This is a genomic window from Shinella sp. NM-101 (genome assembly GCF_021401195.1).
Classification (GTDB): domain Bacteria; phylum Pseudomonadota; class Alphaproteobacteria; order Rhizobiales; family Rhizobiaceae; genus Shinella.
Genome location: NZ_JACBFT010000017.1, coordinates 1 through 105,548 on the forward strand (window position 1 = coordinate 1; position 105,548 = coordinate 105,548).

A 105,548-nucleotide genomic window follows, 5' to 3' on the forward strand; every position below is an offset into this window, starting at 1 on the left:
GCTGACGACTGCGGCCCGGATTTCTGTCTCATCTTCGCTTCCTTTGATAGAGCTACGATGAGCCGAAAATCCTCTCTTCTCAACTAAACCAGTTCTGTCTCAAGGGCGCTGATCCGGGACATTGCCCAGGGCAACAGGATGATGCGCGCGCATTGGGGCGGAGTATCTGGGGAGCAGGGAATGGCAAGGTTCGAGGGCAAGAAATCGTGTCGTCATATTGAACCCGGTCACCATCCTCAGCCCCGATTACTTCGGCATATTCACAGAGTTGTGAATTATGTCACAGCGGATTGCAAGTTTGCAGCGCTCCCCCACCGCAGGGTTGTACCCAGTTTTTTTTATCACTACTCGCCCTTTGGCTATGAAGCGAACAATTGGCGGATTGCCGATAATTTCTCGAATCGCGGATAAAACCGTATTTCGCTGCCGTTATACATTGATTTCAATGTCATAAAGTTCGCTCTTGATCGCGGGACTGCGAATACGACCGCCAAATTCGGGCGTTTGTCGCAGTTTCTGGTCCATGGCGGCAGTTCGGAACGTCCTCATGGGCGGTGCGTCCGGCCCCCGTATGACACGCTTCACTTCAGTATGTACTTTGGTACCTGAACCGCTAGATTGATTCTGAGTTCTAAGAGATCCGTGAACTGCCCATGGCCTTTGAGCACCAACCGCCCACAAACTCGGTCGTTAAGCAGCTCTACGCCAGAGCATTTACGTGCGCCTTTCCTAGCTGTAATGAACCTCTCTTTCGGGAAGATCCTGTATCCGGAACTTGGGTATTGAACTCTCGAATCTGCCACATCTGCGCTCGCAGCGAGGGTGGCCCCAGATGGGACGCTCACCAGACGAGCGAGCGAAACCGATCCGTGGAGAACCTTGTCCTGATGTGCATCGCACACGCGAGCGTCATCGACGACCCGCTATTGCTGCATTCCTATCCCGCAGAGCTCCTGCGTACTTGGAAGGAGGAACAGCTAGCGGAACACCAACGCCGACGCGAAGGCTGGCCAATCACAAGCAAAGTGGCTGACGAAGCGTTGCTGGCATCCAAGGGCGCGACGATTTCCATCCGTGACTCAATCGTGCATCTAGGCGGCGAAGGCGGCCGGGTCTCTGGCGCCGGTGGAGGTGGAGGCGGTGCTATCGGTGACGGAGCACGCGCGGGGCGCGGCGGAAATGGCGGGCGGATCACAGACGCAGACGGAAAACCGTTGCCTCCGGAGGAACTGGAATATTTTCTAATATCAGGCGGTATACCTGCGCCAGGATCTGGCGGCGGCGGCGGGGGAGCAGTTGGTCCGGGTGCTATTGGCGGCGATGGTGGGGACGGTGGTGACGGTATGTCATTCACCGTGGAAGTGCAGCCGGGTGACGTCTTCGGTATCGAGATTGGTGAGGGCGGGAAAAGCACACGACAGCCGGGGCAACACCCGTCGCCCGGCGGTGATACGGTCCTCCGACATAGAACGGCAGCCGGGGAACTGATTCGAGAATATCGCGTTGCTGGCGGCAAAAGCGCCAAGTCGGGCAGGCTTCCCGACGATTGGGCCACCATTACTGCGGCAGACCTCGAGGGCGGCTTTCAAGTATCCACTCTTATGCCATTTACCACATGTGACTTCTATCAAGGGCGGCTACACATACTAGGCGGTGCATGGGAGGCTTTCAACGTACCCCAAGTTCCTTACGACGCGGCATGGCCGATAATCTGCATAGTCGGTTGGGAAAAGCTTGAGCCTGGCCACATGCGCGGACTGCAGATCTGCCTCACAAACCCAAGCGGCGAAGAGGTATCGAGAATTGCAGTTGGACTGCCACAAGCAGCTCTATCCGGTTTAAGCTACATCTGGCCGGTAATGATCGGCGCGACGTTTGATTGTGAGGGGTTCTGGGGGCTTCACGTTCAATCCGGTAAATACCTACTCTCGCGAATTTTGATCCGCATCTCCGTCGAGGCTTAGGCTTCCCGCATCATTTCCATGCCGTGGGCTCGTTCCATTATGCGTGTTGGTATTGAACGACCGAATCATTCACATACATCCCAACTTAATCGACGAATGACCGGGACGCACTGACCGATTGGAACGATTCGGACATGCGGGAATAAAAAGAAGCTTCCGGTGTTGCGCCGCAAGAGGTCGGATGAACACGAAAAGAACGCTATGCGGCTTATCACAACCGCACCCTATGATATCTGCGTTCGATGTTAACCATAGTGGAGCTCTATTCGTTCCGGATGTGTTCCCATCTCTTGCCGGAAAGGAACCCCCGGGCTATGCTAGTCGGGCGCTCAGAAACTGGAACCCCTGCAGACACTTAGCGGCCCCCGCCGGTGCGCCAACACCGAACGAGGGCCTGACCCGCAACCTTGTTAAGAAAGGCCTTGGGCTATGCTGATCCTTAAATGCTTCGCTTCCTGCGTGGAAGCATCTTCTCTCCATCCTCCTGTCGAAACCTGCCATTCCGCGCCGCCGTCGCGCGTTCGCGGCTGATCGCACCGATCGTCAGTTTACAGCGGTCGATGCGGAAATCATTTCCGCATTCGCGGACCCGCGTCCGCCGTGCTGGCGATCCTGATCCTCGATAGGAGAGACTTGATGAACCTGAACACCGACGGCGGTGCAACACCCGCCTATTCCCACGCCACAGACCTCGCGGTCCTGCTGCCTTCCCTCGAAGCCCTCGTCGACGAGATCGTCGCGTCCGGCCTGTCGCGCGATACGCTCGGCCGTGCGCTCGATACCGGCATGACGGAGGTGACCTCTGTGCTCCGCGCCGTGCCGGCCGCCGAAGGCAGATTGCTGGAGCGCGGCATCGGTCTCGTTGCCGGCCGCAATCCGGATCTTGTCGTGCTGACGCAGAATCTGCGCCTGCCGGTCACGAAAGCCGCCAGCGAACTGGTCGAAATGAATGATCCCAGTCTCTACCGCTCGCTGAGCCTCGACGCCGACAGCGGCGGGCGCAAGTCCTACACGCCCGACCTCTTGATCCTGAACAGACGGACTGAGGTGGCGCATCTCATTGACGTGAAGCGCAGCCTCGGCTCGTACGAGTTGTCGCGCATCGCCGAACTGAAAAACAGGATGCTGGCAGCGGCGCTGGTCGTTCCGGACCTGCTCTACAAGGAGCATCGCCGTCTTCGTGCGAAGGAAGTGCGCGTCGTCATTCTCAATGCCGAGAACCAGCGGGCGGATATCGACGGCGGCGTCTGGCCGCTTTCCCATCTCGACCATCTTCTCGAGGTCGATGGCGCTGGCAGCGTGATGGCGCATCTGCGCGAGCTCTTCCAGCGCCGGGTCGAGGAGAACTGGTCCGCGGCGCTGACCAGCCGACGGGATGCCGGCATGACGATGACTGCCGGCGGCAAGGCCGGGAAAGCGCCGCACCTCCACTGCGGTGAGGACGATGTCTGCGGTTCGGACAGTGTCCGCATCTCGCAGCTTCCCGTGTCGATAGGCTTTGCGCGAGCGCCGCGGGCGGCAAGCCTGTAGCGCGCCGGCCACTCCTTCTTTCCATTGCTGAACTATTTTGCGCCTGGTCCCTCGGACAGGCGATGAGGAGACGTCTGTCATGACGCAACTGATTTCCAACATCATTCCTTTCCCGATCTCGCCACACCTGCGGACGATGAAGGTCCCGACGGCATCCGAGCGCGTAGCCGAGACCGTTGCCATTGCATCCATCGGTGAGCACACGGTCACTGCTAAGGACCGGGCAGGCTGTGGCCGGTGTCTGCGCAGCCAGCGGAAATTGCTCGGGGACCGGCCGTGCAGAGGGCGCCGCCGCGGCTGTTGCGGTCGGTAGCACGACCTGAGCCGACAGCGCGGCCTGCACAAGTGCAAGATCGTCTTCCCGCACGCCGGACCAACGCCGCTCCGTGTTGAGGAGCGCTGCCGCCATACCGCGCATGTAGATTGATTCTGCCTCCCGGAAATGACCGTCGACAAGCGGGATGCCGTGCTGCTTCAGGATACCTTCCAGTTCCTGCCTGCCGGGACGGGCGAAGCCGGATGCCCTGTGGAATTCGAGACTCGTCCTGACGCGGTCGATCATATCGTCGTCGAGACCGGCCTTGCGCAATTCGCGTTCTTCCACGGGACCTACAACCGCGCTGTCGCCCTGCGCCGCGTATAGCCGGATGGCCCATGCGGAAGCGGTCTCGCTCCGGCGGCTTTTCTGGGCGTCACGGCCGGGCGCGATGGAGTCGAGATAGTCGCTGTGCTTTTTCGCGACCTGGATCAGGATTCTCCTGGCGTCTTCCGTCGAAATCATCTTGGCTTTCAAGGCTGGCAAAAGACGATCGCTGGCGAGCGCAAGCTCGGGCGCAATCCTCCTCGCCAGTTCCATCTCCTTGGTGTTGAGGCTCAGTTCGAGCCGCATCCAAGCACGCGCTCCGGTTCCATTCGGTAAACGCCGCCGCCACCAGTAGATCGAACCGCGTCTGAAGACGTGCTGAATTGCCGTCATGCTGAACCCTTTCTGAAAGGGTGAGCAGGACCTCGTTCGCCTTCCCGTAAGACAGCTGTGTACGACAGTCGTGTAAGACAATCCTGTACGACAGTGCCCTGAATTCGATTCCCAGCTAACTCGGAAGTGCTGGAAAACCGCGATTCTGACTGGAAGAAGGAAGCGCTGGCTGGGGCGCCAGGATTCGAACCTGGGAATGCCGGTACCAAAAACCGGTGCCTTACCGCTTGGCGACGCCCCAACACGGCGGGAGCCTGATAGCAAAGCGGGAGGGCGCGGACAATGCCTATGTTCCGCTTTGCTGCGATTATTGTCCGCAGTCCCGCGCGATTTCGCGGCGGGCCCGTCTTCGCGCTTGGCAGGCGGGCGGCGCGGCGATAGGGTCCGGCCAGATCCTGCTTTCCTGACGAGGAGCCGCCATGTCCCAGTTCCGCGCCCGCCCGCCGGCCGTGCCCACGATCCTCCTCGACGACCAGGTGGTGCGCGTGACCCGCTGGGATTTCGAGCCCGGCGCCGATACCGGCCATCATGTGCACGGGCTCGGCTACGTGGTCGTGCCGATGACGGACTGCGACTTCCTCCTGGAGGAGGAGACGGGAGAGCGGCGCGTCCACACCAAGGCCGGCGCGGTCTACCGGCGCGAGGCGGGCATCGCGCACAATGTCGTCAATGGCGGCGACAAGCCGATGAGCTTCATCGAAATCGAATACAAGTGACGCTGCCGTGAGCGCCGCCAGGCAGGACGCCCCGCGCTTCGACCTCGCCTTCCAGCCGGCCTATGGCGAGGCCGTGCCGGTGGCCCCGCGCGTGCAGCGCATCACCGTCAACAACCCGAGCCCCTTCACCTTCCACGGCACGAACAGCTACATCGTCGGCGACCGTTCGGTGGCGGTGATCGATCCGGGGCCGGAGGACGAGGCGCATTTCCGGGCGCTGATGCAGGCGCTTGCCGGGCGCGAGGTGACGCATATCGCCGTCAGCCACACGCATCGCGACCATTCCCCGCTCGCCCGCCGCCTCAAGGCGCAGACGGGCGCGCTGATCGTCGCCGAAGGGCCGCACCGCGCGGCGCGGCCGCTCCATGCCGGGGAGAAAAACCCCTTCGCCGAAAGCGCGGACACGGATTTCGTGCCCGACATCGCGCTCGGCGAGGGCGAGACGGTCGAGGGCGACGGCTGGGCGCTGACGGCGCTGCTGACCCCCGGCCACACCGCCAACCACGCCGCCTTCGCGCTCGACGGGCCTGACGGCATCGTCTTTTCCGCAGACCATGTGATGGCCTGGGCCACCACCATCGTCGCGCCGCCCGACGGGGCGATGGCGGACTACATGGCCTCGCTGGAGCGGCTGCTGGAACGGGACGACCGCATCTACTTTCCGGGCCACGGCGGGCCGGTGAAGGAACCCGCCTCGTTCCTGCGCGGGCTGCGCACGCACCGGCGCATGCGCGAGCGGGCGGTCCTCCAGCGCATCCGCGCCGGCGACCGGCTGATCGCTGATATGGTGAAGGTGATCTACCGCGAGACCGATCCGCGCCTGCATGGCGCGGCGGCGCTCTCCGTGCTGGCGCATCTGGAGGACCTCGTGGCGCGCGGCGAGGTCGTCACCGAGGGGCCGCCGTCGCTCCATGGGCTCTACTTCCCCGCGCCGGGGCTCTGATCAGTCGCCTGCGATGCCGAGCAGTTCGGCGTCGAGCGCCTTGAGATAGCCTTCCACGAGTTCGGCACCGATGCCGAGATCGTGCGGCCCGTAACGCGAGGCAGCGCGCATGTCGACCAGCGTCGTCTCCGCCTCCTCGCGCAGGCGGATCACCACATCGAAGCGGAAGCCGAAGACCGGCGAGCGCCACTCGCCCTGCAGGAGCACGTCGCCGCTGCCGGCGACATGCGGCGCCAGCGGCGTTTCGAGCGGGCGGGCCTCGGGGATCGGCACCTCGCCGAGCGCCTCGGCGCTGCGCGCCACCTTGTTCGGGTCCACAACGAGGTCCTCGAGATCGGCGAGGATGTTGTCGAGGCCGTCCTCGGCGGTGATCGCGATGCCATAGGCGGCAGCGACCTTGCGCGCGCCCTGGTGGACGCGGTCGAGCGCGCCCTCGTAGCGCCGGCCGGAAAGGCCGGGATAGGCTTCGAGCTGCACCTCGCGGTCGCGCGGCGTCACCATGGCCGCGCGCGGCAGCCAGTCCTGCTCGGCCGAGGGCACGGCAAGCCAGGGCGGGACGGAAACGGTGTCCGTCGTCACGTCGTAGAGGGCCGGCTTGTAGAAATAGGAATAGAGCGCCGCCGCCGCGACGCCGAGCGGCAGCAGCGCGAAAAGCAGCGCCGCGAGCGAAGCCTTGCCGCCCCGCGCGCCGACCTGCCACAGGCGTGCAAGGCCGATCGCCGCGAGCACCACCGCCAGCGCCGCCGTCATCGAGGCGAAACCGGCCAGCGCGAGGAAATGCGGCGTGGTCAGCGGGCCGAAGCGATGCGACAGCACGACGGCGACGAACAGCAGGCAGGAAAAAAGCGAGAGCCGCCGGGCCCAGTGCGCCGCATGGGAAACGGGCCGTTCGTACTGGATCGTGATCGCCATGGCCTCACCGGATGCTCGCGGCGCCGCTGCCGCCCTTTCTCCCTAGCGCAAAGGGGCGGGATTTTCCACCGGCCCGGTGCGTCACCATGGCAGGGGTTTTCGCCGGGACGAGAACGAAAATTCTTGCGTGCCGCAAATTTGCCACGCTCGTTAACGAGTTTTCATAAACGGGGGTATCCGATTCACGCGCCTGCGGACGAGGCCGCTTCGCAGGACTGCCGGAATTGATCTAGGAGCAAGACGATGTTGCCGACGCAGACAGCCGCCGACACACCTGTTGCCAGCAATGCTGGCGAACCCGCCCTCCCCCTGGAGCTTCTGGAACTCGAACTTTCGCTCGACGGATTTTCCGGCGACGCGGAGAGCTTCGCCGATGCCGTGCGCAATGCGGCGGACCAGGTCGGCGGCGATTTCCTCTTCGACCTGCCCGCCTCCGGCCTTGCGGAAGACTGCCTGCGCATCGCGGCGCTGCGCGTGCCGAACAGCGAGGACGGCGCGCTCTCCGTGGTGTTCGCCCTGCTCGATGCGGAAGGCGCGGCCGTGCGGGTGGAAAATCCCGACGAGCAGACCGAGGGCCTGAAACGCTTCGCGGAGGCCTTCGTCGACGTGCTGCAGCGCATCTAGGGCGATTTCGAACAGGAAGCAGCCGGCTCTCCGCGCGACGCTACGGGATGCAAAATCGCGTCCATGGAGACCGCTCGACGTCTTGCCGGCGCGCCCGTCGCGGCCTATCTCCATGGCACGCAACAGACCGTCCGGAGCCGACATGTCCACGATGTTCCAAAGACTAGCCGCCCTTGCCGTCACCGCCCTCGTCGTCGCGGGCTGCCAGACGGCGGAGGAAGCCCGCATGGCGGACGAGAACCGCTGCGTCGGTTACGGCTTCCGCCCGCGCACCGACGCCTTTGCCGAGTGCCTGCAGCGCATCGACCTCGACCGCCGGGCATCGCTGCGCCGGGCAAGCCGCGACGCGCTCTACATGCCGCCACCGGTCATCATCGTGCGCGAGCGCCGGCACTGACCGGCCCGGGCATCAGGCCTTGCCGCCGCTGAAGGCGGCCTGCGCGGCGGCGAGCCGCGCGATCGGCACGCGGAAGGGCGAGCACGACACGTAGTCCAGCCCCGCATCCTCGCAGAAGCGGATCGAGGCCGGATCGCCGCCATGCTCGCCGCAGATGCCGAGCTTGAGGTCGCTGCGGGTCTGCCGGCCGCGCTCGGCGGCGATGCGGATGAGTTCGCCAACGCCATCGAAATCGAGCTGGACGAACGGGTCCTGCTCGACGATGCCCTTCTGGATATAGGTCGACAGGAACGCCGAGGCGTCGTCGCGCGAGATGCCGAAGGTCGTCTGCGTCAGGTCGTTGGTGCCGAAGGAGAAGAACTCGGCCGATTCGGCGATGACATGGGCGCGCAGCGCGGCGCGCGGCAGCTCGATCATCGTGCCGACGAGATAGTCGATCGGCACGCCGCTCTCGGAAATCACCGCCCTGGCCACCGCCTCGATGCGGGCCTTCACATAGTCCAGTTCCGCCTTGAGGCCGACCAGCGGCACCATGATCTCCGGCACGACGGCGGCGCCCGTCGCCTTGGCCGCTTCCGTCGCGGCCTCGAAGATGGCGCGGGCCTGCATCTCGGCGATCTCGGGATAGGAGATCGCCAGGCGGCAGCCGCGATGGCCGAGCATGGGGTTGAACTCGTGCAGCGTGTCGACGCGGCGGCGCAGCACGGATTCGTCGATGGCAAGGGCGGCGGCGACCTCGGCGATCTCCTCGTCGCTCTTCGGCAGGAATTCGTGCAGCGGCGGGTCGAGCAGGCGGATCGTCACCGGGAGGCCGTGCATGATCTCGAAGAGCTCGGCGAAGTCCGAGCGCTGCATGGGCAGCAGCTTGGCAAGCGCGGCCCTTCGGCCGGCCTCGTCCTCGGCGAGGATCATCTCGCGCATCACGTTGATGCGCGCGCCCTCGAAGAACATGTGCTCGGTGCGGCAGAGGCCGATGCCCTCGGCGCCGAAGGAGCGTGCCGCGCGGGCATCCGCAGGCGTCTCGGCATTGGTGCGCACCTTCATGCGGCGCGTGCGGTCGGCCCATTCCATGATGCGGCCGAAATCGCCGGAAAGCTCCGGCTGGAGCATGGGGATCTCGCCCTTCAGGACCTGGCCGGAGGAGCCGTCGATGGTGATGACGTCGCCCTTCCTGAGCGTCAGCCCTTGCGCGACCAGCAGTTCGTTGCGCAGGTCGACGCGCAGCGTGCCGGCGCCGGAGACGCAAGGGGTGCCCATGCCGCGCGCCACCACCGCCGCGTGGCTGGTCATGCCGCCGCGCGTGGTGAGGATGCCTTCGGCGGCGTGCATGCCGTGGATGTCCTCCGGGCTCGTCTCGATGCGCACGAGGATGACCTTGCGGCCCTCCTCCTCCGCCCTGACCGCCTCTTCCGAGGTGAAGACGATCTCGCCGGTCGCCGCGCCGGGCGAAGCGGGCAGGCCCGAGCCGATGACGTCGCGGCGCGCGCGCGGATCGATGGTCGGATGCAGGAGCTGGTCGAGCGAGGCGGGATCGATGCGCGAGACGGCCTCGCCCTCGCTGATCATGCCCTCCGTCGCCATGTCGACGGCGATCTTCAGCGCCGCCTTGGCGGTGCGCTTGCCCGAGCGGGTCTGGAGCATCCAGAGCTTGCCGCGCTCGATGGTGAATTCGAGATCCTGCATGTCGCGGTAGTGGCGTTCCAGCCGCTCGCAGATGTCGCGGAATTCGGCGAAGGCCTCCGGCATCAGCTTTTCCAGCGACGGCCGGTCGGAGCCGGAGGCAAGGCGTGCCTCCTCGGTGATGTTCTGCGGCGTGCGGATGCCGGCGACGACATCCTCGCCCTGCGCATTGACGAGGAACTCGCCGTAGAGCTTGTTCTCGCCCGTTGAGGGGTTGCGCGTGAAGGCGACGCCCGTGGCCGAGGAATTGCCGAGATTGCCGAAGACCATGGCCTGGACGTTGACGGCGGTGCCCCAGACGGCGGGGATGTTGTGCAGTGTGCGGTAGGTGACGGCGCGGGCGTTCATCCAGCTTGCGAAGACGGCGCCGATGGCGCCCCAGAGCTGGACTTCCGGGTCCTGCGGGAATTCCTCGCCCAGTTCCTCCTCGATCACCTGCTTGTAGCGGGCGATGACATGCTGCCACTCGACGGCGGAGAGCTCGGTGTCCTGCTCGTGGCCGAGCCGGCCCTTCTCGTCTTCCAGGATTTCCTCGAAGACCTCGTGGTCGAGGCCCATGACGACGTCGCCGTACATCTGGATGAAGCGGCGGTAGCTGTCCCAGGCGAAGCGCGCGTCGCCCGCGTCGTGGCCGAGCGCCTCGACCGTCCGGTCGTTGAGGCCGAGGTTGAGCACGGTGTCCATCATGCCGGGCATGGAGGCGCGGGCACCGGAGCGCACGGAGAGCAGCAGCGGCTTCGTCGTGTCGCCGAAGGCGCGGCCGGTGGTCGCCTCCATAAGGCGGATCCCGTCGCGGACCTGGTCCTTCAGGCCTTCGGGCAGCGTGCGGCCGTTCTCGTAGTAATGGTTGCAGGCGGAGGTGACGATGGTGAGCCCCGGCGGCACCGGCAGGCCGAGATTGCACATCTCGGCAAGGTTCGCGCCCTTGCCGCCGAGCAGGTTGCGATCGCCCGCGCTGCCTTCGGCACGGCCTCCCCCAAAGGTATAGACCCACTTCTCCATCGACGCCTCCCAAATGCGTGCGCACAATCTACAGGAACTGCATCCCTTTGAAAACGCGGCGCGAAGGGAATTTTGCTGCAACGCATCAATTTTGCGACGGCAATGCAACATAACGCGAGGACGATGAAAGCCGCGTCCCGGCGGAACACGGCTTCAGCGGTCGGCTCAGTTTTCCTGGATGGAAAGGCCCTGCTCGTTCAACTGGATCTCCACGCCGTCAGGCTTCTTCTCCTGCTGCCAGGCATAATAGGAAAAGCCGGCCACCACGACGATGAGGGCGCCGATGATCATGTAAAGTGCGTTTCTGTTCACGTTTGGTCCCCGATTGCATTGTCGCCTGCGGGATCGCGCAGGCGCTGACTAATGCATTGGACGGGCTTTTGTTCCATGGGCTCAGGAGGCTTCGCGCAACTGCTCCGCCGTCTGCAGGTCCACCGACACGAGCTGCGAAACGCCCTGCTCGGCCATGGTGACGCCGAAGAGGCGGTTCATGCGGGCCATGGTGATGGGGTTATGGGTGATGATGACGAAGCGGGTCTCGGTGGAGGCCGCCATCTCGTCCATCAGGTTGCAGTAGCGTTCGACATTGTGGTCGTCGAGCGGCGCGTCCACCTCGTCCAGCACGCAGATCGGCGCGGGATTGGTGAGGAAGACGGCGAAGATCAGGGCCATGGCCGTCAGCGCCTGCTCGCCGCCGGACAGCAGCGTCATGGTCTGCGGCTTCTTGCCGGGCGGGCGGGCGAGGATTTCGAGGCCGGCATCGAGCGGGTCGTCGCTCTCGATGAGCTGCAGCTCCGCCGTGCCGCCGCCGAAGAGATGGGTGAAAAGGCGCTGGAACTGCACGTTGACGACATCGAAGGCGGCAAGCAGGCGCTCGCGGCCTTCGCGGTTGAGGCTCTGGATGGCCGAGCGCAGCTTGCGGATCGCCTCGATGATGTCTTCCCGCTCGGCGACGAGGGCGTCGAGCTTCTCGGTGAGTTCCTTCTGCTCCTCCTCGGCGCGCAGGTTGACGGCGCCGAGCCGTTCGCGCTCCATCTTCAGCCGGTCGAGCTCCCGTTCGCGCTCGCGCGGGTCGGGCAGCGGGGCGTCGGCGGGGTGGCCGGTGAGGCGCAGGGCCTCGTGCGGCGCGCAGGACAGCGCCTCGCGGATGCGCGCCTCGCCCTCGACGCGGCGCTCGCGGGCGGAGACGAGGCGCTCTTCCGCGCGCCCGCGCGTCTCGCGGGCCTCGGCGAGCTGCGAGAGGGCGGTCGCGGCGAGGCGGTCGGCCTCGCGCTGGCGGTTCTCGGCTTCCTGGAGGGCATCGGCGGCTTCGCGGCGGGCGGCCTCGGCATTGGTGAGGCCGGTCAGGAGCTCACGGCGCTTTTCCTCGATCTCGTCGGGAGCCTCGGCGAGCTCTTCCATCTCCTCGCGGGCCTCGCCTTCGCGCTCGCGCAGGGTGGCGATGTGGCCTTGCGCATTGGCGGCGCGGCTCCGCCACGTCTCGCGCTCGGCCGAGATGGCCATGAGGCGGCGGCGGCGGTCGGCCATCTCGCGGGCAAGGCCGTCGTGGGCGGCGCGGGCCTCGGCGAGCGTCGCGCGGTCGGTCGCCACATCCATCGTGTGGGTGCGCAGGCGCAGGTCGAGATCGGCGAGGTCGGGGGCGTCTTCCAGCGCGGCGCGGGCATCCTCCAGCGATTGCGCCGCTTCCTCGACCTGGGTTTCGATCTGCGCGCGCGTTTCCGAGAGCACGGCGCGGCGGCGGATGAGGTCGCCGGAGGCGCGCTCGGCCGCTTCCAGCGCCTCGCGCGCTTCGGCCAGCGTGCGGGTGGCGTTCCGCTGGGCCTCGCGCGCCGCCTGCTGGCGCTGCGTCTCGGCGCGGATCGCTTCAGTGGCGCGGGCAAGATCGGCTTCCGCTTCGGCGAGCGCCGCGCGGGCGTCTTCCGCCTCGGTTTCGAGTTCGGAAAGGCGGTTCTTCTGTTCGAGGCGAAGGGCGGCGGCGCTCGGCGCATCGGCGCCGGTGACGTGGCCGTCCCAGCGGAAGACCGCGCCCTCGCGGGTGACGAGCCGCTGGCCGGGCCTCAGCTTCGGCAGGAGCGACAGCGCCTGCTCCACGCTTGGCGCAATGCCGATCTGGGCGAGGCGGCGGTGCAGGACTTTTGGCGCACGGACATGGGTAATCAGCGCGGGCACGCCGTCCGGCAGGGCGGCGTCGCCCGAGGCGTCGCCGGATTGCCGCCAGTGCACGGGCGCATCCACATCCGCGGGCGAATCGAGATCGTCGCCGAGCGCGGCGCCGAGCGCGGTTTCATAGCCGCGGTCGACATCGACCTCCTCCACGACGGGGGCGAAGGAACCGCCGGCAGCACCGGCCTCCAGCATGCGGCGGATGGTGCGGGCTTCCGTCTCGATGCCGGCAAGGCGCGCGCGGGCGGCATCGACCGGGCCGCGCAGGGCCGATTCGTTGAAGCGGGCTTCTTCCAGGGCTTCCTCGACGGCGACGAGCATGTCGCCGGCCGCCTCCAGCGCCTCCTCGGCGGACTGCACGGCCGCGCGGCGCTCCTCCGGGTCGGGAAGCGCGGCGATGCGCACATCCATCTCCTCAAGCTCGCGCGCCTGCGCATCGAGCTGCTGGCCGAGGCGGAGATGGCGCTCCGAAAGATCGCGGATCGCCTTTTCGAGCTGGTTGCGCACGGCCTGCGCCTCCGCACGCTCGGCGGTGACGGCGGCAAGGGCGGCTTCGCTTTCGGAGAGTTTCGCGGCGGCCTCGTCCATCGTCTCGCGGGCGGCCTCGGCGCGCTCGTCGGCCTCGGCGAGGATCTCGCCGATCTCCTCCTCCTCCGCCGCCAGCCGCTCCAGCACGGCGGCATTGTCGGCCACCATGCGTTCCTCGCGGGAAATGTCCTCGGCGAGCTGGGCGAGGCGGCGGGTGAGTTCGTCGCGGCGGCGCAGGAGGCGGGCGGAATCCTCTTCGAGCTGTGCGCGGGCGATCTGCAGGCGCTGGAGCACGGCGGCGAGCTTGGCCTCGTTCTCGCGCAGTTCCGGCAGCTTCAGGCTGGCAACGGCCTGGTCCTTGGCCGCCTGCATCTGCGCATTGGCGCGCTCGGCGACGAGCGAGGTCGCCTGGTTGAGCTGGCTTTCCGCCTCGCCCTCGGCCTCCTTGGCCTGCGCCCAGCGGATATGCAGCAGCATCGCCTCGTGGCGACGGATGTCGGCCGAGAGCGCCTTGAAGCGGTTCGCCTGGCGCGACTGGCGCTTCAGGCTCTCGATCTGGCTGTCGAGCTGCGAGGTGACGTCTTCGAGCCGTTCGAGATTGGTCTCGGCGGCGCGCAGGCGCAGCTCCGCCTCGTGGCGGCGGGAATGGAGCCCGGAAATGCCGGCGGCCTCTTCGAGAAGCTGGCGGCGGGCCTGGGGCTTCGCCTGGATGAGTTCGCCGATGCGGCCCTGCCCCACCATGGAGGGCGAACGGGCGCCGGTCGAGGCGTCGGCGAAGAGGAGCTGCACATCCTTGGCGCGCGCCTCCTTGCCGTTGATGCGGTAGATCGAGCCGTTCTCGCGCTCGATGCGGCGCGTCACCTGGATCTCGTCCTCGCCGTTGAAGGCGGCGGGCGCGGTGCGGTCGGAATTGTCGAGATAGAGGCCGACTTCGGCGGTGTTGCGCGCCGGGCGGTTGCCGGAGCCGGAGAAGATGACGTCGTCCATGCCGGACGCGCGCATGTTCTTGTAGGAGTTCTCCCCCATCACCCAGCGCAGCGCCTCGACGAGATTCGACTTGCCGCAGCCGTTCGGCCCGACGACGCCGGTCAGGCCCCGCTCGATGACGAATTCGGTGGGTTCGACGAAGGACTTGAAGCCGAGGAGGCGGAGCTTGGTGAATTTCATGCGGCACCCATGAGGACGGACGCCACCGACCAATGAAAAGCGGGCGCACGGCTTCCGCCGTCGCCCGCCGAAAATCCGGTCGAAGGATCAGAGCATGCTGTCGATGAGGGCCGACATGGTGTCAACCGACATGTCCCCCGAATAGCGCTTGCCGTTGATCAGGAAGGTCGGGGTCGCTGCAACACCGAATTCCTTGGCACCGCGTTCGCGTACCGCGTTCACATCATCCAGAAGCTTCTGGTTCGTCAAGCAGGCCTGGAAGCTCTCCTGTGTAAAACCGGCAAGCTTGGACATCTGCAGCAGCGCTTCGCGGCCGTCCTGCGCGGCGGCCCAGGTCTCCTGCTGCTTCATCAGCATGGAGATCATCGGGAAATACTGCGCGGCCTCGTTGAGCTTCGTCGTGTCCTGCGGGTTGCAGCGCGCCAGCATGAAGGCGGCCGCCGCGCGCGGATCGAACGGGAACTCGCGCACGATGAAGCGCACCTTGCCGCTGTCGACATACTTCGTCTTGATGGCGTCGAAGGTGTTGTTGTGGAAGGCGGCGCAATGCGGGCAGGTCGTCGACATGTATTCGACGATGGTGACCGGGGCGTTCGCCTCGCCGAGCGCCATGTCCGGCAGGGCGCCGGCCTTCAGCACCTCCGCCATGTCGACGCTGCCCTCGGAGGAGGGAAGCTCGACGGACCTGGTTTCGGCGGCCGGGGCCTGCGCCGTTTCGGTCGTCGCGGCGGTGGTCTCGCTCGTCGTGGCCGGAGCGGGCGTTGCGCTTGCGGTTTCGCTGGTCGTGGTTTCGGAAGCCTTGGCGGTCTCCTCCTTCTTCTCGTCGGAGCAGGCGGCGAGCGTCACGGCGAGCGCCGCCACGGCGACGCCGGTCAGGAGGCGCTTCATCAGGCTCATTTCGGAAAGGGACATGGTCTCTCCTGTCGGAAGGGATGTAGAATTCTCGTCGTTGCCGCAATGTCGGGAGAAAAACCGCGGGACACTTTTCCTCGAATTGCTTCAGCCACCCCCGTTATACCTGCTTTGGGGCGGGAACAAGCGGTGTGGAGGCCAGTAACTTCAAAGAAATGTGACCGTTCGATGATCAGCGCCGCCGCCCGAGCACGGCCGTGCCGAGGCGTTTGAGCGCGGCCTTCAGCGCTTCGCCCTCGATGCCGTCGACGAGCTCGTCGAGATGGCGCGCCGCCGCGCCCGTCAGCGGACGCGGGCGTGCACGATGAGGCATATGGACGGTCACCGGCTTCTGCACGATCCTGACCTGGTTGACGGCGGGAAAACCGAAGAAGCCGTTGATGCGCTGGATGATCTCGCCCTGCTGGTGGCTGAGGAAGAGCGCGCGCGCGCCCTCGCAGGCGATCGTCAGCACGCCGGGCTGGTGGCCGCCCCCCTCGCCCGCCATTTCAGAGGCGCGGCGCGGCCAGGCGATGCGCTCGGGCCGCGTGCATTCGGCGAATTCGGCGCCGGCGATCTCCTCCCACGAGCCGAGCAGCATCGTGTTGATGCCGGCGCGCTTGGCCAGCACCGGATCTATGAGGCCGTTGGCGACCTCGCTGATCTGGACGACACCGCGTCTCGACTGGCGTGCGGGCATTTTCGCGTTCACGTTTTACCCCTTACGGGAAAATATTCCTTTTTGTCCGCAAGGCACCTTGAACATCGCGGACCACTCCGCCAGTTATAGAGCAAATCCAGCAAAAGTGTGCAGCGGTTTTGCGCGCGGCTGCGTCACGAAAAGAAGCGCCCCGATCCCGTTCAGGCCCTCATGACCCAAACCCACCGGACCGCGGCGCCTGCCGACCTCATTCTTGCCTGGTACGACCGGCACCACCGCGACCTGCCGTGGCGGGTGAGCCCGCCGATGGCGGCGCGGGGGATCGCGCCCGATCCCTACCGCATCTGGCTTTCCGAGGTCATGCTGCAGCAGACGACCGTGCAGGCGGTCAAATCCTATTTCGCGCTCTTCACCGCGCGCTGGCCGACCGTGACGGACCTCGCAAACGCCGACAACGAGGACGTGATGAAGTCCTGGGCGGGCCTCGGCTATTACGCCCGCGCCCGCAACCTCAAGAAATGCGCCGAAGCCGTCGCCTTCGAGCATGGCGGCATCTTTCCCGATACGGAGGAAGGCCTGAAGGCCCTGCCCGGCATCGGCGACTATACGGCCGCCGCCATCGCCGCCATCGCCTTCAACCGCAGGAGCGCGGTGCTCGACGGCAATGTCGAGCGCGTCGTCTCGCGCCTCCACGCCATCGAGACGCCGCTTCCGGCGGCAAAGCCGCAGATGCGCGCGCTGGTGGCCGCGATGACGCCGGACGACCGGCCGGGCGACTTCGCCCAGGCGATGATGGATCTCGGCGCGACGATCTGCACGCCGCGCCGCCCGGCCTGCGCGCTCTGTCCGCTCAATGCGGACTGCCGGGTGCTGGGGCGCGAGGATCCCGAACTCTATCCGCGCAAGGCGGCGAGGAAGGAAAAGCCCGTGCGGCTCGGCGCGGCCTTCATCGCCGAGGACGAGACCGGCGCCGTCTTTCTGCGCAAGCGGGCGGAGAGCGGCCTTCTCGGCGGCATGACGGAAGTGCCGGGCAGCCCGTGGACGGCGCGGATCGACGGCGAGACGGGCGTTTCCGCCGCGCCCTTTCCCGCCGCGTGGCAGGCCTGCGGCACCGTCGTCCATGTCTTCACGCATTTCGAGTTGCGCCTCAGCGTCTACCGTTCCATGGTTTTGCGGGATGCGGGCGCCGGCGCCGGGTGGTGGCAGGCGAAGGAGACGCTCGACGGCGAGGCCCTGCCCACCGTCATGAAGAAGGCCATAAAACAGGCCATACCCGACGCATTTCAAAAGGCGAGGAAAGCATGAGCAGCATCGAGATCCGACACATCGTCTTCGACATCGGCAGGGTGCTGATCCATTACGATCCGCATATCCCCTTCGCCCGGCTCATTCCGGACGATGCGGAGCGCAACTGGTTCTTCACCAATGTCTGCACGCACGACTGGAACCTGGAGCAGGACCGCGGGCGCGGATGGGAGGATGCCGAGGCGCTGCTGATCGAGGCGTTTCCCGACCGCATCGAGCATATCCGCGCCTTCCGCAAATACTGGCACGAGATGGTCTCGCACGCCTATGTGGAGAGCGTGGCGATCATGGAGACGCTGATCTCGCAGGAGCGCGACGTCACCATGCTGACCAATTTCGCGGCCGACACGTTCAGGGAGGCGCGCAAGCTCTTCCCCTTCCTCGACATGCCGCGCGGCGTCACCGTCTCGGGCGAGGTCGGCCTCATCAAGCCGGACCTTGCGATCTACGAGAAGCACAGCCGCGACTTCGGCCTTTCGCCCGCGCACACGCTCTTCATCGACGACGCCCCGGCCAATGTCGACGGCGCGCGCCTTGCCGGCTGGAACGCCGTGCTGTTCACCGACCCGGAAAAGCTGAAGAGCGACCTTGCCGCGCACGGCATCGCGCTGTGACCGCACTTCATATGAGCCTGAAAACCGAAACGCCCGGAGCCTTGCGGCTCCGGGCGTTTTCGCATTTCCGGGACTGAAGGTACAAAAACCGGAAAGCGAGATCCTGCCTGCCCGGCCGGTTGATCGGCCCTGGCTTTCGCAACGATTTCCGTTGCTTGGCCTGATGTGTTTGCCCGATCACACTAAGCGGGCGATGGTTAACACGGATTGAACGCGGCACCGGAAATATGCGGGGCACGAGAGGTGTGGCGCACTTTTTGGCCGCCCCTCATCCAGCCTGAACGCCCATGTCAAAAGCCACAGCCCCCGGTGCAGGGAACACCGGAGGCCGCGGCTGGAGGAAGGGTCGGACGTCGCCGGATTATTCGAGGCCGGCCATGCCGGAGCGCACGACGGCGCGCAGCGCGTCGATCGGCTTCAGCTCGGCGCCGTCGGCATAGTGCCAGAAGGTCCAGCCGTTGCAGGCATCGAGGCCCTGCACCTTCGCGCCGACGCGGTGGATGGAGCCCGCGTCGCTGCCCGAGGCGAGCGTGCCGTCGGCGCGCACGATGGCGCTGTGGCGGCGGCGGGCATCGGTCAGCACCGTGCCGGGGGCGATGAGGCCGCTCTCGATCAGCGTGTTGAAGGCGACGCGCGGTTCGGCCTTCTTGCCGCTCATCACGGAAAGGGTGCCGGAGCCGAGCGGCTCGACCGCATCGATGCGTGCGCGGGCGGCGTCGATATAGCCCTGCTCGCGCTCGATGCCGACGAAGTGGCGGCCGAGGCGCTTGGCGACGGCGCCGGTCGTGCCGGAGCCGAAGAAGGGATCGAGCACCACGTCGCCGGGCCTGGAGGAGGCCATCAGGATGCGGGCGAGAAGCGCTTCGGGCTTCTGCGTCGGATGCACCTTCTTGCCGTCGGCGTCCTTCAGCCGCTCGCCGCCGTTGCAGATCGGGAAGAGCCAGTCCGAGCGCATCTGCACGTCGTCGTTGGCGGCCTTCATGGCGTCGTAGTTGAAGGTATAGCCCTTGGCCTTCGGGTCGCGGGTCGCCCAGATCATCGTCTCGTGCGCGTTCTGGAAGCGGCGGCCCTTGAAGTTCGGCATCGGGTTGGTCTTGCGCCAGACGATGTCGTTGAGGATCCAGAAATTGAGATCCTGCAGGGTCGCGCCGACGCGGAAGATGTTGTGGTAGGAGCCGATGACCCAGATCGTGCCGGAGGGCTTCAGCACCCGGCGGCAGGCGAGCAGCCAGGCGCGGGTGAAGGCGTCGTAGGCCTCGAAGGAGGCGAACTGGTCCCATTCGTCGTCGCAGGCGTCGACAAGGCTCTGGTCGGGGCGGTGCAGCGCGCCGCCGAGCTGGAGATTGTACGGCGGATCGGCGAAGATGACGTCGACGGACTGGTCGGGCAGCGCCTCGAGCGCGGCAACGCAGTCGCCCTTGATGATGGTGTCGAGCCAGCCGCTCTTGCGGGGCGAACGGGAGACGTCTGCAAGCGAAAGAACAGATGGCATTTTTTACTCGCTGATACGCTTACTCGGAACGGAACTTGATGGTGCTCATGGTTACCGAAGATGGTTACCAAAGGCTGAAAGGTTTGGAGAAAAAGCAAAATCCGTTCGCGCGGACATCGGACGGGCGCGGCTCTGCGGCGTCCTGCATGGCTCCCTCCCCGATTCGGCAATTGTCCGCATTCGCCCTTTCGTGTAGGGAAGCCGCGGCTTCACGGGCGGGTGCGCCCACGGTTCTTCCGCGGTTCCAGATGCGGGCCTTTCCAGGCCCTGCCGGCACCGCCCCTACGAAAGACAGCAGCTCATGAACGGTTTCGATCTCATCATCTTCGACTGCGACGGCGTTCTGGTCGATTCGGAAATCATCGCGGCGGAGGTGGAATCGGCGCTGCTGACGGATGCGGGCTATCCGATCGGCGCCGAGGAAATGGGCGAGCGCTTTGCCGGCATGACCTGGCACAATATCCTGCTCACCATCGAGCGCGAGGCGTCCATCCCGCTCTCGGCCTCCCTGCTCGACAAGTCGGAAAAGCTGCTCGACCTCAGGCTCGCGCAGGAGGTGAAGATCATCGATGGCGTCAAGGCGATGCTCTCGCGCGTGCGCAAGCCCTATTGCATCTGCTCGAATTCCGCCGCGCACCGCCTCGACATGATGCTGACGAAGGTCGGGCTGCGGGAGGTGTTCGGGCCCTATGTCTATTCTGCGAAGGACCTCGGTCCCGACCGGGTGAAGCCGAAGCCGGACATCTTCCTGCACGGCGCCAAGCAGTTCGGCGCCGACCCGGCGCGCACGCTGGTGGTCGAGGATTCGGTGCACGGCATCGCCGGGGCGCGGGCCGCCGGCATGCGCGTCGTCGGCTTCACCGGCGCCTCGCACAGCTATCCTTCCCATGCCGACCGCCTGACGGAAGCGGGCGCGGAAACCGTCATCTCGCGCATGAGCGAGCTGCCGGACATGATTGCCGCGCTCGCGGAGTGGCAGGACGCGATCTGACGCCGTTCGAACGCCTGGAAAAGCAAAGGCCGCGGAATGCTCTTCCGCGGCCTTTTTGCACAAGGGCTTGAGCCCTAGAGCATTTCCGCTTTCCTTCGAATCGCGAAAATGCTCTATCCTTTTGTTTCTACGCAATTCCGGACGCAAAACCGCTGCGCACTTTTGCTGGAATTGCTCTAGTTCCTTTTCTTCTTCGCCGGGCCGTCCTCGAAGCCGACATAGACCTTCGTGAAGCCGCCCGAGCCGCCGGGAACGACGATATTGCCCTGCGTGAAGATGAACTGGCCCGCGCCGCCGTCGGTGGGGATCTGGACCGGGAACTGCACCAGTTCGGAATAGAGCGAGTTGGTGCCGTCGAGCACCGAGACGCGGATCGGCACGTTGACGGTGCCGGAGGCGCCCACCGGGCCGATGACGACGCGGCCCTGCACCATCACGGTCATGACGAGCTGGCTTTCGTTGAGCACGCACTGGCGCGTCGTGTCGGCGAGCGTCACCTGATAGGCGAGGTTCTGCGGGTCGTCCTTGGCGCCCTTGCCGTAGCGCTGTAGCACGGCGGTGCCGTCGCGCAGGAAGACCTGCGGGCACGATCCCTGCACGACGGCGACCTGCGTCTGCTGCTGGTGGGCCGTCTGCACACCGGACGGATCGCTCGTCACGCCGAGGTCGGCGGGCTTGTCGGTCTGGTTGCAGCCGGCGACGACGGCGAGAAGGGAGATGCCGAGAAAACGGCGGACAGTCATTCCAAACACGTTGCGTTCTACCCCTGCGATCAGGCCCCGCCCCCGGCGTCCGAGCCTTTCGGAACTCTTTCACGGGTCTTTTCACGACCCCTGGCGATGGTCTATAGCAGCGGCGCGGCGAAAAATCGATTGTCGAATGAAACCGCCGGCATAATTTCGGACGAGCCCGCCCCCGATAGCGCGGACGGCGGGACGCAACGGCATTTGCAATTCCAAGGACGTGTGACCGTGGACTATGTTTCGACGCGGGGCGAGGCCCCTTCCCTCGGCTTTTCCGATGCGCTGCTGGCGGGCCTTGCCCGCGACGGCGGCCTCTACGTGCCGCGGCAATGGCCGACCTTCTCGAAGAAGGCGATCCGGGCGCTGCGCGGCAAGTCCTACGAGGAGATCGCCTTCACGGTTCTTTCCCCCTTCGTCGAGGGCGACATTCCCGCCGATAAATTCCGGGCGATGATCGACGAGGCCTATGCCACCTTCCGCCACCCGGCGGTCGCGCCGCTCGTCCAGACCGGGCCGAATTCCTTCGTGATGGAGCTCTTCCACGGCACGACGCTCGCCTTCAAGGACGTGGCGATGCAGCTCCTCGCCCGGCTGATGGACCATGCGCTGACCGTCCGCGGCGAGCGCGCCACCATCGTCGGCGCCACTTCGGGCGACACCGGGGGCGCGGCCATCGACGCCTTTGCCGGGCGCGAGCGCACCGACATCTTCATCCTCTTCCCGGAAGGCAAGGTCTCGCCGGTGCAGCAGCGCCAGATGACGACCTCGACGGAAAAGAACGTCCACGCGCTGGCCGTCAAGGGCAATTTCGACGACTGCCAGAACCTCGTGAAAGCGATGTTCAACGACACGAAGTTCCGCGACGGCGTGAAGCTCTCCGGCGTCAACTCGATCAACTGGGCGCGCATCATGGCCCAGATCGTCTACTATTTCACCACGGCCATCGCGCTCGGCGGGCCGGACCGCAAGATCTCCTTCACCGTGCCGACCGGCAATTTCGGCGACATCTTCGCCGGCTATGCCGCCAAGCGCATGGGCCTTCCCATCGACAAGCTGGTGATCGCGACGAACGAGAACGACATCCTCGCCCGCACGCTGAAGACCGGCCGCTACGAGATGAAGGACGTCAGGGCCACCACCTCGCCCTCCATGGACATCCAGATCTCGTCGAACTTCGAGCGGCTGCTGTTCGAATCCCACGGGCGCGATGCCGGGGCGGTGCGCCGCGCCATGGCGAGCCTGAAGCAGTCGGGCGCCTTCGACATCGAGGAGGCCGCGCTGAAGGCGATCCGCAAGGAGTTCCGCGCCGGCCGCGCCTCCGAAAAGCAGGTGGCGCAGACGATCCGCCAGACGCTGGAGCGCACCGGCTACCTGCTCGACCCGCATTCGGCCATCGGCGTCTTCGTCGCCACAAAGCACGAGAAGCCGAACGCGCCCATGGTGACGCTCGCCACCGCCCATCCGGCGAAATTCCCCGCCGCAGTAAAATCGGCATGCGGTATTGACCCGGCGCTTCCGACGTGGCTTGCTGACCTCATGCAAAGGGAGGAGCGGTTCGACGTCCTCGATGCGAAGCTCGATGCGGTGGAAGCCTTCATCGGGAAACATACGCGTGTTCGTGGCTAGAAACGCAGAAAGTGCGCATGATGAAAGTTGAGTGCACCCGGCTCTCGTCCGGGTTGACCGTGGTGACGGAAAACATGCCCCATCTCGAGAGCGTGGCTCTCGGTGTCTGGATCAAGTCAGGCTCACGCAACGAAACCACGGACGAGCACGGCATCGCCCATCTCCTCGAACACATGGCCTTCAAGGGCACCGAGCGCCGCTCCGCCCGCCAGATCGCCGAGGAAATCGAGAATGTCGGCGGCGAGGTCAACGCCGCCACCTCGACCGAGACCACCTCCTACTACGCCCGCGTGCTGAAGGACCACGTCCCGCTCGCGGTCGACATCCTCGCCGACATCCTGACGGAGTCCGCCTTCGACGAGGAGGAGCTTCGCCGCGAGAAGCACGTCATCCTCCAGGAGATCGGCGCGGCGAACGACACGCCCGACGACGTGGTGTTCGACAAGTTCTCCGAGGTCGCCTATCGCGGCCAGATCATCGGCCGCGCCATTCTCGGCACGCCGGACACGGTGCTGTCCTTCACGCCGGGCGAGATCCGCAACTATCTCGACCGCAACTACACGACGGACCGCATGTTCGTCGTCGCGGCCGGGGCGGTGGACCACGACGAATTCGTGCGCCAGGTCGAAAGCCGGTTTTCCTCGCTGCCGACAGCGCCGAAGGTCTCGCCGATCTTCGAGCCCGCCCGCTATACCGGCGGCGACATACGCGAGACGCGCGACCTCATGGATGCGCAGGTGCTGCTCGGCTTCGAGGGCAAGGCCTACCATGCCCGCGACTTCTACTGTTCGCAGATCCTCGCCAACATCCTCGGCGGCGGCATGTCCTCCCGCCTCTTCCAGGAGGTGCGCGAGCACCGGGGCCTTTGCTACTCGATCTATGCCTTCCACTGGGGCTTTTCGGACACCGGCATCTTCGGCATCCACGCCGCAACGGGCGGCGAGAACCTGCCCGAGCTGATGCCCGTCATCTTCGACGAGCTGAAGAAGACCTCCGAAGCGATCGACCAGCAGGAAATCGAGCGCGCCCGCGCGCAGATCCGCGCGCAGCTCCTGATGGGCCAGGAGAGCCCGGCCGCCCGCGCCGGCCAGATCGCCCGCCAGATGATGCTCTACGGCCGTCCGATCCCCAACGAGGAACTGATGGAGCGCCTTGCCGGCATCACCATCGAGCGCCTGACGGACCTTGCCGGCCGGCTGTTCTTCGACACGGTGCCCACGGTCTCGGCGATCGGCCCGCTGGAGCATCTGGTGCCGACGGGCGACATCGCACGGTCGCTGTCGCGCGGGACCATCGATCGCGCGGCAAGCTGAGCCTCGCCCCCGACGATCGGAACGGCCAGCCGGCAAAGACTATCCTCGACGCTGTCGGAACAGGCGCGGCCTGACCGTCCTTGTGGCATGTCCGCAGGAGGAAGACGTCATGGAGAAGACCGCCGCACTCATCGAGCGCGCCGAATGGGCCGAACGGCCCGACGCCTGGAAGGGCGAGTTCGAGGGCAAGCGGTTCGGAACGAACGTCTCCGTGGTCTTCTACACGACGGACGAGGTCGGGCGCGGCCCGCGGCTCCACCGGCATGCCTATGACGAGGTGTTCATCGTGCGCGAGGGCCGCGCGCTCTTCACGGTGGGCGAGCGGCAGATCGAGGCGGTGGCGGGGCAGATCGTGTTCGGCCCCGCGGGCGTGCCGCACAAGTTCGTCAATCTCGGGCCGGGCCGGCTGGAGACGACCGACATCCACGTGACCGGCACGATCGCGCAGGAAGACCTGGAGTAGCCCGGCTGCCTCCATTTCGGGCAGTCTCCGGCCGCCATGCAACGCGCGCATGCCTCTGCTGCAAGCATATGCATTTTCCAAGGGCAAGCGATCGCATACATAGTGGGCAACCCGAAGGAGTTGACCATGAACATCATCGCAAAGCTCAAGAAGAACGCTGCCGACCGCCGCGCCGTGCGCGAACTGAACGCCCTCGACGACCGCGCCCTGCAGGACCTCGGCATCTCGCGCTCGAACATCCAGTCCGCCGTAAAGGGCTTCCTGGTATTCGGCTGAGGACGCGCCTTCGCCCTTCCCAGAAGGGCACATTTCCAGACGATGCAACCCGCCGCGAGGCGGGTTTTGTCTTTTCCGGCTTCCTTTTCGCAAACCCGCCCGACACCATTTGACGGCGCCGAACCTGCTGGCATAGTCTTGCGGGGAATGCGCGCCACGGGGCGGCGCGCGCGGAGGATTGGATGACACGGTCGGTTTTTCGGTTTCTGTCACGGCAGTCCGACACCGTCGAGCTGACCGGGGACCGGCATTTCCTTCGCCTGCCCCGCTTCCAGGATTATCGCCAATGGTATGCGCTGCGCTCGGAGAGCCGGCGCTTCCTCGAGCCGTGGGAGCCGACCTGGCGGAACGACGAGCTGACCGAGAGCGCCTTCCGCGCCCGGGTGGTCAGGAACGAGCAGGAATTCTCCTCCGGACAGGCCGTGCCGCTCCTCGTCTTCGCCCGCGAGGACAAGACGCTGCTCGGCGGGCTCACCGTCGGCTATATCAGGCGCGGGGCCGCGCAATGCTGCATGGTCGGCTACTGGATGGGCGAGCGCCATGCCGGCCAGGGCCACATGTTCGGCGCGCTGAAACTCGCCATACCCTATATCTTTTCGAGCCTTCAGTTGCACCGTATCGAGGCAGCCTGTATTCCAGACAATACAAGAAGCATACGCCTCCTTGAAAAGGCCGGCTTTCAGCAGGAAGGCTACCTTCGGGAGTATCTGAAGATAAACGGGCAGTGGCGCGACCACGTCATGTTCTCGCTCCTGGCGGCCGACAGGCAGCCGTGAGCGGCATGATGGACGCGGCAGGACTGGGCAGTACCTAAGGACAATGCACTTTCAATGACGTCTTCCTTCGTGCCGCAAGCGCTGCGCGCCAGCCGGCTGCTCGCTTCCATCCTTCTGGTGACGATGCTCATTGCCGGCATGCTGCCGGGGCGCGCCTTCGCCGTGGAGCCGGTGAAGATCTCCCGTGACGACACGGCGCTCGACCTCACCGCCACGACAGAGATCTATACCGGCCGGGGCGAAGCCTTCCAGGTCTCCACCGCGCCCGGCACGGACGGCATCGTGCGCCGCATCGAGGTGCGCGCCACCTCCGACGACCACCAGGGCGACTGGGCCGTGTTCGCACTCGCCAACGTGTCCGACGAGCAGATCGACCGGCTGATCGTCGCCCCGCATTTCCGCCTCGTGCAGTCCAAGCTCTTCTGGCCCGACCTCGGCGCCAAGCGCATCATCTCGATCACGCCGAGCCAGGGCTTCGCGCTCGACCGGCAGCCGAGCGAGGAGGCCGACGTCTTCCGCATCACGCTCGATCCCGGCTCGGTCGTCACCTTCGTCGCCGAGCTTGCCACGCCTGACCTGCCGCAAATCTATCTCTGGGAGCCGGACGCCTACAAGGACACGGTCAACGCCTTCACGCTCTATCGCGGCATCGTGCTCGGCATCGCGGGCCTGCTCGCGGTGTTCCTCACCATCCTCTTCGTGGTGAAGGGCACCTCCATGCTGCCGGCGACGGCCGCGCTCGCCTGGGCGGTGCTCGGCTATATCTGCGTCGATTTCGGCTTCCTCTCCAAGCTCATCTCGATCACGGCGGGGGACGAGCGAATATGGCGCGCGGGAACGGAGGTGTTCCTGGCGGCGGGCCTCGTGGTCTTCCTCTTCACCTATCTCAACCTCAACCGATGGCACGCGCACCTGTCCTATGCGACGCTTGCCTGGATCCTCGGCCTCGGCCTGCTCTTCGGCGTCGCCATCTACGATCCGCCGATCGCCTCGGGCATCGCCCGCCTCTCCTTCGCGCTCACCGGCACGGTCGGCATCGTTCTCATCGCCTATCTCGGCTTCAACCGCTACGACCGGGCGATCCTGCTCGTGCCCGCCTGGGCGCTGATCCTCGTCTGGCTGTTCGGCGCCTGGCTGACGGTGACGGGCCAGCTCAACAACGACATCATCCAGCCGGCGCTCGGCGGCGGCCTCGTGCTGATCGTGCTCCTCATCGGCTTCACGGTGATGCAGCACGCCTTTGCCGGCGGCGCCTACAGCCAGGGCCTGTTCTCCGACCTCGAGCGCCAGTCGCTGGCGCTGACCGGCTCGGGCGACACCGTGTGGGACTGGGACGTGGCGCGCGACCGCGTCGTCACCATTCCCGACATCTCCATCCAGCTCGGCCTTGCGCCCGGCGTCATGCACGGGCCGGCGCGCAACTGGCTGCCGCGCCTCCACCCCGACGACCGCGACCGCTTCCGCGCCACGCTCGACGTGCTGCTGGAGCATCGGCGGGGCCGGCTCAACCATCAGTTCCGCGTGCGCGCGGAGGACGGCCACTATCACTGGCTCTCCATCCGCGCCCGCCCCGTGCTCGGCGCCAACGGCGAGATCATCCGCTGCGTCGGCACGATCATCGACATCACCGAGCAGCGCAACTCCGTCGACCGCCTGCTGCAGGACGCCCTGCACGACAACCTGACGGGCCTGCCCAACCGCCAGGTCTTCCTCGACCGGCTGCAGTCGATCCTGGCGCTCACCGCCAGTTCCGACACCGTGCGCCCGACCGTGCTGACCATCGACATCGACCGGTACAAGCAGGTCAACGATGCGCTCGGCATCGCCGCCGGCGACAACATCCTCATTGCGCTGACCCGCCGGCTGCGCCGGCTGCTGAGGCCGCAGGACACGCTGGCGCGGCTTGCCGGCGACCAGTTCGGCCTGATCCTTATGTCCGAGCGGGACCCGGCCAAGGTCGCCGATTTCGCCGACGCGGTGAGCAAGGCGATCATGGTGCCGATCAATTTCGGCGGCCGCGAGATCATCCTGACGGCCTCCATCGGCCTCGTCTCCTGGGTCGACCAGCAGAACGACGCGGCGGGGCTGCTCAACGATGCCGAGCTTGCCATGTACCGGGCGAAGAAGGCCGGCGGCAACCGCGTCGAGCCCTTCCGCCCGGCCTTCCGCACCTTCGGCGCCGACCGCCTGCAGATCGAGTCGGACCTGCGCCGCGCCATCGAGCGCAGGGAACTTTCCCTCGTCTACCAGCCGATCGTGCGCCTCACGGATGCGGAGATCGCCGGCTTCGAGGCGCTGATGCGCTGGGACCATCCCAAGCGCGGCAACATCTCGCCCACCGAGTTCATCCCGATCGCGGAAGGCTCCGACCTCATCAACCAGCTCGGCCTCTTCGCCTTCGACAAGGCGGCGAGCGACCTGATGGACTGGCAGCTCCAGACCGGGGACCTGCCGATCTTCGTCTCCGTCAACCTTTCCAGCGCGCAGCTCATCAACAACGAGCTTTACAACGACGTGCGCGCGGCGCTCGCCCGCACGCGCTGCGAGCCGCAGAAGATCAAGCTGGAACTCACCGAATCCGTGGTGATGGAAAACCCGGAACAGGCCCGCCTCATCCTCACCAAGCTGAAGGACGTCGGCCTCGGCCTCGCGCTCGACGACTTCGGCACGGGCCATTCCTCGCTCGCCTACCTCACCCGGTTCCCCTTCGACACGATCAAGATCGACAAGGCGCTGGTGCGCGACGGTTCCGACAAGCGGACCGTCCTGCTGCGCTCGGTCATTTCCATGGCGCGGGAACTGGACATGCAGGTCGTCGCCGAAGGCATCGAGTCCGAGGAGGATGCGATCGAGCTCGGCACCATGGGCTGCGAATTCGGCCAGAGCTACCTCTTCGGCCCGCCGATCGGCTACGATTCCGTCCTGCGCCTCCTGAAGGAGCGCTTTCCGCTGATGAAGCGGGCGTAAGGGTCAGGCGGCCGCGAGCACGCGGAGCACCGCCTCCGGCTCCATTTCCATGACGCGCAGAAGCGTTCGGGCGGCGCCGCTCGGCTGCCGCTGCCCCTGCTCCCACTTCCGGTAGCCGGAGACGCTCGTGCCGAGGAAATGCGCCATCTGCTCCTGGGTCAGCCTCAGATGACGCCGGATGGTCCTGGGATCGATCGTGTCCGCATCGGCAACATGAACGCGCGTGCCTTCCACAGGTGCACCGGACGCGTGGGCGAGCGCTTCGGACATCGCCTTGGCAAGTTCGTCTCCGAACGTGGTCTTCTTCGCCATGTCACTTGCTCCTCTGCTGCTGCTTGATGGCTTTCGCAATGGCAGCGACGGTTTTCTTTTCAGCCGGTGAAAGGTCCGTTCGAACGTTTTTCGCGTAGACGAGAAGCGCGTAGATAGGTGCGTCCTCGCTATACCAGTAATAGATTACGCGGGCACCGCCACGCTTTCCCTTGCCGCCGGCTGCAAATCGAAGCTTGCGAACCCCGCTCGCTCCGGGAATCTCATCGCCGAGCAACGGATTGGCTGCAAGATAGTCGATGAGCGCTGCGCGCTCCTCCAGCGAGAAGATCGCTTCTGCCTGCCGGATGAACGTGGGAAGCTCAACGACCGTCTACATACCCGAATATAACCCATTGGGCTATATTTACAAGGATCGCACCGTTGACCTGTGCACCAGCCGGTTGATGAAATCGAGCTTCTCGACGACCGGCGGGGAGAGCACGAAGGGGTAGCTGTCGGGCTGGCCCATGGAGCGCTGGATGGCGTTCATGGCGACGCTGAGGGGGATCCAGGCCTCGACGAGGCGGCCGGCGCCCGGGGCGCGGTAGGGATCGAAGGTGACTTCGGCCTCCAGCTCCTCGTGACCCTTCGGATCGGTGTTGAGGCCGAAGGCGCGGGCGGTCTCCAGCGTATCGACGATGTGGAGCAGGTGCGCCCAGCACTCGGCGAAATCCTCGGCCGGGTGGCTGCTCGCATAGGTGCTGATGAACCGTTGCGGCCAATCCGGCGGCGGGCCCTGCTCGTAGTTGCGCCGGAGGGCGGCGGCGTAGTCCTCGCGCTCGTCGCCGAAGAGGCGGCGCGCCTCCTCCAGCGTCGCCGCGTCGCGGACGAGCTGCTTCCAGTAGAAGTGCCCGGTCTCGTGGCGGAAATGGCCGAGCAGCGAGCGGTAGGGTTCGCCCATGGCGACGCGCACGCTTTCGCGCACCTCGTCGTCGGCCTCGGCGGCGCGCAGGCTGATCAGGCCGTCCTCATGGCCGGTCATGGCCGCCGCGATCACGTTGCCGCCGGCATCCAGCTCGTCCGCCAGGAAATCGAAGACGAGGCCGCCTTCGGGGTCCTCGTCGCGGGTCGGGCGCGGCAGTTTCCAGCGCAGGATGGAATAGAAGAGGTGGCGCTGCGCCGCGCCGATGCGCCGCCAGCGCTCCAGCCCCTTCGGGTCCGTCGTCGGCACGATGCGATTGTGCCGGCAGGCCTCGCAGAAGGCATGGGGGCTGCCTGCCGGCACAATCCAGTTGCAGACGTCGTGCGCGGCGTTCTCGCAGAAGCGGCAGGCCTGCCCGTCCGGTGCGATCTTCCAGCCCCCTTCGCCGTCCGGCGCGAGCGCATGCAGCGTCACGTCCCCGGCGAGGAAGCCGAGCGCGGCGCCGCAGCGCACGCAGAGGCGGTTGTCGAAATGGATGGTCTGGCCGCAGATGCTGCAGGTGAAGAGTTTCATGGGGTGCCGGGTCGCGCGGGGTTGCATTCGGCAGGATACCCGCGCCGGCGATCGCCTGCGCGGGTATCCATGGTTTGAAAAGCCGGGATGGCCGGGGCCATCAGAGCCGGTCGACAGTGCCCTTCACGGCGTCCTTGGCCTTGCCGACGGCCTTCTGCGTCTTGCCCTTGGCTTCCTGCGCGGCGCCTTCGGCGCGCATCTTCGGGCTGTCGGCGGCCTTGCCCGCAGCCTGCTTGGCCTTGCCGGCCAGTTCGTTCGCCGTGCCCTTGATCTTGTCGCTGGTGCTGCCCATCGTCATGCTCCCTTGTTGACCGGAATCGAAAGCGCCGTTCCCGGCGCGCGGAAAGAACGGTGCGCACCGCAACAAGTTCCATGAGGGCAAAGAAATTCATGAACGCCGGTCAGGCGTGGCCGGCTTCGGCGGAGAGCATGGCGGGCGTGATGCCCATCAGGCCGAGCGCCCGCTCGTATTTGTTGTCGAGGTTCGTGTCGAAGATCAGCTCTTCCTGCGCCGGGCAGGTCAGCCAGCCGTTGGCGCCGATCTCGTTCTCGATCTGGCCGGCGCCCCAGCCGGCATAGCCGAGCATCATCAGGCCGCGCTGCGGACCGCGCCCGCGCGAGATGGCGCGCACGATGTCGAGCGTCGCCGTCAGGCAGATGTCGTCGCTGACGGGGATGCTGGACTCGGAAAGGTAGTCGTCGGAATGCAGCACGAAGCCGCGACCGCTCTCGACCGGGCCGCCGCTGCGGATGGGAAAGTCGAGCGTCCTGCCCGGCAGGCGGATCACCTCTTCCTTGCCGAGAAGATCGAGATGCAGCAACACGTCGGAGAAGCTCAGCGGCTGCGGCCGGTTGATGACGAAGCCCATCGCGCCGTCTTCCGAATGGGCGCAGATATAGACGACCGTGCGGGCGAAATTATCGTCGGCCATGCCCGGCATGGCGATCAGGAAATGACCGTCAAGGAAGCCGCGTTCTCGCCTGTTTTTCAGAACCGACATAGCCATAGCGCTAACAGCCTACCAATTCGCCGCCAAATGAAAAGCGTTCTTTTCGACATTACGGCCCGCCAGCCCGGCGGAAAAGCCATGGCAAAGCGCCGGGCGATCAAGCTTTTATGATCGGCGCAGCCGGCATTGCCGCTGGCAAGCGATGCGTGCCGGCGCTAGATATGGGATCATGAAACACCTGCAAATCGCTGCCCTTGCGCTGCTTTTCGTCAATTCCACCGCCGCGGCCGCGACCTCTGCCTGGGTCGAGACGCCGGGCGGCGACGTGCGGCTCGTCGCCCTTCCGGCGGCGGCCGACGGCACGATGCGGGCCATGCTCGATATTCGCCTGCACGACGGCTGGAAGACCTATTGGCGCGATCCCGGCGGCAGCGGCATTCCCCCATCGGTTGTGGTGACGGGTGCCGAGCTCAAATCGGTCGGCTTTCCCGCGCCGACGCGGCTGGGCGATGCCGAGACCCACTATATCGGCTACGACAAGCCGGTGCGGCTGCCGCTGAAGCTCGACAAGGCCGAAGGGCCGATCACCGCCACCGTCTTCCTCGGCGTGTGCAAGGACATCTGCATCCCCGTGCAGGCCGAGCTGACGGCGGACGCCAGCGGCGAGCGCTTCGCCAATCCGCTGGAAGAGGTCGCCGTCACCGATGCGGAGGCCACCCTGCCGCACGGGGCGGGCGACGGCTTCAAGCCGCTGTCCGGCCACTGGGCCGCGGACGGCAAGAGCCTGACGGTGCGCTTCGAAGCTCCGGCGGACGGGCCGGTGCCCGACGTCTTCCTTTCCGGCGCCTCGACCTTCGAGTTCGGCGCGGCCGGCCCCACCCGGCGCGAGGGCGAGGCTTTCGTCGCCGAGGTCCCGGTGCTGCACAAGCCGAAGGTCTTCGACCTTGCGAAGGACCCGATCCGCCTGACGGTGCGCGCCGGCGAGAAGACGATGGAAAGCCCGCTTGCCATCGACTAGCGCTCCCCTATAGTTCCGCCGCAAGCCATTTTGCCACCAGACAGGAGAGACGCCCGTGACCATTGCCGTTGGAGACAAGCTGCCCGCCCTCACGCTGAAGGAACGCACGCCGGACGGCCCCGCCGACATCTCGACGGACGACCTGTTCAAGGGCAAGCGGGTCGTGCTCTTCGCCGTTCCCGGCGCCTTCACGCCCACCTGCTCGCTGAACCACCTGCCGGGCTACCTGGAAAACCGCGACGCGATCCTTGCCAAGGGCGTGGACGACATCGCGGTCGTCGCCGTCAACGACCACCACGTCATGGGCGCCTGGGCGACCTCGACGGGCGGCGCGGGCAAGCTGCGCTTCCTTGCCGACTGGGACGCCGCCTTCACCAGGGCGCTCGGCATGGACATCGACCTTTCCGCCGGCACGCTCGGCGTGCGCTCCAAGCGCTATTCCATGCTCGTCGAGGACGGCGTGGTGAAGGCGCTCAATATCGAGGAAAGCCCCGGCCAGGCGACGGTTTCCGGCGCGGCGGCGATGATCGAGCAGCTTTGATGAGGCAGTAGGCAGTAGGCGGTAGGCAGTAGAGGGAACGTTGCTTCCTTCTGTTTCCTACTGCCTATTTCCTAACTCCTACTGCCTTTGAACGGCGCCATGCCCTTGCGCGCCAGCTCGTCGGCGCGTTCGTTCTCCGGGTGGCCCGCGTGGCCCTTGACCCAGTGCCATTCGACCTTGTGGCGAAGGCGCGCCTCGTCGAGGGACTGCCAGAGGTCGCCGTTTTTCACCGGCTTCCTGTCGGCGGTCTTCCAGCCGTTCTTCTTCCAGCCGAAGATCCATTTCGAAATGCCGTCCATGACGTATTTCGAGTCCGTGTAGAGATCGACCTCGCACGGGCTCTTCAGCGCGGTGAGCGCGCTCATCGCCGCCATCAGTTCCATGCGGTTGTTCGTCGTCAGCGCCTCGCCGCCGGACAGTTCCTTCTCGATCTCGCCATAGCGCAGCACCGCGCCCCAGCCGCCGGGGCCGGGATTGCCCGAGCAGGCGCCGTCGGTGAAGATATCGACATGCTTCATCGGGAAAGTCCGTATTCGCGAGCGTCGCGCACCTGGCGGTGGAAACGCAGCCGGCGCAGGTATTCGAGCGGGTCCTTCTTGACGACCAGCGCGCCGGGCGGGGTCATCAGCCAGTCGTAGAGCCGCGTCAGGAAGAAGCGGATGGCCGAGCCGCGGGCCAGCAGCGGCAGCGCGGCCACCTCGGCGTCGGACAGCGGGCGCACGCTCTCGTAGCCCTCCAGCAGCGCCATGCCCTTGGTGAGGTTGAACGAACCGTCCTTCTCGAAGCACCAGGCATTGAGGCAGGTGGCGACGTCATAGGCGAGGATGTCGTTGCAGGCGAAGTAGAAGTCGATCAGGCCGGAAAGCTCGTCGCCGATGAAGAAGACGTTGTCCTGGAAGAGGTCGGCATGGATGACGCCCGTCGGCAGGTCCTTCGGCCAGCGTGCTTCCAGGAGATCGAGCTCGCCGGGAATCTCGTCCCGCAGCCCCGTCTCCACCTCGTCCGCGCGGTCGGCGGACTTGTCCCAGAGCGGCCGCCAGCCGTCGACGGAGAGCGCATTCCTGCGGGTGAGCTCGAAGCCCTCGCCGGCAAGGTGCATCTGCGCCAGCGCGCGGCCGACCTCCCCGCAATGCTTGGCCGCCGGCTTGCGCAGCCACATGCCTTCGAGGAAGGAGATGACGGCGGCGGGGCGGCCGGAGAGCTCGCCGAGCAGCGCGCCGTCGCTGCGCGGCAGGGGCAGCGGGCAGGACAGGCCCTTTTCCGCCAGATGGTGCATCAGGCCGAGGAAGAACGGCAGGTCGTTCGGATCGACGCGCTTCTCGTAGAGCGTCAGGATGAGGGCGCCCTTCGTGGTGTGCAGCAGGAAGTTGGAATTCTCCACGCCCTCCGCGATGCCCTTGTAGGAGAGCAGCGTGCCCGCGTCATAGGCGGTGAGAAAACGGGAGAGATCGTCTTCGGTGATATCGGTATAGACGGCCACGGCGGGTCTCAGGCTTGATGGATGGGATCGATCGGATGGGTCGGTGCGGCGCGCTGCCCCTCACCTGCCTGCCAGCATCCCCTCCCCGCAAGCGGGGCGAGGAGCGATGGGCTCACGGGCTTCCTTCCAGCCACGAAGTGGGAAGAAGGGAACGGAAAACGGGCTGGCTTTCCCCTTCTCCCCGCCTGCGGGGAAAAGGTCCCGGCAGGGGGATGAGGGGCACAAGAGCGGTTCACGGCCTCACTCGCCATTGACGAAGGCCATGTCGGCGGAGGTCAGCTCGATGCTGCGCAGTTCGCGGTTGACGAGGAAATGCTCGTTCTCCTCGACCGTGTCGGCAAGTTCGACGACCGCGTTGTAGCGCGCGCGGAAGGCCTCGATGATCTCGTTGACGATGACCTCCGGGGCGGAGGCGCCGGCCGAGAGGCCGACGGTTCGGATGTCGCCGATGGAATCCCAGTCGATCTCGGCGGCGCGCTGGACGAGCACGGATTTCGTGGCGCCTGCCCGCAGCGCCACCTCGACGAGGCGCTTGGAATTGGACGAGTTCGGCGCGCCGACGATGAGGAAGAGATCGCAGCCGGGCGCCGCCTGCTTGACGGCCTCCTGCCGGTTGGTGGTGGCATAGCAGATGGAATCGGCGGCGGGGGCCGTGAGGTTCGGGAAGCGCTCGTGCAGGCGCTTGATGACGCCGGCCGTGTCGTCGACCGAGAGCGTCGTCTGGGTGACGAAGCCGAGATTGTCCGGGTCCGGCGGCACGTATCTGTCGGCGTCCTCGACCGTCTCGACCAGCGAGACGGAGCCTTCCGGCAATTGGCCCATCGTGCCGATGACCTCGGGGTGGCCGGCATGGCCGATCAGCACGACATGGCGGCCGAGGCGCTGGTGGCGCATCGCCTGCTTGTGGACCTTGGAGACGAGCGGGCAGGTCGCGTCGAGATAGAAGAGGTTGCGCGCCTCGGCATCGGCGGGCACCGACTTCGGCACGCCATGGGCGGAGAAGACGACGGGCTGCTGGCGATGCTCTTCCGGGATCTCGTCGAGCTCCTCGACGAAGATCGCGCCCTTGGCCTCCAGGCCCTCCACGACATAGCGGTTGTGCACGATCTCGTGACGCACATAGACCGGCGCGCCATAGGCCTTCAGAGCCAGCACGACGATCTGGATGGCGCGGTCGACCCCCGCGCAGAAGCCGCGCGGGCCGCACAGCCTGATGGTCAAGTCCGGTCGGTTCTCAATCATGCTCATCGGTTATCCGGCAATGGGACGGGGCCTTGCGCCCATATAGGCCGGCACGGGCCGCCGCGCCAAGGGAAAACAGCTCCATCCGGCACTTTCAGGGCGCCGGATCACCCTTCCGGCGGAACAGGGCGTAGAGCGCGACGCCCACCAGCGCCGCCGCCAGACCGTACCACGTGACGGCATATTGCAGGTGGTTGTTCGGCAGGTCGAACTGGGTAACGCCGCCGATCGGCAGGCCCTTCGGGTTGGGCGCATCGCCCGCATCGACGAAGAAGGGCACCAGCCTGTCCGCGGCGATGCCGGTGCTCGCCGCCATGGCGTCGAGGTCCTTCCAGTAGAAGATGTTCTTGGCGAGATCGTTGTCCGGCACGATGGAGGACGGCTTTTCGGTAAGGCGCGCCCGGGCAAGGCCGGTGACGGTCTGCTCGCCGGTGAGCTGGCCCTGCTTGCGCATTTCCGGCTCCTTCGCCTCGAAGGGCACGAAGCCGCGATTGACGAAGAGGAAGCGGCCGTCGGCAAGCTGGAGCGGCGTGTAGATGTAATAACCGGTCTGGCCATGCCAGGTGGCGAAGAAATGGCGCTCGCGGTTGTTGGCGAAGACGCCGGAGACGGTGACCGGGCGGTATTCTATGTCCTCGCCGCTCGCCGCCATCGCCTCGATATCGGCAAGCGGCACAGGGGCGGCGACGCGGCGCTCGGCGATGTCGGCGAGCAGCGCCTCCTTCCAGTGGAGGCGCTGGACCTGCCAGGTGCCGAGCGAGAGCAGGACGGCGAGGGCCGCGAAGAAGACGATCCCCGTGAGCACCGTCTTGCCCCTGCCCATCCGCCGCATGGCGGCCGGGGGGACCTCAGCCACGATCGATCTCGCCGGGACGGGCATCGTTGCGGTATTGCAGGGTGATCAGCAGGCCCTTGAGGATGCGCGTGAGCCAAAGGCCGAGGCCGATGGTCAGCGGCACCCACAGGATGAAATGCACCCAGAGCGGCGGGGCGTAGTTGACGTCCATCCACAGCGCCGCGCCGACCACGATGAAGCCGACGATGAGCAGCACGAAGACGACAGGCCCGTCGCCCGAATCGGCGAAGGAATAGTCGAGCCCGCAATTGCTGCAGGCGGGCCGCACCTTCAGGAGGCCGTCGAAAAGCCTGCCCTGGCCGCAGCGCGGGCAGCAGCCCCGCACGCCGGCGCGGATGGGATCGATCGGCGGAAAGAGTGCCTTGTCCTCGTCCATGGTGAAATTCCGTTACATGCGGCCGCGGCATCGAGCGGCGGCGATTGTTTCCCAAGAGGGTTGCCCCTCGCCTGCCTGCCGGCATCCTCTCCCCGCAAGCGGGGCGAGGAACGATCGTCCCGCCGTTTTCCTTCCCGCCGCAAACTCGCGAGAGGATGGAAAACCGCTCGGCGTCCCTTCCTCCCGCCCGGGGGGAGAAGGCCCCGGCAGGGGGATGAGGGGCAGGCACCCCCTATCCCATATCGCCATGCCGGCGGCCCGTCCAATCGAAAGCGCGCGACAGGGGGCGCCGAAAGAGAAACGGCCGCATCGCTGCGGCCGCTCCGAGGTCGTGTCTTGTGCGGTCAGCCGTGGACCGGCGCGCCCCAGCCACCCCAGATGTAGATGGAGAAGAAGAGGAAGAGCCAGACGACGTCGACGAAGTGCCAGTACCAGGCAGCCGCCTCGAAGCCGAAGTGCTGCTTCGGCGTGAAGTCGCCGCGCATGGCGCGCACGAGGCAGACAATCAGGAAGATCGTGCCGACCAGGACGTGGAAGCCGTGGAAGCCCGTCGCCATGAAGAAGGTCGCGCCGTAGATCGAGTCCTTGAAGGCGAAGGGGGCGTGGGCATATTCGTAGGCCTGCACGAAGGAGAACAGGATGCCGAGGGCAACCGTCAGCGCAAGGCCGTTGACGAGGCCCTTGCGGTCGTTGTGCAGCAGCGCGTGGTGCGCCCAGGTCACGCAGGTGCCCGAGAGCAGCAGGATGACCGTGTTGTAGAGCGGCAGGTGCCAGGGATCGAGGACCTCGATGCCCTTCGGCGGCCAGACGCCGCCGGTGTATTCGACGCGGGCGGCCTGGATGGCCTCGCCCGGGAAGAGGCTGGCATCGAAGAAGGCCCAGAACCAGGCGACGAAGAACATCACCTCGGAGGCGATGAACATGATCATGCCGTAGCGCAGGTGCAGCGAGACGACGCGGGTGTGGTGGCCCTCATGGGCTTCCTTCACCGTGTCCGCCCACCAGCCGTACATGGTGTAGAGCGTGATCAGCAGGCCGATGAAGAAGACCCACGGCGTGGCGAGGTCCATGCCGAACAGGTGGAAGGCGCCGCCCGACAGGTAACGCATGTAGGCGATGCCGCCGAAGGCCATGACGAAGGCGCCGATGGAGGCGAGCAGCGGCCACGGGCTCGGATCGATGATGTGGTAGTCGTGTTTCTTCTGATGCGCATCGGCCATGTGACTTATCCCCGAATGTATCGCGTTCCGTTCCCGGCATAGCCGGAAACGCATGTCTTTCAAAGCTTGTTTACGTCGTCCGCCTTGCCATCCGCAGCCGAAACCAACGGCTTCGACGCCTCTCGCGGATAGAAGGTGTAGGACAGCGTGATCGTGTGGACGCCCTTCGTCTCGACCGGCTCGACGATCTCGGGATCGACGAAGAAGACGACGGGCATGTCCATTTCCTCTCCCGGCTTCAGCGTGGTCTCGGTGAAGCAGAAGCACTGGACCTTGTTGAAATAGGCCCCGGTCGCCTCCGGCGTGACGTTGAACGTCGCCTGGCCGGTGGTCGGCGTGGAGGCGTTGTTGCGGGCCTTGTAGAAGACCTGAACCGTCTCGCCGATCCGGATCTCCACCTCGCGCTGCATGGGCTCGAAGGTCCAGGGCAGGCCCGGGCCGACATTGGCGTCGAAGCGCACCTTGATCTTCTTGTCGAGAATGACGTCGGAGGCCTGCTCGACGCGCTGCGTCGTGCCGCCGTAGCCCGTCACCTTGCAGAACATCTCGTAGAGCGGAACGGCGGCATAGGCCGCGCCCACCATGCCGATGACGAAGGAACAGCAGATGGCGACGATGGCGCCATTGCCGAGCCTGCTCTTTTCGGTCTTTTTCGTCTCGCTCATGCTCAGCCCGCCATCCCGCCGCCGAATTTCACCAGCGTGACGATGTAGAACAGCACGACGAGACCCAGAAGCACCGCGCCGAGCGCGATGTTGCGGCCGCGGCGGGCCTTCTTCTGGCTTTCCGTGAGATTTACCGTTTCCATTACAGCCCCCATCCGAAGGACGCGATCAGGTGGTCGAGCATGAGCCCGGAGAAGACCGCGAACAGGTAGACGATGGAGAAGGCGAAGAGCTTCTTGGCCGGAACCATCGCGCGGTCGCCCTCCGGCATGCGCAGCACGCCGACAGAATACCACACGAAGCCGAGGCCGAGGGCTGCGGCAAACAGACCGTAGCCGAGGCTCGCGAAACCGAGCGCGGCCGGCACGACGGCGATCACGGCGGTCAGCACCGCATAGACGAGAATCTGCACCTTCGTGGTCGCCTCGCCCGAGACGTTCGGCAGCATCGGCACGCCGACGGCCTCGTAGTCGCGCATCTTGAAGAGCGCGAGCGCCCAGAAATGCGCAGGCGTCCACAGGAAGGTGATGAGGAAGAGGACGACGCTCTCGACCGAGACGCCGCCGGTGACACAGGCCCAGCCGATCATCGGCGGGAAGGCGCCGGCCGCGCCGCCGATGACGATGTTCTGCGGCGTCGAGCGCTTCAGCCACATCGTGTAGACGACGGCATAGAAGAAGATGGTGAAGGCGAGCAGGCCGGCGGCCAGCCAGTTGACCGCAAGGCCGAGAATCGCCACCGAGAAGGCGGAGAGCGTCAGGCCGAAGGCCAGCGCCTCCTCCGGGCGGATGCGGCCCGAGGGGATGGGACGCTTGGCCGTGCGGGACATGACCGCATCGATATCCGCGTCGTACCACATGTTGAGCGCCCCGGATGCGCCGGCGCCCACGGCAATACAGAGGATCGCTATGGCGCCGATGAAGGGGTTGATCGTGCCGGGCGCGAGGACGAGGCCGGCGAATGCGGTAAAGACCACCAGCGACATGACGCGCGGCTTCAGAAGCTCGAAGAAATCACGCGGCGATGCTTCGGAGAGGTAGACCTCGCCGCCGCCCGGAACCAGTTCGTGATGCTCGATGACCGCCATGTTCTTTCCGCTCTGTTGGGTCGGGAGAGACAAGCCTCATGCCCGCCTTCTCCGTCGTCGCCCTCGGGCCTGCCCCGGGGTCCACGCCCAACGGCACGCCGGAGGGTGTGGCATGGATCCCCGGGTCAGGCCCGGGGATGACGGAGGGTGGGGTGTGGGCTTGCCACCCGACAACCGTCGGCCTCCGCCGGGATTCTCACCTTCTGCCAGTCCTGAGGCCGCCGTTTCCGGCGGCCCCGATCTTGCAAGACCCTACTTGATCTTCGGGAGCTGTTCCCACTGGTGGAAGGGCGGCGGCGAAGAGAGCTGCCATTCCAGCGTGTTGGCGCCCTCGCCCCACGGGTTGTCGCCGGCGACGCGCTTCTTGGCGAAGGCTTCGAAGACGCCGAAAAGGAAGATCAGGACGCCGACGGCGGCGATGTACGAGCCGTAGGACGACACCGCATTCCAGCCCGCGAACGCATCGGGATAGTCGATGTAGCGGCGCGGCATGCCGGCAAGGCCGAGGAAGTGCTGCGGGAAGAACACCAGGTTCACGCCGACGAACATGACCCAGAAGTGCAGCTTGCCGATGAACTCGGAATACATGTAGCCGGTCATCTTCGGGAACCAGTAGTACCAGGCCGCGAAGATGGCGAAGACGGCGCCGAGCGACAGGACGTAGTGGAAGTGGGCCACCACGTAGTAGGTGTCGTGCAGGGCGCGGTCGAGGCCGGCATTGGCGAGCTGGACGCCCGTGACGCCGCCGACGGTGAACAGGAAGATGAAGCCGATCGCCCAGACCATCGGGGTCGTGAAGCGGATCGAGCCGCCCCACATCGTCGCGATCCACGAGAAGATCTTCACGCCCGTCGGAACCGCGATGACCATCGTGGCGAAGACGAAGTAGCGCTGCGTGTCGAGCGACATGCCGACCGTGTACATGTGGTGCGCCCACACGATGAAGCCGACAGCGCCGATGGCGACCATGGCATAGGCCATGCCGAGGTAGCCGAAGATCGGCTTGCGCGAGAAGGTGGAGACGATGTGGCTGACGATGCCGAAGCCGGGCAGGATCAGGATGTACACTTCCGGGTGACCGAAGAACCAGAACAGGTGCTGGAAGAGGATCGGGTCACCGCCGTTTTCCGGCGCGAAGAAGGCCGTGCCGAAGTTGCGGTCGGTCAGAAGCATGGTGATGCCGCCTGCCAGGACCGGCAGCGAGAGCAGCAGCAGGAAGGCGGTGATCAGCACCGACCAGGCAAAGAGCGGCATCTTGTGCAGCGTCATGCCCGGGGCGCGCATGTTGAGGATCGTCGTGATGAAGTTGATCGCGCCGAGGATCGAGGATGCGCCGGCAATGTGCAGGCCGAGGATCACGAAGTCCATGGCCGGCCCGGGCTGCCCCGATGTCGAGAATGGCGGATAGACCGTCCAGCCGCCGCCCGCGCCGTAGGCACCTGCCGGACCCTCGACGAACATCGAGAGAAGGACCAGCAGGAAGGCGGGGATGATGAGCCAGAACGAGATGTTGTTCATGCGCGGGAAAGCCATGTCCGGCGCGCCGATCATGATCGGCACCATCCAGTTGGCAAAGCCGCCGATCAGCGCCGGCATGACCATGAAGAAGATCATGATGAGCGCGTGCGCCGTCGTGAAGACGTTGAACATGTGCTTGCCGCCGTCGATGGCGGCATCGCCCTCGAAGCCGTAGACCATCTGGGCCAGACCGTGGAAGATCTGGATGCCCGGCTCCTGCAGCTCCATGCGCATGAAGATCGACAGCGTGCCGCCGATGAGGCCGGCGAAGATCGCGAAGATCAGGTAGAGGGTGCCGATGTCCTTGTGGTTGGTCGACAGGAACCAACGCTGGAAGAAGCTAAGCGGCTTGTGTTCGTGGTGATCGTGGTGATCGCCGTGGGCAGCGGATGTTCCGGCCATGGTCTCAACTCCCTAGGTATTACTGCGCGGCGTTTTCGGCGACGGCGACGGACGGGGCCGCGCCTTCGACGGACGCCATCAGGGCCTTGTTTGCCTCGCCGACATTCGTCGCGGCGGCAGCAAGCCAGGTATCGAACTTCTCCTGCGAGACGGCGCGAATGGCGATCGGCATGAACGCATGGTCCTTGCCGCAGAGCTCGGAACACTGGCCGTAGAACAGGCCTTCACGGTCCGCCTTGAACCAGGTCTCGTTGAGACGGCCCGGGATGGCGTCGATCTTCACGCCGAAGGACGGCATGGCGAAGGAGTGGATCACGTCGGCGGCGGTGACGAGGAGACGGACATGCTTGCCGACCGGGATGACGATCTCGTTGTCGACCGTCAGCAGGCGCGGATAGACGGCCCTGTCTTCCTTGCCGGCGGCTGCGCGGTCCGCATCCTGCAGGAGGAGGCTGTCGAAGGAGAGCGGGCTGTCGCCCGTCTGGTATTCGTAGCCCCAGTACCACTGGTAGCCGGTCGCCTTGATGGTCAGTTCCGGCTCTTCGGTGGGCGCGAGCTGCTTGGTGAGAAGCTGGAAGGAGGGAACGGCGAGGAAGAGGAGAACGATGACCGGACCGACGGTCCAGATGATCTCGATCAGCGTGTTGTGGCTGGTCCTGGACGGGACCGGGTTGGCGCTTTCGCGGAACTTCACGACGACGATGATCAGAAGGAGCAGCACGAACAGGGTGATCGGGACGATGAACCACAGTGTGTACTGCTCGAACCCGCGCACGTCTTCCATGATCGAGGTCGCGGCGGGCTGGAGGCCCTTCTGCCACGGCATCGGCTGGTCGGCGAAGGCGGTCGAAGCAAAGAGCAGACAGCCGAGAGCGGCCAGACCTGCAAAAGCTTTGTTTTTCACAACGTATCTCCCCAAGGTGTTTGATCGGGATCAAACAGATGCGCAGAATCCCTGCTATACTGAGTGCTTAAAATCATAGTTTCATGCTCGCCGCAACAGCCATGGGGGACACCCCGTGCGGCATTTTTGCGCAAACGCAAAAGCATGGGGGCCCTCCCCACAGTTTCTTCATAATTGCCTATACCATGAAAGGTTTGGCCGCGGCGAGCCCGCAATGCCCCTGCCCGTGCGCGGCCGCACGCGGGGCATGCGCATGGCCTGCACTTTATATAACGGACATGGCCGCATCGGTCCGTCCGCCGTCCAATTTCCGCCTTCAAACAATTGGAAATGAGCGCTCGGGGCTTTTCATTTCGCCGCCGCCTATTCAAAGATACCGCGACTGATTCGAGATTCCGAGGTTTCCATGGGTTTTGCTTCCCTTTCCCGGCTGTCCCGGACGGCATTTGGACTTGCCGTTCTGGGGCTCGGCGCCGCAGCGCTCCCGTCCGTCGCGGCGGCCCAGCAGCCCGGCACGGTGAAATCGAACCATGGCGCCTGGTCGATCGTCTGCGACCAGCCGGCCGGGGCCTCCAGCGAGCAATGCGCGCTGATGCAGAACGTGCTTGCCGAGGACCGGCCCGAGCTCGGCCTCTCCGTCGTCGTGCTCAAGACCGCCGACCGCAAGGCGAAGATCCTGCGCGTGCTGGCGCCGCTCGGCGTCCTTTTGCCGAACGGCCTCGGCCTCAATGTCGACGGCAAGGACATCGGCCGCGCCTATTTCGTGCGCTGCTTCTCCGACGGCTGCTACGCCGAAGTCGTGCTGGAGGACGAGCTCCTGAAGACCTTCCGCTCCGGCGCGACGGCCACCTTCATCGTCTTCCAGTCGCCGGAAGAGGGCATCGGCATCCCCGTCGACCTCAAGGGCTTCGGCGAAGGCTACGACGCGCTGCCGTAACCGTTAAGGCAAATCCGAGGAAAAGGGCAAGGCTGCGCGTGACCGACGCCATCGTTTCGGTGTCGAGCGTACCGGTGACCTTGCCGATCTTGTCGCGCCGGATCGTCATGGCCTTGTCGACCATGACCTGGGACGGCTTGCCGAGGCCGTTGCCCGCACTCGGTTCGACGGGAATGCGCAGCCGCGGCGAAGTACAAACTTGCCGTCTTCTCCCGCCGTCTCTACATGAGGGATACCTGACCGGACGTGCCGCTCCATAGACGCGGAGACGTTCCAACCCTTCTGCGGAGCCGCCCATGAACACCGACCTTCTTTCCCTCTTCGATGCCGACGAGGCGTCCGTTCAGGCGGTGCTGCGGGAGACGCTGAAGGGGGCGGACGATGGCGAACTGTTCCTCGAACATGCGCAGGCCGAGTCGCTGTCCTTCGACAACGGGCGCCTGAAGGGCGGGAGCTTCAACACGGACCAGGGTTTCGGCCTGCGGGCCGTCGCGGGCGAGGCGGTCGGCTACGCCCATTCGGGCGAGATGACGCTTTCGGCCCTGAAGCGGGCGGCGGATGCGGCCGGCGCGGTGACGCGCGGCTATTCCGGCGACTATGCCGAGGCACCCGTCGGCACCAATCGCCGGCTCTATACGCAGGACAATCCGATCGGTTCGCCGACCTTCGAGCAGAAGGTGGCGCTGCTCACCGAGATCGATGCCTATCTGCGCGGCAAGGACCCGAAAGTGCGGCAGGTGACGGCGTCGATCGCCGCGAGCTGGCAGGTCGTCAACATCCTGCGCGCCGACGGCCACCGCGTTACGGACGTCCGCCCGATGACCCGCGTCAACATTTCCGTCGTCGTCGGCGAGGGCGACCGCCAGGAGACCGGCAGCTACGGCATTGGCGGGCGCACGACTTTCGATGCCTTCCTCACCGGCGAAAGCTGGCGCACGGGCGCCGACGAGGCGCTACGCCAGGCGCTCGTCAATCTCGAAGCCGTCGAGGCGCCGGCGGGCACGATGGACGTGGTTCTCTCCAACGGCTGGCCGGGCGTGATGCTGCACGAGGCCGTCGGGCACGGGCTCGAGGGCGACTTCAACCGCAAGAAGACCTCGGCCTTTGCCGGGCTGATGGGCGAGCAGGTGGCGGCCAGGGGCGTCACCGTCGTCGATGACGGCACCATCGACAACCGCCGCGGCTCGATCACCGTCGACGACGAGGGCACGCCGTCTGCCTATAACGTGCTGATCGAGGACGGAAAGCTGGTCGGCTACATGCAGGACCGGCAGAATGCCCGCCTCATGGGCATGAAGGCGACCGGCAACGGCCGCCGCCAGGGCTATTCCCACCGCCCGATGCCGCGCATGACGAACACCTACATGCTCTCCGGCGACAGGACGCCGGAGGAAATCATCGCCTCGGTGAAGAACGGCCTCTACGCCGTCTCCTTCGGCGGCGGGCAGGTGGACATCACCTCGGGCAAGTTCGTCTTCGGCTGCACCGAGGCCTATCTCATCGAGAACGGCAAGGTCACGGCGCCGGTCAAGGGCGCCATGCTGATCGGCAACGGGCCGGACGCCATGCGCCGCGTCTCGATGATCGGCAACGACACGAAGCTCGATACCGGCATCGGCAATTGCGGCAAGGCCGGCCAGTGGGTGCCGGTCGGCGTCGGCCAGCCGCATCTGCGCATGGACCAGATCACCGTCGGCGGCACGAAGGCCTGATTTTCAGGCTTCGATCCGCCGCAGCAGCCAGTCGCGGAAGGCGCGGGCCTCCGGCGAGAGGCGCTTGAAGCTGCGTGCCACCAGCCAGTAGGCGCCGTGGCGGATCGACAGGTCGAAGGGCTGGACCAGGCGGCCGGCGGCGATGTCCTCGGCGGCGAGGAAGCTGTCGACCAGCGCGACGCCATGGCCGCGCAGCGCGGCCTGCAGCACCAGATTGCCCTCGGCAAAGATCTGTGCACGGCCGAGCGGGGCATCCGGCAGGCCGGCGGCGGCGAACCAGCGCTCCCAGACGCTGCGGTTCTCCTCGTGCAGCAGGGTATGGAAGAGCAGGTCGGCCGGCGCGTTCACGGGCGGACCGTTGGCAAGAAGGCCGGGGGCGATCACCGGCACGAGGTCCACGTCGATCAGGTGGTCGACCTCGGTGCGCGGCCAGGCTTTCGCATCCATGCCGTGCCGCACGGCGATCTCGGCCTCGTGCGTGCGGAACTCGATCAGCCGCATGTCCGAATCGACCGCGACGTCGATCTGCGGATGCGCGCTGCGGAAACCGTCGAGATGCGGCACCAGCCAGCAGGCGGCGAAGGACGGTTCCGCGCTGATTTCCAGGAGCCCGCCGCCGCGCCGGCCGCGGATTTCCGAAAGACTGCCGTCGATGGCGTCGAAGGCGCGCGACAGCACGGCGAGAAGCGCCCGGCCGGCCGGCGTCAGGCGCACGCTGCGGTGGCGCCGCTCGAAGAGCGGCTTGCCGAGATCGGCCTCCAGCTCCCTGACCTGGCGGCTGACGGCGGCCTGCGAGACCGCGAGTTCATCGGCGGCCAGCGTGAAGCTGCCGAGCCGGCCCGCCGCCTCGAAACTCCTCAGCGCCGTCAGCGGCAACCGTCCACGCTTCATGACATAACCTCAAGTCATTCGAAGTCGACGATAAACTCGTTTGAGGACCGGAGGCAAGCGGGCCGACAATCCATGCCACGCGACACGCATGGAGGACCGAAACATGCTCGCCGATCTCACGACCATCTTCATGGAGGTCATCCGTATCCTCACCTTCCAGTCCGGCCGGCCGACGCCGCCGCGTCACAGGAAAGCCGTTGTTAACCACTCGGATACCGACGAGGTGCGATAAACACCGCCAGACACGATGAGGGAGGACGAAGCCGACATGCCGATCCGCAGCGTCATGCGACAGGGACTGAAGCGCGCCGTGATCACCGGCGGGCTGGAGTTCGCGCATCTGGCGGAACGCGTCGGGCTGATGGCCTCGGCGCGCGGCGTGGGCGCGATCTTCACGCTGCATCATGTGCGGCCCAAGGTGCCGCAGGCCTTCGATCCCAATGCGCATCTGGAGATCACGCCGGAATTCCTGGAGGCCGCCATCGAGCACCTGCAGGAGGAAGGCTACCAGTTCGTCGCGCTCGCCGACCTTGCCGCGCGCCTTGCCATCGCCCGGCCCGGCGAACGCTTCGCCACCTTCACGCTCGACGACGGCTATCGCAACAATGCGGTGCATGCCCAGCCGGTCTTCACCCGGCACAAGGTGCCGTTCACCGTCTTCGTCGCGCCGGGCCTTTCCGGCAAGACGCACGGCATCTGGTGGGAAACGCTGACGGAGCTGCTGCGCGCCGTCCCGCATCTCGAATTCGACTTCGGCTCCGGCCCGGTCACCATGCCGCTCGCCACGCCCTTCCAGAAGCAGGCGGCGTACGCCCGCTTCGCGCGATTCATCCAGGTGGAGGCCGACGAGGCCGCAGCCGTCGAGCGGCTCGACGCGGCGGCGAGCGCACACGGCATCGACCCGCTGATGATCACCGAACGGCTTGTCATGCGCGAGCCGGAACTGAAAAGCCTCGTGCTCAACCCCCTCGCCTCGATCGGCGCCCACACGGTGAGCCACCGGGCGCTGTCGCGCCTCGACGAGGAGGACGCGCGCTTCGAGATGGACCAGTCGGCCGAGCGCATCGCCGCCATTACCGGCCAGCGCCCGGAAACCTTCGCCTACCCCTATGGCGACCGCGCCGCCGCATCGCCGCGCGAATACCGCCTTGCCCGGGACCTCGGCTTCCGCGCCGCCGTGACGACCGAGCCCGGCACGCTATCCCCGCGCTCCTTCGACACGCCGACCGCCCTTCCCCGCATCTCGCTGAACGGGCTCTACCAGAAGCCGAAATATGTCGGAGCCTTGGCGTCCGGCATTCCTTTCAAGCTGATGCGGCGCTGATCCCTCAACGGGGAAACTGGCTGAGATGCTCGTGCACGATGCGCCAGATGCCGGCGTCCTGCCGCAACAGCGTCGTACCGCGACCACCGCCTGACACGAGTTTACCGTCCTTGCTCGCCTGCCAGCAGAAGTGATAGGTGCAGCCGGCGGCCCCCTCGCCTTTGGCAAGCCAGCGCCTGTCTTCCAGCCAGTAACGTTCGAGCGGAAACTTCGCCCAAGTCTCTTCGAAGGCCTGGCGGATTTCGCCAAGACCGGAATGGGAGCCATCATTGAACCAGAAGACGGCGTCTTGCGCGATCAGCGGCACGAGAAGATCGAAATCGTGCCGGTTGATCAGCGCCTCGTAGTGGCCGAGAACTTCCTCTGCACTCGCGCCGCCTTGATCGCTCACGGATACATCCGCACCTTCGTCCAGCCCTTGCCATCCTCCGCGCGGCGGAATTCGACGCGGTCGTGCAGGCGGAAGGGGCGGTCGTGCCAGAATTCGATGGAGACGGGCTTCAGACGGAAGCCGGACCAGTGGGCCGGGCGGGGAATGTCGCCGATGGCGTAGCGCGCGGTATATTCGGCGACCGCCTTTTCCAGCGCGAAGCGGCTTTCCAGCGGGCGCGACTGCTTGGAGGCCCAGGCACCGATGCGGCTGCCCCGCGGGCGCGAGGCGTAGTATTCGTCGGCCTCGGCATCCGTTACGATCTCGATGTCGCCGCGAATGCGCACCTGGCGGCGCAGCGATTTCCAATGGAAGCACATGGCCGCCTTGCGGGCGCCGAGAATCTCCACGCCCTTGCGGCTCTCGAAATTCGTGTAGAAGACGAAGCCCCGCTCGTCGAAGCCCTTGAGCAGGACCATGCGGACGTTCGGCAGGCCCGTCTCGTCGACGGTGGCAAGCGCCAGCGCGTTGGCGTCGTTCGGCTCCGTCCTGCCCGCCTCCGCCAGCCACGCGCCGAACAGGGCATAGGGTTCGTTTTCCTCGGTGAAGTCACCGCTTGTTAACGCATTCTCGCTCATATTTGAATCAATGCCGATCTATCTAGCTGTATGAGGCAGTCTGGAGTGAAAGACATAGCAAAGACGCGACCGGAGACAAAGCCAAACTGGACGCGCAGCCTCGCGCTCGTCGCCGTCATGATGTCCGGCGTCGTGCTTTCGGGCTGCATGAGCGGTCTTGACCTGTTCTCCTCCGACAGCAACGTCGACAAGACGGTGCGCACCAGCACCGTGTCCAACGGCAATGCCGACCGGCTGACCGACGAGATCACCGTGCGCAACGCCGTGTCCTCGGCCGATCTCACGCGCACCGCCGGCGGCCCCATTCCGTGGGCGAATTCCGCCTCGGGCAGCGCGGGCGTCATCAGCCGCATCGCCGAGAACCAGGATTCCGTCGGTCGGCCGTGCCGCGATTTCGTGACGACAAAGCATTCCTACCAGGGCATCGCCAGCTTCACCGGACGCACCTGCATGGGCAATACCGGGGAATGGATGCTGCTCGCCTTCGACCGCCAGGGCTGATCACGCCCGCGGCGCGTTTGCACTTTCTCAACCCTGATCCGTAACAGGCGATTAGGACGTTCATCGCTATCTTTGACCGTAAAACGGTAACGGGTGGAAACTATGCGTGATCCCTATTCGGTCCTCGGCGTGAAGCGAAATGCGGGCCAGGAGGAAATCAAGGCCGCCTGGCGCTCGCTGGCCAAGGCCGTGCATCCCGACCAGAATCACGACGACCCGCTCGCAACCGTGCGCTTCACCGAGGCCGGCCGCGCCTACGATCTCCTGCGCGACCCGGAAAAGCGCAGCCGCTACGACCGCCAGCAGCGCGAGGCCGAGTTTCGCCGCATGGAGCAGATGCGCCAGAGGGAGGCGGAGCGGAAGGCCAGGACCGAGGCGCCGCGCGCATCCGGCGAGGATGCCGAGGACATGATCGCCCGCATCTTCGGCGTCGATTCCCGCGGCCAGCAGGCCCGCCCGCAGGCGCAGCAGCACGCGCAGGCCCAGCAGCAGGCCGGTGCGGCACCGGCGCAGGAGGCCCGCAGGGAGGCCGAGGACCAGCCGGGCGAGGACGCCGTGCCGGCACGCAACGCCGCGCCGGGCGCCGCCCTCATCTCCGCCATCATCCGCCGCATCCGCAGCGGTCGCGCCCGGATCGAGAAGGCCCCCGACCTCGTCTCCGACATCACCGTCACTGTCGAGGATATCCTCAACAGGGTGCGCCCGACCATCGAGACGCCGGAGGGTCAGACCATCCGCGTGCCGATCGGCGCGGGCACGACCGACGGCCAGGTGATCCGCCTGAGGGACGCCGGCCACCGCATCGAGAACCTGCGGCGGGGCGACGCCGTGATCACCGTGCGCATCGCGCCCGGCCGCTTCCGCCCCGATGGCTTCGACCTCAAGGTGGACCTGCCGATATCGATCGAGAATGCCGTGCTCGGCTGCGAGACGACCATCGAAGGACCGCTCGGCCCGATCACGGTGACGGTTCCGGCCTGGTCGGGCTCGGACCAGGCAATCCGCATCGAGGGCGAGGGACTGACGCGGGAAAACGGCGAGCGCGGCGATCTCGTCGCCGAAATCCGCCTGCTCCTGTGGGAAAAGCCCGACGCCAAGATGATCGATCTCATGCGCTCGCTGCGCGAAGGCCTCTACCTCTAATCGATTTATAATTCTTCTGTGAACCGTGCACCCAATGTTACGGATGCTAACAGTTCCTGAACCCCTGCGCGCTTGAACCGCATTGCCGCCTATGCCATAGGCAACTTCGACTTTGATATCAGGGGGCAATCCATGGTTCAGGCATCTGGTCTGATGAAGGGCAAGCGCGGCGTCATCATGGGCGTCGCCAACAACCGGTCCATCGCCTGGGGCATTGCCAAGGCTATCCACGCGCAGGGCGGCGAAATCGCCTTTACCTATCAGGGCGATGCCCTGAAGAAGCGCGTCGAGCCGCTCGCCGCCGAAATCGGCGCCGTGCTGGCCGGTGACTGCGACGTTTCCGACGAGGCGTCGATCGACGCCGTCTTCGCAAACGTCGAGAAGATGTGGGGCAAGATCGACTTCCTCGTGCACGCCATCGGCTTTTCCGACAAAGACGAGCTGACGGGCCGCTATGTCGATACGACGCCCGGCAACTTCGCCAAGACGATGCAGATCTCGGTCTATTCCTTCACATCGGTCGCCCGCCGTGCGGAAAAGCTGATGACGGACGGCGGCTCGATGCTGACGCTGACCTATTACGGCGCGGAAAAGGTCATGCCGAACTACAACGTCATGGGCGTCGCCAAGGCGGCGCTGGAGGCGAGCGTGAAATATCTCGCGGTCGACCTCGGCCCGAAGAACATCCGCGTCAACGCCGTCTCGGCCGGCCCGATCAAGACGCTCGCGGCCTCCGGCATCGGCGATTTCCGCTATATCCTCAAGTGGAACGAGTACAATGCGCCGCTGCGCCGTACCGTCACCATCGAGGAGGTGGGCGATGTCGGCCTCTACCTGCTCTCGGACCTGTCGCGCTCCGTGACGGGCGAGACGCACCATGCCGATAGCGGCTACCACGTCATCGGCATGAAGGCCGTCGACGCGCCGGACATTTCCGTCGTCAAGGACTGACGCACTTCAGGGACCCGCCTTGCTCATCTACATGATCCGACACGGCCAGACCGCGTGGAATGCAGAAGGCAGGCTGCAAGGGCAGAAGGACATCCCGCTGAACGATACCGGCCGCCGCCAGGCGGCCGGCAACGGCCAGGCCCTCAAGGGCATTCTTGGCGACACCGTTTCCGGTTTCGATTTCGTGGCGAGCCCGCTCGGGCGCACGCGCGAGACGATGGAGATCATGCGCCGCGCCATGGGCCTTCCTCCCCTCGCCTACCGCACCGACCCGCGCCTCGTCGAAGTCTCCTTCGGCGACTGGGAAGGCCATACGCTGGCGGAACTGACGGCGAGCGTGCCGGAGAGGGTCGAGGAGCGCGCCCGCGCGAAATGGAACTTCATCCCGCCCGGGGACGCGGCCGAGAGCTACGAAATCCTCTGCTGGCGGGTCGGCTCGTTCCTTGGCGAAGTGACGCGGCCGACGGTCTGCGTCAGCCATGGCGGCGTTTTCCGCGCGGCCTTCCGCCTCAACGGCATGGACGAGGAAGAGGCGGCCAACACGCCGATCCACCAGGACCGCATCCTCAGGCTCGACGGGACGGGAATGCACTGGCTCTGAAACCGCCGGCCGGGGACGGGACAGGCTCTACTGCACGACCTCTAGATCGTTGATGACGCGCTTGCCGTCGACCTCGGTGTAGAACACCAGCACCTTCACGCCCGGCTCCAGGCCGTCGAAGTTGAACTCCTCCGGCGCCTGGTACTTCTTGCCGTCGTCGAGCGACAGGCTGAGATTGGCCGTGTCCACCTTGGTGATGACGGCCTCGACGTCGGCGCTTTCCGCGGATGCGGCGAGCGGCGAAAGGAAAGCGGCCGTAGCCATCAGTGCAGCGATGAGCAACCGCATCTTGCGAACCCCTGGGAATGAATCAGTGTTTCTACCGGTCACGTCAGATGCCCCCCAAATATGGCGAAATTTGCCCGTTGCACGCCGCGATGAAATGGATGGCCGGAAAGGCAGCATGAATCAAGGCGCGCGTCGCCGTCATCCCCCGAATTGTCTGACAAATGCTATTTCCAGGCGTGTGTAAATCCGGGGAAATGCAAGTATTTCAGTTGGTTATAAATGCAATTTTAAGGAAAACCCACGTACGGTCCCCACAGAACCGAGGACTCTCGTCTTGCTTTTTCCCGCCATTCTCCGCCGGCATCTGGCGCCCATCGCAGAGTGGGCGAGGCCTTCGCTCATTCCGGCGGCGATCGCCGGTTGCGTCATCCTGACGGCGGGCATCTTCTACGAGCGGCAGAACGAGAGCATCTATCGCAACGAACTGCAGAACCGTGTCGCCGGCGATCTCGCGCTGGTCGGCGCCCGGCTGCAAAGCGAGGTGAACGGCGACGTTGTGGCGCTGCGCAGCCTTGCCAACCTGTTCGCCGCGGCGCCGGACCAGGCCGCCGCGCAGTTCGATTCCTTTTCCCGCAAGCTGATGCTGCAGAACACGCATTTCCGCCGCATCGGCGTGGCGCCCGGCGGGAAGGTGGCCCGGGTTTTCCCGCTCGACGGCAACCAGCGCTATCAGGGCACCGACCTCAACCGGTTCCCCTCCTTCCGCACCGCTGCAAGGGCCGACCGCTCGCAGGGACGCCCGCTCATGCTGGGGCCCATCGTCTTCGCCCGGGGCGGGCGCGGCTTCAGTCTCTTCATGCCGGTCTACATCGATGTCGATGCACAGCGCTATTTCTGGGGCTATGTCGAGGGGCTGATCGATGAGCGAAAGCTGTTCGTCGATGCCGGCCTCATCGAGGAGACGCTTTCGGCGCGGCGAGGCGGGCAGCAGCACTCCGACGAAATCGAGCTCGCCATCCGCGATATCAGCGCGCCCGACAACGTCGTCGACCCGTTCTTCGGAAGCGCCGAGGTCTTTCAGAACGAGCCGGTCCTGCGGGTGCTCGACTTTCCCGGCGGACGCTGGGAACTCGCCGCCATTCCGGCAGGAGGCTGGCACCATCCACCGGAAAACCTGGCGCAGATCCGGCTGATCGTCGCCGCCGCCGCCCTCGTTATCATCGTTCCGATCTTCCTGACCGGCGGGCTCGTCGGCGAGCGCCAGCGCAACATCGCCCGCCTCAGGGCGCGCGAACGGCAGGTGCAGTCGCTCTCCCAGCGCCTCGACATCGCGCTCGATGCCTCGCGGATCGGCATCTGGGAGATCGAGCTCGCGACAGGGGGCCGCAACTGGGATACCCAGATGCACCGCCTTCACGGCTTTCCGGAAGACAGGACGCCGAACGACAAGGAATGGCGCTCCGTGCTGCATCCGGACGACATGGCCACCGCGAAGGCGGAGATGGACCTGATCCGCGCCGGCGGCAACGACTACAAGTCGCAATACCGCATCCTGATGCCCGACGGGAGCTGGCACCATATCCGCAATGTCGGCTCGCGCCTGATCGGCCCGAACGGCGAGGAGAAGCTGACGGGCATCAGTTGGGACGTCACGGAGGACGTGCTTCTCAACCAGGCGCTCCAGGCCGCCAAGGAGCACGCGGAGGTGCAGAACGCCGAGCTCGCCAAGCTCACGCGGCGGCTGGACCTTGCGCTCGATTCCTACCAGTGCGGCCTGTGGGAGGCCGATCTAGAGGACGGCCTGACGCTGTGGGACGCCCGCATGCACCAGCTCTACGGCGTCGCCAACACGGGCGAGCGCATCACCCACGATACCTGGATCGGCGCGATCCATCCCGAGGACCGGGAAGAGGCCGAGCGCAAGGCGAACACCGCCATCGAGGAAGACGTGCCGTACCTGCGCACCTCGCGCGTGGTGCACCCGGACGGAACGATCCGCCACATCCAGTCCGTCGGCAAGATGCATGTCGAGCAGGATGGCCGGCGCAAGCTGGTGGGCCTTGCCTTCGACGTCACCGAGGACGTGCTGATGACGGCCCGCCTCAAGGAGGCGAAGGAGCGCTCCGACCGGCAGAACGCCGAGCTGGAGGAAACGACCCGGCGCCTCGACCTGGCGCTCGATTCCTACCAGTGCGGCCTGTGGGAGGCCGACCTCGACCTCGACCGCACCTTCTGGGACGGGCGCATGCACCAGCTCTACGGGCTGACCTTCACCGACGGCATCGTCTCACGCGAGGCCTGGCTCGGCGCCTTGCATCCCGACGACCGGGCGGCGATCATCGACAATGTCGAGCGCTGCATCGCGCAGGAACTGCCCTATGTGCAGGAGGCGCGCGTCGTGCTGGCGGACGGGGAAACCCGCCATGTGCGCTCCGTCGGCAAGATCCACTACGGCCATGGCGGCACCCGCAGGCTGATCGGCCTCGCCTTCGACGTGACCGAGGACGTGCGCCTGCGGAACCACCTCAAGGCCGCCAAGGCGCAGGCGGACGCCAAGAATGTCGAACTGGAGCAGGCGCGGGTCCGCATCGAGCACAACGCGCTGCACGATCCGCTGACCGGCCTCGGCAACCGCCGCAAGCTGGACGACGAGCTGATCGGCATCGCCGCCCGGGGCGAGGCGGCGGACGTGCGCGTCGGCATCCTGCATATCGACCTCGACCGCTTCAAGCAGATCAACGATACGCTCGGCCATGCGGCGGGCGACGCGCTCCTGGTGCATGCCTCGCAGGTGCTGCGCTCGGCGGTTCGCGACGGCGACCTCGTCGCCCGCATCGGCGGCGACGAATTCGTCGTCGTGGTGCGCGACACGGCGGACGAGGCCCATCTCGGCGGGCTGGCGCGCCGCATCATTACGCTGATGCAGCAGCCGGTGGAATATGAGGGCCATCTCTGCCGCTTCGGCGTCAGCATCGGAATCGCGCTTGCCGAGGGCCGGGCGATCGACACCGCCAAGCTGCTGATCAATGCCGACATCGCGCTCTACCGCGCCAAGGCGCTCGGGCGCAACCGGCATGAATTCTTCACCGAGGCGCTGCAGGCCGAGATCATCTCGAACAAGCGCATCGCCGACGACATCCTCGCCGGCATCGAGAACAACGAGTTCGTGCCCTTCTACCAGCCGCAGATCGACGCCGGCACGCTGAAGCTGGCGGGTGCCGAGGCGCTCATCCGCTGGAACCATCCTCGTGACGGGCTGCTGACGCCGGACCGCTTCCTCAAGATCGCCGAAGACCTCAACGTCATGGCGACGCTCGACCGCATCGTGCTGGAGAAGGCGCTCATCGACTGCGCCCGCTGGGCGGCGCAGGGCCTGATCATGCCGAAGATCTCGGTCAATGTCTCGGCCCGGCGGCTGCGTGACGAAAGCCTGATCGACAGCCTCACCGGCCTTTCCATCCAGCCGGGCCAGATCGCCTTCGAGCTGGTGGAATCGATCTTCCTCGACGAGAGCGACGACGTGGTGCTGACCAACCTCGCACGTATCAAGGCGCTCGGCATCGACATCGAGATCGACGATTTCGGCACCGGCCATACCTCCATCGTCAGCCTGCTGAAGCTCAAGCCCAAGCGGCTGAAGATCGACCGCCAGCTCGTCGCGCCCATCCTCTCCTCGCACAACGAGCAGGCGCTGGTGCGCTCGATCATCGAGATCGGCCGTTCGCTCGGCATCGAGATCGTGGCGGAGGGCGTGGAGACGATGGAGCATGCGGAGATGCTCGGGCTCCTCGGCTGCGACCTCCTGCAGGGCTATGCCTTCGCAAGGCCGCTCTCGCGGGACGCGTTCCTGGCGTTCGGGCGGGAGATGCGCTGGAAGCTGGCGTCGTAACGCCGCGGCACCGAAACCCTTGTCCCCTCCCTCCCTTTTCCACTAAGAGAGGGCGCATATCTTTCAGGTCCGGTCCCGCTCATGTCGCACAATACCTTCGGTCACCTTTTCCGTGTCACCACCTGGGGCGAAAGCCATGGGCCGGCGCTCGGCTGCGTGGTGGACGGCTGCCCGCCCGGCATCCGCTTCACGCTTGCCGAAATCCAGGCCTGGCTCGACAAGCGCAAGCCCGGCCAGTCGCGCTTCGTGACGCAGCGCCGCGAGGACGACCTCGTGAAGGTGCTCTCCGGCGTGATGCCGGACGCGGACGGCGAGACGATGATCACGACCGGCACACCCGTCTCCATGCTGATCGAGAACACCGACCAGCGCTCCAAGGACTATGGCGAGATCGCCCGACGCTACCGTCCCGGCCACGCCGACTATACCTACGACGTCAAGTACGGCATCCGCGACTATCGCGGCGGCGGGCGCTCCTCCGCCCGCGAGACCGCCGCGCGCGTCGCCGCCGGGGGCCTTGCCCGCAAGGTGGTGCCGGGGCTTTCCGTGCGCGCCGCGCTGGTGCAGATCGGCAAGCACAGGATCGATCGCGCCAACTGGGACTGGAACGAGGTCAACAACAACCCGTTCTTCGCGCCAGATCCGGCCATCGTGCCCGTCTGGGAAGAGTATCTCGACGGCATCCGCAAGGCGGGCTCTTCCGTCGGCGCGGTCGTGGAGGTCGTCGCCGAGGGCGTGCCGGCCGGCATCGGCGCGCCGATCTACGGCAAGCTCGACCAGGACATCGCCTCGCTGCTCATGTCGATCAACGCCGTCAAGGGCGTGGAGATCGGCGAAGGCTTCGCCTCGGCGGAACTCACCGGCGAGGAAAACGCCGACGAGATGCGCATGGGCAATGACGGCAACCCGATCTTCCTCTCCAACCATGCCGGCGGCATCCTCGGCGGCATCGCGACCGGCCAGCCGGTCGTCGCACGCTTCGCCATCAAGCCGACCTCCTCGATCCTCACCGAGCGGCGCTCGATCGATGCCGACGGCAACAATGTCGACGTGCGCACCAAGGGCCGGCACGATCCCTGTGTCGGCATCCGCGCCGTGCCCATCGGCGAGGCGATGGTCGCCTGCGCCATTGCCGACCATTACCTGCGCGATCGCGGCCAGACCGGCCGCCTGAAATAACCGGCCGTCTGAAACAGGAGCCTGCCATGAGCTATGACCAAACGCGTGTCGTCGAGGCCATCCGCGCCTTCGAGGCCGGCGAGATCGTCGTCGTGACCGATGACGACGGCCGCGAGAACGAGGGCGACCTGATCGTCGCCGCCGTGCATTGCACGCCGGAAAAGATGGCCTTCATCGTGCGCCACACCTCCGGCATCGTCTGCACGCCGATGCCGCGCGAGGAGGCCAAGCGCCTCAACCTCAACGCCATGGTGGCGGAAAACGATTCGGCGCACACCACCGCCTTCACCGTCTCGGTCGACTTCAAGCACGGCACGACGACCGGCATTTCCGCCGACGACCGCACGCTGACCGTGCGCAATCTCGCCAATCCCAATATCGGGCCGACCGACTTCGTGCGCCCCGGCCACATCTTCCCGCTCGTCGCGCGCGAGGGCGGCGTTCTGATGCGTTCCGGCCATACGGAGGCGGCCGTCGATCTCTGCAAGCTCGCCAGCCTGCCGCCGATCGGCGTGATCAGCGAGCTCGTCAACGACGACGGCACCGTGATGCGCGGCCCGCAGGTCGAAAGCTTCGCCGAGAAGAACGGCCTCAAGCAGGTCTCCGTCGCCGATCTCATCGCCTATCGCCAGCGCAAGGAAACGCTGATCGAGCAGGTCGGCAGCTTCGACATCGCCACCCCCTACGGCAAGGCCAGGGCGCTGACCTACACGCTGCCCTGGGACCCGATGCAGCACCTTGCCGTCGTCTTCGGCGACATCCGGGACGGCGTCGACATCCCGGTGCGGCTGCATCTGGAAAATGTCGGCGACGACGTGTTCGGCGCCGGGCGGCAGATCGACGGCATCATGAAGCGCATCGCCGGTGAGGGCCGCGGCGTGGTGGTCTACCTGCGCGAAGGTTCGGTCGGCGTCGGCCAGTCCTCGACGGCCCGCAAGGGCAAGCACGACCGCGAAGGCCATGACGAGGCGCAGGCGCGCGAGAACGAGTGGCTGGAAATCGGCCTCGGCGCGCAGATCCTGAAGGACCTCGGCATCTCCTCGATCCGCCTCATGGCCTCGCGCGAGCGCCATTATGTCGGCCTCGAGGGCTTCGGCATCAAGATCAGCGCGACGGACCTCTGCTGAGCGTCACGGCGAGCCCGCCTCGCCCACTACCGTCATCCTCGGCCTTGTGCCGAGGATCCGCCATGCTCGGGGCAGCCCCGGGCATGACGGAATAAAAGTCGTCGCACGTTCTCGGCAGTCCGGGTCGCCTTGCAGGCGGATGCGGACCGGGAGATTTCACCCGGCGGCCAGCCGCCGGGCCGGGCCGCGCACCTCCCCAGCCTACGCCTCCTCCCCGCGCCAGCCGTCGAGGAAGCGCACCGTCTCCACGCCGGAGAACCGCGCCAGCCGCGCCAGTTCGGCCTCCAGCTTCTCCAGCCGGCCGGCCGAGGGGCGGACCTTCGGCTCCCACCACACGCGCTTGACGTCGAGCGTGCCGGCCTTGCGGTCGGCCTTCATGTCGATGCGGCCGACCAGGCGGTCGCCTTCGAGCAGCGGGAAGACGTAGTAGCCGTATTGCCGTTTCGGCTCCGGCACGAAGATCTCGATGCGGTAGAAATAGCCGAACAGGCGCTCCGTCCGGTTCCGGTCGCGGATGAGCGGATCGAAGGGCGAGAGCACGCGCAGCCGGTTCGGCGGTTCGGGAATGTCGCCGGGATCGGCCGGGAAACCGGCGAAGGCGTGCGAGGCGCGCGGCTTGCCGCCGTCGGCGGGTTCGACCAGCACGGGGCGGAGCTCGTCGCGGCGGGCCTCCACCCAGGCCTTCGCCTCGTCGGGCGAGACGAGGTTCCAGAAGGCGGCGATCTCGCCATGCGTGGCGAAACCGAGCCGCTCCAGCGCGCTGCGGCAGGCCCAGTCGACGAAGGCGTCGTGCTCCACGTCCGGTTCGTGATGGTGCGCCGGCACGACGCGCTCGACGAGGTCGTAGACCTTCTGGAAGTTCTCGCGCCGGGCGATGGCGACCTTGCCGGTGCGCCAGAGATATTCCAGCGCCGTCTTGTTCGGATGCCAGTTCCACCAGCCGCCGGACTTGTGATCCTCACCCTTCAGCTCGCGCGAAAGCACCGCCCCGCCCGAGACGATCCGCGCGTAGGTCTCCTCGAACGCCTCCTCGAAGCCCGGCTCGCGCCACTTGCGCCAGCGCGCGATGATGGTGGCGTCCTCGCGGCGGAAGCGGTGCTTCCAGTAGCGGAAGAAGGCGCTGGGGATGATCGAGGCGTCGTGCGTCCAGTTCTCGAAGAGCGCGCCGTCCTTCTCCAGAAGCTCGGTCAGGTGCTCGCGCCGGTAGGTCTGGTTGCGCGAGAAGAGGATCTGGTGGTGCGCCCGCTCGACGGTGGCGATGCTGTCCACCTGCACGAAGCCGATGTCGTGGATGAGCCGCAGCAGCCCCTCCTTGCCGAGCTGTCGGCCGGGAGCGGCGCTGAGGCCCTGGCGGGCGAGGAAGATACGCCGGGCCTCGGCGTTGGAGAGCAGAATCGTCATTCCGGATGATAGGCACACATTCCCGGTTTGTTCCACCCGGTTTTCTTTCGGACCCGGCATGTTATAGGTCCGTCCGACTTTTTTCCAAACGGGACCCTGCTCTTGGACATCGTCTTTACCGCCGCAACGGTGCGCTATGGCGGGCGCGTCGCCCTCCATCCGCTCGACCTTGCGCTTTGCGAACGGCGCATCGGGGTGGTCGGCCTCAACGGCTCGGGCAAGACCACGATGGCGCGCCTCATCAACGGCCTCGTCAAGCCGAGCGAGGGCACGGTCACGGTGGAGGGGCTCGATACGGTGACGGACGAGAAGGCCGCGCGCGGCAAGACCGGCTTCATCTTCCAGAACCCGCAGCACCAGATGATCCTTCCCGTCCTTGCCGAGGACATCGCCTTCGGCCTGAAGAACCGGGGCTTCACCAAGGCGGAGATCGCCGAGAGGACCGAGGCGATCCTCGCGCGCTTCGACATCGCGCATCTTGCCCGCCGCCGCGTGCACGAGCTTTCGGGCGGCGAGACGCAGCTTGCGGCCATCGCCAGCGTGCTCGTCACCGGGCCGGACCTCCTGATCCTCGACGAGCCGACCAACCAGCTCGACCTCAGGAACCGCGCGATGATCGAGCGGACGCTCGCGGGCCTGCCCGAACAGGTCATCGTCATCACGCACGACCTTGCGCTGCTCGACGGCTTCGACCGGGTGCTCGTCTTCCATGCCGGCCGGCTTGCGGCGGACGGGAGGCCGGCGGAGGCGGTCGCCGCCTACCGGGAGATCGCGGCGTGCTGAACGGGCTCGACATCGAGGGCGATTCGCCTCTCCACCGTCTGCCGGCGCGCGGCAAGCTGGTCCTGCTCTTCGCTACGGCCGTCGGGCTGTTCCTCGTCTCGGACCTGCGCGTGCTCGTGCCCACGCTGGCGCTTTCCACCGGGCTTCTCCTTTCCACCGGCGTCGGCGTTCGGGAGGCCTTCCGGCGCACGCGCTTCGTGCTCTTCACGGTGCTGATCCTCGCCGCCGCGAACTATTACCTCCACTCGCCGCACGAGTCGCTCGTCGTCTTCTGCCGGCTCGCCGCGCTGGTCCTGCTTGCCGCCGCCGTCACGGCGACGACGGGCATCTCCGCCTTCATGGACGAGGTCACGCGGCTCCTCATGCCGCTGGAGCGGCGCGGGCTCGTGCAGGCGGCCGATGTCAGCCTCGCGGTCGGGCTCGTCATCCGCTTCGTGCCGGAAATCCTGGCGCGCTACAGGGACATCGCCGATGCGCACAGGGCGCGGGGCCTGCCGGTGCGCCCGCTCACCACGCTCGTGCCGCTGATCATTTTGACGCTGAAGGATGCGGATACGATCGCCATGGCGATTGACGCCCGCGGCTTTCGGCGGCACTAAACATCCACCCGATCCTGTCCATTCGAGGAAAATCCCGACATGAGCACCAGAGACATCGTCCTCGTCGCCCTTTTCGCCGCCATCATGACCGTCCTCGGCCTCCTGCCGCCGATCACGCTCGGCTTCATTCCGGTGCCGATCACCGCACAGTCGCTCGGCCCGATGCTTGCCGGCTGCATTCTCGGCGCAAGGCGCGGGGCGGCCTCGATGCTGCTCTTCCTGCTGCTCGTCGCCATCGGCCTGCCGGTGCTTTCGGGCGGTCGCGGCGGCCTTGCGGTCCTTGCCGGCCCGGGAGCGGGCTACATCCTCGGCTGGGTCGTCGGCGCCTATGTCTGCGGCCTGATCGCCGAACGCCTCGTGAAGGAGGAGCAGCCCGAGCTTTCGCAGTTCCTGTCCTTCCTCGCGGCATCCGTCGTCGGCGGCATCGCCGTCGTCTATCTCTTCGGCGTCCCGTGGCTCGCCTATATGAGCGGCAAGGCCTTCTTCGAGACGGCCGTCGCCTCCTTCGTCTTCCTGCCGGGCGACCTCATCAAGGCTTTCGTCGCCATGCTGGCCGGCCGCGCGGTGCTCGCCGGCTATCCGCTGCTGCCGCAGCGCGCCTGAGCCGATGCCGCTTTCCGGCGCCCTCGAACGGCACGCCGCCGGCCATCCCCCGGGCCCGGCCTTCCACCTGGAGGGCCGGGTCCTTTCCTATGGCGCGCTCGCCGCGACCGCCCGGGAGTTCCACGCCGCCTTCCACGCCCTCGCCCCCGCCGGCCGGAGCGTCATCGGGCCGGCGAACCGGCTGGTCGCCATCGTCACGGGCAACCATCCGCTGTTTGCCGCCGCCTTTGCCGCGGCGACGGCCGGCAACGCCTGCGCCGCGCTGATCGACCCGCACCTGCCGGAAGCCGTTCGCCTTCGCATGACAGGGCAACTTTCGCCCGACATCATCGCCACGGCCGATGGCGACAGCCTTCTCCTGCGCAATCCATCGACGGGGGCGACGCTTGCCATCGCCCGCAGCGAGACCTCCGACCTGCCGCCCCTTCCGGACGGCGGCGATAGCGATCCCTTCCTCGTCGTCTTCACCTCCGGCACCACCGCCGATCCGAAGCCGATCATCCGCGACCGGCGCTCCTGGCGCAGCAGCCTTGCCGCCGGCACGCCGTTCTTCGGCATCGACGCCGTCACGAGCACCTGCGCCCCCGGTCCCCTCGCCCACGGCCTTGCCCTCTATGCGATGACGGAGACGCTGGTCGCCGGGGCGACCTTCCACGCCGCCCGGCACTTCGACACGGGAGAGGCGCGCGAAGCGATCCGCACGAACGCCATCCGCCGCCTCGTGCTGGTGCCCACCATGCTGCGCCGGCTCTGCGAGGGCGCACCCTTGGAACAGGTCGAGGCGATCACCGTGGCCGGCGCCAAGCTGACGGCGGGCGACCATGCGCTCTGCGCCCGCCACTTCCCCAACGCGGCGCTGCGCGAATATTACGGCGCCTCCGAGCTCGGCTTCATCACCGTCACCACGCCGGGCGATCCCGCCTCCTCCACCGCCGTCGGCAAGGCCTTTCCGGGCGTGCGCCTCTCCATCCTCGACAAGGCCGGCAAGGCGCTTCCCGCAGGCGAGACCGGGACGATCTTCGTCGAGAGCCCGCTTGTCGCCACCGGCTATCTCGGCGCGGGCGACGGGGCCGGGCTTGCCCGCTTCGGCACGCGCGCGACCGTCGGCGACCTCGGCTTCCTCGAAGCCGACGGGACGCTGCACCTTCTCGGCCGCTCCGGCGGCATGGTGCTGTCCGGCGGCAACAACATCTATCCTTCGGAGGTGGAAGCGGCGCTTGTCGGCCTTGCCGGGGTGCGCGCCGCCCATGTCTTCGGCGTCGACCATGCCGATCTCGGCAGCGAGCTCGTCGCGGTGATCGAGCCGGAAGCGGGCTTGACGGCGCAGGCGCTGGCGGCCGCCATGGCCGCGGTGCTGCCGCGCTACAAGCAGCCACGGCGCATCTGGCTGTGCCGCGCCATGCCCGCCACGCCCTCCGGCAAGGTCGAGGCGAAGACGGTTCGGCAATGGGTGGCGGAGGCAAGCGATGCGCTCGAACGGTTCGCCTGACCCCTGCCGCATCCCCGTCGTGGCGGCCGCCTTCCGCACGCCGGTCGGCCGCGTCGACGGGTCGCTTTCGGCCATCGAGCCGGCCAGCCTTGCCGCGCCGCTCATCCGCCGCATCCTCGCCGAGACGGGGCTGGCGCCGGAGGCCGTGGACGACGTGATCCTCGGCAACGCCGCCAACAGCGCCGGCAACCTCGCGCGCCTTGCCGCGCTGGAGGCAGGCCTTCCCGTCAGCGTGCCCGGCATGACGGTGGACCGGCAATGCGGCTCGGGGCTGGAGGCCATCGTGCTCGCGGCGCGGCTGGTGCAGGCCGGCGCCGGCCGCTTCTACCTTGCCGGCGGCACGGAGAGCACCAGCCGCGCGCATCTGCGCCTGCGCCCGCCGGCAGCGCCCGGCGGCACGCCGGAGCCGGTGCGCCGCGCCCGCATGGCGCCGGACGCCATCGGCGATCCGGACATGGGGATCGCCGCCGAGAATGTCGCGGCCCATGCCGGCATCGGCCGTGCGCGTCAGGACGCCTTCGCCCTCGAAAGCCACCGCCGTGCCGTCGCAGCGCGGAAAGCCGGGCGGTTCGACCGCGAGATCGTGCCGGTCGAGACGCCCGCCGGCACCGTCTCCCAGGACGAATGCCCGCGCGAAAATACCTCGCTGGAACGGCTCGCCGCGCTGAAGCCGGTCTTCCGGCCGGGCGGCACCGTGACGGCGGGCAATGCCTGCCCGGTCAACGACGGCGCCTCGGTCGTGCTGGTCACCTCGCTGGCCGAAGCGGAACGGCTCGGCCTGACGATGCTGGTGGAGGTGGTGGACAGCGCGGTGGCGGGTGTCGATCCGAACCTGCTCGGCCTCGGCCCGGTGCCGGCCATGGAAAAGCTTGCCGCGCGCAATCCCGGCCTCGACGCCGCAAAAATCCCCTTCATCGAGTTCAACGAGGCCTTCGCCGCGCAGGTGCTGGCGAGCCTCGATGCGCTCGGCGTCGATCCCGCCGCCGTCAATCGCGACGGCGGTGCGCTGGCGCTCGGCCATCCCTACGGCGCGTCCGGCGCGATCCTCGTCACGCGGCTCTTCGCGCAGATGCGGGAGGCCGATGCCGGCACCGAGGGGCTGGCAACGATGGGCATCGGCGGCGGCATGGGCATCGCCACCCTGTTTCGCAAAGTGTGAGGAGCACCATGGCCGACACGATCCTTTCCGGCGGCTGCCTGTGCGGCGCCGTGCGTTTTGCGGCGCGGGGGCCCGCGGAAAAGCCGCATACCTGCTCCTGCCGCTTCTGCCAGCGGCACACCGGCGCGCCGACCGCCGCCTGGGTGGAGTTTCCCGCCGGAAGCATCACCTGGACGGGCCCGGGCGGCGCGCCTTCGACCTGGCGCTCCTCTGACTATTCCAGCCGCGCCTTCTGCCCGGCCTGCGGCTCCTCCATCGGCGCGATCGACGACGAGCCGGTCATCGCCCTCCTCGTCGGCGGCTTCGACGATCCGGGTGATCCGGCGCTGGCGCCGCAGTACCATTCGTTCGAGGATTGCCGGCCGCGCTGGCTGTGCGTCGAGACGGCCTCAGGCGAGGAATGACTTCAGCCAGTCGCGCACCGCCTGCGGCACGTTGACGGGCTGGTGGCTCGCCGGGTCGACCGCGACCCAGACGATCTCCAGATCGGCGACCCGCGCGCCCTCCGCCGAGATGCCGACCGCGAAGGTGAGCGAGGTCGCGCCGATGCGGGTGACCGAGACCCTGAAGCGGGCGAGATCGTCGAGCTTCAGGCCGCGATGGAAGGTGCAGCCGGACTTGCGGACGAAATAGACGGGATCGTTCGGCCCTTCCGGCCGGTGGCGCCAGAGGCCGGCGACCGCCGCCTCGGCATGGGCGTAATAGGCGGCATTGTGCATGTGGCCGTGCATGTCTATATCGCGGAACGGTATCCGGATCTCGCTGACCGTGATGTCTGCCGCCTGTTCCACGTCCTGCCCCGGGGTCAACCATGCTTCGTGCCGTTGTTAGAGCGTTCGGCGATCCCCGGCAAGCGGTCGGCCTGGAAGAGGCGGAGCGGGCGGCGCCCGGACCCGGCGCGGTGGAAATCCGCATCCGCCGCGCCGCGATCAATCCGTCCGACCTCATCCCCGTCACCGGCGCCTATCGCAGCCGCACCGCCCTGCCCTTCGTGCCCGGCTTCGAGGGCGTCGGGGACATCGTGCGCCTCGGCGAGGGCGTGACGGATCTTGCCATCGGCCGGCGCGTTCTGCCGATCGGCGCCAGCGGGCTCTGGCAGCAATACCTCGTCCGCCCGGCGGACTGGTGCCTTGCCGTGCCGGATGACCTTTCCGACGATGAGGCCGCCATGGCCTATGTGAACCCGCTGACGGCCTTCCGGCTGATCGATGCGGCCGGGGCGCATTTCGGCGCGGCCGGCGGCCGGCGGATCGGCGTCACCGCCGCGGCTTCCGCCATCGGGCGGATGCTGCTGGTGCTGCTTGCGGAGGCGGGTTTCCGGCCTGTCGCGCTGGTGCGGAGCGCGGCGACGGCAGCGCGGCTTGGCGAAAGCTTCGGCGGGGAGATCCTCACGCAGCCCGCGCCGCTCGACGGCGTGCTCGACGCGGTGGGCGGGGCGCCGGGCGATGCGCTTTTCCGGCAGGTCCGGCCCGGCGGCGCCTTCATCCAGTACGGCGCGCTTTCCGGCGCGCAGCTCGACCCGATGCTTGTGACGGCGCGGCGGGACGAGGTTGCGTTCTCCTTCCTGTGGCTGCGCAACTGGGTGCATTCCGCCCCGCGCGCCGCCATCGAGGCCGCCTTCGCGCGGAGCTTTTCCGGCATCCGCGCCGGCTTTCTCGCCTGCGAGATCGACGGCGTTTTCGCCCTTGGCGACCTTGCCGCAGCGCTCGCCCGGCAGGACGATCCGGCGCGCAGGGGCAAGGTCCTGCTTGCGCCCTGACGGTTGAAAAGGGTGGACATCGGCCCATTTCCCGTGGACCTCGCCAACCGCAATGGGTAGCTTCCGGCCATGACGACGCTTCTCTTCGAGAACCCGATCTTCCTCGAGCACAACACGCCCGAGGGTCATCCGGAGCGGTCCGACCGCATCCGGGCGCTGAACCTTGCGCTGGAGCACGAGCGCTTCTCGCCGCTGGTGCGCGAGAAGGCACCGCAGGCGAACGAGGACTTCGTGCTGCTCGCCCACCCCGAAAGCCACCTGCGCGCCGTGATGTCCGGCATTCCCGAAGAGGGCATCAACCAGGTCGAGGCGGATACCTATGCCAGCCCCGCGAGCCTCCAGGCGGCGCTGACCGGGATCGGCGGGGCGATCGCGTCCGTCGATGCCGTCTTTTCCGGCAAGGCCGACAATGCCTTCGTCGCCGCGCGCCCGCCCGGCCACCACGCCGAGCGCGAGAAGGCGATGGGCTTCTGCTTCTTCAACAACGCCGCCATCGCCGCCCGCCATGCGCAGAAGGCCTACGGCGCGGAGCGCATCGCCATCGTCGATTGGGACGTGCATCACGGCAACGGCACGCAGGACATCTTCTTCGACGACCCGTCCGTGCTCTTCTGCTCGACCCACCAGATGCCGCTCTATCCCGGCACCGGCGCCAAGGACGAGACGGGTGCGGGAAACATCGTCAACGCGCCGCTTTCGGCCAATGACGGCAGCGACCATTTCCGCGAGGCCTTCAAGGCGCGCGTGCTGCCGCGCGTGGCGGACTTCAAGCCGGACCTGATCGTCATCTCCGCCGGCTTCGACGCCCATCACCGCGACCCGCTCGCCCAGATCAACCTCGTCGCCGACGATTTCGACTGGGCGACGGGCAGGCTGATGGAGCTTTCCGAAAAATCGGCGAACAACCGTGTGGTCAGCCTGCTGGAAGGCGGCTATGACCTCCAGGGCCTCGCCGAATCCGCCGCCACCCATATCTACCGCCTGATGAGAGGCTGACCATGACCGATGCTGCCCACGCCCCTGGCCCCGACGTTTCCGCCCTCTCCTTCGAACAGGCGGTGGAGGAGCTGGAAAAGATCGTCGCCGCCCTCGAACGCGGCGACGTGCCGCTCGACCGCTCCATCGAGATCTACGAGCGCGGCGAGGCGCTGAAGAAGCATTGCGAGACCCTGCTTTCGGCCGCCGAGAACCGCATCGAGAAGATCCGCCTCGACCGCGCCGGCAAGCCGCAGGGCACCGAGCCGCTCGACGGGGCGTAAGTTCCGCTCCGGTGACCACACCGTCAACAGCCGCTGGCCTATCCACGCCCCGTCCCGCCCGCTAGCATGCCGGCATGAAACCAGCGACAGGAGGGCGTGATGAGCTTCTTTCCGGGCAAGGACCCCGAAGCAGGGGATGCGGCGGCGTGCGATGCGCTGGAAAACCTGATCATTCCGCGCACCAGCGACATCGGCGGGCTTGAAGTGCGGCGGGCGCTGCCGACGGCCAGGCGCCGGCTGGTCGGCCCCTTCATCTTCTTCGACCGCATGGGGCCGGCGCTGCTGCGGGCGGGCGAGGCGATCGACGTCAAGCCGCATCCGCATATCGGGCTTTCCACCGTCACCTATCTCTTCGACGGCGAGATCAAGCATCGCGACAGCCTCGGCACCGAGATGGTCATCGCCCCCGGCGACGTGAACCTGATGACGGCGGGGCGCGGCATCGTGCATTCCGAGCGCTCGCCGGAGAACCTGCGCGGCAGGCCGCAATCCATCTCGGGCCTGCAGACCTGGCTCGCCCTGCCCGATCATCTTGAAGAATCGGCTCCCGTCTTCTCCCACACGACGATGGCCGAGCTTCCCGCCTTTTCCGCCGACGGCATCACCGGGCGCACGATCATCGGCACATATGAGGGCCACGCCTCGCCCGTCAGCGTGCCGACGGACACGCTCTACACGGACCTGATGCTCGCCCCCGGCGCTTGCGCGCCGCTGGTGGCGGACTGGGAGGAGCGCGCGGTCTATGTGCTGTCCGGCACGCTGGATGTCGCCGGCGACGTCTTCGAGGCCGACCGGCTGCTCGTCTTCCGCCCCGGCGATCCCATCACCCTCAAGGCGGGACCGGAGGGCTGTCACGTCATGCTCTTCGGCGGCGCCGCGCTCGGCTCGAAGCGGTATATCTGGTGGAACTTCGTCTCCTCGTCCAAGGAGCGGATCGAGCAGGCCAAGGAAGAGTGGCGCACCGGCCGCTTCGACATCGTGCCCGGCGACGAGGAAGAGTTCGTGCCGCTGCCGGCAGGGTGACGCACAGGCGGCGGAACCCGGCCCGCTCCGGGCATGACGGGAAGAGGCGAATGCGGTTTTGCAAGAAAGATCGTTGACCGATCCATAGCCGTTCAGCTATATAAAAATCCATAGCCATTGAGGTATGGATTTTGACCGAGCCGCACGACATCCTCTTCCGCACTCTGGCCGACCCGACGCGGCGGGCGCTTTTCGAGCGGCTGTGCCGCGAGGGCGAGAAAACCGTGGGCGCGCTGACCGCGCAGGCCGGCGTTTCGCAGCCGGTCGTCTCGAAGCATCTCAGCCTCCTCAAGCAGGCCGGCCTCGTGCGCGACCGCCATGAGGGCCGGCAGACGCATTACAGCGCGCAGCTCGGCGCGCTGGCGCCGCTGGTCGACTGGACCAGCCAGATGTCCCGGTTCTGGGAGGCGCGGTTCGACGATCTTGAAAATCTGCTGAGGAGAATGGATCAATGAACGAGACACGCACCGTCGTCGTCGAGCGCGAGATTGCCCATCCGCCGGAAAAGCTCTGGCGCGCCCTGACCCAGCCGCATCTCATCGCGGAATGGCTGATGCGCACCGATTTTGCGCCGGTCGTCGGCCACAGGTTCACGATGAGCGGCGAGTGGGGCAGCGTCGAATGCGACGTCCTCACGGTCGAGCCCGGAAAAACCCTGACCTACACCTGGAATCACGCGCACGACGACCCGGCTTTCAATCTGAGGAGCGTGGTGAGCTTCACGCTGACGCCGACGGGGGCCGGCACGCTGCTGCGCATGGAGCAGACCGGGTTCCGGCCGGAGCAGAAGCAGGCCTTCGGCGGCGCGCGCCATGGCTGGGAGCTGCACTTCACGAACCTCGAACGGGTTCTGGCGGGACTGGAATAGGAAGGAGCGACCATGAACTGGAACACGAAGATCCGGCAGATCCACCGCTGGCTGTCGATTGCCTTCACGCTTGCGGTGCTCGTCAATATCGCGGCGCTGACGCAGGGCGAGCCGGCCGTTTGGATCGGCCTTCTCGCGCTCTTCCCGCTCATCCTGCTTCTTGCAAGCGGGCTCTATCTCTTCGCCCTGCCCTATGCGGCGCGGTGGCGGCAAGGCTAGGAGGACGCGATGGCAGGCAAGAAGAGCGACAAGCCCGTCCTGCTTTCGGGCGGCAATCCGCAGATCCCCAAGGGCTACGGCGACGGCCCGGTCAAGGCCTATATCGCCGCCATGCCCGGCTGGAAGAGCGAGGTCGGGCGCCGGCTGGACGAGCTGATCGAGAAAACGGTGCCCGGCGTCCACAAGGCCGTGAAGTGGAATTCTCCCTTCTACGGCATCGAGGGCGACGGGTGGTTCCTCAGCTATCACTGCTTTGCGAAATACATAAAGCTGGCATTCTTCCGCGGCGCCGCGCTCGACCCGGTCCCGCCGATCGCTTCCAAAACCACCGAGACGCGCTATGTCCACATCCACGAGGGCGAGGCGCTGGACGAGGCCCTGCTTGCCGGATGGATCGGGCAGGCGAGCAAGCTTCCCGGCGAGCGCATGTAACGGGCGGAAGGACGGAGCCATGGACGAGGCGGAGAGCGGCGCGGACACGCCTTCGCGCCTGATCGACGGGCGGATCGCCGAACTTGCCGACTGGCGCGGCGAGACGCTGGCGCGGCTGCGCGCCCTGATCAAGGAGGCCGACCCCGACGTCACGGAGGAATGGAAATGGCGGGGCGTTCCCGTCTGGGAGCATGACGGAATCGTCTGCACCGGCGAGACCTACAAGGCGGTGGTGAAGATGACCTTCGCCAGGGGCGCCTCGCTGGAGGACCCGGCCGGGCTCTTCAATTCCAGCCTGGAGGGCAATACGCGCCGCGCCATCGATTTCCGCGAGGGCGAGGCCATCAGGGAGGATGCCCTGAAAGCGCTCGTGCGCGCGGCCGTCGCCCTCAACCGGTCGTCCCGGGCGAAGAAGAGGAAGTAGAGCGTCTTCCGCCCCGGGAATCACGCATCGGCCGGACGGGCACGGCGTCCGCAAAATGCCCCATTTGCCCAACAAGAGTTCGCCAATGGGTCGGTTTGCAAGGTATCAATCCGGCGAAATACGCTCTAGACTTGCCGAAACGGTTGAAATCGCACGCCGCATTCTGCATGTGAAAGCAAACGCGGCGTGAAGTCGTATGTCCCGGCCCAGCTCCGCAGCGGAGCGCGGCATGCGGGCAGGAACACGAGGCATGAGAGTGACACAGGCACCAGCCACCCCCCTACTCGACAAGGTTCGCATTCCGGCGGACCTGAAGGCCGTCGAGGACCGCGACCTGCCGCAACTGGCGGCGGAACTGCGCGCCGAGATGGTCGATGCCGTCTCGCGCACCGGCGGGCATCTCGGGGCGGGCCTCGGCGTGGTGGAGCTGACCATCGCCATCCACAAGGTCTTCGACACGCCGAAGGACCGGCTGATCTTCGACGTCGGCCACCAGTGCTATCCGCACAAGATCCTCACCGGCCGGCGCGAACGCATCCGCACGCTGCGCCAGGAAGACGGCCTTTCCGGCTTCACCCGCCGGGCCGAGAGCGAATACGATCCCTTCGGCGCCGCCCATTCCTCGACCTCGATCTCCGCCGGCCTCGGCATGGCGGTCGCCGCCGACCTTTCGGGCGAGCACCGCAACGTCATCGCCGTCATCGGCGACGGCGCGATGTCGGCCGGCATGGCCTACGAGGCGCTGAACAATGCCGGGGCGCTCGATGCGCGCCTCATCGTCATCCTCAACGACAACGACATGTCGATCGCCCCGCCGACGGGCGCGATGAGCGCCTATCTCGCGCGCCTTGCCTCCGGCCGCACCTATATGGGCTTCCGCGACCTCGGCAAGAAGCTGACCGCCTATCTCGGCAAGACGGTCGACCGGGCGATCACCCGCGCCGTCGAGCACGCGCGCGGCTACGTCACCGGCGGCACGCTGTTCGAGGAGATGGGCTTTTATCATATCGGCCCGATCGACGGTCATTCCTTCGAGCACCTGCTGCCCGTGCTGCGCAACGTGCGCGACAATTCCAGGGGCCCGGTATTGATCCACGTCGTCACGCAGAAGGGCAAGGGCTATCCGCCCGCCGAGGCGGCCGCCGACAAGTATCACGGCGTCAACAAGTTCGACGTCATCACCGGCGCGCAGGCGAAAGCCAAGCCGAACGCGCCCGCCTATACCGCCGTCTTCGCCGAAGCGCTGGTGCAGGAGGCGGGCTTCGACGAGAAGATCGTCGGCGTCACCGCCGCCATGCCCGCCGGCACCGGCCTCGACAAACTCTCCGCCGCCTTCCCCGCCCGCACCTTCGACGTCGGCATTGCCGAACAGCATGCGGTGACCTTCGCCGCCGGCCTTGCCGCGGAGGGCTACAAGCCCTTCTGCGCGCTCTATTCCACCTTCCTGCAGCGCGGCTACGACCAGGTGGTGCACGACGTCGCCATCCAGGGCCTGCCGGTGCGCTTTCCCATCGACCGGGCCGGCTTCGTCGGCGCCGACGGGCCGACCCATGCCGGCTCCTTCGACACGACCTATCTCGCAACGCTGCCCGGCTTCGTGGTGATGGCCGCCGCCGACGAGGCGGAGCTGAAGCACATGGTGCGCACCGCCGCTGCCTATGGCGACGGCCCGATCTCCTTCCGCTATCCGCGCGGCGAGGGCGTCGGCGTCGAGATGCCGGCGCGCGGCGAGATCCTTCAGATCGGCAAGGGCCGCGTCGTCAAGCAGGGCTCCAAGGTGGCGCTGCTCTCCTTCGGCACCCGCCTTGCCGACTGTCTGCTTGCCGCCGAGGACCTCGACGCATCGGGACTTTCCACGACGGTTGCCGATGCGCGCTTCGCCAAGCCGCTCGACCGCGACCTCATCCGCCAGCTTGCCCGCAACCACGAAGTGCTGATCACCATCGAGGAAGGCGCCGTCGGCGGCTTCGCCAGCCATGTGCTGCAGTTCCTCGCGCTCGAAGGCCTGCTCGACCACGGCCTCAAGGTGCGCCCCATGGTGCTGCCCGATACCTGGATGGAACAGGCCAAGCCCGAGGCGATGTATGCCAGGGCCGGCCTCGACCGCGCCGGCATCGTCTCCACGGTGTTCCAGGCACTCGGCCAGAAGGCCGTCGTGGATGTGGGCGCGGCGGGCTGAAACGGCCCGCAAGTTTTGCTCTTCATCCGCCGTCCTCCTGGGGCGGGAGGTATTCCGAAAATCATTGCTTCCTGCCCGCGGCCGCCCCTCATCCGGACCTCCTCCCCTTCGTAGGGAACGCAAGGCACACGACCGGGGCTTGCCTCTTTGCCCCCGAAGCGTCATGAGAGGCGCATGTCCCAAGCCAGCGAAACCATCCGCCTCGACCAGCTCCTGCTGAATGCCGGTCTCGTCGCCAGCCGCTCGCGGGCGCGCGATGCGATCATGCGCGGCACCGTCACCGTGAACGGCCGCGTCGTCACCAAGCCGAGCGCGAGCTTTCCCGCCTCGGCCGTCCTTGTCGTCGACGATCCGGCGCGGTCCTATGTGTCGCGCGCGGCGCTGAAGCTGGCGGCGGCGCTCGACCGGTTCGGGCTCGATCCCGACGGCCTCGACTGTCTCGACATCGGCGCTTCCACCGGCGGCTTCACGCAGGTGCTGCTGGAGCGCGGCGCCGCGCATGTCGTCGCCGTCGATGTCGGGCACGACCAGATGCATCCGAGCCTTCGCACCGATCCGCGCGTCATCAATCTCGAAGGGCTGAATGCGCGGGCGCTCGGCCGGGCCGATCTCGGCGGGCGGGCGATAGGCGCGGTCGTCTCCGACGTCTCCTTCATCTCGCTGAAGCTCGCCCTGCCCCCCGCGCTGGCGCTTGCCGAGCCTGGCGCCTTCTGCGCCCTTCTCGTCAAGCCGCAGTTCGAGGCGGGGCGCGAGGCGATCAGCAAGGCCGGGCTTCTGAAGGACCCTGACAGCGCGCCGGCCGTGGCGGCGGAGCTGGAGCGCTGGCTCGTCGAGGAGATGGGCTGGCAGAGCCTCGGCCTTACGCCCTCGCCCATCGCCGGCGGCGACGGCAATCACGAATTTCTTCTTGGAGGGCGAAAGCCATGACGACGGAAACCCTCACCATCGCGCGGCTCGGCAGCGGCGGCGACGGCATCGCCGAAGCGCCGGGCGGCCCCGTCTACGTGCCCTTCACGCTGCCCGGCGAGACGGTCGCCGTCGCGCGGGTGAAGAACCACGGCACGGTCATGTCCATGTCGGTCGCCTCGCCCGAGCGGGTGGAGCCGGCCTGCGTGCATTTCGGTCCGGATGGAAAGAACGGCACCTGCGGCGGCTGCACGCTGCAGCATGCGGGTGATGCGCTCTATCACGACTTCAAGCGCGGCCTCGTCGTCAATGCCCTGAAATCCAAGGCGCTGACACCCGAGGTCGCGCCGCTGCTCATCGCCCGGCCGGGCGAGCGCCGCCGCGTCACCTTCACCGCGCGCAAGACGGAAAAGGGCATTCTGCTCGGCTTCAACCAGGCCGGCAGCCACCACATCGTCTCCATCGAGCACTGTCCCATCAGCAGCGGCGGCATCGTCTCCCGGCTGGACGACATCCGCCGGGTCTGCGCGGCCATCGCGACATCGAGCGAGCCCTTCCGCCTGACGGTGCTGGAAACGGCGACCGGCCTCGACCTTGCCTTCGAGGGCGTGAAGAAGGTCGGCGACCGGGAACGGCGCGCCGTCACCGAATGCGTCCTCTCCCAGCGGGGCATCGCCCGCGTGTCCAACGACGGCGAGATCATCATCGAGCCGGTCAAGCCCGAGATCGACTTTGACGGCGTGCGCGTCTTTCCGCCGGCCGGCGGCTTCACGCAGGCGACGAAGCCGGCCGAGGAGGCGATGGCCGGGCTGGTCCTGGAGGCGCTCGGCAAGGCCAAGCGCGTCGCCGACCTCTTCGCCGGCTCCGGCACCTTTGCGCTGCGCATCGCGCGAAGGGCCAAGGTGCATGCCGTCGAGGGCGACGAGAAGGCGATCAAGGCGCTGGACCATGCCGCGCGCAACACCCAGGGCCTGAAACCCGTGACGGTGGAACGGCGCGACCTCTTCCGCCGCCCGCTGATGGTCTCCGAGCTGAAGGCCTACGATGCCGTGGTCTTCGATCCGCCGCGCGCCGGCGCCGAGGACCAGTGCAAGGAGCTCGCCCGCTCGGGCGTGAAAACCATCGTCGCCGTCTCCTGCAATCCCGTGAGCCTTGCCCGGGATCTTTCGATCCTCACCGCCGCCGGCTACCGCATCCGCCTCGTCACCCCCATCGACCAGTTCCTCTGGTCGGCCCATGTGGAGGCCGTGGCGGTGCTGGAAAAGGCCGCATAAAAAAGGCCCGGATCGCTCCGGGCCTTTTCATTTTCATGAACTTCCCGCTCACGCCGCGCGTCGGGCAGGAGCGGCGGTGGCTGCTTCGCCCTGGCCGAGCCTGAACTGGGCCAGGAGGGCGTTGAGCGCGGCGGCTTCGGCGGCGAGGCCATGGCTGGCGGCGGTCTGTTCCTCCACCATGGCGGCGTTCTGCTGGGTGCCCTGGTCCATCGTGTTGACGGCGGTGTTGATCTCCTGGAGGCCGGTCGACTGTTCGCGGGCGGAGGTCACGATGGCGTTGACGTGGCCGTTGATCTCCTGCACCTCGCGGACGATGGCCTCAAGGGCCGCGCCCGTTTCGTCGACCAGTGCCACGCCGGAGCGGACCTGCTCGCCGGAGGCGGTGATCAGCGTCTTGATCTCCTTGGCGGCATTGGCCGAGCGCTGGGCGAGCTCGCGCACTTCCTGCGCCACGACCGCAAAGCCCTTGCCGGCCTCGCCCGCGCGGGCAGCCTCGACGCCGGCATTGAGCGCCAGCAGGTTCGTCTGGAAGGCGATGTCGTCGATGACGCCGATGATGTTGGAGATCTCGTGCGAGGACTTCTCGATGCCCTGCATGGCCGAGACGGCCCGGCGCACCACTTCGCCCGACTTTTCGGCGCCGGTGCGGGTGCGCGAGACGAGCGAGCCCACCTCCTCGGCCCGGCGGGTCGAGTCCTTCACGGTGGTGGTGATCTCCTCCAGCGCGGCGGCGGTCTCCTCGACGGACGCGGCCTGCTGCTCGGTGCGGCGGGCGAGGTCGTCGGCGGCAGAGCGGATTTCCGTGGCGCCGGCATCAATGGCGCGGGCGTTCTGGCCCACCGTCGTCATCGCCGTGTGCAACTTCGCGAGAGAGTGGTTGAAGTCGGTGCGCAGGCGGTCGAGATGACCGGCGAAGGGGGTTTCGATGCGGTGGGCGAGATCGCCGTCGGCAAGGCGGCCGAGGCCGTCCGCCAGCGCCTCGACGGCGTGCCGGATCTCGGCCGCTTCGCGGGCCTTCATCGCCTCGCGCTCGCGGCGCTCGCTTTCGGAGAGCACGCGGCCCTCCTCGGCGGCGGTCTCGAGGCGCGCGCGCTCGATGGCGTTGTCGCGGAACACGGCGACGGCGGCGGCCATGCGGCCGATCTCGTCACGGCGCTCCTCGCCGGGGATGTCCGTCTCGACATCGCCGGAGGCGAGCTTGTCCATGGCGGCCGTCATGTCCTTCACCGGGCGGACGACGAGGCGCGAGAGCACGGTGGCGAGGAAGCCCATCATGCCGATGACGGCGAGAACCGTGGCGATGGTCGCGGCGATGCGGAACTGGTCGATGGCCGCAAATGCCACGCCGCTGTCGATGGTGAAGCCGAGATACCATTCCACCGACGGCAGGCCCGTGACCGGCACGAAGGAGACCAGCGCCGGCTTGCCGGCATAGGTCGTGTAGGTGATGCCGCCGCCGATGGCGGGCGTCTTCTGCGGGAAGGCGTCAGCAAGCGACCTGGTGACGAGCGCCTTGTCCTGGTGCACGAGTATCTGGCCGTCCTTGCTGACGAGGAAGGCGAAGCCCGCCCCGCCGAGATCGACGGAATTGACCATGTCGACGAGAGACTTCAGCGAGAAGTCGCTGCCGGCAACGCCGGCAAGCTTGCCGTCGCGCTTGACGGGAAGCGCCGCGGTGATGACCAGGTCGCCGGTCGAGGCATCGACATAGGGCTCGGTCAGCACGCTGCCATTCGCCTTGACGGCATCCTGGTACCAGGGACGCTGGCGCGGATCGTAGCCTTCCGGCATGTCCGACTTCGGCCATTGCGTGAAGACGCCCGCCTCGTCGCCGACATAGGTGGAGATGAACTGGCTGATGAGGACCTGGTTGTCGAGGACGGCCTCGATGCCGGCAGGATCGGCGGTCCGGGCGGCGGCGTTGGCGGCCATCTCGGTCAGCGCCACGCGGGCGTTCAGCCAGTTGGCGATGCTCTGGGCGGCCTGCTTGCCGGAGCTGTCGATGCTTTCCTCGACGGATTTCGTCAGCACGGAGCGCTGCAGGCTGCCGATATAGAGGGAGAAGCCGGTGAAGGCGGCGATGACGACGAGGGACGCGACGACGAGGATGCGCGTCATGAGATTGGAACGTCTGGACACGGTGACGGTGTTCCTTCGGATCACCCACGCCGATGGCGGGGCGCGATGCTGAACGGCATGCCGGAGGCGAAAACCGGCCGCATCATGCGGCCGCCGGCAGGGCTGCCGGAGATGGGCGCACGATAGGAAAACGTGTTTAAGAGCCTGTTAAAATTAGCAGACCACAAATCGCAGGGCGATCACCCCCTGCCCCGCGCCATGAAGGCCTCGAAGGCGGCGCGCGCTTCCGGGCTTTTCAATTGCGCCGCGAAGTGGCCGGCCTCCTCGTCGATCCGCGCCGCGACGTCCGCGCCGTCGCCGCGCATGAGGCTGCGGGCGATGGAAAGGGCCTTCGGCGGCTTGGCGGCAAGGCGGGCCGCGGCGGCGAGCGCCTCGGCCTCCACGGCCGCGGGCTCGACCACGGCATAGACGAGGCCGGCATCGCGGGCGGCGGCCGCGGAGAAGGCTTCACCCGCCGCGAGCAGCGCGAAGGCACGCTGGTGGCCCATCAGGCGCGGGGCGAGCAGGCTCGATGCCGCCTCCGGCACGAGGGCGAGATCGACGAAGGGCGTGCGGAACTGCGTGCGGTCCGAGGCATAGGTCAGGTCGCAATGGAGATGGATCGTCGTGCCGATGCCGATGGCAAGGCCGTCGACGCCGGAAACCAGCGGCTTGCCGTGCGCAGCGAGCGCGTGGAGGAAATCGATCACCTCGCGGCCCATCGTGCCGCCCATGGCGAAGGCCATGAAGTCGTTGAGGTCGTTTCCGGCGGAAAAGCAGCCCTCCGAGCCGAGGAAGAGCGTCGCCCGCACCCTCTCGTCCGCGTCGCCCGCCTTCAGCGCATCGGTCATCGCCTGGTACATGGCGCGGGTGATGGCATTCTTCTTTTCCGCGCGGTCGAGGCGGATCACCTGCACGCCGGGGGCGCCTTGCGGGCGCTCGATCAGGATATGGTCGGTCATAGACGTGGAATTCCTTTGTCCTGTTGCAAGCCCCCTCTGCCTGCCGGCATCTCCTCCCAAGGAGAAAGATAGAGGCTTGCTCGCCGTTCGAAATTGCGTGCAGAAGGGCGCGGCGCATCAAGCCCCTCTTCCCTTGTTGAGAGGGGGCTTATTCCAGCACGACGCGCGCCGCTTGCAGGCTCGCGGCACCGCAAACCACCCGTTCCTTCAGCGCCGCCGTCTCGCCGATGACGTTCTCGGCGGCGAAGCGGCAGAGCGCGGCGCGTTCGCCGTTGCGGCCGTCGCCACCGTCGGCGAGCGCGCCCTTGGCAAGGTACGCGCCGGTGAGCACGAGGCCGAAGAGGCGCTGGTAGGGCGTGGCACCGGCAAGCGCTTCGGCCTGCCGGCCATCGGCGAGCGTGGCGAGCAGCCATTCGGTGGCGGCTTCGAGATCGGCGATGCTGGCTTCGAGGCGCGCGCCCGTCTCGCCGAGTGCCGGGGCATTCGCGGCGCGCGCGCTCGCGGCGATGTCGCGCAGTTCGGCGATGAAGCCGCGGATGTGGTTGCCGTCGGAGAGCGGCAGCTTGCGCGTGACGAGGTCGATGGCCTGGATGCCGTTGGTGCCCTCGTAGATCGGCGCGATGCGGGCGTCGCGGTAGAGGCGGGCCGCGCCCGTCTCCTCGATGAAGCCCATGCCGCCATGCACCTGCACGCCGAGCGAGGAAACATCGACGCCGGCATCGGTGGCAAAGCTTTTCGCGACGGGGGTGAGGAGACTCGCGCGCTCGGACCAGTGCCGCGCCTCCTCGCCATGCGACAGGTCGACGGCGTGGGCGCAGGCATAGGTGATGGCGCGGGCGCCCTGGGTCAGGACCTTCATCGTCAGGAGCATGCGGGCAACGTCGGGGTGCTCGATGATCGGGCTCATGCCCGAGCCGTGCCAGCCGGGCGCCTTGCCCTGCGTGCGCTCCTTCGCATAGGCGATCGCCTTCTGCGTCGCGGCCTCCGCGATCGCCACGCCCTGCATGCCGACGGCGAGGCGGGCGTTGTTCATCATGGTGAACATGCAGGCAAGGCCTCGGTTTTCCTCGCCGATGAGCCAGCCGATGGCGCCCGGCTCCCCGCCGAAGCGGCCGTCGCCGTAGATCATCGTGCAGGTCGGCGAGCCATGGATGCCGAGCTTGTGCTCGATGGAATGGCAGTAGGCGTCGTTGCGGGGGCCGAGCGATCCGTCCTCGTTGACGAGGAACTTCGGCACGAGGAACAGCGAGATGCCGCGCGTGCCGGCGGGCGCATCGGGCAGGCGGGCGAGGACGAGGTGCACGATGTTGTCGGTGAAGTCGTGCTCGCCGTAGGTGATGAAGATCTTCTGGCCGAAGATGCGGTAGGTGCCGTCGTCGCGCCGCTCGGCGCGGGTCTTCATGACGCCGAGGTCGGAGCCGGCATGGGGCTCCGTGAGGTTCATCGACCCCATCCATTCGCCGGAGACCATCTTCGGCAGGTAGGTGGCCTTGAGATGGTCCGAGCCGTGCGCGGTGAGCGCCTCGACGGCGCCGATGGTCAGCGTCGGACCGATGGCGAAGGCCATGGAGCCGCCGTTCCACATTTCCAGCGCGGCGACGTGCAGCATGTGGGGCAGCCCCTGCCCGCCGAAGTCGGGCGCGGCCGTCAGCGAATTCCAGCCGCCCTCCGCCCAAGCCTTGTAGAGCGCGGGCCAGCCGTCCGGCGTCTTCACGGCGCCGTCGACGAGGCGGGCGCCCTGCCTGTCGCCGATCTCGGCGAGCGGGGCGACCTCCTCGGTGGCGAAGCGGCCGGCTTCGGAAAGGATGGCGTCGACGAGGTCGTCCGTCAGGTCGCCGAGACGGCCGTTCTGAAGGGCGGGCGCCAGCCCCGCCACATGTTTCAGCGTGAACGCAATCTCCTCGACCGGCGCCTTGTACATCTCTATCCTCCTCCATCGCGCCCATCGGAGCGCGGCTTGTCGGCGGGAAGATTATTGATTTTTACGTAAACGTCAACGTTTTGCACCGCACTTCCAAAGAGAAACAGGCCGTCCGGTCTTTCGACCGGTCGGCCTGTTTCGGTGCCGGGGGAACCGTCCGGCACATCGAGCGCTTGGCCTCAGCGGTAAGGCGAGACGCACTGGCGGCGCGGGCCGTTATAGGGCTGGAACGTGTTGTCGTAGGCCCGGTACGAGCGGTAGCGGTTGGCGCACCAGTTCACATGCGAGCTGCCGCCGGCATAGGCGCGGTCGTTGGCGATCGCGCTGCCGATCAGGGCGCCCATGCCCATGGCGGCGAAGGGAACCCATGCATTGTCGCGGTGGCGGTAGTAGCCATAGCGCGGACCGTGGCGGTAATAGCGCCGGTCGTAGTAGCGCCCGCGGTCATAGCGGTGGTGCCGGTACATGCGCTGGCCGGACCAGCGGCGTTCGCTGTTCTGGCTCCAGCCGCTCGTGCGCAAATTGCGGAACTTGCGCCAGTAGCGCCGGTCGTCGACGCGCTGCACGGCCAATCCGTTATCCGCCTGCTGAACCTTCACGACCGGCAGGGGCATCGCCTGCGCCGGCACGACGGGCGTTGCGGCAAACAGCGCCGAAATGGCGACGACGAGGCATTTGCTTGTGAGTCTCATGGCACTTCTCCCGGATGGTTGCCCCGCGAGCGAATCGCGAGGCTTTGATACCGAACGCAACCGAGGCGGGATGGTTCCACCGCCCGGGCGGCGGCGGATGGCTTAGCGCTTCCTTAACCATGCCCGCCGCACCATGGCCGCTTGCGAAGGACCATCGATTCGCGCGGAGCATCCATGAACCCGAAGCTGCTTTCCGGCCTCGCCGCCCTCCTCCTATCGCCGGCTCTTCCAGCAGGCGCCGCGGATGTGGAGCCGTGGAAGAAGCCGGAAAACGCCATCGTCATCGATGCCTACGAACTGAACGAGATCGACTGGTCGCAGATGCTGTCCGACAAGCGCATCGCCGGCTTCATCTCGAAGGCCTCCGACGGGCTGCCGGAGAGCTATAGCTGCAAGGGCGACCATGGCGGCGACACGTTCGCCCATTGCAAGACCATGTGGCGCAAATATGCGGTGAGCCGGGAGCTCTACGAGACCCGCCGGCTGCTTGCCCGCTCGAAGGGCCTGCTGTGGGGCGCCTACCATCTGGCGCGGCCCGGCAACCCGGTCGACCAGGCAAACCACTTCCTCGCCTATGCCAATCCGCGCGACGACGAGATGATGGTGCTCGACATCGAGGGCCTCGATCCCGCCAGCTACATGTCTCTGGAAGATGCGCAGGTCTTTGCCGGCCATATCAAGACGCGCACCGGCCGCTACCCGGTGCTCTATACCAACCATGCGACCGCCCGCCATATCGCCGCCAACCGCGACAGGTACCGCATCCTCTCGCGCCTGCCGCTCTGGTATGCCCGCTACCGGCCGGGCATCGTGGGCAGCTTCCCGATGGGCAACTGGGACAATTACGCGCTCTGGCAGTTCTCAGCCGCCGCCAACTGCACGAAGCGCCGCTGCCCCTATCGCGTCAAGGGCACGGAAAACGACATCGACGTCAATGTGGCCCCCATGGACAAGGCGGCGCTGCGGCAGGTCTGGGCCTTCGGCAGCCTGCTGCCGGAAAAGCCTTTCGAGGTGCTGGACACCATGCTGACCGCGTCCATCCCCGCCACCGGGGCGCTGAAGGCCTCCGTCGAAGCCGCGGCGGCAACCGGCGCGGTGGCGCAGACGACAGGCGCGGTCACGCTTGCTTCCGGCACGTCCGCGACCTTTTCCATCAGCGTCGCGGCCGAAGCCGGCGCCGGCCTTGCGGCCGCGAGCACGGCGACGGTCACGCCCGGCCACCGCCTCGTCGAGGTCACGCCGCTCAACTACCAGGACCTCTGACTACCAGCCGCCGCCTCCGCCACCGCCACCGCCGCCGCCAGACGAGCCGCCGCCCGAGGAAAAGCCGGAGGACGAACTCTTCGGCGGATCGGGCAGCGAGGAGCGCATCGTACCGGCCATGGAGCCGGCAAAGCCGCCCATCCGGTCGGAGAAGCTGCCGGAGGAAAAGCCGTCGCCGTGATACCAGGCCGGCTGGTAGGCTGCAGCGGCCCCGGCGGCGGCCGCCGTCAGCAGCCAGCGGTCGAAGGCCTGCGACCAGGGCTTTTCGACGCCGAGCGCCACCGCATAGGGCAGCAGCGTCTCGTAATGGCGCGGCGACATTTCCGGCGCGCCGGCCATGTTCATGCGGTCCTTCTCGGCGAGCGTCAGGTATTGGCGCAGCCCGTCGATGCCGTCCATCATCCTGCGCCCGAGCGGCGTCGGCGCACCCATCAGGAAGAAGAAGACCAGGTTTGTGACGACGATGCCGCCGACGGCGGCAAAGAGCGGCAACTGCCCTGCCGCTTCCATCGAGGCGAAGACCGCGAGGGCGATCCCGCCGAAGACCGTCAAGAGGACGAAGCCGACGAAGGCGATGAGCGCGACGGCGAAGATGCGCGCGCCGAGCGTCTTCGCCTGCCGGAGATTCTGCCCGAGCCCGACCGCGAAGACGGACACGAAGACCGAGGCGAAGACAGGCAGGATGACGAGCACGGCGCCCTCCTCCGGCAGCGAGCCGAAGACGAGGAGCGCGGCGAGGCAGGCCAGCGAGAGCACGATGCCGAGGATCACCTGCGGCCAGTTGGCATGGTAATATTTCAGCCGGTGCTCCTTCTCCATCGCGTCGCGGAAATCGGCGCCGAGCTTCTGCACGCTCCTGCCGTTCGACTTCTCGATGACGAAGGCGCTGCCTGCCGCCGGCAGGGCCGCAAGCAGGGTCGCCTCCCCGGTCGGCAGGCGGGCGGGCACCGGCTTGTCCGTGCGCGTGACGGTGATGGAGTTCCTGAGGTCGCCGAGTTCGACCAGGCCCTTGACGGCGAGGCTGAGGAAGGCGGCGGAGACCGCCGTCCAGCCGTGACCGCCAAACCCCTTCCCGTCGATATAGTTGACCAGCGCCGGGGAGATGCCTTCCGGCGCATCCCAGCGGGGCACGACCACGCCGCGCGGCGGATCGCGCCCGACGGCGCGCCATGCCCAGAGATAATAGAAGAGAACGACGACGAAGCCGCCGAGGGCGAGGAAGAGATCGCGGTTGTCCTTGAAGAACAGGGCGCGTTCCTCGGACGCCGTCGGCTTGTCGATGCTTCCCGCCGGCATCTTCACGCCGATCGTCAGGCCCTCCTGCGGCCCGAGCGGGCGTGTCGTCTCGAACAGCGCCCGCTCGCCTCGGTTTTCCGCGCGGGCGTTCCTGTCCGTCGCGCCGAAGGGGCCGGTGAAATAGGTGAGCTCACTGGCGCTGACGCCCGGGGGCATCGTCACCGTGGCGCTCGCCCGGCGGATCGGGAAGGCCCATTCCGTGCCGGTGACGTTCCAGAACAGCTCGTCGTGCGTGTCGAAGAAGCGGATCTGCCGCGTCGTCTCGTAGGTCAGGCGGTAATCGTGGAAGCCCGGGTCGAGGCGCGTGTCCGACGAGCCGAAGAAGATGCGGACGCCGCGGCGGATGCTTTCCGTATGGTAGGGCTCCGGGCGCCCGTCGCGCTCGACGCCCAGGATCCTGAAGCCGACCTCCTTCTCGCGGCCGTCCGCATCGGTGAAGGTCAGCGGAAAGTCGCGGTAGATGCCGCGGCGGATCCGGTCGCCCTCGGCATGGACGCGCATCGTCTCGGTGACGGTGAGCGTGCCGTTCCTCGCGACCGCGATGTCGGAATGATAGCTGTCGAAATATTCCTCGGCCCGCGCCGCGCCCCCGGCCAGAAGGCAGAGCCACAGGGCGAGGAGGGCGGCAATCCGCGTCATCGCGCGCCCCGGATCAGAACTTGACCGTGGGCACGGCCCGGTCCGCCGGGTTGTCGATCTCGAAATAGGGCGCCTTTGCGAACTTGAAGAGGCTGGCGAGGAGGTTCGACGGGAAGCTCTCGACCTTGACGTTGAGATCGCGCGCCGCGCCGTTGTAGTAGCGCCGCGACATCTGGATCTCGCCCTCGATGGTCTCCAGCGTCTGCTGCAGCTCGGCGAAGTTCTGGTTGGCCTTGAGGTCCGGATAGGCCTCGGCAAGGGCGAAGAGGCGGCCGAGCGCCTGGCTCAGCATGCCCTCGGCCTCAGCGCGGCCGGCGACGTCGCCGGCGGGCACGACCTGCGCCCGGTTGCGCAGCTCGACGACCTTTTCCAGCGTCTCCTTCTCGTGCGCGGCGTAGCCCTTCACGGTTTCGAGGAGGTTGGGAATCAGGTCGGCGCGGCGCTTCAACTGAACGTCGATGCCGGACCAGGCCTCCTCCTTCACCTGCCGTGCCCGCACGAGGCCGTTGTAGATGACGATGGCATAGATGACGACCACTGCGGCGATTGCCAGACCGATCATGCGTTTCCGAGCTCCCTGTTCGCGCCTTGCGGGAGATTAGCATCAGCAACGCCGCTGGAAAGCCCCGCAAGACCGCTTTCTGCCGCAACGATTGGAACCGGCCGGCCTTTCAGGCGGTCAGGCCGCGTCCTTCGCCCAGTTCGCGCCGCCCGCATCCGTCAGCAGGAAGGCCTCGCCGCATTCCTTGGCCAGCACGCGGACGCGCGCGATGTAGCGCTCGCGCTCCGTCACGGAGATGACGCCGCGTGCATTCAGCAGGTTGAAGATATGCGAGGCCTTGATGCACTGGTCGTAGGCGGGCAGCACGCATTTGTGCAGCGCGTTGGTGTCGCCCGGCGCACCGGCCGCAAGAAGCGCCTGGCACTCCTTTTCCGCATCGATGAAGTGCCGGTGCAGCATGGCCGTGTCGGCATATTCGAAGTTATGGCGGGAATATTCCTGCTCGGCCTGCAGGAAGACGTCGCCATAGGTGATCTTCTCGTCGCCCTCGCGGCCGTTGAAGTTGAGGTCGTAGACATTGTCGACGCCCTGCACATACATGGCGAGGCGTTCGAGACCATAGGTCAGCTCGCCCGCCACGGGCGCGCATTCGATGCCGCAGACCTGCTGGAAATAGGTGAACTGCGAGACCTCCATGCCGTCGCACCAGCATTCCCAGCCGAGGCCCCAGGCGCCGAGCGTCGGGCTTTCCCAGTCGTCCTCGACGAAGCGCACGTCGTGCAGCAGCGGATCGAGGCCGATGGCGGCGAGCGAGCCGAGATAGAGTTCCTGGAGGTTCGACGGGTTCGGCTTCAGGATGACCTGGTACTGGTAATAGTGCTGGAGACGGTTCGGGTTCTCGCCGTAGCGGCCGTCCGAGGGGCGGCGCGAGGGCTGCACATAGGCGGCGCGCCAGGGCTTCGGGCCGAGGGCGCGCAGGGTCGTTGCCGGATGGAACGTGCCGGCGCCCACCTCCATGTCGTAGGGCTGGAGGACCGCGCAGCCCTTGTCCGCCCAGTAGTCGTGCAGCGTCAGGATCAGCCCCTGGAAGGAGCGGGTCGGGTTCATGTGGTCAGGCAGGGCGGCAGGGGTCATCGGTTCGTGTCCGGGCATTCGGGAAAAGCTGGCGGACTGGTGCCACGATGCGCCCGAGGGGTCAAGGGTTTCGGGCGGCGGGCCGCCGCGCCTCGCCTCAATGCCGCTCGAGCGAGCGGAAGAGCCCGGAGCCCGCCGCCTGGGTGACGGCCTGCACGCGCTGCGGCGCAAGGCCGGGCACCTGCCGGAGCCGGCGGCGCGTGCCGCCCGGCACGCGGGCGGCGTACCATGCCGCAAGGGCGGGCAGCTCGCCGCGAAGCGTGCCCTTCGGTTGCCAGCCGAGCGCCCTCAGCGCGGCGGTTTCGACCGGCGGGCGGCTGGCATTGTCCGGCCGGCCGCCGGTGAAGGTGACGCCGGCAACCGGATCCTGCACGGCGTCGAGCACCATGCGGGCGACGGAGAGGATGTCGTAGAGGTCGTCTCCCGCCACGTTGTAGGTGGCGTTCTCCGCGCCGTGCGTGACGACGGTCCTCAGCGCCGAGCAGAAGTCGGCCATCGTCACGAAGGCGCGCAACTGCAATCCGTCGCCGTGCACCGGCAGCGGGCGGCCGACGGCCGCCATTTCCAGGAAGCGCGGCAGCAGCTTCTCCGCATTCTGGCGCGTGCCGACGATATTGACCGGGCGCAGCACGCGGATGTCGAGGCCGAAGGAGCGGCGAAGGCCGGCGATCAGCATCTCGGCGGCCGCCTTGGAGGCGCCGTAGGGATTGTCCGGCAGGAGCGGCGCGCGCTCGCCGGCCGGCTCGCCCGTGCCGGCGCCATAGACCTCCGCGGTGCCGACATGGATCATCAGCGGCACGCCGCGCCGGCCCATCGCCTCGACGAGCACCTGGGTGCCGAGCGCATTGGCGACCGTGAAGCGTTCCGGCACCGAGAAAGCGCGCTCGACATGGCTTTCGCCGGCCGCGTGCACGACGAGGTCGGCGTCCCTGAGCATCTCCGTCACGAGGTCGAGATTGCCGACGTCGCCCTGCTGGATCGTCACGCGGCCCGTGCGGAAGGCGGCGTCGAGATGGGACATGTCGGCGGCATAGGTGAAGGCGTCGAGCACGCGGATGCGGGCATCCGGGCAATGCACCAGGAGGTCGTCGACGATGTGCGAGCCGACGAAGCCGGCGCCACCGGTCACGACGATGGTGCGGATCCGGTCGAGGGCGAGCGAGGCCATGGCAAACTCCGTTCAATGCGGGCGGTATCTCGTCCACAGATCGGCCCGCCTGCGCGCGGGCGCAACGGCGGAGGGCGCGCGCAACGGATAAATGCGGCGTTAACCTTACGCGGCGTGGTTAATGTGCCGGCGCGGCACGGCACCCTCCCTGCGACGGTCCCGCAACGGGACAGGCGCGCAGCGCAACGCTACTCGTCGCGGCGCAGGCGATATTCGCCGGTCTCGGGATCCTTGACGAGGGTGCCGTTCGCGCCGGTGCGGCGCTCCTCCTCGGTGCGGCGGCGCTCGCGGCTCAGGCGCTCGGCATCGGTCACGAACTTGCGATAGCCGTACCAGGCGAGCCCGACGACCAGAAGCAGAAAGATGATCTGGGCCATCGCCCCTCCCCATTGTTCTTGGCGGCGCCCTAGCCGGAAAGGCCGAAGCGGCCCCACAGCGCCTTTTCTTCCGCGAGGCCGGCCAGTGCCGCCACGCCCGCAGAGCCTATACGCTCCGCCACGTCCCCGGAAAGCCCCCCGACGCCCGGGGCCTTGCGACCAAACAGCCCTTTCGGCGCGGAGACGAGCTCCAGCCGCGTCTTCGGCCCGTAGCGGCGCTTCAATTCCGAGCGCATGTCGGCAAGTCCGTCGACAAGGCCGAGCGCGCGGCCGCGCGTTCCGGTCCAGAACAGGCCGGAGAAGAGGTCCGGGTCGTCGGCGAGCTTGCCGCCGCGCCGCGCCTTCACCATGTCGATGAAGACCTGGTGGATCTCGAGCTGGAGGGATTTGAGGTATTCGATCTCGTTCTCCCGCTCCGGCTGGAACGGATCGAGGATCGCCTTGTTGGTGCCGGCGGTGTAGACGCGGCGCTCGACGCCGATCTTCTTCAGCATTTCCGGAAAGCCGAAGCCGCCCGAGACGACGCCGATCGAGCCGACGATGGAGGTGGGATCGGCGAAGATCTCGTCGCCGGCCAGCGCGATCATGTAGCCGCCGGAGGCCGCGACGTCCTCGACGAAGACGAGAACCTGCTTGTTCTTCTCGGCCGCAAGGTCGCGGATGCGCTGGAAGATCAGCCGCGACTGCACCGGCGAGCCGCCGGGCGAATTGATGGATATGGCGACCGCCGGGGCATCCTTGTAGGCAAAGGCCTTTTCCAGCGCCGTGGCGACGCCGGCAAGATTCAGCGCCGGCCGGAACTGGCTGCCGCCCGCCATGATCGCGCCTTGCAGCCGGACGACCGGGATGGCGATCCCTTCCTTGCGGAACTTCTTCGGCACCAGCCTCTTCAAAAATCCGGCCATCGCGCGACCCTGTCTCCTGTTCGGTTGCCCGGCAGATGTATGCACGACCGGCGAAAACGCAATGGCAAGCCTGAAAAATCAGGTCCTCGGCAGGCGCGGATAGGCGGCGAGGCCGTTGTTGAGGTCGTCGACGAAGGGGGTGAAAGCGTGCTGGCCGGGCTCGTGCATGACGAGCGGCATGCGCAGCGAGAGCCTGCTGCGCGAGCCCTTGATGGCCGTGACGAGGATGCGCAGGGCCACTTCCCCGGCACGGGCGTGGAGGGCGGTGATCTCGATGCCGCCGAAGCGGCGGCCGCAGGCCGCGATGATTTCGGCGATGGACTGCGGGCGGGCGATGAGGGAGAGCTGGCCGCCCGGCTTCATGATGGCGCCCGCCGTCTTGATCCAGCGCTCGAAGAGGTCGTCGTCCATGGCATGGGCCTGCGCCTTCAGGGCATCCGGCGTGCGGCTGTCGACGCGGTCGTTGAAGGGCGGGTTCATGATGACGTGGTCGTAGACGTCGTCGAGAAGGCCGGCCGCGATGCGCGCCTTGCCCGAGAGCGCGACATCCGCCTCCAGCACCGAGACGCGGCCCGCAAGGGCGGCGTTCCCGGCAAGCGCCAGCGTCTTGCGGGCAAAGCCCGCCATCAGCGGCGCACGCTCGACGAGCGTCACCTCCGCTGTCCCGATGCGCGAGGCGACGGCAAGGCCGGCCGCGCCCGCCCCCGCCCCGAGGTCGGCAACCCGCATCGGCCCCTCGCCCGCGACCAGCGCGGCGAGCAGCATCGCATCCATGCCGGAGCGATGGCCGATGCCCTTCGGCTGGACGAGGTGGAAGCGGCCGTAGTGGAAGGCATCGACGGTTTCGCGGACGGTCATGGGCGGGAGGTCTCGGCGGCGGAGGGCGCGGGGTTACCCCCGACGCAGGACACGAAGGCCACACCCCTCACGGCCGCAGCTCCGCCCCAAGCCCGGCATCCATGAGGATGCGCCGCGCCTCGTCCTTGCGGTCCGCCTCCACCAGGAAGCGGCGCGGCAGCATGCCGAGGGAGCCTTCGAGGATGCTCATGCCCTCGTCGGCGATCAGGCAATGGATGCCCGCCTCCTTCATCAGGCTTTCCGCGAAGGAGAGCAGGACGGCGTCGTTGGTACGGATCAGTTCGATCATTCCGGTCTTTTCCAGCCTTAATTCCGAGAGCGGGACAATTCGCCTCTTGCCGCAGAAGGCCCCGCTTTCTATTGTCTTTCAACAAAAATGAACAGGAGTCCGGGCATTTGGGCGTCGTGATACCGCTTGAAGAAGGCAAAAACAAACAGGCATCGGTGAAGCCGCTCGTCGACCTTACGAAAGCCGACATGGAGCGGGTGAACCAGCTCATCCTGTCGAAGGCCGGTTCGGACGTGCAGATGATCCCGGAAGTCGCCAACCATCTGATTTCCTCAGGCGGCAAGCGCCTGCGTCCCATGCTGACGCTCGCGGCCGCCTCGATGTTCGGCTATGACGGCGACCACCACATCAAGCTCGCCACCAGCGTCGAGTTCATGCACACGGCGACGCTGCTGCACGACGACGTGGTGGACGAGAGCGACATGCGCCGCGGCAAGTCCACCGCCCGCATGATCTGGGGCAACCAGGCGAGCGTGCTCGTCGGCGATTTCCTGCTCGGCCAGGCCTTCAAGATGATGGTCGAGGTCGGCTCGCTGGAAGCGCTCGACGTGCTCTCCACCGCCGCCACCGTGATCGCGGAAGGCGAGGTGCTGCAGCTCTCCGTCGCCAAGAACATGGAAACGACCGAGGACGACTATCTCGAGGTCATCCGCGCCAAGACGGCCGCGCTCTTCGCCGCCGCCGCCGAAGTCGGCCCGATCATCGCCAATACGAGCCGGGCCGAGCGCAACGCGCTGAAGTCCTACGGCATGAATCTCGGCCTTGCCTTCCAGCTCGTCGACGATGCGCTGGACTATGGCGGCAAGGCCGCCGATCTCGGCAAGAACACCGGCGACGACTTCCGCGAGGGCAAGATCACGCTGCCGGTCATCCTGGCCTGGCGGCGCGGCACGGCGGAAGACCGCGCCTTCTGGCGCGAGGCCATCGAGGGCGGCAACAGCGACGACGCCAACCTGGAGCGCGCATTCGGCCTCATCACCCGCTATGGCGGCCTTGCCGATACCATCGCGCGCGCCCAGCACTACGGCATGATCGCCCGCGACGCGCTTGCCCCGCTGCCGGCCTCGCCGTGGAAGAGCGCGCTGCTCGAGGTCATCGACTTCTCCATCGCCCGCGTGAGCTGATCGCACCGAAACCGGCGCGGCAGGATTTTCTTGCCGCACCGCGCCAAAAAAGCCATTCTCTACCGTCATGAGTCCGTGACTGATTTGGGCGCCGTCGTGGCACGACCTGTCATGCATGGCCTCAATTCACGAGTTCTACGGCGTCGCTTCGCGTTAAGGATGATGCGCGATGGCGTAGGGGGCGAACTCCATACTTTCCGGCGAAAGGCATCTTGATGCGGCATTCCCTTCTCCTTCGGCTTCTTTCCGGCGTGGCGCTTGCGGCCAGCATCGCGCTCACCGGTCCCCTGGCGGCGTTCGCGGAGGAAAAGCCCGCGGTAGCGGCCGCCGCCGAGGAAACGCCCTTCGACCCGGCGAGCGTCAACACCTTCTCCGGCGCGTTCCTTGCCGCCCGCACCGCGGATTTCGACAAGGACTACGAGACCGCCGTCGCGCTCTACAAGATCGCGCTGCAGTTCGACCCGACCAATTCGGACGTCAAGCAGCGGCTGATGGTGACGCAGCTCATGGACGGCAACTTCTCCGAAGGCGTGAAGCTTGCCGACACGCTGAAGAACGACCCGGCCGTCGAGCGCATCACCTCCGTGGTGCGCGCCATGGAGGCGATCCGCAAGCGTGAATACAAGACCGCGGAAAAGATCCTCGCCTACAACGGCCCGAACGACCTCGACCGCATGATGAACGACCTGCTGCTCGCCTGGGCCAGGTTCGGCGACGGCAAGCCGAAGGAAGCGCTCAAGCTGATCGGCGGCATGAAGGGGCCGGAGTGGCTCGCCATCTTCAAGAACTACCATGCCGGGGCGCTCGCGGCGGCGGCCGGCGACAAGGCCACGGCCCGTGCGCGGCTCAACGAGGCGATCCTCGACCGCAACGGCGCGAGCGCCGCACCCGACACGTTCCTGCGCGCCGTGATGGCGCTGGCGCGCCTGGAGGCGCGCGAGGGCAACAAGCAGAAGGCGCTCGACGCGGTTTCCGTCGGCGACAACTTCATCACCAGCTATGCGCCGCTGAAGGCGCTGCGCCAGAGCATCGAGGCGGGCGAAAAGCAGGAACAGCAGGTGCGCACCGCCGCGCAGGGCGCCGCCGCCGTTCTCTTTTCCATCGGCGGCGCGCTGAACCGCGACGGCGCTGAAGACATCGTCTCGCTCTACCTGCAGGCCGCGCGCGCGCTCGACCCTGACAGCGACGACGTGCTGGTGCTTCTGGGCGGCCTCGCCGAGACGCAGAAGAAGCCGGAAAAGGCGATCGAATATTACCGCGCCGTGCCGGAAAAGTCGCCGATGCGGCGCATTTCCGAGCTGCAGCTCGGCCTCAACCTCAACGACACCGGCAAGGTGGACGATGCCAAGACGCATCTCCAGGCGCTGATCGACGCCGATCCGGCGGACCTTCGCTCCTACCTCGCGCTCGGCAGCGTGCTTTCCGACGCCAAGGACTACAAGGCGATGGCCGCGCTCTACGACAAGGCCGTGGACGTCATCGGCAACGTGCCCCAGCGCAACCACTGGAGCATCTTCTTCCAGCGCGCCATCGCCTATGAGCGGCTGAAGGAATGGGAAAAGGCCGAGCCGAACTTCCGCAAGGCGCTGGAGCTCAACCCCGACCAGCCGCAGGTGCTGAACTATCTCGGCTATTCCTGGGTGGACATGAACATGAACCTCGGCGAGGGGCTGGACATGATCCGCAAGGCGGTGAGCCTGAAGCCGGACGACGGCTATTTCGTCGATTCGCTCGGCTGGGCCTACTATCGCATGGGCCGCTTCGACGACGCGGTGGTGGAACTGGAACGGGCGGCCGAACTGAAGGCCGGCGACCCGGCGATCAACGACCATCTCGGCGATGCCTACTGGCGCGTGGGCCGCAAGCTGGAGGCGACCTTCCAGTGGAACCGCGCGCTCGGCCTGAAGCCGGAAGAAGCCGAGATCCCGAAGATCAAGCTGAAGATCGAAAACGGCCTGCCGGAGCTCCAGAAGACCGAGCCGGCCTCTGCCGAAGCCAAGGACGACAAGCCCGTGCAGAACACCGCGCCGGAAGGCAAGGCGGCAGACCGCAAGTCCTGACGCGATGCCTGCCGACAGCCTTTCGGGCTTCGCCGTCCTCGAAGAGGCTCGGGCCAAGGTCAACCTCGCGCTCGCCGTCGTCGGCCGGCGCGAGGATGGCTACCACCTCCTCGAAAGCCTCGTGACCTTCACCGCCTTCGGCGACCGCCTCGGCCTGTCGCCGGCGGCGGAAGACCGCTTTACCGTTTCCGGCCGCTTTTCCGGCGCGCTGGCGACCGAGGAAGACAATCTCGTCGTCCGCGCGCGTGACCGGCTGCGCGCCGCGCTCGCCCGCCGCGGCCATGCCGGCCCGCCCGTCCATATCCATCTCGAAAAGAACCTGCCCGTCGCCTCCGGCATCGGCGGCGGCTCGGCGGATGCGGCGGCGACCCTGCGCGGCCTTCTCGCGCTCTGGCAGGCCCGCCTTCCGCAGGACGAATACGACGCCCTCGCCCTCGGGCTCGGCGCCGACGTGCCCATGTGCCTTGCCGGCCGGCCGCTGGTCGCCCGCGGCGTCGGGGAGGACATCACGCCCGTTTCCATGCCGGCGCTGGCCATGGTGCTGGCCAATCCGCTGGCCGGCGTTTCCACCCCCGCCGTCTTTACGGCACTCGCCTGCCGGCAAAACCCGGCGCTCGCGCTGGAGACGGCCCCATCCGACTGGCTTTCGGCGATCGGCCGCCTGCGCAACGACCTGGAACCCCCTGCCCGCCGCCTCTGCCCGGACATCGCGCGGATCTCCGAGGCCCTTGCCGCGACCGGCGCGCGCGCGGTGCGCATGTCCGGTTCCGGCGCGACCTGCTTTGCGCTACATGCTTCACAGGCAGCGGCGGAGGAAGCGGCGACGGCGCTTTCTCAGCGGCATCCGCACTGGTTTTTCGCCGCGACGACAACGCTCGGAGCGACCGATGGCGACGATTGACGAAACACGGCCCTTCATTCCCGTCGGCATTGCCGTGCTGACCGTCTCCGACACGCGCACGCCCGAGACCGACCGCTCCGGCGACACGCTCGCCGCGCGCATCGCGGAGGCCGGCCACCGGCTCGTCGCCCGCGCCATCGAGCCGGACGACGTCGGCGCGATCCGCGCGCGGGTGGAGGCCTGGACACGGGACGAGGCCATCGACGTGGTCATCACCACGGGCGGCACGGGCTTTACCGGCCGCGACGTGACGCCGGAGGCGCTGGAGCCGATCTTCGAGAAGCGCATGGATGGTTTTTCCGAGGTCTTCCACCGCATTTCCTACGACAAGATCGGCACCTCGACGATCCAGTCGCGCGCGACCGGCGGCGTCCTCAACGCCACCTTCGTCTTCGTGCTGCCCGGCTCGCCCGGCGCCTGCAAGGACGCCTGGGACGGCATCCTCAGGGCGCAGCTCGACTATCGCCACATGCCCTGCAATTTCGTGGAGATCATGCCGCGCCTCGACGAGCACCTGAAGCGCTCCGCCGGCTAGGACATCCTTCGACCAGGCCGAATCGCGGATAAGCTGCCCTGAGTGGGAGCGGAAACGGTCAGCGCAGGCCCGCGCGCATCGCCTTCACCGCCCAGGCGGGCACGATCTCGGCAACGAGCTGGCGCGCCCTGCCCTTCGCGACCTCGGCGAGCCCCATGCCCCGCCGCGCCGTCCCGGCCGCCTCGCGCTTGCTGACGAGATAGCCCTTTTCCAGCGGCGGCGTGCGCCCGAAGCGCCGAAGGAAGGACCGTCGGTGGTTGCGGGATATGGCGAAGCGGGCGGGCTTCGGATCGACCGCGACATGGTCGACGACGGCATCGACCCAGCCGGCCAGCGGCCGGGCGCCGGGTTCCAGCAGCAGCAGCCAGTCGCCCCGCGCCGACTGCACGACCTCCTTCAGGTCCCATTCAGCGAGAAAACGGCAGCCCGCGGCATCCGCCACCCGGGCGGAACCGTCGCGCGAACCATGGTCGAGCACGATCACGTCGCGCACGATCCCCTCGACCGCGCCCGCGACCAGCGCCGACAGCGTCTGCGCCAGCTCCGCCTCGTTGTCCCGGCATTCCATGATGATCGTCAGCATGGTTTCCCATACCGCATCGCTGCATCGATTTCCACCGCGCTGGCCGGTTCGATGGATCGCGGAAATTTGTTCTTGCAATGTTCTCATTTCGGCGATAGGAATATAGTCATTGAATCGGGGCGAGACGGCCCCGTCGGAGACAGCCATGAACGATGTTGTGAGCCTCAGGCAGGGTGCGCTGGCACCCGGCCACACGAAGGACGTTGCCGACGCCCTGATGGCCCAGACGGGCATGCGCGTCGAGGCGGACCGGCGGCGCGGCCGCGGTGCGGGCCTCAATTTCACGGGGCGTTTCGAGCCGGTGACGCGCGAGGCGTTCGACGACGGCTGGCAGACGCTGGAGGAGCTTCCGCCCTTCCGCACGGAGGTGCAGGTCGAAAAGCCGCGCACGATCATCACCCGCAACGAATCGCCGGACATTCCCTTCGACCGTTCGATCAATCCCTATCGCGGCTGCGAGCATGGCTGCATCTACTGCTTCGCCCGGCCGACGCATGCCTTCATGGGTCTTTCCGCCGGCCTCGACTTCGAGGCGAAGCTCTTCGCCAAGCCCGATGCGCCGAAGCTCCTGGAACGGGAGCTTTCCAAGCCCGGCTACAAGCCGCGCGTCATCGCCATCGGCACCAATACCGACCCCTACCAGCCGATCGAGAAGGAGTGGCGCATCATGCGGCAGATCCTCGAGGTGCTGGACAAGGCGAACCACCCCGTCTCCATCGTCACCAAGTCGGCGCTCGTCATGCGCGACATCGACATCCTCTCGCGCATGGCGACGCGCGGGCTCGCATGGGTCGGCATGTCCGTCACCACGCTCGACCGCAAGCTCGCCCGCACCATGGAGCCGCGCGCCGCAACCCCGCCGCGCCGGCTGGAGGCGATCCGCGCGCTGTCGGAGGCCGGCATCCCGACGGCGATCATGATGGCGCCGATCATTCCCGGGCTCAACGACCACGAGATCGAGCGGGTGCTCGATTCGGGCAAGGCGGCGGGCGCGCTCGAAGCGAGCTACGTCCTGCTCCGCCTGCCGCTGGAGGTGAGCCCGCTCTTCCGCGACTGGCTGCTGCGCCACTATCCGGACCGCTACCGCCATGTCATGTCGCTGGTGCGCTCCATGCGCGGCGGCAAGGATTACGACGCCGAGTTCGGCAAGCGCATGAAGGGCGCCGGTCCCTATGCCTGGCAGATCGCCCGCCGCTTCGAGATGGCGTCCAAGCGGCTGGAGCTGACCCGTACCCGCCGCACCCTCGCGCTCGACCAGTTCATCCCGCCCTCGGGCAGCGGCGTGCAGCTTTCGCTCTTGTAAGCACGGCGGCCTGGCTGCCGCCCATGAGATGAAACGGCGGCCGCAATGGCTGTCTCCCCGCCGGGGAGACAGTCGCGGCAGCGGAATGAGGGGATGCCGCAGGCAAGGCAGGCCAAGGCACCATCCGCTTCGCCGGTCCATTCGTCTCCCTCTTTCCATCGGGGAAGGATGGGTGGCGGCGCAGGCCGGGCTGAAACGACTTTGTTGCCGGGCCTTCATGCCCGGCCTCTTCTTCCGCCGCGCCAGTCCCCGGGCGCGCCGGTCGTTCCTCCGGCATCCGCCTCCTGCCGGAGGGCTTGCAGGGAATCGGATGGATGTGCGAGGTTCGCCGCATGTCCCGTCCCACATCCTCCGATTCCCGCCTTCTTTTCGACCTGCCCGAAGGGCCGGACTTCTCGATGGAGCTCGCCGCGCGCAAACGGGGCCTGTGGCCGGTCGCCGGCACGGACGAGGCGGGCCGAGGGCCGCTCGCGGGACCTGTCGTCGCCGCCGCGGTGGTGCTCGACCCGGACAATATCCCGCCCGGCCTGCACGATTCCAAGCAGCTCAGCGCGGCGCGGCGCGAGGCGCTGTTCACGCTCATCATGCAGAGCGCCTTCGTCTCCGTCGCCTCCAGCTCGTCGCGCCGCATCGACGTCATCGACATCCGCAAGGCGAGCCTCGACGCCATGCGCCGCGCGGTTTCGGGCCTGGAGGTCGCGCCGAAGCTGGTGCTGACGGACGGACGCGACGTGCCGCCGGGCCTTGCCTGCGAGGGCCGCGCCGTCGTCAAGGGCGATGCGCTGTCCCTTTCCATTGCCGCCGCCTCCATCGTCGCCAAGGTCATGCGCGACCGCATGATGGCCCGCGCCGAAACCACCTTCCCCGGCTACGGCTTTTGCATCCACGCCGGCTACGCCACCGAGGTCCACCGCAAGGCCATCCAGTCCATCGGCCCCTGCCGCCTCCATCGCATGAGCTTCCGGCCGCTGCGGCAGGACTGACCACCTGCGGCGAGCGGCCGACGCCCGCTCCGCGGAGCCCGGCTCCGACGTTCATACCGACGCGACCCGGCTTCGCCCCTACGCCGGCACCGCATGCGCTTGTGGCCGCGGCGCGGCAATGGACGCCGCTCGTTGAAAGGCCGGCCTGTATCGAGCGACCCACTTGCCATCGCGGCTCTCTGCTTCGCCGCCCCTCGTCTCAGCCGTTCTCAGGGGGCATAGGCCCTCCCCTCCGGCGCGTTTTTCCCGTACGCTCACACCGGTATTGGCGTTGCGGAGAAAGACATGGAGACGGCCGTCGGGAAGCTGTTCGAACGATACGAGCGCCTCTTCAATCGATCCCTCGGCGGCAAGGCCGACATGGACGAGCTCGTATCCCTCTATGCCTGCGAATTCATCGGTGCGGCCCCGGCCGGGGTGCGCACGGGCAAGAACGACGCGCAGTTCCAGCGCGCCCTGGCGGACGGCTACGCCCGTTACCGGGCGATCGGGACGAAGGCGATGCGGATCCGCACCATCCGCCTCTCCCCGATGGACACGCTGCATTGCGTGGCCCATGTCTCCTGGGTCGCCACCTATGCCCGGAAGGACCAGCCCGACGTGACCGTCGACTTCGACGTTCACTACCTCGTCCGGATGCTGGATGGCGAGGCGACGGTGTTCGGCTGGGTGACGGGCGACGAGCAGGCGCTTTTGGAGAAGCACGGCATCGTCTAGCCTTTCGCGCGGGACTGGACAGACCGTTGCCGGGGCGGCATCCGGCGAGCTGCCGCCCAATGCAAAAGGCCGCCCGGTGGGCGGCCTCTTGAAATCGTTCCCGTGAAGGGCCTCAGTTGAGGCGGGACTTCACTTCGCTGACGGCGTTCTCGAAGAGCGCCTTGCCGGTGGCGGCATCCGCCTTGGCGGCGATGACCTTCTCGGCGGCGGCGACGGCGAGGTCGACGGCGGCGGCGCGCACGGCGTTGATCGCGTCGGCTTCCGCCTGCTTGATCTTCTGCTCGGAGAGCGCCGTGCGGCGGGTGACGTATTCTTCCGTCTTCTGCTTGGCTTCGGCGGTCAGCGCGCTTGCCTCGCGTTCAGCGGCGGCGACGATGCTGGCGGCTTCCGCCTCGGCATCCTTGCGCTTGCGCTGGTATTCGGCGAGCAGGTGCTGGGCCTCCTCGCGAAGACGCTTGGCCTCGGCCAGCTCGTTCTGGATCTTCTCGGCGCGGGCGTCGAGGCCCTTGGCCATCATGCCCGGAACCTTGAGGTAGGCGATGAGGGCCAGGAACAGCAGGAGGCCGACAAAGGCGTAGAATGTTGCGTCGAATTCCATCGAAACCTCCCTTACTCGCCTGCGGCCGATTTGACGGCGGAAGCGATCTCGGCCTTGGTGGCCTTGGCGCCGATGAGCTGTTCGACGACGGCCGCCGTGGTTTCCTCGGCGATCGTGCCGACATCGGCAAGCGCCTTGGCCTTGATCTCGGCGATGCGGTTCTCGGCGCCGGCGATCTTGTCCTGCAGCGAGGCTTCGATCTTGGCGCGCTCGGCATCGGCCCTGGCCTTGGCTTCGTCGCGGGCGGTCGCGGCAATGACGTTGCCCTTGGCGCGGGCGCTCGCGAGGTCCTGCTCGTAGGACGCGATCGCGGCATCCGCTTCCGCCTTCAGGCGGGCGGCTTCGTCGAGATCCTGCGCGATGCGGTCGTGACGCGTCTCCAGGATGCCGCCGATGCGCGGAATGACGACCTTCGACATGAGAAGGTAGAAAAGACCGAAGGTGATCGCCAGCCACAGGAGCTGCGATGCGAACGTGGTCTGGTCGAAAGGCGGGAAGACGCCGGTGGCGTGCTCTTCACCATGTGCGACACCCGTTTCGGTGTGCACTTCGCCTGCCGGCTGGGCCTCATGCGTGGTAACGGCAGGAGTCTCGGCCTGGGCGATTTCGAAAGGGGTGGACTCGGCCGACGCCGGGGTCACGGACATGCTCACCTCCAGGGGGCATTCTCAATCATGTACTCAAGCGTACGGTGGACCACGGCCCAACGGGCCATGGTCCGGTCCTCGGCCGATATCAGACGGCGAAGAGGAGAAGGAGAGCGATGAGCAGCGAGAAGATGCCCAGAGCTTCCGTAACGGCGAAGCCGAATACGAGACGGCCGAACTGGCTGTCAGCAGCAGACGGGTTGCGCAGAGCGCCGGAGAGGTAGTTGCCGAAGATGTTGCCGAGGCCGAGAGCCGTGCCGGCAAGACCGAACGTGGCAAGACCTGCGCCGATGAACTTTGCTGCTTCCGCTTCCATGTTGAACTCCTTGAATGGGTTGTTGCGGCTTATGAGCGACGCCCGAGGGCGCCGGCGACTGTTTCCTTAGTGACCACCCGGATGCACGGCATCGTTGAGGTACATGCATGTCAGAACTGCGAAGACATAGGCCTGCAGGAACGACACGAGGAATTCGAGACCGGTCAGGGCGACGGTCATGAGAAGGGGCAGGATCGCACCGGCGACACCCACGGCGCCAAGCGCGCTCAGCGAGGTGACGAAGCCGGCGAAGACCTTCAGCGTGATGTGACCCGCCAGCATGTTGGCGAAGAGACGGATCGAGAGGCTGATCGGACGCGAGAGGAACGAGATGATCTCGATCGAGACGACCAGCGGCAGCAGCGCGCCGGGCACGCCTGATGGCACGAAGAGCTTGAGGAAGCCGAAACCGTGCTTGTAGAAACCGTAGACGATGACCGTGCCGATGACGAGGATCGCCAGCGCGAAAGTGACGATGATCTGGCTGGTGACCGTGAAGAAGTAGGGCACCATGCCGAGCAGGTTCGCGGTCAGCACGAACATGAAGAGCGAGAAGACGAACGGGAAGAACTTCATCCCGTGGCTGCCCGCCCCCTCCCTCAGCATCGAGGCGATGAATTCGTAGGACATTTCCGAGACCGACTGCATGCGGCTCGGCACGAGGCCGCGCTGGCCCGTGGTGAAGTAGAGGAAGCCCGCGGCGGCCGCGACGGTGGCGACCATGAACAGCGAGGCATTGGTGAACGAGAAATCGATGCCGCCGATCTCGATCGGAACAATCTTGTTGACCAGGAACTGATGGGTCGGATCGTTGGACACCGCTTATCTCTCTCGCTTGCCCGCCTTGCGGCGGAAGTCACCCACTAATGGGAACGTGCCGTCAGGCACCGTCCCTCTTCTCGGTCTCTTCCCGTCCGCTGCCAGGCTTTGCAGGCTCGCGGCCCGCCAGCCTGTCGACCGGGTGGGGCGATGCCACCATGCCGGCCGCGCGCATGACGTTCAGAACGCCGGCACTGAAGCCGAGGAGCAGAAGAACGATCATCCCCCACGGCCCTGTACCCGCAAAATGGTCCAAAAGATAGCCCAGAAGCGCCCCGACGATCACGGCTGCGACGAACTCGCTCGAGAGCTTCATGGCGACCGCATAGCCCGTTCGGCTCGCGGCGGCCCTTGCCTCGGCGGCTTCATCCGCCCCGTCTGTCTTGCGCCGCTCCGCGAGTTCCGCGTCGAGGCGCTTCAGCCGGTCTTCCAGACTTTCCTTTTGCCGATCGGTCATGGCGCCCTTCTCCTCCGGTTCCGCGGGAGCTTTCGCCCCATTGCGGACATATTCAAGGCTAGGCTGCAAGCCATATCCGACCCCTTTCGAAGTCGGGCGCAACATAGTTTTAGGTGCCAGCATAGTCAAGGCATGGCGAAGCTTTGCGCAGCACCAAAAATACCATGAAATATCAAATAATTACGGAGATTCACGCGAAGGCCGCGACTCTCGGCCCCGGGAATCACGCGGGATGTGGCGCGGACTCACCACGCCGTCGTCCGGCCGAGGGCAAGGCCCTCAGCTCCAGCCGCCGCCATAGGTGCGGTAGAAGATGTGCTTGCCGATCTTGGCGACGCGCTTCATGGACCGTCCCCATGGCGGGTTCACGTAGGTGGCGTGATAGTGGGTCGCCGAGCCGACGTCGTCGATCCAGATCTTGCCGGCCGTGACGGCCATGGCGATCTCCTTGGCGGTCTTCCAGTTCCAGGGCGAAAGAATCAGGTCGGGGATGCGGTCGCAGGCGAAGGAGAACTGGCAGCGGCCGCGCCAGTTCTGGTTCTGGTAGACGACGCCGCAGATGGTCTTGGGATAGGCGGGATTGCGCACGCGGTTGAGGATGACCTGCGCGACGGCGGCCTGGCCCTTCACCTCCTCGCCGCGCGCCTCGAAATAGATGCCTTCGGCAAGGCACTTCTGCTCCTTGGCGCTGAAGACCTCCGCCGGCAGCGCCGTCGCCGCCCAGGCATGGTCGTCCGGGGCGATTTCGGGAATGAAGCGGCCCAGCTCCGTCTTCGGCTTCAGGATCGAATCGAAGGGCGATTCCCGGGCGTAGTCCGGCTCGACGCGGGCATAGGCGGTCGCCAGGATGTCGGCCTTGTCGCTGGTGACGAGGCTTGCCAGCATCGGCGAGACGCCCGCATCGGCGTGGGCCGGCTTCTTCTTGTAGAAGGCCGTGGCGATGGCGATTTCCTTGCCCTTGATCTGCGGGCGGGCGAAGGCCATGCGCTCTCCGGTATCGAGGGCGGGCGTGAAAAGCGAACTGGTGCGCTCGAGGATCGAGCCGGCGGTGAAGCTCTTGGGCGGCTGGACCGGCAGGACGGCGACGATGCGGCCCCTCTTGTCGCGGCGGTTGACGCGGTCCTCGTCGGGGATCGCGCCCTTGCCCTTGCCCTCGCCGAGCACCGCGGCCTTGCCGCCGCCGGGCAGGTCCACCCCTGCCCCGCTCTCGATGCCGCCGGTCGTCATGGCGTCGGCGAAGTCGATCTCGATCTCGTGCACGGAGCCGGCCGCCGAGCGGGTCAGCACCATGGTCTGGTTGCCGCCCTTGCGGTTGAGGCCGGCCATGTAGGTGGCGATGTCCGTATGGGCGGCCTGGGTGGGAAGGCTGGCGACGAGGCCGGCGCCGAGCGCGAGAGGCAGCCTCCACCGGCGGAACGGCTTCAGATACGAAAAGAAGCGGCCTGCCCCTGCATGACGAATGCTACGCTTACGCAACTGTCTACTCCGCACGCATGTGCAGGCCCCGCGCCGATGGTCGACCGGCGTGTCCTCCTGCCCGGAATGTTCGTATGAGAGCCTGCCGCGCCGAAGCACGGGCCAAAGCGGCTCGTTGTCAGCGTAAAATGAAGCATTAACCTTGATGGTTGGTTAATGCCGGCTCGCCGGACCGGGCAGGCGGACGCCTCCCCTTCACGTTTTCGTCAGACCGCGTGATGCCGGTGTCACGCAGGCCCTAGATGACGACGTGCGAGCCGAGTTCGACGACGCGGTTGGTCGGCAGGCGGAAATAGTCGGAAGGGTCGGTCGCCAGGTTGGCGAGCGCGATGAACAGGCGGTCCTGCCACATGGGCATGCCGGACTGGGCGTCCGGCACCAGCTTGCGGCGGCCGAGATAGAACGAGGTCGACATGATGTCGAACTTGTGCCCCGCCTTGCGCATGAGGCCGAGCGCCTGGGAAACGTTCTGCGTCTCCATGAAGCCGAAGCGCATCTCGATGCGCGAGAAGCGCTCCGATATGCGTTCCACGGAGAATCGCTCGGCGGGAGCCACGCGCGGCGTGTTCGCCGTCTTCACGGTCAGGATGAAGTTCTGCTCGTGCAGCACGTGGTTGTGCTTGATGTTGTGCAACAGGGCGGCGGGCGCGAAATCGGGATCGCTCGTCAGGAAGATCGCCGTGCCGGTGACCTGCACCGGCGCATGGGCGCTCTGCTTTTCCACCGACTTGACGAAGGCCGGCAGCGGCACCTCGATGCGGCGGGTCTTGTCGCGCAGGATTCGCGTGCCGCGCGTCCAGGTCCACATCAGGACGACGACGGCAGCGGCGATGGTGACCGGCACGTAGCCGCCGTCATGCACCTTGAGCAGATTGGCGCCGAGGAAGGTAAGTTCCAGCAGCAGGAGCGGCGTCAGCGCGGCGGCGGCGGCGAGCGGCGTCCAGCGCCAGCGGGCGCGCAGGAACTCGAAGGCGAGCACGGTCGTCACCACCATCGCGCCGGTGACGGAGATGCCGTAGGCCGTCGCCAGCGCCTCGGACGAGCCGAACAGGAAGACGAGCAGCATGACGCCGAACAGGAGGACCGTATTGACGCCCGGCAGGTATATCTGGCCGGTCTGGGTTTCCGAGGTGTGGAAGATCTCCATGCGCGGCAGGAAGCCGAGATGGATCGCCTGGCGGGTCAGCGAGAAGGCGCCCGTGATCACCGCCTGGCTGGCGATGATGGTCGCCGCAGTCGCGAGAATCACGACGGGCAGCAGCGCCCATTTGGGGAACATCAGGAAGAACGGGTTGCCGATGGTTTCGGGGTGGGCGAGCACCAGCGCGCCCTGGCCGAGATAGTTCAGCGTCAGCGCCGGGAAGACCAGGCAGAACCAGGCCCACTGGATCGGGCGGCGGCCGAAATGGCCGAGATCGGCGTAAAGCGCCTCGGCCCCGGTGACCGTGAGGAAGACCGCGCCGAGCACGACGAGGCCGACATAGCCCTCGTTCAGCATGAAGGCCACGGCATAATAGGGATTGAAGGCCGAGAGGATGCCGAGGTCGTCGCTGATATGGGTGATGCCGCCAAGGCCCATGACGACGAACCAGACGGCCGTGATGGGGCCGAAGAACTTCGATACCGCCGCCGTTCCGAGCGACTGCACGGCGAAGAGCATGACGAGGATGACGACGGAGATGGGCACCACGTAGTCGCCGAGCGTCGGCGTGACCAGCTTCAGGCCCTCCACGGCGGACAGCACCGAAAGCGCCGGCGTGATCATGGCGTCGCCGATGAAGAGCGCGGCCCCGACCGCGCTCATGAAGAACAGCACGGGCGCGCGCCGGCCGGCCGTCTTCATCAGCAGCGCCAGGAGGGACAGCGTGCCGCCCTCGCCGTGGTTGTCGGCGCGCAGCAGGAAGAGGACGTATTTGATGGTGACGATGATCGTCAGCGTCCAGATCATCAGCGAGATGAGGCCGACGATCTCGGCGCGCGTGACACCGTCGTGGGCGACGGGGCGCAGCGCCTCGCGGAAGGCATAGAGCGGGCTCGTGCCGATGTCGCCATAGACGACGCCGACGGAGCCGAGGGAAAGAAGGAACAGCGTGCGCGCCCGGCTGTGGGACTGCGGCGGGCTACCGGCGTGTGGCTGCATGGGACGATCAGGCCTTAAAGCCAGCCTTTCCAGCGAAAGAAGAAAAAGGGAAGGATCGCCGACAGGAGCATCGCGGCGAGCGTCAGCGGATAGGCGTAGGCGATGCGCAGTTCCGGCATGAATTCGAAGTTCATGCCATAGGTCGAGGCGATCAGCGTCGGCGGAAGCAGCACGACGGAGGCGATCGAGAAGATCTTGATGATGGCGTTCTGCTCGAGATTGATGAGGCCGAGCGAGGCGTCGAGCAGGAAGGTGATGTTGCCGGCGACGAAGCCCGCATGTTCGGAGAGCGACTGCACGTCGCGCGTCACCGTGCGGCAGAGTTCGAGGCTCTCGCGGTCGGATTGCAGGGCCGGCAACGCATGCAGGAAGGTCAGCACGCGCGACAGCGACATCAGGCTGTCGCGGGTCTTGGCGAGCAGGCGGTGCAGCGCCGAGACCTGCACGACGCGGTCTTCGAGATAGCGCGGCGGGCGGCGGTTGAGGTGGCGCTGATCGCCGAACACTTCGAGAGACAGCTTGTCGGCGCGCGCGACGGCGATCTCGAGGATCTCGGCGGTGCGGTCGACGACGGTCTCCAGCAGGCGGGTGATCATCACCGTCGGCGAGGAACAGCCGCCGGGAATGCGGCGCATGCCGCTCCTGAAGAGGGCGAAGGAGCGCGGTTCGGCATAGCGCACGGTCAAAAGCCTGTCCGCCGTGAGGATGAAGGCGACGTCGGTGAGCTGCGGCAGGTCGCTTTCGGCTTTCACCATCAGCGAGGCGGTCATGTAGGCCGCGTGGCCGTCCGTGTAGAGGCGGCTCGACGGCTCGATGTCCTTGAGCTCGTCGCGGGTCGGCACCTCGATGCCGAGAAGGCGCTCGATCAGCGCCTCGTCCTCGCGGCCGGGGTCGGTGAGATCGACCCACACGGCGTCGGCAAGCGCCTCAGCCGCGACGGAATCGGTCTCCGTCGGCAGGGTGCGCGCCTCGCCGTTCGAACGGAAAACCGTGATCACCGGCGAATGGCTCCGGAACGGACCATCGCTGACACTCCTGACTGAACGCCGCCCTTCAGCGGTCGGCCGCGCATATTGCGCGGGGCCACATAAAAATCAAGATCGGGTCGGCGTCGCCGCAAAGGGCACGCCAATCCCATGCTGGCGCTGCACCCCTCACCCGGCCTGCCGCCACCTCTGCCCGCACGCGGGAAGAAGGAGATATGGCGCGCCGTTTTCCGCGGACAATGCCCCTCGGAAGCTGGGAAGAGAGGGCAATCCCGCAAGAAGGCTGGCGGACCGCCTTCGCTCACTCGAAGACGATCGCCGGGGCGCCCCGCTCGCCCTTGCCCTTCAGCGTCTCCAGCTCCTGCCAGACACGCGTGGCGATATCGCGGTAGATCTTCGCCGCCGCGCCGTCCGGATTGGAGACGACGACGGGGGTGCCGGCATCGGAGGTCTCGCGGATGTCCATGGTCAGCGGCACCTCGCCGAGGAAGGGCACGCCGATGCGCTCGGCCTCGCGGCGCGCGCCGCCGTGGCCGAAGATGTCGTAGCGGTTGCCGGTGTCGGGCGCGATGAAATAGCTCATGTTCTCGACGATGCCGAGGACGGGCACCTCGACCTTCGAGAACATGTTGAGGCCCTTGCGCGCATCGATGAGGGCGAGGTCCTGCGGGGTGGAGACGATGACGGCGCCGGCGAGCGGCACCTGCTGGGCCATGGTGAGCTGGGCGTCGCCCGTGCCCGGCGGCATGTCGACGACGAGAATGTCGAGCTCGCCCCAGGCGACCTCGCGCAGCATCTGCATCAGCGCCGACTGGATCATCGGGCCGCGCCAGATCATCGCCACCTCCTCGTCGACGAGGAAGCCCATGGACATGACCTTGATGCCGTAGTTCTCCATCGGCTTGATGATGCGGCCGTCGATCTGCTGCGGCCGGCCGGAGATCTTCAGGAGGCGCGGCATGGAAGGGCCGTAGATGTCGGCATCGAGGATGCCGACGCGCAGGCCGTTCGCCTTCAGCGCCAGCGCGAGGTTGACCGAAGTGGTCGACTTGCCGACGCCGCCCTTGCCCGAGGCAACGGCGATGATGGCGCCGACGCCGGGGATGCCGGATTTGGCGCGCGGCTGCGGCTGGCCGGGCGCGGCATGGGCATGGCCGTGGCCGGCCTGGCCGCGACCGGGCGGCG

The 105,548-nt window shown here is 66.8% G+C and carries 109 protein-coding genes and 1 tRNA gene; 56 read left to right on the plus strand and 54 right to left on the minus strand.

Annotated features, from left to right (window positions below; genetic code table 11):
• Positions 1–887 precede the first annotated feature (887 nt).
• From L0976_RS23265 to L0976_RS23275, 3 genes are all read left to right on the plus strand, one after another.
• The gene (locus tag L0976_RS23265; protein WP_234189396.1) at positions 888–1,964 is read left to right on the plus strand and encodes a hypothetical protein; all 1,077 of its coding nucleotides are present in this window, start codon (positions 888–890) and stop codon (positions 1,962–1,964) included.
• 636 nt (positions 1,965–2,600) lie between these two features.
• Positions 2,601–3,494 (plus strand): hypothetical protein, encoded by an 894-nt coding sequence (locus L0976_RS23270; protein WP_234189397.1) that lies wholly within the window; start codon positions 2,601–2,603, stop codon positions 3,492–3,494.
• A 442-nt stretch (positions 3,495–3,936) separates the two neighbouring features.
• Positions 3,937–4,137 carry a hypothetical protein gene (locus tag L0976_RS23275; protein ID WP_234189398.1) on the plus strand — a complete coding sequence of 67 codons (201 nt, stop codon included), beginning with the start codon at positions 3,937–3,939 and terminating at the stop codon, positions 4,135–4,137.
• Positions 4,138–4,636: 499 nt separating this feature from the next.
• Here L0976_RS23275 and L0976_RS23280 read toward each other — a convergent pair.
• Positions 4,637–4,711: transfer RNA gene (locus L0976_RS23280), tRNA-Gln, on the minus strand.
• A 178-nt stretch (positions 4,712–4,889) separates the two neighbouring features.
• On the opposite strand from L0976_RS23280, the gene L0976_RS23285 reads away from it, so the two are divergent.
• Both L0976_RS23285 and L0976_RS23290 read left to right on the plus strand, forming a co-directional pair.
• Positions 4,890–5,186 carry a cupin gene (locus L0976_RS23285; RefSeq protein ID WP_203318134.1) on the plus strand — a complete coding sequence of 99 codons (297 nt, stop codon included), beginning with the start codon at positions 4,890–4,892 and terminating at the stop codon, positions 5,184–5,186.
• A gap of 7 nt (positions 5,187–5,193) precedes the next feature.
• Positions 5,194–6,129, plus strand: a complete 936-nt coding sequence (locus tag L0976_RS23290) for an MBL fold metallo-hydrolase (protein ID WP_234189399.1) — start codon at positions 5,194–5,196, stop codon at positions 6,127–6,129.
• On the opposite strand, the gene L0976_RS23295 is transcribed toward L0976_RS23290, so the two are convergent.
• The gene (locus L0976_RS23295; protein WP_255696154.1) at positions 6,130–7,041 is read right to left on the minus strand and encodes a DUF1499 domain-containing protein; all 912 of its coding nucleotides are present in this window, start codon (positions 7,039–7,041) and stop codon (positions 6,130–6,132) included.
• 243 nt (positions 7,042–7,284) lie between these two features.
• Between L0976_RS23295 and L0976_RS23300 the strand changes: the two genes are divergently transcribed.
• A complete protein-coding gene (locus L0976_RS23300; RefSeq protein ID WP_234189400.1) occupies positions 7,285–7,665 on the plus strand; it encodes a hypothetical protein in 381 nt (126 codons plus the stop codon).
• 142 nt (positions 7,666–7,807) lie between these two features.
• A complete protein-coding gene (locus L0976_RS23305; protein WP_203318131.1) occupies positions 7,808–8,062 on the plus strand; it encodes a hypothetical protein in 255 nt (84 codons plus the stop codon).
• Between the two features lie 12 nt (positions 8,063–8,074).
• Here the strand turns inward: L0976_RS23305 and ppdK are convergent, their stop codons facing one another.
• The 5 genes from ppdK to L0976_RS23330 all read right to left on the minus strand — a co-directional run bounded on the left by ppdK (position 8,075) and on the right by L0976_RS23330 (position 16,193).
• The gene (gene ppdK, locus L0976_RS23310) at positions 8,075–10,744 is read right to left on the minus strand and encodes a pyruvate, phosphate dikinase (RefSeq protein ID WP_234189401.1); all 2,670 of its coding nucleotides are present in this window, start codon (positions 10,742–10,744) and stop codon (positions 8,075–8,077) included.
• 165 nt (positions 10,745–10,909) lie between these two features.
• A complete protein-coding gene (locus L0976_RS23315) occupies positions 10,910–11,056 on the minus strand; it encodes a hypothetical protein (RefSeq protein WP_203318129.1) in 147 nt (48 codons plus the stop codon).
• 81 nt (positions 11,057–11,137) lie between these two features.
• Positions 11,138–14,602 carry a chromosome segregation SMC family protein gene (locus L0976_RS23320; RefSeq protein ID WP_234189402.1) on the minus strand — a complete coding sequence of 1,155 codons (3,465 nt, stop codon included), beginning with the start codon at positions 14,600–14,602 and terminating at the stop codon, positions 11,138–11,140.
• Between the two features lie 87 nt (positions 14,603–14,689).
• Positions 14,690–15,514, minus strand: coding sequence for a DsbA family protein (locus tag L0976_RS23325; RefSeq protein ID WP_234189403.1), 825 nt, complete (start codon positions 15,512–15,514; stop codon positions 14,690–14,692).
• A 172-nt stretch (positions 15,515–15,686) separates the two neighbouring features.
• Positions 15,687–16,193, minus strand: coding sequence for a DUF721 domain-containing protein (locus L0976_RS23330; RefSeq protein ID WP_234189461.1), 507 nt, complete (start codon positions 16,191–16,193; stop codon positions 15,687–15,689).
• A 171-nt stretch (positions 16,194–16,364) separates the two neighbouring features.
• Here L0976_RS23330 and mutY point away from each other — a divergent pair, with 171 nt between their 5' ends.
• Entirely contained in the window at positions 16,365–17,459 is a 1,095-nt protein-coding gene (gene mutY / locus L0976_RS23335; RefSeq protein WP_234189404.1) for an A/G-specific adenine glycosylase, read from the plus strand.
• Positions 17,456–18,073, plus strand: coding sequence for an HAD family phosphatase (locus tag L0976_RS23340; protein ID WP_234189405.1), 618 nt, complete (start codon positions 17,456–17,458; stop codon positions 18,071–18,073). Before mutY ends, L0976_RS23340 begins: the two co-directional genes overlap by 4 nt.
• A 361-nt stretch (positions 18,074–18,434) precedes the next feature.
• On the opposite strand, the gene L0976_RS23345 is transcribed toward L0976_RS23340, so the two are convergent.
• Positions 18,435–19,565, minus strand: coding sequence for a site-specific DNA-methyltransferase (locus L0976_RS23345; protein ID WP_203318124.1), 1,131 nt, complete (start codon positions 19,563–19,565; stop codon positions 18,435–18,437).
• Positions 19,566–19,866: 301 nt separating this feature from the next.
• Between L0976_RS23345 and L0976_RS23350 the strand changes: the two genes are divergently transcribed.
• The gene (locus L0976_RS23350) at positions 19,867–20,556 is read left to right on the plus strand and encodes an HAD family phosphatase (protein WP_234189406.1); all 690 of its coding nucleotides are present in this window, start codon (positions 19,867–19,869) and stop codon (positions 20,554–20,556) included.
• Between the two features lie 176 nt (positions 20,557–20,732).
• Here L0976_RS23350 and L0976_RS23355 read toward each other — a convergent pair whose 3' ends face one another.
• The gene (locus L0976_RS23355; protein ID WP_234189407.1) at positions 20,733–21,299 is read right to left on the minus strand and encodes a hypothetical protein; all 567 of its coding nucleotides are present in this window, start codon (positions 21,297–21,299) and stop codon (positions 20,733–20,735) included.
• A 228-nt stretch (positions 21,300–21,527) separates the two neighbouring features.
• Here L0976_RS23355 and thrC point away from each other — a divergent pair, with 228 nt between their 5' ends.
• The 6 genes from thrC (at position 21,528) to L0976_RS23385 (ending at position 28,720) form a co-directional block, all read left to right on the plus strand.
• Positions 21,528–22,925, plus strand: coding sequence for a threonine synthase (gene thrC, locus L0976_RS23360; protein WP_234189408.1), 1,398 nt, complete (start codon positions 21,528–21,530; stop codon positions 22,923–22,925).
• A gap of 17 nt (positions 22,926–22,942) precedes the next feature.
• Positions 22,943–24,238 (plus strand): pitrilysin family protein, encoded by a 1,296-nt coding sequence (locus tag L0976_RS23365; protein WP_234189409.1) that lies wholly within the window; start codon positions 22,943–22,945, stop codon positions 24,236–24,238.
• Between the two features lie 109 nt (positions 24,239–24,347).
• Positions 24,348–24,701: a cupin domain-containing protein gene (locus L0976_RS23370; protein WP_234189410.1), complete on the plus strand. Its 354-nt coding sequence runs from the start codon at positions 24,348–24,350 to the stop codon at positions 24,699–24,701.
• Between the two features lie 126 nt (positions 24,702–24,827).
• Positions 24,828–24,977: a DUF1127 domain-containing protein gene (locus L0976_RS23375; RefSeq protein ID WP_203318118.1), complete on the plus strand. Its 150-nt coding sequence runs from the start codon at positions 24,828–24,830 to the stop codon at positions 24,975–24,977.
• Positions 24,978–25,159: 182 nt separating this feature from the next.
• A complete protein-coding gene (locus tag L0976_RS23380) occupies positions 25,160–25,753 on the plus strand; it encodes a GNAT family N-acetyltransferase (protein WP_203318117.1) in 594 nt (197 codons plus the stop codon).
• 123 nt (positions 25,754–25,876) lie between these two features.
• Positions 25,877–28,720, plus strand: coding sequence for a sensor domain-containing phosphodiesterase (locus tag L0976_RS23385; RefSeq protein ID WP_233290781.1), 2,844 nt, complete (start codon positions 25,877–25,879; stop codon positions 28,718–28,720).
• Between the two features lie 3 nt (positions 28,721–28,723).
• On the opposite strand, the gene L0976_RS23390 is transcribed toward L0976_RS23385, so the two are convergent.
• The 5 genes from L0976_RS23390 to L0976_RS23410 form a co-directional block, all read right to left on the minus strand.
• Positions 28,724–29,032 (minus strand): DNA-binding transcriptional regulator, encoded by a 309-nt coding sequence (locus L0976_RS23390; RefSeq protein WP_234189411.1) that lies wholly within the window; start codon positions 29,030–29,032, stop codon positions 28,724–28,726.
• Between the two features lies 1 nt (position 29,033).
• On the minus strand, positions 29,034–29,267 hold the full coding sequence (locus tag L0976_RS23395) for a type II toxin-antitoxin system RelE/ParE family toxin (protein ID WP_234189412.1): 234 nt from the start codon (positions 29,265–29,267) through the stop codon (positions 29,034–29,036).
• A 129-nt stretch (positions 29,268–29,396) separates the two neighbouring features.
• On the minus strand, positions 29,397–30,467 hold the full coding sequence (locus L0976_RS23400; RefSeq protein WP_234189413.1) for a putative zinc-binding metallopeptidase: 1,071 nt from the start codon (positions 30,465–30,467) through the stop codon (positions 29,397–29,399).
• A gap of 100 nt (positions 30,468–30,567) precedes the next feature.
• Positions 30,568–30,759, minus strand: a complete 192-nt coding sequence (locus L0976_RS23405) for a CsbD family protein (RefSeq protein ID WP_203318112.1) — start codon at positions 30,757–30,759, stop codon at positions 30,568–30,570.
• Positions 30,760–30,868: 109 nt separating this feature from the next.
• Complete coding sequence (locus L0976_RS23410; RefSeq protein ID WP_203318111.1) at positions 30,869–31,474, minus strand: YqgE/AlgH family protein; 606 nt, start codon at positions 31,472–31,474, stop codon at positions 30,869–30,871.
• Between L0976_RS23410 and L0976_RS23415 the strand changes: the two genes are divergently transcribed.
• Genes L0976_RS23415 through L0976_RS23425 form a run of 3 tightly spaced genes read left to right on the plus strand, consistent with a single transcriptional unit; the run spans position 31,421 to position 32,976 of the window.
• Positions 31,421–31,588 (plus strand): hypothetical protein, encoded by a 168-nt coding sequence (locus L0976_RS23415; protein ID WP_234189467.1) that lies wholly within the window; start codon positions 31,421–31,423, stop codon positions 31,586–31,588. The two genes, L0976_RS23410 and L0976_RS23415, sit on opposite strands and share 54 nt — an antisense overlap.
• Before the next feature lie 58 nt (positions 31,589–31,646).
• A complete protein-coding gene (locus L0976_RS23420; RefSeq protein WP_234189414.1) occupies positions 31,647–32,435 on the plus strand; it encodes a protein-disulfide reductase DsbD domain-containing protein in 789 nt (262 codons plus the stop codon).
• Between the two features lie 55 nt (positions 32,436–32,490).
• Positions 32,491–32,976: a peroxiredoxin gene (locus L0976_RS23425; protein WP_234189415.1), complete on the plus strand. Its 486-nt coding sequence runs from the start codon at positions 32,491–32,493 to the stop codon at positions 32,974–32,976.
• 71 nt (positions 32,977–33,047) lie between these two features.
• On the opposite strand, the gene rnhA is transcribed toward L0976_RS23425, so the two are convergent.
• The 11 genes from rnhA to coxB all read right to left on the minus strand — a co-directional run bounded on the left by rnhA (position 33,048) and on the right by coxB (position 42,726).
• A complete protein-coding gene (rnhA, locus tag L0976_RS23430; RefSeq protein ID WP_203318108.1) occupies positions 33,048–33,494 on the minus strand; it encodes a ribonuclease HI in 447 nt (148 codons plus the stop codon).
• Positions 33,491–34,456, minus strand: a complete 966-nt coding sequence (locus tag L0976_RS23435) for a homoserine kinase (RefSeq protein WP_234189416.1) — start codon at positions 34,454–34,456, stop codon at positions 33,491–33,493. Before L0976_RS23435 ends, rnhA begins: the two co-directional genes overlap by 4 nt.
• A gap of 240 nt (positions 34,457–34,696) precedes the next feature.
• On the minus strand, positions 34,697–35,704 hold the full coding sequence (gene ispH, locus L0976_RS23440; RefSeq protein ID WP_203318106.1) for a 4-hydroxy-3-methylbut-2-enyl diphosphate reductase: 1,008 nt from the start codon (positions 35,702–35,704) through the stop codon (positions 34,697–34,699).
• Between the two features lie 88 nt (positions 35,705–35,792).
• Complete coding sequence (locus L0976_RS23445) at positions 35,793–36,530, minus strand: SURF1 family protein (protein ID WP_370643787.1); 738 nt, start codon at positions 36,528–36,530, stop codon at positions 35,793–35,795.
• A 16-nt stretch (positions 36,531–36,546) separates the two neighbouring features.
• A complete protein-coding gene (locus L0976_RS23450) occupies positions 36,547–36,930 on the minus strand; it encodes a DUF983 domain-containing protein (protein WP_203318104.1) in 384 nt (127 codons plus the stop codon).
• 344 nt (positions 36,931–37,274) lie between these two features.
• Positions 37,275–38,150 carry a cytochrome c oxidase subunit 3 gene (locus tag L0976_RS23455; protein WP_203318103.1) on the minus strand — a complete coding sequence of 292 codons (876 nt, stop codon included), beginning with the start codon at positions 38,148–38,150 and terminating at the stop codon, positions 37,275–37,277.
• Between the two features lie 59 nt (positions 38,151–38,209).
• Positions 38,210–38,815, minus strand: coding sequence for a cytochrome c oxidase assembly protein (locus L0976_RS23460; protein ID WP_234189417.1), 606 nt, complete (start codon positions 38,813–38,815; stop codon positions 38,210–38,212).
• Positions 38,816–38,817: 2 nt separating this feature from the next.
• Complete coding sequence (locus L0976_RS23465) at positions 38,818–38,958, minus strand: hypothetical protein (RefSeq protein WP_203318101.1); 141 nt, start codon at positions 38,956–38,958, stop codon at positions 38,818–38,820.
• The gene (locus tag L0976_RS23470) at positions 38,958–39,902 is read right to left on the minus strand and encodes a heme o synthase (protein WP_203318100.1); all 945 of its coding nucleotides are present in this window, start codon (positions 39,900–39,902) and stop codon (positions 38,958–38,960) included. Before L0976_RS23470 ends, L0976_RS23465 begins: the two co-directional genes overlap by 1 nt.
• A gap of 252 nt (positions 39,903–40,154) precedes the next feature.
• On the minus strand, positions 40,155–41,822 hold the full coding sequence (gene ctaD, locus L0976_RS23475) for a cytochrome c oxidase subunit I (RefSeq protein WP_203318099.1): 1,668 nt from the start codon (positions 41,820–41,822) through the stop codon (positions 40,155–40,157).
• Between the two features lie 19 nt (positions 41,823–41,841).
• Positions 41,842–42,726 carry a cytochrome c oxidase subunit II gene (coxB, locus tag L0976_RS23480; protein WP_203318098.1) on the minus strand — a complete coding sequence of 295 codons (885 nt, stop codon included), beginning with the start codon at positions 42,724–42,726 and terminating at the stop codon, positions 41,842–41,844.
• A gap of 406 nt (positions 42,727–43,132) precedes the next feature.
• Here coxB and L0976_RS23485 point away from each other — a divergent pair, with 406 nt between their 5' ends.
• Positions 43,133–43,663, plus strand: a complete 531-nt coding sequence (locus tag L0976_RS23485; protein ID WP_203318097.1) for an invasion associated locus B family protein — start codon at positions 43,133–43,135, stop codon at positions 43,661–43,663.
• Here the strand turns inward: L0976_RS23485 and L0976_RS28665 are convergent.
• Positions 43,626–43,961, minus strand: a complete 336-nt coding sequence (locus L0976_RS28665) for a type II toxin-antitoxin system PemK/MazF family toxin (protein WP_255696156.1) — start codon at positions 43,959–43,961, stop codon at positions 43,626–43,628. The two genes, L0976_RS23485 and L0976_RS28665, sit on opposite strands and share 38 nt — an antisense overlap.
• On the opposite strand from L0976_RS28665, the gene tldD reads away from it, so the two are divergent.
• The gene (gene tldD / locus L0976_RS23495) at positions 43,960–45,375 is read left to right on the plus strand and encodes a metalloprotease TldD (protein ID WP_234189418.1); all 1,416 of its coding nucleotides are present in this window, start codon (positions 43,960–43,962) and stop codon (positions 45,373–45,375) included. The two genes, L0976_RS28665 and tldD, sit on opposite strands and share 2 nt — an antisense overlap.
• Positions 45,376–45,378: 3 nt before the next feature.
• Here the strand turns inward: tldD and L0976_RS23500 are convergent, their stop codons facing one another.
• Entirely contained in the window at positions 45,379–46,266 is an 888-nt protein-coding gene (locus tag L0976_RS23500; RefSeq protein ID WP_203318093.1) for a LysR substrate-binding domain-containing protein, read from the minus strand.
• Positions 46,267–46,354: 88 nt separating this feature from the next.
• Between L0976_RS23500 and L0976_RS23505 the strand changes: the two genes are divergently transcribed.
• The gene (locus tag L0976_RS23505) at positions 46,355–46,498 is read left to right on the plus strand and encodes a hypothetical protein (protein WP_203318092.1); all 144 of its coding nucleotides are present in this window, start codon (positions 46,355–46,357) and stop codon (positions 46,496–46,498) included.
• 36 nt (positions 46,499–46,534) lie between these two features.
• On the plus strand, positions 46,535–47,590 hold the full coding sequence (locus L0976_RS23510) for a polysaccharide deacetylase family protein (protein WP_203318091.1): 1,056 nt from the start codon (positions 46,535–46,537) through the stop codon (positions 47,588–47,590).
• 4 nt (positions 47,591–47,594) lie between these two features.
• On the opposite strand, the gene L0976_RS23515 is transcribed toward L0976_RS23510, so the two are convergent.
• Entirely contained in the window at positions 47,595–47,981 is a 387-nt protein-coding gene (locus L0976_RS23515; protein ID WP_234189419.1) for a nuclear transport factor 2 family protein, read from the minus strand.
• Positions 47,978–48,598: a pyridoxamine 5'-phosphate oxidase gene (gene pdxH / locus L0976_RS23520; RefSeq protein ID WP_203318089.1), complete on the minus strand. Its 621-nt coding sequence runs from the start codon at positions 48,596–48,598 to the stop codon at positions 47,978–47,980. Before pdxH ends, L0976_RS23515 begins: the two co-directional genes overlap by 4 nt.
• Positions 48,599–48,628: 30 nt before the next feature.
• Between pdxH and L0976_RS23525 the strand changes: the two genes are divergently transcribed.
• The 4 genes from L0976_RS23525 to L0976_RS23540 all read left to right on the plus strand — a co-directional run bounded on the left by L0976_RS23525 (position 48,629) and on the right by L0976_RS23540 (position 51,794).
• Complete coding sequence (locus tag L0976_RS23525) at positions 48,629–49,099, plus strand: RT0821/Lpp0805 family surface protein (RefSeq protein WP_203318088.1); 471 nt, start codon at positions 48,629–48,631, stop codon at positions 49,097–49,099.
• Positions 49,100–49,201: 102 nt separating this feature from the next.
• Positions 49,202–50,242, plus strand: a complete 1,041-nt coding sequence (locus L0976_RS23530; protein WP_234189420.1) for a DnaJ C-terminal domain-containing protein — start codon at positions 49,202–49,204, stop codon at positions 50,240–50,242.
• Positions 50,243–50,374: 132 nt separating this feature from the next.
• Positions 50,375–51,193, plus strand: coding sequence for an enoyl-ACP reductase FabI (gene fabI, locus L0976_RS23535; RefSeq protein WP_203318086.1), 819 nt, complete (start codon positions 50,375–50,377; stop codon positions 51,191–51,193).
• Positions 51,194–51,212: 19 nt separating this feature from the next.
• Positions 51,213–51,794: a histidine phosphatase family protein gene (locus L0976_RS23540; protein WP_234189421.1), complete on the plus strand. Its 582-nt coding sequence runs from the start codon at positions 51,213–51,215 to the stop codon at positions 51,792–51,794.
• 27 nt (positions 51,795–51,821) lie between these two features.
• Here L0976_RS23540 and L0976_RS23545 read toward each other — a convergent pair whose 3' ends face one another.
• A complete protein-coding gene (locus tag L0976_RS23545) occupies positions 51,822–52,082 on the minus strand; it encodes a DUF1344 domain-containing protein (RefSeq protein ID WP_203318084.1) in 261 nt (86 codons plus the stop codon).
• Between the two features lie 274 nt (positions 52,083–52,356).
• Between L0976_RS23545 and L0976_RS23550 the strand changes: the two genes are divergently transcribed.
• The 3 genes from L0976_RS23550 to ribB all read left to right on the plus strand — a co-directional run bounded on the left by L0976_RS23550 (position 52,357) and on the right by ribB (position 58,217).
• On the plus strand, positions 52,357–55,911 hold the full coding sequence (locus tag L0976_RS23550; protein ID WP_234189422.1) for an EAL domain-containing protein: 3,555 nt from the start codon (positions 52,357–52,359) through the stop codon (positions 55,909–55,911).
• Positions 55,912–55,992: 81 nt separating this feature from the next.
• Entirely contained in the window at positions 55,993–57,090 is a 1,098-nt protein-coding gene (gene aroC / locus L0976_RS23555; RefSeq protein ID WP_203318082.1) for a chorismate synthase, read from the plus strand.
• Positions 57,091–57,116: 26 nt separating this feature from the next.
• On the plus strand, positions 57,117–58,217 hold the full coding sequence (ribB, locus tag L0976_RS23560) for a 3,4-dihydroxy-2-butanone-4-phosphate synthase (protein WP_234189423.1): 1,101 nt from the start codon (positions 57,117–57,119) through the stop codon (positions 58,215–58,217).
• 201 nt (positions 58,218–58,418) lie between these two features.
• Here the strand turns inward: ribB and L0976_RS23565 are convergent, their stop codons facing one another.
• Positions 58,419–59,618: a winged helix-turn-helix domain-containing protein gene (locus L0976_RS23565; protein WP_234189424.1), complete on the minus strand. Its 1,200-nt coding sequence runs from the start codon at positions 59,616–59,618 to the stop codon at positions 58,419–58,421.
• Between the two features lie 102 nt (positions 59,619–59,720).
• On the opposite strand from L0976_RS23565, the gene L0976_RS23570 reads away from it, so the two are divergent.
• Genes L0976_RS23570 through L0976_RS23595 form a run of 6 tightly spaced genes read left to right on the plus strand, consistent with a single transcriptional unit; the run spans position 59,721 to position 64,655 of the window.
• Positions 59,721–60,401 (plus strand): energy-coupling factor ABC transporter ATP-binding protein, encoded by a 681-nt coding sequence (locus tag L0976_RS23570; RefSeq protein WP_234189425.1) that lies wholly within the window; start codon positions 59,721–59,723, stop codon positions 60,399–60,401.
• The gene (locus L0976_RS23575) at positions 60,395–61,000 is read left to right on the plus strand and encodes an energy-coupling factor transporter transmembrane protein EcfT (protein ID WP_234189426.1); all 606 of its coding nucleotides are present in this window, start codon (positions 60,395–60,397) and stop codon (positions 60,998–61,000) included. Before L0976_RS23570 ends, L0976_RS23575 begins: the two co-directional genes overlap by 7 nt.
• A gap of 39 nt (positions 61,001–61,039) precedes the next feature.
• Positions 61,040–61,603, plus strand: coding sequence for a biotin transporter BioY (locus L0976_RS23580; protein ID WP_203318077.1), 564 nt, complete (start codon positions 61,040–61,042; stop codon positions 61,601–61,603).
• A 4-nt stretch (positions 61,604–61,607) separates the two neighbouring features.
• Positions 61,608–63,092, plus strand: coding sequence for a class I adenylate-forming enzyme family protein (locus tag L0976_RS23585; RefSeq protein WP_234189427.1), 1,485 nt, complete (start codon positions 61,608–61,610; stop codon positions 63,090–63,092).
• Positions 63,070–64,251, plus strand: a complete 1,182-nt coding sequence (locus tag L0976_RS23590; protein WP_234189428.1) for a thiolase family protein — start codon at positions 63,070–63,072, stop codon at positions 64,249–64,251. Before L0976_RS23585 ends, L0976_RS23590 begins: the two co-directional genes overlap by 23 nt.
• An 8-nt stretch (positions 64,252–64,259) precedes the next feature.
• Positions 64,260–64,655 carry a GFA family protein gene (locus tag L0976_RS23595; protein ID WP_234189429.1) on the plus strand — a complete coding sequence of 132 codons (396 nt, stop codon included), beginning with the start codon at positions 64,260–64,262 and terminating at the stop codon, positions 64,653–64,655.
• Here L0976_RS23595 and L0976_RS23600 read toward each other — a convergent pair.
• Positions 64,641–65,042 carry a thioesterase family protein gene (locus tag L0976_RS23600; RefSeq protein WP_234189430.1) on the minus strand — a complete coding sequence of 134 codons (402 nt, stop codon included), beginning with the start codon at positions 65,040–65,042 and terminating at the stop codon, positions 64,641–64,643. The two genes, L0976_RS23595 and L0976_RS23600, sit on opposite strands and share 15 nt — an antisense overlap.
• A gap of 20 nt (positions 65,043–65,062) precedes the next feature.
• On the opposite strand from L0976_RS23600, the gene L0976_RS23605 reads away from it, so the two are divergent.
• The 12 genes from L0976_RS23605 to L0976_RS23660 all read left to right on the plus strand — a co-directional run bounded on the left by L0976_RS23605 (position 65,063) and on the right by L0976_RS23660 (position 74,594).
• On the plus strand, positions 65,063–66,010 hold the full coding sequence (locus tag L0976_RS23605; protein WP_234189431.1) for a zinc-dependent alcohol dehydrogenase family protein: 948 nt from the start codon (positions 65,063–65,065) through the stop codon (positions 66,008–66,010).
• 69 nt (positions 66,011–66,079) lie between these two features.
• Positions 66,080–67,006 (plus strand): histone deacetylase family protein, encoded by a 927-nt coding sequence (locus tag L0976_RS23610; protein WP_234189432.1) that lies wholly within the window; start codon positions 66,080–66,082, stop codon positions 67,004–67,006.
• A 2-nt stretch (positions 67,007–67,008) separates the two neighbouring features.
• On the plus strand, positions 67,009–67,269 hold the full coding sequence (locus tag L0976_RS23615) for an exodeoxyribonuclease VII small subunit (RefSeq protein WP_203318071.1): 261 nt from the start codon (positions 67,009–67,011) through the stop codon (positions 67,267–67,269).
• Between the two features lie 99 nt (positions 67,270–67,368).
• Positions 67,369–68,292: a pirin family protein gene (locus L0976_RS23620; protein WP_234189433.1), complete on the plus strand. Its 924-nt coding sequence runs from the start codon at positions 67,369–67,371 to the stop codon at positions 68,290–68,292.
• 131 nt (positions 68,293–68,423) lie between these two features.
• Positions 68,424–68,747, plus strand: a complete 324-nt coding sequence (locus tag L0976_RS23625) for a helix-turn-helix transcriptional regulator (protein WP_234189434.1) — start codon at positions 68,424–68,426, stop codon at positions 68,745–68,747.
• On the plus strand, positions 68,744–69,160 hold the full coding sequence (locus L0976_RS23630) for an SRPBCC domain-containing protein (protein ID WP_203318068.1): 417 nt from the start codon (positions 68,744–68,746) through the stop codon (positions 69,158–69,160). Before L0976_RS23625 ends, L0976_RS23630 begins: the two co-directional genes overlap by 4 nt.
• A 12-nt stretch (positions 69,161–69,172) precedes the next feature.
• A complete protein-coding gene (locus L0976_RS23635) occupies positions 69,173–69,379 on the plus strand; it encodes a hypothetical protein (RefSeq protein WP_203318067.1) in 207 nt (68 codons plus the stop codon).
• Between the two features lie 9 nt (positions 69,380–69,388).
• Positions 69,389–69,811 (plus strand): DUF1801 domain-containing protein, encoded by a 423-nt coding sequence (locus tag L0976_RS23640; RefSeq protein WP_234189435.1) that lies wholly within the window; start codon positions 69,389–69,391, stop codon positions 69,809–69,811.
• Between the two features lie 19 nt (positions 69,812–69,830).
• Complete coding sequence (locus L0976_RS23645) at positions 69,831–70,235, plus strand: DUF1801 domain-containing protein (RefSeq protein WP_234189436.1); 405 nt, start codon at positions 69,831–69,833, stop codon at positions 70,233–70,235.
• A 250-nt stretch (positions 70,236–70,485) separates the two neighbouring features.
• Entirely contained in the window at positions 70,486–72,414 is a 1,929-nt protein-coding gene (gene dxs / locus L0976_RS23650) for a 1-deoxy-D-xylulose-5-phosphate synthase (protein WP_234189437.1), read from the plus strand.
• Between the two features lie 174 nt (positions 72,415–72,588).
• Positions 72,589–73,341 carry a TlyA family RNA methyltransferase gene (locus tag L0976_RS23655; protein ID WP_234189438.1) on the plus strand — a complete coding sequence of 251 codons (753 nt, stop codon included), beginning with the start codon at positions 72,589–72,591 and terminating at the stop codon, positions 73,339–73,341.
• Positions 73,338–74,594 carry a class I SAM-dependent RNA methyltransferase gene (locus L0976_RS23660; protein WP_234189439.1) on the plus strand — a complete coding sequence of 419 codons (1,257 nt, stop codon included), beginning with the start codon at positions 73,338–73,340 and terminating at the stop codon, positions 74,592–74,594. The genes L0976_RS23655 and L0976_RS23660 overlap by 4 nt, the downstream gene beginning before the upstream one ends.
• Positions 74,595–74,642: 48 nt before the next feature.
• Here L0976_RS23660 and L0976_RS23665 read toward each other — a convergent pair whose 3' ends face one another.
• The 4 genes from L0976_RS23665 to L0976_RS23680 form a co-directional block, all read right to left on the minus strand.
• Positions 74,643–76,712 carry a methyl-accepting chemotaxis protein gene (locus L0976_RS23665; RefSeq protein WP_234189464.1) on the minus strand — a complete coding sequence of 690 codons (2,070 nt, stop codon included), beginning with the start codon at positions 76,710–76,712 and terminating at the stop codon, positions 74,643–74,645.
• Positions 76,713–76,912: 200 nt separating this feature from the next.
• Positions 76,913–77,674, minus strand: a complete 762-nt coding sequence (locus tag L0976_RS23670; protein ID WP_234189440.1) for a crotonase/enoyl-CoA hydratase family protein — start codon at positions 77,672–77,674, stop codon at positions 76,913–76,915.
• 148 nt (positions 77,675–77,822) lie between these two features.
• The gene (locus L0976_RS23675; RefSeq protein ID WP_234189441.1) at positions 77,823–79,595 is read right to left on the minus strand and encodes an acyl-CoA dehydrogenase; all 1,773 of its coding nucleotides are present in this window, start codon (positions 79,593–79,595) and stop codon (positions 77,823–77,825) included.
• 179 nt (positions 79,596–79,774) lie between these two features.
• Entirely contained in the window at positions 79,775–80,287 is a 513-nt protein-coding gene (locus L0976_RS23680) for a BA14K family protein (RefSeq protein WP_234189442.1), read from the minus strand.
• Positions 80,288–80,440: 153 nt separating this feature from the next.
• Here L0976_RS23680 and L0976_RS23685 point away from each other — a divergent pair, with 153 nt between their 5' ends.
• A complete protein-coding gene (locus L0976_RS23685; protein WP_370643788.1) occupies positions 80,441–81,550 on the plus strand; it encodes a glycoside hydrolase family 25 protein in 1,110 nt (369 codons plus the stop codon).
• Here the strand turns inward: L0976_RS23685 and L0976_RS23690 are convergent, their stop codons facing one another.
• The 8 genes from L0976_RS23690 to L0976_RS23725 form a co-directional block, all read right to left on the minus strand.
• Positions 81,551–83,485 (minus strand): DUF2207 domain-containing protein, encoded by a 1,935-nt coding sequence (locus L0976_RS23690; protein ID WP_234189444.1) that lies wholly within the window; start codon positions 83,483–83,485, stop codon positions 81,551–81,553.
• A gap of 13 nt (positions 83,486–83,498) precedes the next feature.
• A complete protein-coding gene (locus L0976_RS23695) occupies positions 83,499–84,047 on the minus strand; it encodes a LemA family protein (protein ID WP_234189445.1) in 549 nt (182 codons plus the stop codon).
• A gap of 117 nt (positions 84,048–84,164) precedes the next feature.
• A complete protein-coding gene (locus tag L0976_RS23700) occupies positions 84,165–85,121 on the minus strand; it encodes a glycine--tRNA ligase subunit alpha (protein WP_234189446.1) in 957 nt (318 codons plus the stop codon).
• Between the two features lie 97 nt (positions 85,122–85,218).
• On the minus strand, positions 85,219–86,289 hold the full coding sequence (locus L0976_RS23705) for a dTDP-glucose 4,6-dehydratase (RefSeq protein ID WP_234189447.1): 1,071 nt from the start codon (positions 86,287–86,289) through the stop codon (positions 85,219–85,221).
• Between the two features lie 188 nt (positions 86,290–86,477).
• Positions 86,478–86,666, minus strand: coding sequence for a hypothetical protein (locus tag L0976_RS23710; RefSeq protein WP_203318051.1), 189 nt, complete (start codon positions 86,664–86,666; stop codon positions 86,478–86,480).
• A 29-nt stretch (positions 86,667–86,695) separates the two neighbouring features.
• Positions 86,696–87,571 (minus strand): S49 family peptidase, encoded by an 876-nt coding sequence (locus L0976_RS23715; protein WP_234189448.1) that lies wholly within the window; start codon positions 87,569–87,571, stop codon positions 86,696–86,698.
• A 78-nt stretch (positions 87,572–87,649) separates the two neighbouring features.
• Positions 87,650–88,429: a tRNA1(Val) (adenine(37)-N6)-methyltransferase gene (locus L0976_RS23720; RefSeq protein WP_234189449.1), complete on the minus strand. Its 780-nt coding sequence runs from the start codon at positions 88,427–88,429 to the stop codon at positions 87,650–87,652.
• A gap of 67 nt (positions 88,430–88,496) precedes the next feature.
• Positions 88,497–88,718: a DUF2007 domain-containing protein gene (locus tag L0976_RS23725; RefSeq protein ID WP_234189450.1), complete on the minus strand. Its 222-nt coding sequence runs from the start codon at positions 88,716–88,718 to the stop codon at positions 88,497–88,499.
• 107 nt (positions 88,719–88,825) lie between these two features.
• Between L0976_RS23725 and L0976_RS23730 the strand changes: the two genes are divergently transcribed.
• The 4 genes from L0976_RS23730 (at position 88,826) to moaB (ending at position 93,338) form a co-directional block, all read left to right on the plus strand.
• Positions 88,826–89,842, plus strand: coding sequence for a polyprenyl synthetase family protein (locus L0976_RS23730; RefSeq protein WP_203318047.1), 1,017 nt, complete (start codon positions 88,826–88,828; stop codon positions 89,840–89,842).
• 215 nt (positions 89,843–90,057) lie between these two features.
• Positions 90,058–91,902 (plus strand): tetratricopeptide repeat protein, encoded by a 1,845-nt coding sequence (locus L0976_RS23735; protein ID WP_234189451.1) that lies wholly within the window; start codon positions 90,058–90,060, stop codon positions 91,900–91,902.
• A gap of 4 nt (positions 91,903–91,906) precedes the next feature.
• Positions 91,907–92,803, plus strand: coding sequence for a 4-(cytidine 5'-diphospho)-2-C-methyl-D-erythritol kinase (locus L0976_RS23740; RefSeq protein WP_234189452.1), 897 nt, complete (start codon positions 91,907–91,909; stop codon positions 92,801–92,803).
• Positions 92,790–93,338: a molybdenum cofactor biosynthesis protein B gene (moaB, locus tag L0976_RS23745; RefSeq protein ID WP_203318045.1), complete on the plus strand. Its 549-nt coding sequence runs from the start codon at positions 92,790–92,792 to the stop codon at positions 93,336–93,338. Before L0976_RS23740 ends, moaB begins: the two co-directional genes overlap by 14 nt.
• A 58-nt stretch (positions 93,339–93,396) precedes the next feature.
• On the opposite strand, the gene L0976_RS23750 is transcribed toward moaB, so the two are convergent.
• Positions 93,397–93,921, minus strand: a complete 525-nt coding sequence (locus tag L0976_RS23750; protein ID WP_203318044.1) for a glycosyltransferase — start codon at positions 93,919–93,921, stop codon at positions 93,397–93,399.
• 145 nt (positions 93,922–94,066) lie between these two features.
• Between L0976_RS23750 and L0976_RS23755 the strand changes: the two genes are divergently transcribed.
• From L0976_RS23755 to L0976_RS23765, 3 genes are all read left to right on the plus strand, one after another.
• Complete coding sequence (locus L0976_RS23755; RefSeq protein WP_234189453.1) at positions 94,067–95,224, plus strand: PA0069 family radical SAM protein; 1,158 nt, start codon at positions 94,067–94,069, stop codon at positions 95,222–95,224.
• 314 nt (positions 95,225–95,538) lie between these two features.
• Positions 95,539–96,207 (plus strand): ribonuclease HII, encoded by a 669-nt coding sequence (locus tag L0976_RS23760; protein WP_234189454.1) that lies wholly within the window; start codon positions 95,539–95,541, stop codon positions 96,205–96,207.
• Between the two features lie 285 nt (positions 96,208–96,492).
• A complete protein-coding gene (locus L0976_RS23765) occupies positions 96,493–96,924 on the plus strand; it encodes a nuclear transport factor 2 family protein (RefSeq protein WP_234189455.1) in 432 nt (143 codons plus the stop codon).
• A gap of 112 nt (positions 96,925–97,036) precedes the next feature.
• On the opposite strand, the gene L0976_RS23770 is transcribed toward L0976_RS23765, so the two are convergent.
• The 9 genes from L0976_RS23770 to apbC form a co-directional block, all read right to left on the minus strand.
• On the minus strand, positions 97,037–97,522 hold the full coding sequence (locus L0976_RS23770; protein ID WP_203318040.1) for a F0F1 ATP synthase subunit B: 486 nt from the start codon (positions 97,520–97,522) through the stop codon (positions 97,037–97,039).
• Positions 97,523–97,533: 11 nt separating this feature from the next.
• Complete coding sequence (locus tag L0976_RS23775) at positions 97,534–98,169, minus strand: F0F1 ATP synthase subunit B (RefSeq protein ID WP_234189456.1); 636 nt, start codon at positions 98,167–98,169, stop codon at positions 97,534–97,536.
• Positions 98,170–98,257: 88 nt separating this feature from the next.
• Positions 98,258–98,485 carry a F0F1 ATP synthase subunit C gene (locus L0976_RS23780; protein ID WP_119254462.1) on the minus strand — a complete coding sequence of 76 codons (228 nt, stop codon included), beginning with the start codon at positions 98,483–98,485 and terminating at the stop codon, positions 98,258–98,260.
• Positions 98,486–98,551: 66 nt separating this feature from the next.
• Positions 98,552–99,304, minus strand: coding sequence for a F0F1 ATP synthase subunit A (locus L0976_RS23785; RefSeq protein WP_234189457.1), 753 nt, complete (start codon positions 99,302–99,304; stop codon positions 98,552–98,554).
• A gap of 61 nt (positions 99,305–99,365) precedes the next feature.
• The gene (locus tag L0976_RS23790; protein WP_234189458.1) at positions 99,366–99,761 is read right to left on the minus strand and encodes an AtpZ/AtpI family protein; all 396 of its coding nucleotides are present in this window, start codon (positions 99,759–99,761) and stop codon (positions 99,366–99,368) included.
• A 279-nt stretch (positions 99,762–100,040) separates the two neighbouring features.
• Positions 100,041–101,237 (minus strand): cell wall hydrolase, encoded by a 1,197-nt coding sequence (locus tag L0976_RS23795; RefSeq protein ID WP_370643785.1) that lies wholly within the window; start codon positions 101,235–101,237, stop codon positions 100,041–100,043.
• A gap of 238 nt (positions 101,238–101,475) precedes the next feature.
• Positions 101,476–103,377 (minus strand): potassium transporter Kup, encoded by a 1,902-nt coding sequence (locus tag L0976_RS23800; protein ID WP_203318036.1) that lies wholly within the window; start codon positions 103,375–103,377, stop codon positions 101,476–101,478.
• A gap of 14 nt (positions 103,378–103,391) precedes the next feature.
• Entirely contained in the window at positions 103,392–104,375 is a 984-nt protein-coding gene (locus L0976_RS23805; protein WP_370643786.1) for a magnesium transporter CorA family protein, read from the minus strand.
• Positions 104,376–104,664: 289 nt separating this feature from the next.
• A partial coding sequence (apbC, locus tag L0976_RS23810; RefSeq protein WP_234189459.1) for an iron-sulfur cluster carrier protein ApbC occupies positions 104,665–105,548 on the minus strand: 884 nt, incomplete at its 5' end.

Coding starts and splice junctions, on each gene's coding strand:
- L0976_RS23640 (WP_234189435.1), top strand. CDS start 69,389: ATGGCAGGCAAGAAGAGCGACAAGCCCGTCCTGCTTTCGGGCGGCAAT.
- L0976_RS23345 (WP_203318124.1), bottom strand. CDS start 19,565: ATGCCATCTGTTCTTTCGCTTGCAGACGTCTCCCGTTCGCCCCGCAAG.
- L0976_RS23780 (WP_119254462.1), bottom strand. CDS start 98,485: ATGGAAGCGGAAGCAGCAAAGTTCATCGGCGCAGGTCTTGCCACGTTC.
- L0976_RS23770 (WP_203318040.1), bottom strand. CDS start 97,522: ATGGAATTCGACGCAACATTCTACGCCTTTGTCGGCCTCCTGCTGTTC.
- L0976_RS23715 (WP_234189448.1), bottom strand. CDS start 87,571: ATGGCCGGATTTTTGAAGAGGCTGGTGCCGAAGAAGTTCCGCAAGGAA.
- L0976_RS23610 (WP_234189432.1), top strand. CDS start 66,080: ATGACGACGCTTCTCTTCGAGAACCCGATCTTCCTCGAGCACAACACG.
- L0976_RS23695 (WP_234189445.1), bottom strand. CDS start 84,047: ATGATCGGTCTGGCAATCGCCGCAGTGGTCGTCATCTATGCCATCGTC.
- L0976_RS23680 (WP_234189442.1), bottom strand. CDS start 80,287: ATGAGACTCACAAGCAAATGCCTCGTCGTCGCCATTTCGGCGCTGTTT.
- L0976_RS23320 (WP_234189402.1), bottom strand. CDS start 14,602: ATGAAATTCACCAAGCTCCGCCTCCTCGGCTTCAAGTCCTTCGTCGAA.
- L0976_RS23325 (WP_234189403.1), bottom strand. CDS start 15,514: ATGTCCCTTTCCGAAATGAGCCTGATGAAGCGCCTCCTGACCGGCGTC.
- L0976_RS23725 (WP_234189450.1), bottom strand. CDS start 88,718: ATGATCGAACTGATCCGTACCAACGACGCCGTCCTGCTCTCCTTCGCG.
- ribB (WP_234189423.1), top strand. CDS start 57,117: ATGAGCTATGACCAAACGCGTGTCGTCGAGGCCATCCGCGCCTTCGAG.
- L0976_RS23390 (WP_234189411.1), bottom strand. CDS start 29,032: ATGGCGAAGAAGACCACGTTCGGAGACGAACTTGCCAAGGCGATGTCC.
- L0976_RS23635 (WP_203318067.1), top strand. CDS start 69,173: ATGAACTGGAACACGAAGATCCGGCAGATCCACCGCTGGCTGTCGATT.
- L0976_RS23620 (WP_234189433.1), top strand. CDS start 67,369: ATGAGCTTCTTTCCGGGCAAGGACCCCGAAGCAGGGGATGCGGCGGCG.
- L0976_RS23355 (WP_234189407.1), bottom strand. CDS start 21,299: ATGACTGTCCGCCGTTTTCTCGGCATCTCCCTTCTCGCCGTCGTCGCC.
- L0976_RS23375 (WP_203318118.1), top strand. CDS start 24,828: ATGAACATCATCGCAAAGCTCAAGAAGAACGCTGCCGACCGCCGCGCC.
- moaB (WP_203318045.1), top strand. CDS start 92,790: ATGGCGACGATTGACGAAACACGGCCCTTCATTCCCGTCGGCATTGCC.
- L0976_RS23275 (WP_234189398.1), top strand. CDS start 3,937: ATGACCGTCGACAAGCGGGATGCCGTGCTGCTTCAGGATACCTTCCAG.
- L0976_RS23350 (WP_234189406.1), top strand. CDS start 19,867: ATGAACGGTTTCGATCTCATCATCTTCGACTGCGACGGCGTTCTGGTC.
- L0976_RS23365 (WP_234189409.1), top strand. CDS start 22,943: ATGATGAAAGTTGAGTGCACCCGGCTCTCGTCCGGGTTGACCGTGGTG.
- ppdK (WP_234189401.1), bottom strand. CDS start 10,744: ATGGAGAAGTGGGTCTATACCTTTGGGGGAGGCCGTGCCGAAGGCAGC.
- L0976_RS23660 (WP_234189439.1), top strand. CDS start 73,338: ATGACGACGGAAACCCTCACCATCGCGCGGCTCGGCAGCGGCGGCGAC.
- ctaD (WP_203318099.1), bottom strand. CDS start 41,822: ATGGCCGGAACATCCGCTGCCCACGGCGATCACCACGATCACCACGAA.
- L0976_RS23270 (WP_234189397.1), top strand. CDS start 2,601: ATGAACCTGAACACCGACGGCGGTGCAACACCCGCCTATTCCCACGCC.
- mutY (WP_234189404.1), top strand. CDS start 16,365: ATGACCCAAACCCACCGGACCGCGGCGCCTGCCGACCTCATTCTTGCC.
- aroC (WP_203318082.1), top strand. CDS start 55,993: ATGTCGCACAATACCTTCGGTCACCTTTTCCGTGTCACCACCTGGGGC.
- L0976_RS23380 (WP_203318117.1), top strand. CDS start 25,160: ATGACACGGTCGGTTTTTCGGTTTCTGTCACGGCAGTCCGACACCGTC.
- L0976_RS23595 (WP_234189429.1), top strand. CDS start 64,260: ATGGCCGACACGATCCTTTCCGGCGGCTGCCTGTGCGGCGCCGTGCGT.
- L0976_RS23690 (WP_234189444.1), bottom strand. CDS start 83,485: ATGACGCGGATTGCCGCCCTCCTCGCCCTGTGGCTCTGCCTTCTGGCC.
- L0976_RS23705 (WP_234189447.1), bottom strand. CDS start 86,289: ATGGCCTCGCTCGCCCTCGACCGGATCCGCACCATCGTCGTGACCGGT.
- L0976_RS23385 (WP_233290781.1), top strand. CDS start 25,877: ATGCTCATTGCCGGCATGCTGCCGGGGCGCGCCTTCGCCGTGGAGCCG.
- L0976_RS23585 (WP_234189427.1), top strand. CDS start 61,608: ATGCCGCTTTCCGGCGCCCTCGAACGGCACGCCGCCGGCCATCCCCCG.
- L0976_RS23450 (WP_203318104.1), bottom strand. CDS start 36,930: ATGGACGAGGACAAGGCACTCTTTCCGCCGATCGATCCCATCCGCGCC.
- L0976_RS23510 (WP_203318091.1), top strand. CDS start 46,535: ATGCCGATCCGCAGCGTCATGCGACAGGGACTGAAGCGCGCCGTGATC.
- L0976_RS23305 (WP_203318131.1), top strand. CDS start 7,808: ATGTCCACGATGTTCCAAAGACTAGCCGCCCTTGCCGTCACCGCCCTC.
- L0976_RS23760 (WP_234189454.1), top strand. CDS start 95,539: ATGTGCGAGGTTCGCCGCATGTCCCGTCCCACATCCTCCGATTCCCGC.
- L0976_RS23775 (WP_234189456.1), bottom strand. CDS start 98,169: ATGTCCGTGACCCCGGCGTCGGCCGAGTCCACCCCTTTCGAAATCGCC.
- L0976_RS23330 (WP_234189461.1), bottom strand. CDS start 16,193: ATGCCCGCACGCCAGTCGAGACGCGGTGTCGTCCAGATCAGCGAGGTC.
- L0976_RS23800 (WP_203318036.1), bottom strand. CDS start 103,377: ATGCAGCCACACGCCGGTAGCCCGCCGCAGTCCCACAGCCGGGCGCGC.
- ispH (WP_203318106.1), bottom strand. CDS start 35,704: ATGAGCATGATTGAGAACCGACCGGACTTGACCATCAGGCTGTGCGGC.
- L0976_RS23400 (WP_234189413.1), bottom strand. CDS start 30,467: ATGAAACTCTTCACCTGCAGCATCTGCGGCCAGACCATCCATTTCGAC.
- L0976_RS23735 (WP_234189451.1), top strand. CDS start 90,058: ATGCGGCATTCCCTTCTCCTTCGGCTTCTTTCCGGCGTGGCGCTTGCG.
- L0976_RS23410 (WP_203318111.1), bottom strand. CDS start 31,474: ATGGCTATGTCGGTTCTGAAAAACAGGCGAGAACGCGGCTTCCTTGAC.
- L0976_RS23580 (WP_203318077.1), top strand. CDS start 61,040: ATGAGCACCAGAGACATCGTCCTCGTCGCCCTTTTCGCCGCCATCATG.
- L0976_RS23645 (WP_234189436.1), top strand. CDS start 69,831: ATGGACGAGGCGGAGAGCGGCGCGGACACGCCTTCGCGCCTGATCGAC.
- L0976_RS23470 (WP_203318100.1), bottom strand. CDS start 39,902: ATGGCGGTCATCGAGCATCACGAACTGGTTCCGGGCGGCGGCGAGGTC.
- L0976_RS23755 (WP_234189453.1), top strand. CDS start 94,067: ATGAACGATGTTGTGAGCCTCAGGCAGGGTGCGCTGGCACCCGGCCAC.
- L0976_RS23300 (WP_234189400.1), top strand. CDS start 7,285: ATGTTGCCGACGCAGACAGCCGCCGACACACCTGTTGCCAGCAATGCT.
- L0976_RS23460 (WP_234189417.1), bottom strand. CDS start 38,815: ATGAGCGAGACGAAAAAGACCGAAAAGAGCAGGCTCGGCAATGGCGCC.
- L0976_RS23720 (WP_234189449.1), bottom strand. CDS start 88,429: ATGACCGTCCGCGAAACCGTCGATGCCTTCCACTACGGCCGCTTCCAC.
- L0976_RS23525 (WP_203318088.1), top strand. CDS start 48,629: ATGAGGCAGTCTGGAGTGAAAGACATAGCAAAGACGCGACCGGAGACA.
- L0976_RS23665 (WP_234189464.1), bottom strand. CDS start 76,712: ATGACGCGCATCCTCGTCGTCGCGTCCCTCGTCGTCATCGCCGCCTTC.
- L0976_RS23700 (WP_234189446.1), bottom strand. CDS start 85,121: ATGACCCCTGCCGCCCTGCCTGACCACATGAACCCGACCCGCTCCTTC.
- L0976_RS23465 (WP_203318101.1), bottom strand. CDS start 38,958: ATGGAAACGGTAAATCTCACGGAAAGCCAGAAGAAGGCCCGCCGCGGC.
- L0976_RS23790 (WP_234189458.1), bottom strand. CDS start 99,761: ATGACCGATCGGCAAAAGGAAAGTCTGGAAGACCGGCTGAAGCGCCTC.
- L0976_RS23505 (WP_203318092.1), top strand. CDS start 46,355: ATGGAGGACCGAAACATGCTCGCCGATCTCACGACCATCTTCATGGAG.
- dxs (WP_234189437.1), top strand. CDS start 70,486: ATGAGAGTGACACAGGCACCAGCCACCCCCCTACTCGACAAGGTTCGC.
- L0976_RS23265 (WP_234189396.1), top strand. CDS start 888: ATGTGCATCGCACACGCGAGCGTCATCGACGACCCGCTATTGCTGCAT.
- L0976_RS28665 (WP_255696156.1), bottom strand. CDS start 43,961: ATGGGCGGCTCCGCAGAAGGGTTGGAACGTCTCCGCGTCTATGGAGCG.
- L0976_RS23710 (WP_203318051.1), bottom strand. CDS start 86,666: ATGGCCCAGATCATCTTTCTGCTTCTGGTCGTCGGGCTCGCCTGGTAC.
- L0976_RS23765 (WP_234189455.1), top strand. CDS start 96,493: ATGGAGACGGCCGTCGGGAAGCTGTTCGAACGATACGAGCGCCTCTTC.
- L0976_RS23340 (WP_234189405.1), top strand. CDS start 17,456: ATGAGCAGCATCGAGATCCGACACATCGTCTTCGACATCGGCAGGGTG.
- L0976_RS23485 (WP_203318097.1), top strand. CDS start 43,133: ATGGGTTTTGCTTCCCTTTCCCGGCTGTCCCGGACGGCATTTGGACTT.
- L0976_RS23750 (WP_203318044.1), bottom strand. CDS start 93,921: ATGCTGACGATCATCATGGAATGCCGGGACAACGAGGCGGAGCTGGCG.
- fabI (WP_203318086.1), top strand. CDS start 50,375: ATGGTTCAGGCATCTGGTCTGATGAAGGGCAAGCGCGGCGTCATCATG.
- L0976_RS23405 (WP_203318112.1), bottom strand. CDS start 30,759: ATGGGCAGCACCAGCGACAAGATCAAGGGCACGGCGAACGAACTGGCC.
- L0976_RS23445 (WP_370643787.1), bottom strand. CDS start 36,530: ATGCGGCGGATGGGCAGGGGCAAGACGGTGCTCACGGGGATCGTCTTC.
- L0976_RS23565 (WP_234189424.1), bottom strand. CDS start 59,618: ATGACGATTCTGCTCTCCAACGCCGAGGCCCGGCGTATCTTCCTCGCC.
- L0976_RS23530 (WP_234189420.1), top strand. CDS start 49,202: ATGCGTGATCCCTATTCGGTCCTCGGCGTGAAGCGAAATGCGGGCCAG.
- L0976_RS23670 (WP_234189440.1), bottom strand. CDS start 77,674: ATGACCGACCATATCCTGATCGAGCGCCCGCAAGGCGCCCCCGGCGTG.
- L0976_RS23285 (WP_203318134.1), top strand. CDS start 4,890: ATGTCCCAGTTCCGCGCCCGCCCGCCGGCCGTGCCCACGATCCTCCTC.
- L0976_RS23605 (WP_234189431.1), top strand. CDS start 65,063: ATGCTTCGTGCCGTTGTTAGAGCGTTCGGCGATCCCCGGCAAGCGGTC.
- L0976_RS23615 (WP_203318071.1), top strand. CDS start 67,009: ATGACCGATGCTGCCCACGCCCCTGGCCCCGACGTTTCCGCCCTCTCC.
- L0976_RS23545 (WP_203318084.1), bottom strand. CDS start 52,082: ATGCGGTTGCTCATCGCTGCACTGATGGCTACGGCCGCTTTCCTTTCG.
- L0976_RS23740 (WP_234189452.1), top strand. CDS start 91,907: ATGCCTGCCGACAGCCTTTCGGGCTTCGCCGTCCTCGAAGAGGCTCGG.
- L0976_RS23655 (WP_234189438.1), top strand. CDS start 72,589: ATGTCCCAAGCCAGCGAAACCATCCGCCTCGACCAGCTCCTGCTGAAT.
- tldD (WP_234189418.1), top strand. CDS start 43,960: ATGAACACCGACCTTCTTTCCCTCTTCGATGCCGACGAGGCGTCCGTT.
- rnhA (WP_203318108.1), bottom strand. CDS start 33,494: ATGAAGCATGTCGATATCTTCACCGACGGCGCCTGCTCGGGCAATCCC.
- pdxH (WP_203318089.1), bottom strand. CDS start 48,598: ATGAGCGAGAATGCGTTAACAAGCGGTGACTTCACCGAGGAAAACGAA.
- L0976_RS23415 (WP_234189467.1), top strand. CDS start 31,421: ATGACCGTCAAGGAAGCCGCGTTCTCGCCTGTTTTTCAGAACCGACAT.
- L0976_RS23455 (WP_203318103.1), bottom strand. CDS start 38,150: ATGGCCGATGCGCATCAGAAGAAACACGACTACCACATCATCGATCCG.
- L0976_RS23630 (WP_203318068.1), top strand. CDS start 68,744: ATGAACGAGACACGCACCGTCGTCGTCGAGCGCGAGATTGCCCATCCG.
- L0976_RS23370 (WP_234189410.1), top strand. CDS start 24,348: ATGGAGAAGACCGCCGCACTCATCGAGCGCGCCGAATGGGCCGAACGG.
- L0976_RS23420 (WP_234189414.1), top strand. CDS start 31,647: ATGAAACACCTGCAAATCGCTGCCCTTGCGCTGCTTTTCGTCAATTCC.
- L0976_RS23295 (WP_255696154.1), bottom strand. CDS start 7,041: ATGGCGATCACGATCCAGTACGAACGGCCCGTTTCCCATGCGGCGCAC.
- L0976_RS23675 (WP_234189441.1), bottom strand. CDS start 79,595: ATGTACAAGGCGCCGGTCGAGGAGATTGCGTTCACGCTGAAACATGTG.
- L0976_RS23590 (WP_234189428.1), top strand. CDS start 63,070: ATGCGCTCGAACGGTTCGCCTGACCCCTGCCGCATCCCCGTCGTGGCG.
- L0976_RS23500 (WP_203318093.1), bottom strand. CDS start 46,266: ATGAAGCGTGGACGGTTGCCGCTGACGGCGCTGAGGAGTTTCGAGGCG.